The following is a 115,343-nucleotide window of genomic DNA, read 5'->3' on the forward strand; positions in this document are numbered from 1 at the left end:
GTTGTTCTGCCAAGGGCATAGCTGGGTAGCTATGTGCGGAAGGGATAAGTGCTGAAAGCATCTAAGCATGAAGCCCCCTCAAGATGAGATTTCCCATAGCGTAAGCTAGTAAGATCCCTGAAAGATGATCAGGTTGATAGGTTCGAGGTGGAAGCATGGTGACATGTGGAGCTGACGAATACTAATAGATCGAGGACTTAACCATATAATATGTAGCAATGTTATCTAGTTTTGAAGGAATATGCCTTCAATAGTTTGGTGATGATGGCAGAGAGGTCACACCCGTTCCCATACCGAACACGGAAGTTAAGCTCTCTAGCGCCGATGGTAGTTGGGACCTTGTCCCTGTGAGAGTAGGACGTCGCCAAGCAAAAACCTAAGTCGTTTCGACTTAGGTTTTTTTGTGTTTATTTTTATTTACCGAAGGCTATAATCCATAAATTTAATAAAGCTAAAGACGAAAAAAGAATGAAATAGAGACTGTTTAAAATAATAGCAATGATTTTTTGTGTTCCTGATTTTCCTAATGCCACTAAAGTAATACTTAAAATTAGGACAAATTATTACTATCATAAGTATATATTTTAAATAATGAGATGCTATAAATAAGTATTTAATAATTACAGAAATTACTGCAATAGAGAAAAATAAATAGGATAATAGCATAGTTCTTTCTTTAACAGTTATCCTCCTTAGAAATTAAATCGTTATAATAATACAAGAGTGTATATATATTGATTTAAAACATACTGAAGTGCCATTTAAACGATTATACGTAAAATAGATCTCTAGAAATATATATTCTAATTCCCTTTTCTTCTTGCATATAGTTGCAATTCTTCTTTTGAATATAACTAAAACACGAACGTTATTGACTACTAATAAAAAAACATTCGATTATTTATTGACATTGTTTATGAAATATTGTTAATATAACCATAGAAACAATAATATAAGACCTCATATAATCGCGGGGATATGGCCTGCAAGTCTCTACCTAACGACCGTTATTCGTTAGACTATGAGGGAAAGTCACTCGGTATTTTTCTATTCACAAGGGATACGTATGCCTGAGTAGAGCGCTTTCTCTCATAGTAAAAGAGAAACTGTTCTATTTCAGGCTTTTTTTATTTGAATCGGGGGGATTCTAATATGAAATCACTAGTTGGAGTCATAATGGGAAGCACGTCAGACTGGGAAACAATGAAATATGCTTGTGACATTTTAGATGAATTAAATATACCGTATGAGAAAAAAGTTGTATCCGCTCATCGGACTCCGGATTATATGTTTGAATATGCAGAGACGGCTCGTGAACGTGGATTGAAAGTTATTATTGCTGGAGCTGGTGGAGCAGCACATTTACCAGGAATGGTTGCAGCGAAGACAAATCTTCCTGTAATTGGAGTTCCAGTTCAATCAAAAGCATTAAACGGCTTAGATTCATTATTATCCATCGTCCAAATGCCAGGAGGTGTTCCAGTTGCAACTGTTGCAATTGGTAAAGCCGGTTCAACGAATGCTGGATTACTTGCCGCACAAATACTTGGATCATTCCATGATGATATACATGATGCATTAGAATTGAGACGAGAAGCGATTGAAAAAGATGTGCGTGAAGGTAGTGAGCTAGTATGACGAGGATCATTTTACCTGGAAAAACAATCGGTATTATTGGAGGCGGCCAGCTAGGAAGAATGATGGCATTGGCAGCTAAGGAAATGGGATATAAAATTGCTGTTTTAGATCCTACAAAGCATTCACCATGTGCACAAGTTGCTGATATTGAAATTGTTGCACCATATGATGATTTAAAAGCAATTCAGCATTTAGCAGAGATAAGTGATGTTGTCACATATGAATTTGAGAATATTGATTATAGATGTTTACAATGGCTTGAAAAACATGCGTACTTACCACAAGGTAGTCAGTTGTTAAATACAACGCAAAATCGTTTTACAGAAAAGAATGCGATTGAGAAGGCTGGGTTACCAGTAGCAACGTATAGATTAGTTCAAAATCAAGATCAGCTTACAGAAGCAATTGCTGAGTTATCATTCCCTTCCGTCTTAAAAACGACGACAGGTGGATATGATGGGAAAGGACAAGTTGTTTTAAGAAGTGAAGCTGATGTTGAGACAGCAAGAAATCTTGTGGATAAAGCAGAATGTATTTTAGAGAAATGGGTGCCTTTTGAAAAAGAAGTATCAGTTATTGTGATTCGTAGTGTAAGTGGTGAAACAAAAGTGTTTCCAGTAGCAGAAAATATTCATGTAAATAACATTTTACATGAATCTATCGTTCCAGCTCGCATTACAGAAGAGCTTTCTCAAAAAGCAATTGCTTATGCAAAGGTACTTGCGGATGAATTAGAACTTGTGGGAACACTAGCTGTAGAGATGTTTGCTACAGATAATGGTGAGATTTATATTAATGAATTAGCGCCAAGACCTCACAATTCAGGACACTATACACAGGATGCATGTGAGACGAGTCAATTTGGTCAACATATTCGAGCAATCTGTAATTTACCTCTAGGAGAAACAAATTTGTTAAAACCAGTTGTCATGGTAAACATTTTAGGCGAACATATAGAAGGGGTCCTAAGACAAGTGAATAGATTAACCGGGTGCTATTTACACTTGTATGGAAAAGAAGAAGCAAAAGCACAGCGAAAAATGGGGCATGTTAATATTTTAAATGATAATATTGAAGTCGCTCTAGAAAAAGCGAAGAGTTTGCATATTTGGGACCATCAAGAACAACTGTTGGAGGGAAAAAGATGATTAGTCGTTATACACGCCCAGAAATGGGTGCAATTTGGACGGAAGAGAACAAATTTAAAGCATGGTTAGAAGTTGAGATTTTAGCTTGTGAAGCATGGGCTGAGCTTGGCGATATTCCAAAAGAAGATGTTAAGAAAATTCGTGAGCATGCATCATTTGATATTGATCGTATTTATGAAATTGAAAAAGAAACACGTCATGACGTAGTTGCATTCACTCGTGCTGTATCAGAAACGCCAGCATTAGGTGAGGAACGTAAATGGGTTCATTACGGTTTAACATCTACAGACGTAGTAGATACAGCATTATCTTACATCTTAAAACAAGCGAATGAAATTATATTAAAAGACTTAGAGAACTTTGTAAGCATTTTAGCTAACAAAGCGAAAGAGCATAAATACACAATCATGATGGGAAGAACACATGGTGTTCATGCAGAACCAACAACATTTGGTTTAAAACTTGGTCTTTGGTATGAAGAAATGAAACGTAACGTAGAGCGTTTCAAACAAGCTGCTGATACAGTTCGTGTTGGTAAACTATCTGGTGCGGTTGGTACATATGCAAATATCGATCCATTCGTAGAAAAATATGTTTGTGAAAACTTAGGATTAGAAGCAGCACCAATTTCAACACAAACATTGCAACGTGATCGTCACGCACACTACATGTCAACACTTGCACTAATTGCAACATCTATCGAAAAGATGGCAGTTGAGATTCGTGGTTTACAAAAGAGTGAAACACGTGAAGTTGAAGAAGCTTTCGCAAAAGGTCAAAAAGGTTCTTCTGCAATGCCACATAAACGTAATCCAATTGGTTCTGAAAATATGACTGGTTTAGCTCGTGTTATCCGCGGTTATATGATGACAGCTTACGAAAATGTTCCATTATGGCATGAGCGTGACATTTCTCACTCTTCGGCAGAACGTGTAATTTTACCAGATGCTACAATCGCATTAAATTACATGTTAAATCGCTTTGGTAATATCGTTAAAAACTTAACTGTATACCCAGAGAATATGAAACGCAATATGACAAGAACATACGGCTTAATTTATTCTCAGCGCGTAATGCTTACACTAATCGACAAAGGTATGGTACGTGAAGAAGCTTATGATATCGTACAGCCTAAAGCGATGGAAGCCTGGGAAACACAAGTACAATTTAAAGAGCTTGTAGAAGCTGATGAGCGTATTACAAGCAAGTTAACACAAGAAGAAATTAATGAATGCTTCAACTATGAGCATCATATGCAACACGTTGATACAATCTTTGAACGCCTTGGATTAAACGAAGCGTAAAATTTCATATGGCACAGAATAGAGTCATTCTGTGCCATTCTTTATAAAAACATTATTCACATTTTTCAAACTACAGGGGGCTTGCGAAATGCAAAAGCTAGAATTGCTGTATGAAGGTAAGGCAAAAAGAATTTATCGTACAGAATCAGCAGATATGGTTTGGGTAGAGTACAAAGATAGTGCGACTGCTTTCAATGGGGAGAAAAAAGAGACGATTACAGGAAAAGGTCGTTTGAACAATGAAATTACAACTTTATTGTTCAGAAAGTTACAAGAAGTGGGAATTAAAACACATTTTGTTGAGAAGTTATCTGAAACAGAACAACTTGTTAAAAAAGTGAGTATTATTCCTTTAGAAGTTGTCACAAGAAATGTAATTGCAGGAAGTCTTTCAAAACGATTAGGAATGGAAGAGGGAACTGTACTTGCAGAACCAATCGTAGAATTTTACTTCAAAGATGATGATTTAGGAGATCCGCTTGTAACGGAAGATCATATTCGTGTATTAAACGTTGCATCACCAGAGCAAGTAAGTGTATTACGAGATATGGCTCTACAAATCAATCAAGTGTTGATTGATCATTTCGCAAGCTGTCGTGTAAGATTAGTAGATTTCAAATTAGAGTTTGGTGTAACGGAAGAAGGAGAAATCATTTTAGCGGATGAAATTTCACCGGATACTTGCCGTTTATGGGATGAAACGAGCAATGAAAAGTTTGATAAAGACGTATTCCGTCGCGATCTTGGAAATTTAACAGATGCTTATGAAGAGATTTTAAAACGTTTAGGGGGAATTTCACATGTATAAAGTTAAGGTATATGTAACATTAAGAGAAAGCGTATTAGATCCACAAGGAACAGCAGTAAAAGGAGCACTTCATAGTCTTTCATTCACAGAAGTACAAGATGTTCGAATCGGAAAGTACATGGAACTAACAATTGATAAATCTGTATCTGATTTAGATAGCAAGGTAAAGGAAATGTGTGAAAAACTATTAGCGAACGTTGTAATGGAAGACTTCCGTTATGAAGTTGAGGAGGTTGTCGCACAGTGAAATTTGCCGTAATAGTATTTCCGGGTTCGAACTGTGATGTCGATATGTTCCATGCAATTAAAGATGAGCTTGGCGAAGAAGTAGATTACGTTTGGCACGATACAGAGAATCTAGATGAATATGATGCAATTCTACTACCAGGTGGATTTTCTTATGGTGACTACTTACGCTGCGGTGCTATCTCTCGCTTTGCTAATGCAATGAAAGCAGTGCAAAAAGCTGCTGAGCAAGGAAAGCCGATTTTAGGTGTATGTAATGGATTCCAGATTCTTGTTGAATCAGGATTACTACCAGGAGCGTTAATGAGAAACGAAAACTTAAAATTTATGTGTCGCACTGTTCAGTTGCGTGTTGAAAATAATGAAACGATGTTTACATCACAATATGGAAAAGATGAAGTAATTAATATTCCAATCGCGCATGGTGAGGGGAATTACTATTGTGATGAAGCGACGCTTAAACAATTAGAAGAGAACAATCAAATCGCATTCCGTTACGTAGAAAACCCTAACGGTAGCGTTTCAGATATTGCTGGTATTGTAAATGAAAAAGGAAATGTACTTGGTATGATGCCACATCCAGAGCGTGCTGTAGATGAATTACTTGGCGGTGCTGAAGGGTTAAAAGTCTTTCAATCTATCTTAAAACAGTGGAGGGAAACATATGTCGTTAATGCTTGAACCAAATCCAACACAAATTAAAGAAGAGCGTATATATGCGGAAATGGGGCTAACAGACGAAGAGTTTGCCATGGTTGAAAAGATTTTAGGTCGTCTGCCAAATTATACAGAAACAGGGTTATTCTCTGTAATGTGGTCTGAACATTGTAGTTATAAAAATTCGAAACCAGTTCTTCGTAAGTTTCCAACTACAGGTGAGCGCGTTCTGCAAGGACCTGGAGAAGGTGCTGGAATTGTAGATATCGGTGATAATCAAGCAGTTGTATTTAAAATGGAAAGTCATAACCATCCTTCAGCTATTGAACCATATCAAGGAGCTGCAACAGGTGTTGGTGGTATTATTCGTGACGTATTCTCTATGGGAGCACGCCCGGTAGCTCTATTAAACTCACTTCGTTTCGGTGAATTACAGTCACCACGTGTGAAATATTTATTCGAAGAAGTAGTAGCAGGAATTGCAGGATACGGTAACTGCATCGGTATTCCGACTGTTGGCGGCGAAGTACAATTTGATCCATGTTATGAAGGAAATCCACTTGTAAATGCAATGTGCGTAGGTTTGATTAACCACGAAGACATTAAAAAAGGGCAAGCGCACGGTGCTGGTAACACAGTAATGTACGTAGGAGCATCAACTGGTCGTGACGGTATTCACGGTGCAACATTCGCGTCGGAAGAACTATCTGAAAGCTCAGAAGCGAAACGTCCAGCGGTTCAAGTAGGGGATCCATTTATGGAAAAGCTTCTTATTGAAGCGTGTTTAGAATTAATTCAATCCGATGCACTTGTTGGAATTCAAGATATGGGTGCGGCTGGTTTAACATCATCATCTGCAGAAATGGCAAGTAAAGCAGGAATGGGTATTGAAATGTACTTAGATGATGTACCACAGCGTGAAACAGGAATGACACCATATGAAATGATGCTATCTGAATCACAAGAGCGTATGTTAATTGTCGTGAAAAAAGGTAGAGAACAAGAAATAGTAGATTTATTTGAGAAGTATGGTCTTGCAGCGGTTACGATGGGGAAAGTAACAGAAGATAAAATGCTTCGTTTATTCCATAAAGGTGAAAAGGTAGCTGAAGTTCCAGCAGATGCTTTAGCAGAAGAAGCACCAATTTATCATAAGCCATCAAAAGAAGCAGCATACTTTGCTGAATTCCAAGCAATGAAAATGGAAACGCCAAAAGTAGAAAATTATAAAGAAACGTTATTCGCTTTATTACAGCAACCAACAATTGCAAGTAAAGAGTGGGTATACGATCAATACGATTACCAAGTTCGCACAAGCACAGTTGTTACGCCAGGTTCAGATGCTGCAGTTGTACGTGTACGCGGTACAGAAAAAGGATTAGCAATGACGACAGATTGTAACTCTCGCTACATTTATCTAGACCCAGAGATGGGCGGTAAAATTGCAGTAGCAGAGGCAGCGCGTAATATCGTATGTTCTGGCGGAGAGCCACTTGCAATTACAGATTGCTTAAACTTCGGTAACCCAGAAAAACCAGAAATCTTCTGGCAGATTGAGAAATCAGTAGACGGTATGAGTGAAGCTTGTCGCACATTACAAACACCAGTTATCGGCGGAAACGTATCGATGTATAACGAGCGTAGTGGTGAAGCTGTATATCCAACACCAACTGTTGGGATGGTCGGACTTGTGCATGACTTAAAACATGTAACAACACAAGAGTTTAAGCAAGCTGGTGATTTAGTGTATGTAATTGGTGAGACGAAAGCTGAGTTTGGCGGAAGTGAATTACAGAAAATGATTCACGGCAAAATTTTCGGTCAATCACCAAGTATCGATTTAGATGTAGAATTAAAACGCCAAAAACAAGTATTAGAAGCAATTCAAGCTGGTCTTGTTCAATCTGCACATGATGTCGCTGAAGGTGGTTTAGCAGTTGCGATTTCAGAAAGTGCAATTGGTGCTAAAGGCTTAGGTGCTACTGTGAAATTAGATGGAGAAGCAACAGCAGCATTATTCGCTGAATCACAGTCTCGCTTCGTGATAACTGTAAAACGTGAAAATAAAGAGGCGTTTGAGAAAGCAGTAGAAGCAATCCAAGTTGGAGAAGTAACAAGTACAAATGAAGTAACAATTCATAATGAAGAAAATGAAGTATTACTTACAGCAAATGTAGATGAAATGAGAAAGGCTTGGAAAGGGGCAATCCCATGCTTGCTGAAATAAAGGGGTTAAACGAAGAATGTGGCGTTTTCGGAATTTGGGGGCATGAAAATGCAGCACAAGTTTCATACTACGGATTGCACAGTTTACAGCACCGTGGGCAAGAAGGCGCAGGCATTGTCGTAAATAATGGGGAAAAAATCGTCGGTCACAAGGGGTTAGGTTTAATATCAGAAGTGTTTTCAAGAGGTGAGCTAGAAGGATTAAATGGAAAATCAGCAATCGGACATGTACGATATGCAACAGCTGGTGGAAGTGAAGTTGCTAACGTTCAACCATTGTTGTTCCGTTTTTCCGATCATAGTATGGCGTTAGCTCATAACGGAAATTTAATTAACGCAAAAATGCTTCGTCGTGAATTAGAAGCAGAGGGCAGTATTTTTCAAACTAGTTCAGATACAGAAGTACTTTTACATCTTATTAAACGTAGCACGAAAGATTCTTTAATTGAAAGTGTAAAAGAGGCTTTAAATAAAGTGAAAGGTGCGTTTGCGTATCTTTTACTAACTGGAAATGAAATGATCGTTGCATTAGATCCGAATGGGTTCCGTCCGCTTTCAATTGGAAAGATGGGGGATGCTTACGTTGTAGCGTCAGAAACATGTGCTTTTGATGTAGTAGGTGCAACATACATTCGTGATGTAGAACCGGGTGAATTACTTATCATTAATGATGAAGGAATTCACGTAGATCGTTTCACAAACGATGTAGAACATGCAATTTGTAGTATGGAATATATTTACTTTGCACGACCAGATTCTAATATTGCAGGCGTTAATGTTCATGCAGCACGTAAGAATATGGGGAAACGTTTAGCGGCAGAAGCTCCTATTGAAGCAGATGTTGTTACTGGTGTACCAGACTCTAGTATTTCAGCTGCGATTGGCTATGCGGAGGCGACAGGTATTCCATATGAGTTAGGATTAATTAAAAATCGTTACGTTGGACGTACGTTTATTCAACCTTCTCAAGAACTGCGCGAGCAAGGGGTTAAGATGAAGCTTTCCGCAGTAAGAGGTGTAGTTGAAGGGAAACGAGTTGTTATGATTGATGACTCTATCGTAAGAGGAACGACAAGTAAACGAATTGTTCGTATGCTTCGTGAGGCTGGAGCGACAGAAGTTCACGTAAGAATTGCTTCACCACCTCTGAAATATCCATGTTTCTATGGCATTGATATTCAAACGAGAAAAGAATTAATTGCAGCAAATCATACAGTAGAAGAAATCCGTGAAATGATCGGAGCAGATTCTTTAACATTTTTAAGTGAAGATGGATTAGTAGATGCAATTGGACGTCCATATGAAGGGAAATATGGCGGCCTATGCATGGCTTACTTTAATGGGGACTATCCAACAGCTCTTTATGATTATGAGCAAGAGCTTTTAGAAAGCATGAAATAAGAAAAGTGAGAAAAGCTTCTACTTCTTTTGATGTAGGAGCTAGATCCTTTCTTAAAATAGCCCGCCCTGGATGGGGAGAAATTAAAAGACGAGGTGTAAATAACGATGGCGAATGCATATAAGCAAGCAGGAGTAGATATTGAAGCTGGATATGAAGCGGTATCTCGCATGAAAAAACACGTACAAACAACTATGAGAAAAGAAGTACTAGGCGGTTTAGGCGGTTTTGGAGGTATGTTTGATCTATCAAAATTTGCATTAGAAGAACCTGTATTAGTATCTGGAACAGATGGCGTGGGAACGAAATTGATGCTCGCTTTTATGGCAGATAAACATGACACAATTGGTATTGATGCAGTAGCAATGTGTGTAAATGATATTGTTGTCCAAGGAGCAGAGCCGCTTTTCTTCCTTGATTATATTGCTTGTGGTAAAGCTGAACCTAGTAAAATTGAAAACATCGTCAAAGGTATATCAGAGGGCTGTCGCCAAGCTGGTTGTGCATTAATCGGTGGAGAAACAGCTGAAATGCCAGGAATGTATTCTACGGAAGAATATGATTTAGCTGGTTTTACAGTTGGGATTGTTGATAAAAAGAAAATTGTAACAGGTGAAAAGATTGAAGCTGGTCACGTGCTAATTGGCTTAGCATCTAGCGGTATTCATAGCAATGGTTACTCTTTAGTACGAAAAGTGTTATTAGAAGATGGGGAACTATCTTTAGAGCGTATTTATGGCCGCTTAGAACTACCTCTTGGTGAAGAATTATTAAAACCAACGAAAATTTATGTCAAACCTATTTTAGAACTATTGAAGAAACATGAAGTATACGGTATGGCGCATATTACAGGTGGTGGATTTATTGAAAATATTCCACGCATGTTGCCAGAAGGAATCGGTGCTGAGATTGAACTAGGATCTTGGGAAATTCAGCCGATCTTTAGTTTGCTTCAAGAAGTTGGAAAACTGGAAGAGAAAGAAATATTCAATATTTTTAACATGGGTATTGGTATGGTAGTAGCAGTGAAGGAAGAAGATGCAAAAGATGTTGTTCGTCTTCTTGAAGAGCAAGGAGAAATGGCTCGTATTATTGGACGTACTATACAAGGAGCTGGCGTTACTTTTAATGGGGGCACAGCACTATGAGTAGATTAGCAGTTTTTGCTTCTGGAAGTGGATCTAACTTTCAATCTCTCGTTAATGCGGTAGAAGAAAAAAGATTGGATGCAGAAATTAGTTTATTAGTATGTGATAAACCAGAAGCACGAGCTGTTGGACGGGCAAATTATCATCATATTCCGTGTTTTGCTTTTTCAGCGAAAGCATATGAGTCAAAAGAAGCGTTTGAAAAAGAGATATTAAAGAAGCTAGAAGAATATGAAATTGATTATGTTATTTTAGCTGGATATATGCGTTTAATCGGGCCGACGTTACTAGAAGCATACGGCGGGAAGATTATTAATATTCATCCATCATTACTACCGAGCTTTCCGGGTAAAGATGCTGTCGGTCAAGCGTTAGAAGCAGGTGTGAAAGTAACTGGAGTAACAATTCATTATGTAGATGCAGGTATGGATACAGGGCCAATTATTGCACAAGAAGCAGTGGTTGTTTCTGAAGGGGATACGAGAGAAAGCTTACAAAAGAAAATTCAACAAGTTGAACATAAATTATACGTAAATACAGTGAATCAAATTGTTCAGTCTGTGAAAGAATCAACTGTTAACTAACATACAACCAGGGGTGAAGGATAAATGAAAAAGCGTGCATTAGTAAGTGTTTCAGATAAAACAGGAGTAGTAGAATTTGTTAAAGGGTTACTAGAACAAGGGATTGAAGTTATTTCAACAGGTGGTACGAAAAAGTTACTAGAAGAAAATGGCTTACAAGTAATCGGCATTTCTGAAGTAACTGGTTTCCCTGAAATTATGGATGGCCGTGTGAAAACATTACATCCAAATATTCATGGTGGTCTATTAGCAGTTCGTGATAATGAAACACATGTAACACAAATGAATGAGTTAGGTATAGAGCCAATTGACTTTGTTGTTGTTAACTTATACCCATTTAAAGAAACAATCGCTAAGCCTGATGTAACATTTGCTGATGCAATTGAAAATATTGATATCGGTGGCCCAACAATGATTCGCTCTGCTGCGAAAAATCATAAATTCGTATCGGTAATTGTAGATCCAGTAGATTATGATATTGTGTTAGCAGAACTGAAAGAGAACGGTGAAGTAGCAGAGGAAACAAAACGTAAACTAGCAGCGAAAGTATTCCGTCATACAGCAGCGTATGATGCGTTAATTTCTAACTACTTAACAGAGCAAATGGGTGAAGAAAGTCCAGAAACATTAACTGTGACATTTGAGAAAAAGCAAGACTTACGCTATGGCGAGAACCCACATCAAAAAGCAACTTTCTATAAAGCGCCATTCGCAGCAACGTCTTCTGTTGCATACGCAGAACAATTACACGGTAAGGAATTATCGTATAACAATATTAATGATGCAGACGCAGCGCTTAGCATCGTAAAAGAATTTACAGAACCAGCAGTAGTAGCAGTAAAGCATATGAATCCATGTGGTGTTGGAGTAGGAACTAATATTCACGAAGCATATACTCGTGCTTATGAAGCAGATCCAGTATCAATCTTCGGCGGTATTATTGCAGCAAATCGTGAAATTGATAAAGCTACAGCAGAAAAGTTACATGAAATTTTCTTAGAAATTGTTATCGCACCTTCGTTCTCGCAAGAAGCTTTAGAAGTGTTGCAAAGTAAGAAGAACTTACGTTTATTAACTATAAATATTGAAAAAGCGACAAGTGCAAGCAAAAAACTAACTTCTGTACAAGGTGGACTTCTCGTTCAAGAGGAAGATACGTTATCATTAGATGAAAGTACAATTTCAATTCCAACGAAACGTGAACCTTCAGAGCAAGAATGGAAAGATTTAAAACTAGCTTGGAAAGTTGTAAAACATGTGAAATCAAACGCAATTGTTTTAGCGAAAGATGACATGACAATTGGTGTCGGTGCGGGACAGATGAACCGTGTAGGTTCTGCAAAAATCGCAATTACACAAGCTGGTGAAAAAGCACAAGGTAGCGCGCTTGCATCTGATGCTTTCTTCCCAATGCCAGATACATTAGAAGAAGCAGCAAAAGCAGGAATTACAGCAATCATTCAACCGGGCGGATCAATCCGTGATGAAGATTCTATTAAAGTGGCAGATACTTATGGGATTGCTATGGTGTTCACTGGCGTACGTCATTTCAAACACTAATAGAGGATGTTAAAAAAGTCCGGTTAAGATAACCTTCGCATGTCGTCGTTGCATCGCCAGTGCGGTACTCATGTAGGAAAGCTACACTCCGTGTCCTCCTGGCAAATGCGCCTCGACCTGCTCGGTTCTCTTAATCCTCCTTTTTAAACCTTTCTTGATATGGATGTTTAAAAAGTCTGGTCGAGATAACCTTTTATTGATATGAAAAAGCAAACTAGGAGCATAGCTTCTAGTTTGTACTTATTTAATTATTGGGGGATGAAATATGAATGTTTTAGTAATTGGCCGCGGTGGGCGTGAGCATGCTTTAGCTTGGAAGTTTGCACAATCTGAAAAAGTAGAAAAGGTATATGTAGCACCAGGTAATGAAGGTATGAGAGATGTTGCAACACCAGTTGATATTGATGAAAATGATTTTGATGCATTAGTTTTATTTGCAAAAGAGAATAATGTTGAGTTAACTTTCGTTGGACCAGAAATTCCGCTTATGAATGGAATTGTTGATCGTTTTAAAGAAGAGGGACTTCGCGTATTTGGTCCGAATAAAGCGGCTGCTGTTATTGAAGGTAGTAAAGCTTTTACAAAAGAGCTTATGAAAAAGTATGATATTCCAACTGCGGCGTACGAAACTTTTACAGATTATGAAGAAGCAGTACAGTACATTCAAAAAGTTGGTGCACCAATCGTTATTAAAGCTGACGGCCTAGCTGCTGGTAAAGGTGTAACGGTAGCGATGACGCTTGAAGAGGCATTACAAGCTGTGAAAGAAATGCTGCAAGATGTGAAATTCGGCGCGGCAAGTAAGAAGGTCGTTATTGAAGAGTTTTTAGATGGACAAGAATTTTCATTAATGGCATTCGTGAATGGAACAACTGTACATCCAATGATAATCGCCCAAGATCATAAAAGAGCTTTTGATGGTGATAAAGGACCAAATACGGGCGGAATGGGTGCATATTCTCCAGTACCACAAATTCCAGAATCAGCAGTTCAAGAAGCGATTCAAACCGTATTGCATCCAACTGCTAAGGCGATGATTGAAGAAAACCGTTCGTTTACAGGTATTTTATACGCAGGTCTTATTTTAACAAATGATGGTCCGAAGGTAATTGAATTTAATGCACGCTTCGGTGATCCTGAAACAGAAGTTGTATTACCTCGATTAGAAAACGATTTAGTTGATGTATGTAACGCTGTATTAGATGAAAGTGAACTAACGTTACAATGGTCAGAAGAAGCGGTAATCGGTGTTGTACTTGCTTCTAAAGGATATCCAGAAGCATATAAAAAAGGTGATATTATTAGCGGACTAGATGCACTGCAAGATGTGATTGTTTTCCATGCAGGTACAGCAATGAAACATGGGGACTTTGTAACGAACGGTGGCCGTGTATTATTTGTTGCTTGTAAGGCAAATAGTTTACAAGAAGCAAAAGATAAAGTATATAAAGAAATCGGTAAAATTGAGAGTGATGGTCTATTTTATCGAAGTGATATAGGATATCGTGCAATTGGGCATGAGATGACGAAAAGTTAATATGTAAAAATCCCGCTGAGGAATCAGCGGGATTTTTTATGCATCTTTATCTTTTTTTAATTTCCCTTTTTGCTTTGCCATTTCTCGAAGTAAATACTCGATGTGTGCATTGACGCTACGAAATTCATCATTTGCCCATTTTTCGATGACTGCGTGTAATTCAGGATCAATACGTAATGGAAAGCTTTTCTTTTTAGCCATAATTACTTATAGCCCTTAGTATAGGCTTCCTGTATTAATAACTGGCTGCGCACCTTTATCTGAAACGATGGCAACTAATAAGTTGTTTACCATATTTGCTTTACGCTCGTCATCGAGTTCTAGTACGCCTTCTTCATCTAACATATGGATGGAATCTTTCGCCATCTTCACAGCACCTTCAACAATTTCTTTTCTAGCAGCTAATACTGCTTTTGCTTGCTGGCGTTGTAGCATTGCATGGGCAATTTCTGTTGCGTAAGCTAAGTGCGTTAAACGAGTTTCTAATACTTCTACACCAGCAATTTCAAGACGCGCCTCTAACTCACGTTTTAATTCTTCAGAGATTTCTTCAGTATTTCCGCGTAACGTAACGCAGGTTTCATCTTGGAAATTGTCATAAGGATATTTTGTTGCAACATGGCGGATTGCCGTTTCGCTTTGAATTTCTACAAATCGATCATAATGTTCAACACCAAACATTGCTTTTGCAGAATCAACAACTTTATATACGATAACAGCTGCAATTTCAATTGGATTTCCATCAACGTCATTTACTTTTAATTTTTTACTGTTAAAGTTTTCAACACGTAAAGATACAGTTTGACGGAATGCGAACGGAATCGTTAAAAATAAACCGTTTTGACGAATTGTTCCTAAATAATTACCGAAGAACGTAATAACCTTCGCTTGATTCGGTTGAACAATACCGATACCTGTAGCGAGAACTGCGGCTAATATAATAGTTAGTGCCGCTCCTATGAAAATTTCTTGTGCAAGGAAAAATACACCGATAGCAGCTAAAATCAAAATTCCAATAATACCGAGAAAACCATTTACATAAAATACTTGTTTTTCTTTCATACGATCGCCTCCTGATATAAAAATGATATCACTTTTATATCATTTTAAGCAAGAGGTATGCATCTAATTTTCTGAATTTTATTGGTTGATATCTTTTATATACATTTTAAGGTTCAAAAAGAGAATATACGTTCTGTTTTATGGTAAAATAAAGAAGACTTAACCGCCCACTGCAGCAGCTAAGTCCCTTTGAGAGCATCTTGCATCGTGACAAATGATTCAAAGCGGTTTTGCCAGGATTATATCTTCAATCGCTGACTCAATCTCTTTGTCAGAAGCGTCATAACTTCCTTTTGACTCTGGCTTGTCATGAGTGGAAGTTTGATTCACTTCTTCTTTAGCATGTCCTTTTTCACCAAAATTCATGCTAGGCATTTTAAATGCCCCCATATTCATGTATTTTCCGAATTTCCACATTTCAACAACAGGGCAGAAACGAACAATTCCTTCTGCAACTTTCATTGCACCAATCCATAGAAAAATGTTAGACCAAGTGCACCACGGCTTGCGTACAAGTTTAGTTGCACTACATCCGAAGAGGACGAGCCCAAGTGTAATTCGAATTAGAGCGTTTATTGTCCCGATATTTTGCTTCATTAGAAAAACACTCCTTTTTATGAAAGTTGAAATAGATAATACTATTTCTCTTATTAGTATCCCGTTTGATTTTTGGGATATGTAATCCAACATTTGACGTGGAAAAAGATGTTGGATTGTGCGTGTGTGTAAGTAACTTTTTTTGTTATAATGAAAGAATGCATAAAAGGAACTTCAAAATTAAATCCTCTAGTTTAAAAAATATGGAAGAGGTAATTCCAAACTTAATTCTCCGTTTTAAACAAATATTTAAGATGAAGTTAAAACAATAATGATGAAAATAAACTGTTATTTTGAACAGAAATATATATAACTAGAGAAAAGGAAGGGTGTTTTCATGTACGATATTTCCGGATGGAAACATGTATTTAAGCTTGATCCAAATAAGGAGTTAAGCGATGAACATTTAGAAATGATTTGTGAGTCTGGAACTGATGCGGTTATTGTAGGCGGAAGTGATGGAGTTACAATTGATAACGTATTACACATGCTAGTTAGCATTCGTAGATATGCAGTTCCTTGTGTATTAGAGGTTTCTGATGTAGAAGCAATTACACCAGGATTTGATTTTTATTACATCCCAAGTGTTTTAAATAGCCGAAAAGTAGAATGGGTAACAGGTGTTCATCATGAGGCATTGAAAGAATTTGGGGATATTATGGACTGGGACGAAATTTTTATGGAAGGGTATTGTGTTTTAAATCCAGAAGCGAAAGTAGCCCAGCTTACAGAAGCGAAATGTGATTTAACAGAAGATGACGTTATTGCATATGCTCGTTTAGCAGACAAGCTATTACATTTACCGATATTTTATTTAGAATATAGCGGTACGTATGGAGATGTTGAACTTGTTAAAAATGTAAAAGCAGAATTGAAACAAGCTAAGTTATATTATGGCGGTGGTATTTCTAATGCAGAACAGGCGAAAGAAATGGCACAATATGCTGATACAGTAGTTGTTGGAAATATTATTTATGATGATATAAAATCGGCGTTAAAAACAGTTAAAGCAGTAAAAGGAGAGTAGGTGCAGGCGTATATGAGTATGACAGATAAGTTATTAAACGGTTTAAATCCACAGCAACAAAAAGCAGTACAAACAACGAATGGACCACTTCTATTAATGGCAGGTGCAGGTAGTGGTAAGACACGTGTGTTAACACATCGTATTGCGTATTTACTTGGTGAAAAAGGTGTAGCACCATGGAATGTACTAGCTATTACCTTCACAAATAAAGCAGCTCGTGAAATGCGTGAGCGTATTGATACACTTGTGGGACCAGAAGCAGAAGATATTTGGATTTCGACGTTCCACTCTATGTGTGTACGTATTTTACGACGCGATATCGATCGTATTGGTATTAATCGTAACTTTACAATCTTAGATTCAGGTGATCAGCTAACTGTAGTCAAAAAAATTATGAAAGAGCGCAATGTTGATCCGAAGAAATTTGAGCCGCGCTCTATTTTAGCGGGTATTAGTAATGCGAAAAATGAACTGTTATCTGCGGATAAATATGCAAAAAAAATTACAATGGCTGATCCATATGAAAAATTAACGAGCGATGTATACACAGAGTATCAAAAACGTCTTTTGAAAAATAATTCATTAGACTTTGATGATTTAATTATGACGACGATTCAGCTATTTGAACGTGTTCCAGAAGTATTAGAGTTTTATCAGCGTAAGTTCCAATATATTCATGTTGATGAGTATCAAGATACGAACAAAGCGCAATATCTTCTTGTTAAACATTTGGCAGCGCGTTTTAAAAATCTTTGCGTTGTGGGTGACTCTGACCAGTCTATTTATCGCTGGCGTGGTGCAGATATTTCTAACATTTTGTCATTCGAAAAAGACTATGAGAATGCACAAGTAATTCTGTTAGAACAAAACTATCGTTCGTCACAAAATATTTTAAATGCAGCGAATGCTGTTATTGAAAAAAATACGAATCGTAAGCCGAAGAAATTATGGACAGACAATCAAGTTGGAAGTAAAATCTCGTATTATCGTGCTGCAACTGAAAAGGACGAAGCGTATTTTGTTGCAAAAAAAATTCGTGACGATATTCAAATGGGGAAACGAAAATATACTGATTTTGCAGTGCTATATCGTACGAATGCTCAGTCTCGTATGGTCGAGGAGATTTTCCTTAAATCTAACATTCCGTATAAAATTGTCGGGGGTACGAAGTTCTACGATCGTAAAGAGATTAAAGATATTTTGGCGTACTTACGTTTAATCGGTAATCCAGATGATGAAATTAGTTTTGCACGTATTATAAATGTGCCAAAGCGTGGCATTGGTGCGACTTCTATCGATAAAATTATTAATTACGGTGTGCAAAATGGAATTTCATTAACTGCTGTATTTGATGAGATTGAGCATGTTGGAGTAAGTGCAAAAATTACAAAGGCAGTAAAAGAATTCGCGAATTTATTAAATAACTGGGTAAATATGCAAGAGTATTTATCTGTTACAGAATTAGTAGAAGAAGTTATTGAAAAAACAGGCTATCGCGATATGTTGAAAAATGAACGTTCTTTAGAAGCGGAAGGTCGTTTAGAAAACTTAGACGAGTTCTTATCTGTTACGCAAACATTTGAATCTCAAAGCGAAGATAAGAGCCTTGTTGCATTCTTAACAGATTTAGCACTTGTTGCTGATATTGATCGTGTAGATGAAGACCCAACTGCTGGTGAAGAAGTTATTTTAATGACGATGCACTCGGCGAAAGGATTAGAGTTCCCGGTTGTCTTTATTGTTGGCTTAGAGGAAGGGATATTCCCTCATACTCGTTCTCTTATGGAAGAGGATGAAATGCAAGAAGAACGTCGTCTTGCTTATGTAGGTATTACTCGTGCAGAAGAAGAGCTATATTTATCTAACGCGCAAATGCGTACATTATTTGGTAGAACAAGCATGAACGCTGCGTCTCGATTTATTACAGAAATCCCGACAGAACTAGTGGAATCATTAAATGAAACAGCGCCGAAGCGTGAAACATCGTTTGGTACAAAAGGCAGAACGGCAAGTAGCGGCAAAACGACAATCACAACAGCAACACGCTCTCGTTCAGCTTTCGCGCGCCCTGCGGCTAAGACGACAGGCGGCGAACAAATTGGCTGGGCAGTAGGAGATAAAGCTTCCCACCAAAAATGGGGAGTCGGTACAGTTGTAAGTGTAAAAGGTGAAGGTGATGCAAAAGAATTAGATATTGCGTTCCCAAGCCCAATTGGTGTTAAACGTTTGTTAGCAAAATTTGCACCTGTGACGAAACAATAGGAAAGGAATGAGGATATGTCAAAAGAGATAGTAAAAAAACGTATAGAAGAATTACGTGACTTGTTAAATACATTTAACTATCAATATCACGTATTAGACAATCCTTCTGTTTCTGATGCGGAATATGACCGTAATATGCAGGAGCTTGTAAAATTAGAAGCAGAGAACCCAGAGTTTATGAGTGAAGATTCTCCCTCCGTTCGCGTTGGGGGGACTGTTCTTGATATATTTGAAAAAGTAACACATAAGTCACCAATGTTAAGTTTAGGAAATGCATTTAACGAAGGAGATTTACGTGATTTCGATAGAAGAGTACGTCAAGGAATTGATGGTGCGAATGTAAGATATATATGTGAATTAAAAATTGACGGGCTTGCCGTTTCGCTTCATTATGAAAAAGGACGCTTCATTCAAGGGGCAACACGTGGTGATGGTGTAACGGGTGAAGATATTACTCAAAATTTAAAAACGATTAAAGCTATCCCACTTCGTTTAAATGAAGAAGTAACGTTAGAAGCACGAGGCGAAGCTTATATGCCGAAGCGTTCATTCGTTAAACTAAATGAAGAAAAAGAGCAAAATGGAGAAGATGTATTTGCGAATCCGCGTAATGCAGCAGCAGGTTCAATACGTCAACTTGATCCGAAAATTGCAGCGAAGCGTAACTTATCTATGTTTGTGTATGGTCTTGCGAATGTAGAAGAAAAAACAATTTCATCACATAGTGAATCGCTGGATTTCTTAGGTGAACTTGGATTTAAGACAAATCCAAATCGCCGTACATGTGAAACAATTGAAGAAGTTATAGCTTATGTAGAAGAATGGCAAGAAAAACGTCCGCATCTTGATTATGAGATTGATGGAATCGTTATAAAAGTAGATGATGTTGCTCTTCAAGAAAGTCTAGGAACTACAGCGAAGAGTCCAAGGTGGGCGATTGCTTATAAATTTCCGGCTGAAGAAGTTGTAACGAGATTAACAGGCATTGAATTAAGTGTTGGCCGAACAGGGGTTGTAACACCGACTGCAGAACTAGAGCCAGTGAGAGTTGCTGGTACGATTGTTCGTCGTGCTTCTTTACATAACGAAGATTTAATTCGTGAAAAAGACATTCGAATTGGTGACTACGTTGTTGTGAAGAAGGCTGGAGATATTATTCCTGAAGTTGTGAACGTTATTTTTGATAAGCGTACTGGTGAGGAAGAAGAATACCGCATGCCAACTCATTGTCCAGCATGTGAGAGTGAACTTGTTCGTTTAGAAGAAGAAGTAGCACTTCGATGTATAAATCCGACTTGTCCGGCTCAAATTCGAGAGGGATTAATCCATTTCGTTTCAAGAAATGCGATGAATATTGATGGACTTGGAGAACGTGTCATTACACAACTCTTTGATGCAGATTACATTCGTACATTTGCTGATTTATATGCATTGACGAAAGAGCAATTATTACAGTTGGAACGTTTTGGTGAAAAATCAGCAACAAACTTAATACAAGCAATTGAAAATTCTAAAGAAAACTCGTTAGAGCGATTATTATTTGGTCTTGGAATTCGCCACGTTGGAGCGAAAGCAGCACGTACATTTGCAGAGCACTTTGAAACGATGGATGAGCTTGTAAAAGCAACGGAAGAAGAACTAAAAGCAATTAATGAAATTGGCGAAAAAATGGCTCAATCTGTTGTGACATATTTTGATAATGAAGATGTATTAGAGTTATTACAGCAGTTTAAAGAGTATGGCGTGAATATGACATACAAAGGTATAAAAATTGCAGATTTACAAAATGTTGAATCTTACTTCGCAGGAAAAACGGTTGTTTTAACAGGTAAGCTAGAAGTTATGGGACGAAGTGAAGCGAAGAAGAAGATTGAGGCATTAGGTGGAAAAGTAACAGGAAGTGTTAGTAAGAGTACGGATTTAGTTGTTGCAGGTGAAGCAGCTGGTTCGAAATTAGCACAAGCGGAGAAACATAATGTTGAGGTTTGGAATGAAGAGAGGTTCTTACAAGAGCTAAATAAGTAAGAGGTGCAAACTTACCATGAAAAAAATAGCATTAGCGGTATTAAGCCTTGGCCTACTTGTAAGTGGGTGTAGTGCAGGTGCCGACAAAGATGAAAAAGTGGCTGGGAAATCGGGGAAAGCAAAAGAACAATCAGTTGTTCCAAAATACGCTATTTCGGATGAATATTATAAGACGACTATTCCATTTGATGGTGGAAAGGCACGTGGTTTAGTGGTGCAAGGGTTAAATAGTCGCCTTGATATAGATGAATTTGAAACAGGATTAATGCGAATTGCAAAAGAATCATTTAGTACGAAAGATAATTTTTTAAAAGGCGGAAAAGCTCTAGATACTCAAACTATACAGATGCTTGTTAAAAGAAAACGTACAGATGCTGAACAAAAGGAACTAGAGGAAAAATTAAAAAAAGATGCAGTTAAATTTCCAAATATAGGATTAAATCCTGCATTAGGAACAGGATCCGAATCACTAGAAGTGAAAAATAAAAAAAATCCAATATATATTTCAAATATTTTAGAGCATGATTATTATGTGAAAAAAGGCGATAACGGCGAGGAACGTGTTGGTATGGTAGTTGGATTAGCGATGAATTCTGTTCAATATTTTAACGAAGAGCATGGTTACCCACGTGAAGCTGCAATCCCAGATGAAAAGATGTTAGCTGAAGGGAAAAAAATGGCGCAAGAAATTTTGAAAGTCATACATCAAAAAGAACCTGAAACAAAAAATATTCCGATAACATTTGCGATTTATCGCCAAGCTCCAAAGTCTTCGCTCGTGCCAGGTAATTTTGTTTCTTATGCAAATGTCGAAAAAGGTAGTGAAACGGTTGAAGATTGGAAACAAATTAATGAAAAATATTATTTGTTCCCATCAGAGCAAGCGAAAACAGATAATAAACGTGAAGATCTTGCAAGAGTATCCAACTTTAAGGCAAAACTAAGCGATTATTTCCAAGGCGACTATACAGCTGTTATTGGTACTGGTATGTATAGAGATGATGAATTAAGAGAAATGAAGCTTGATATTCCTGTCCAGTTTAATGGAAAAGCGGAAATAGTTGGTTTTACACAATATGTGGCAGGGCTTGTTATGGAATACTTCCCGAATTATATGAAAGTACAAGTAACGATTAAATCTGTAGAACGCCCAGAAGCTATTATTATACGTGAAGCAAAACAAGATGAACCACTTGTGAAAATTTTAGATTAAATATGAAGGCTGTTCCTCTATGGAACAGCTTTTTTTCTTATGTAATTTTGTTATAATTTAAAATGTTGTAAAAAATAGGGGTAAGGGGTAAAGCTCATGGAAGAATTAAGTTTTCAAGTCATTATTTTATTAATTGCATTCGGTTTTTTAGCAGCTTTTATTGATTCCGTTGTTGGAGGAGGAGGGTTAATTTCGCTTCCTGCACTTATGTTTGTTGGCCTATCGCCAGCTTCGGCAATTGCAACGAATAAATTAGCGGCAACAATGGGGACGTTTACGAGTGCGATGTATTTCATTCGATCAGGAAAAGTTGATTTTAAAATTGTAGGAAAGTTAATCCCGTTAACTATTGTTGGAGCTGTTGCAGGTGCTTTAGTAGTAAAATTTATTCCATCGGATATTTTACGCCCATTAGTACTTGTAATGTTGGTATTTATTGCTATTTATATTATTGCAAAAAAGAATTGGGGAAGTGTGTCTACCTATAAGAAGATGACGCAAAGAAAAACATTAATATTTTTCTTTGCTATTTTAATGATAGGATTTTATGATGGGTTTTTTGGACCAGGGACAGGGTCGTTTTTAATTTTTGCATTTTTATTAATTGGCTTGGATTTTATTCAAGCGGCAGCATCTGGAAAACTTTTGAACTTTGTTAGTAATATTGTATCTTTAATTACTTTTTTATTCTTAGACATAATTCATTTTGAATACGGTATTATCATGGGATTATCAATGATCTTAGGTGCTTATTTTGGATCGAAGTTTGCGGTTCAAAAAGGTGTTGGATATGTAAGGACTTTATTTTTATTAGTTACTATATTATTGATCGGGAAAAATGTTTTGGAATATACTCATATTTTGTAGATTCATACGCATGTATGAATCTCTTTTTTTATTATATTTTAAAAATTTATTAATTTTTAAAATATAAGTCTAGGAATATTTGAATAAATCTAAATTATCGTGTAGAATAATGTTGTAAAATGTAAACGTTTTTCTAAGGGGAGGCTAAAAAAATGGTAGTAGCATACAAACATGAGCCATTTACAGATTTTTCAGTGGAGGCTAACAAATTAGCGTTTGAAGAAGGTTTAAAGAAAGTAGAATCTTATCTTGGACAAGACTATCCATTAATTATCGGGGGAGAAAAAATCACTACAGAAGACAAAATTGTTTCTGTAAACCCTGCAAATAAAGAGGAACTTGTTGGTCGTGTTTCAAAAGCAAGCCGTGAGTTAGCTGAAAAAGCAATGCAAGTAGCGGATGAAACATTCCAAACTTGGAGAAAATCAAAGCCAGAAATGCGTGCAGACATTTTATTCCGTGCTGCAGCAATCGTTCGTCGCAGAAAACATGAATTCTCTGCTATTCTTGTAAAAGAAGCAGGTAAGCCATGGAATGAGGCAGATGCTGATACAGCAGAAGCAATCGACTTTATGGAATATTATGGTCGTCAAATGTTAAAATTAAAAGACGGTATTCCAGTAGAAAGCCGTCCAATTGAATATAATCGTTTCTCTTACATTCCATTAGGAGTAGGTGTTATCATTTCTCCTTGGAACTTCCCATTCGCAATTATGGCAGGTATGACAACAGCTGCTTTAGTTTCTGGTAACACAGTATTACTAAAACCAGCTAGTACAACTCCTGTAGTAGCAGCGAAATTTATGGAAGTATTAGAAGAAGCTGGCTTACCAGCTGGCGTAGTAAACTTCGTTCCAGGTAACGGTTCTGAAGTTGGTGACTACTTAGTAGATCATCCTCGTACACGTTTCGTAAGCTTCACGGGATCTCGTGATGTAGGTATCCGCATCTATGAGCGTGCAGCGAAAGTAAACCCAGGACAAATTTGGTTAAAACGCGTTATCGCTGAAATGGGCGGTAAAGACACAATCGTTGTTGATAAAGAAGCAGATCTTGAATTAGCAGCTAAGTCTATCGTTGCATCAGCATTCGGATTCTCAGGACAAAAATGTTCTGCATGTTCTCGTGCAGTAATCCATGAAGATGTATACGATCACGTATTAAATCGTGCTGTTGAATTAACAAAAGAATTAACAGTTGCTAACCCAGCAGTATTAGGTACAAACATGGGTCCTGTTAATGACCAAGCTGCATTTGATAAAGTAATGAGCTATGTTGCAATTGGTAAAGAAGAAGGTAGAATCTTAGTAGGTGGCGAAGGAGACGATTCTAAAGGCTGGTTCATCCAACCAACAATCGTTGCTGACGTTGCAGAAGATGCTCGCTTAATGAAAGAAGAAATCTTCGGACCAGTAGTAGCATTCTGTAAAGCGAAAGACTTCGATCATGCACTTGCAATTGCAAACAATACGGAATACGGTTTAACAGGTGCTGTTATTACTAACAACCGTGACCATATTGAAAAAGCACGCGAAGACTTCCACGTTGGTAACTTATACTTCAACCGTGGATGTACTGGTGCAATCGTAGGTTACCAACCATTCGGTGGCTTTAACATGTCTGGTACAGACTCTAAAGCTGGTGGACCTGATTACTTAGCACTTCACATGCAAGCAAAAACTACTTCTGAAACTTTATAAGAAATAGTAGAGGAGCTCTTCACAGAATGTGAAGAGCTCCTTTTAAAATTGAACCCCCATATATTACCGTCGTTCGAAGAGACTGAGCTAAAACCTATTAATAGCGGGATAAACATGTAAACAGAAATAAAATAATGAGAAAAGTTGACTTATTAGTCATATTTTTTAGTATTCATTTTGAGAATTTCCTGTATAATACAATTTGAAAGAAAATCTATGGTTCGACAAGGAACACTCCTTTCGGTTTTGCTCACTGAAAGGAGTGTTTTTTTATGTAGCTAAAAATTCTTGCGTGCTTATTACATTTGCATATACGCCATTTAAACTAGCTAAAATTGTATTGTGAATATAAACAGCTGGTATAGTAGCGTTCTTAAAAGAAAGGTCTTTTGTAGCACAAGCGTCATGTATAACGGTACATTGAAAGCCAAAATCGAATGCAGCCCTTACTGTTGCATCGATACACATATGAGTCATCATCCCGCATACAACGACATGTTCAATATTAAAACGTTTTAATTGCTCTAGAAGATTAGTTTCTCGGAAGCTATTTGGATAATGTTTGACTATAACTGTTTCTTCTCTAAGTGGACGTACGCTTTCGTGAATATGTACACCTTCTGTATTAGGTAGGAAAAAAGTAGCGTCATCTTTTATAGCTACGTGTTGGATATGAAAAATAGGTTCGCTGTTTGTTCTAAATTGTTGTAATAACTGATTAGCATATTCGCTTGCTTCTACTGGATTACGCAATTCCATCTTTCCATTTGGAAAATAATCGTTTTGAATATCGACGAGTAAAAGAGCTGTTTTCATATATTTATCTTCCTCCGAGTTTCATATTCAAATAAATTTATTCAATTCGTAGAGAGGATTCTCCTGTTTAAAAATATGAGGAAGAAGAATTTTAAATAACCTTGAAAGTTACTATTTTTCAGATGAATATTCATCTGAAAATTTTAATAAAGGAATAATTAATATTTTTCTAAAAAATGTATTGACTCTTATTATTCTGAGTTCTATAATGAGAATTAATTAAACGACAATTAAATCGATACATTCTTATCCAGAGAGGTGGAGGGACTGGCCCTACGATACCTCAGCAACGGGTTTTTTAATACCGTGCTAACTCCAGCAAGCCATATAAAGGCTTGGAAGATGAGAAGATGTGAACGAGTACATATAAGTGCTCTCCTTCTTATCTTTATGGTTGATAAGAAGGAGGGCACTTTTTATTTTACCTCGAAAGCTCTGCTTCAAGTTTTTACAGCATATAGGAGGGGAAAAAATGATTTCTTTTACCAATGTAAGTAAAGTGTATGAATCAGCTGGCCAATCTGTTCATGCGGTGGAGGATGTAACATTATCAGTTGAGAAAGGCGAAATTTTTGGCATTATCGGTTTTAGTGGCGCTGGAAAGAGTACGTTATTACGCTTAGTAAATATGTTAGAGAGACCGACGGCAGGAACGATTTCAATAGATGATAAAGATATTACATCATTATCGACGAAAGAATTGCGTAAACTAAGACAAAGAATCGGAATGATTTTTCAAAGTTTTAATTTATTTAATTCAAGAACAGTATTTGGAAATATTGCTTATCCATTAAAGTTAGCGAAAGTACCAAAGAATGAGATAAAAGAAAGAGTAAATGAACTGCTGAAGTTTGTAGGGTTAGAAGATAAAGCAAACTATTATCCAGAGCAGCTATCAGGTGGGCAAAAGCAGCGTGTGGGCATTGCTAGAGCACTTGCGACATCGCCAGATATTCTTATATGTGATGAGGCAACATCAGCCTTAGATCCAGAAACGACGACAGAAATTCTAAACTTATTAAAGAAAGTAAATCGAGAATACAATTTAACAATTCTTCTTATTACACATGAAATGCATGTTGTGAAAGAAATTTGTCACCGTGTAGCTGTAATGGAGAAGGGGAAAGTTATTGAAGAAGGAAAACTGTTTGATGTTTTCACGCAACCAAAAACAAAGACGACTCAAAACTTTGTACGTTCTGTCATTAATGATCATTTACCGGAAAGTGTTCTAGCGAAAATTCAAAATGGTGGTCAAATTTATCGTCTAACATTTACTGGTGAGGAGACAGGACAGCCGGTACTATCATATATCGCAAAAAACTATAACGTCGATGTAAATGTACTGTACGGAAATATTATTGAACTTCAAAATGTGCTATTTGGAAATCTTCTTGTAGAGTTGCAAGGTGAGCAGAGGGAAATTCAAAAAGCATTACAACATCTAAGACTGCAAGTGCAGCTGAAGGAGGTAGAAGCTCATGCGAGTTGATTGGAGTATATTTTGGCCGCGCATACTAGATGCGACGGGGGATACCCTCTTAATGGTAATTGTAACCCTTATATTCGCTACAATTCTGGGTATACCTCTAGGTTTACTTTTATATGTAACGAGAAAAGGAAACTTTTTAGAAAATAAATGGGTCTTTTCTATTCTTAACATCATAATTAATACAATTCGTCCGGTACCATTCATTATCTTTTTAGTAGCCTTAAGTCCACTAACAAGAAGTGTTATCGGAACGACGATTGGAACAGCAGCGGCAATTTTCCCGATGACGTTAGTCGCATCAATTGGTATTGCTAGAATGGTTGAAACAAACCTTGTTTCCGTTCCGAAAGGAGTAATTGAAGCAGCGCAAGCAATGGGCGCCTCACCAATTAGAATTGTTTTTGAAATCCTTGTACCAGAAGCGTTAGCACCATTAATCTTAGGTGTTACATTTATGACAGTTGGTTTAATTGAATTCTCTGCAGTTGCTGGGCTTGTCGGTGGTGGCGGTCTTGGTGACTTGGCAATGACATATGGTTATCAACGTTTTGATACATCAGTTATGTTCGTAACGGTCGTGTTACTTATCATTCTCGTACAGATAGCTCAAAATTTAGGAAACTACTTTGCGAAAGTCTTGTTACGCAGATCATAAAAAGGAAGAGAGGAAAAGAAAATGAAGAAAATTTTAGCATTTGCATTATCAGCGATTGTAGGAGTCTCAGCATTAAGCGGCTGCTCAAGTGGAGACACGGGTGCAGGAGCGAAAGAAAAAGTAGTTCGCGTCGGTGTAACTGGAACGGATGGAGACGCTTGGGAAATTTTGAAGAAAAAAGCTGAAAAAGAAGGGATTAAGATTAAACTGGTCGAGTTCTCTGATTACACAACGCCAAATAAAGCGTTAGCTGATGGAGATATTGAATTAAACTCATTCCAGCATATTGCTTTCTTAGAGCAATTTAAAAAAGAGCATAAGTTAGATATTACAGCTGTTGGTACAACGCAAATTGCGCCAATGGGTTTATACTCTGAAAAATATAAGAAAGCAAATGAAATCCCAGATGGTTCAGAAATTGCAATTCCAAACGATCCAACGAACCAAGCACGGGCATTAAAACTTCTTGATGCAGCTGGATTATTAAAGCTTAAAAAAGACTTTGGTCTATTTGGAGATCCAAGTGGTATTGCTGAAAATCCGAAGAAATTAAAAATTACACCGGTTATCGCACAGCAAACACCTCGTGTGTTAAAAGATGTAGCGGCATCAGTTATTAATAACGGTGTTGCTGGTCAAGCTGGATTAGATCCAGCGAAGGATCCTATTTTCCTAGAAGATCCAAAGAATGAAAATGCAAAGCCATATATTAATATTTTTGCAGCTCGTAAGAAAGATAAAGATGATCCAACATTGAAAAAAGTAATTGAACTATATCATTCAAAAGAAGTAACAGACGCAATTAAGAAAGAAACAAATGATGGTTCCATTTCAGTAGATCTTTCACTTGATGAGCTTGAAAAAATCGTAAAATAATCATTGGGTTTAATGGACTAACAGAAGGAACCCCTCCGCTGTTAGTTCGTTCAACATATAAACTTAACAAACAAACCCTAATTCTGTACCTTCCAATTTTGTATAACATAGAATCCAATGTTTGTTAAGTAGAGTGATAGACCAGGAATTTTCCTGGTCTTTTTTTATGAATGAAAGTAGCTAGCGAACAGTAAGGTGATCCAAATTATAATGGGATAAGAAAATAAGCTGAAAAGGAGTGTAATTACGAATTGCTTTGGATGAATTAAGTGTTTTTTTGATAAAAAAAAGAAAATAGAAAAGAGAGTAATGAAAAATGCTGATATTACGCCGGGGTTATAAGAGCGATAAATGAAAAACAAAATAATATGTTGAACAGAGTTGAAGAAGATGGCCCCTTGTATAAAAATAATCCAGCATATAGAAGACAAGAAGTTAAGTTGATATAGAAAGACGATAAGTAATACAAAGATTGTTAATACGGAAATGGCGATGAAAAATTGTTGGCTAGTTATAAGACGGATTGAAAATTGATTAGCAAGGTATTGTGGCATTTGGAAAGCTTCTTCAAGGTTATGAATGAAAAATAATAAGGGAATGATCCAGAATATAGTAGTGGAATGTTTTTTCATCAATTTACATCACTCCAATAAAGTATAGAAAGCCTAAAAAAAGGCCCTCTATACAGAGATGGTTATTCAATTATGATATTTTTTAAATTAACTTCATGATGCTCTCGTTCTTTCAGATAAGCAGCTAGTTCCTCTTGTAAAATATTTAATATTTGCTTAGCTGATTGTTGGATTGGATTAGGTAGCTCTTCTAATATATGCATCCCGACTTTTACTTTTGTACGAATTACCCTTCGTAGTAATTCCTCATGCATGTACTACACCTCCAAACCGAATATTTAGTACATCTTCTTCAAATTTTGCTCCTTGAATAGAAAGGTGTGTTAATGTTTTTGGTAACGTGATGTTCCGTTTAACAGAACCCGCTCGAATAATAAGTTCATCACCTTTTTGATTTAAGGAAAGTTCACTTTTGTTTGAGAAGGGAATGGACAGAACGAAAATATACTCATCGCCATCCTTTTTTACATATTGAGTGCGCCCGTTAAATTTTACTTTTGTAGGGGAATGATCAGTTTTAAATAAAGAATCTCCTACACGTTCTAACATAGACAAACCAACAACTTCTTGTTCAAACATTGGAGCTTCGTAAATAGGAAGGGGTTGAAAACTATCTTTAATTAATGTTTTATATTTCTTCTGTGTATCTTTCCATGCCTGAAAATAAGGATCGGTGACAGTGTTAGGGATGACGCGGTTAATCATAATGGCATCTACGTTATAATCGTATAAATTCAAATAAGTAAAGCTGCGCTGGGCTTCTTTAATGACCATTTTTTCAGGATTTACAACGATGCGGATACTTGTTACTTCTCGATTTGATAAAATATCTCTCATTTCTCCGAGCTGTTCAAGTGTACTTGTTAATTCGTCCATAATATCGTCGGTTGGAAGAGGGACACCAAGGAGTGGTTGAGCTACTGGACGAACGACTTTTAAAACTTTTCTTTTAATAGGAAATAATTTTTCCATCCACCAGCCGAGCATGTCTGGAAAGCTTAGCATTGCTAATGTTTCTCCTGTAGGGGCACAATCAATAATGATAACATCATATGTGTCTTGCTTATAATAATCGAGTACGCGAAGTAGGCTAATTAAATCTTCCATACCGGGAAACATCGTTAATTCTTCTGTTGTAATATCATCAGCTGCTTTAGAAGTGAAGAGTAGTGTAATATATTTCTGTAATTTTCCCCAGCCTTTTTCCATTTCATAAATCGTATTAATTTCTTGTGCCCACAAATTTTCACGAATTTCTAGTGGTTCAGAAGATAGCTTTATACCAAATGAATCTCCTAAACTATGAGCAGGATCTGTGCTCATTACTAATGTTTTTAATCCTTGTTTCGCACTTTGAATTGCTGTTGCTGCTGAAATGCTAGTTTTTCCTACGCCGCCTTTACCTGTATACAAGATAATTCTCATCATTCATATCCCCTTTGTTTCGAATGTCGAATATTACGAGTGTCGAAGTAAATGGTTGAATAAAAACCCAGATAGGGTTTTATTCAATCGGAATGTTTTTCATTTTAGGTGTAGAAATCTTTTCTTCTGTTTTTTGCTGTGACGTAGCGATGTGATTCATGATTTTTTGGAAGATTTGTAGTAAGAATGCTTTTTCTTCTTCTGATAATGCTTCTGTTACTAAGCTAAAGTAATGGGCCGCATTTTGTTTTACTTCTTGAACGAGTATTACGCCGTTTTCTGTTAACCGAATTAATACAATACGTCGGTCATTTTCATCACGGTAGCGTTCAATATATCCCTTTTTTACAAGGCGATTTACAACGCCCGTTGTTGTACTCATCGGTATATCAAGAAGATCAGCAATTTTCGTCATTGTAATATCTGTATTTCGTTCCATCCAAAGTAAACAAAATACTTCTGTTTTAGAAAGTGTTAAATCTAGGCTTACCCATTCTTCAGGATAGAAAAGTTTCTTGGCGTTATCTAGCAGTAAGTCTAAAAAATGTTCATATTGCAACAATTAATTCCACTCCCGTATATTTCGAGGTTCGTAATATTTATTTTTATTTTATGTAGAATAGAAATAATTGTCAATGATTTTAATTGTTTTTTCAGATTAGGCAGAAAACTTTCTTTAAAATAGTATTCTTTTATGATAGATTTATAAATATAAAACGAGAATTTACATAAAAATCCATCATGGTAAATATACTTATCTATAATGGGTATGCAGCTAACGAGGGGGAGAACGATGAGAAGACGTAATACGCAAGCGTTCACGTTTTTAGCATGGACTTCATTTGTTTGTGCGATTTCAGGTATGCTAATTGGGATTTATACGTTAGATGAAACGCTTAGTGTAAAAGGATACTATTTAATTGGAACATTATTTTTAACGATGTCTTGTTTTGTATTACAAAAAACAATTCGTGATAATGAAGAAGATAACGAGAGATTTCCGAAAAATAAACCGTTAGATAAAGAGTAAATTGTAAAGAAAGGCATTTGCCTTTCTTTTTTTATGTAAAAATGGCGTAAGTACTCTGTGTTGACTTGCTTGAAGTACTGAAAATTTGGTATCATCAATAGTATTGTAGATTGAACGATATATTATGGAGGTGGCCTAGCCGTGTCAAGAATTTCCGTTGAGAATGTAAAGCACGTAGCACATTTAGCACGTCTTGCAATTACTGATCAAGAAGCAGAAAAATTTCAAAAACAACTAGATGCAATTGTTACATTTGCAGAACAGTTAAATGAATTAGATACAACAGATGTAAAACCAACAACTCATGTATTAACTATGAAAAATGTTATGCGTGAAGATGTACCAGAAAAAGGTTTACCAGTCGAAGAAGTATTAAAAAATGCACCGGATCACAAAGATAATCAAATCCGTGTTCCAGCAGTATTAGAATAGAGGAGGGGAATTTCGATGTCATTATTTGATCATTCAGTATCAGAGTTACATAAGAAGTTAAACAACAAAGAAATTTCCGTTACGGATTTAGTAGAAGAATCTTACAAACGTATTGCGGATGTTGAAGATAACGTAAAAGCTTTTCTTACATTAGATGAAGAAAATGCACGCGCAAAAGCGAAAGAATTAGATGCAAAAATCGGCGCTGAAGATAATGGTTTATTATTCGGTATGCCAATTGGTGTAAAAGATAACATTGTAACTAACGGTCTTCGTACAACTTGTGCGAGCAAAATGTTAGCAAACTTCGATCCAATTTATGATGCGACAGTTGTGCAAAAGCTAAAAGCTGCTGACACAATTACAATCGGTAAATTAAACATGGACGAGTTCGCAATGGGTTCTTCAAATGAAAACTCAGGATTCTACGCTACGAAAAACCCATGGAACTTAGATTACGTTCCGGGCGGATCTAGTGGTGGTTCTGCAGCAGCTGTAGCAGCAGGAGAAGTACTATTCTCTCTAGGTTCTGATACGGGTGGTTCTATCCGTCAGCCAGCTGCATATTGCGGTGTTGTAGGTTTAAAACCAACTTATGGACGCGTATCTCGTTACGGATTAGTAGCATTCGCATCTTCACTTGACCAAATCGGACCGATTACACGTACAGTAGAAGACAATGCATACTTATTACAAGCTATTTCAGGTATTGACCGCATGGATGCAACTTCTGCAAACGTTGAAGTTGGAAACTATTTAGCTGGTTTAACAGGCGATGTTAAAGGTTTACGCATTGCTGTACCGAAAGAATACTTAGGCGAAGGTGTTGGCGAAGAAGCTCGTGAGTCAGTACTAGCTGCTTTAAAAGTATTAGAAGGTATGGGCGCAACTTGGGAGGAAGTATCGCTTCCACACTCTAAATACGCTCTAGCAACGTATTACTTACTATCTTCTTCTGAAGCATCTGCGAACCTTTCACGCTTTGATGGCGTGCGTTACGGTGTTCGTTCTGATAATGTAAATAACTTATTAGATCTTTACAAAAACACACGTAGTGAAGGTTTCGGTGATGAAGTTAAACGTCGTATTATGCTTGGTACATTTGCGCTTAGCTCTGGTTACTATGATGCATATTACAAGAAAGCACAACAAGTACGTACATTAATTAAAAACGACTTTGAAAATGTATTTGCTAACTATGATGTTATTATTGGACCAACAACGCCAACTCCGGCATTTAAAGTGGGCGAAAAAGTTGATGATCCAATGACAATGTATGCAAATGACATTTTAACAATCCCAGTAAACTTAGCGGGTGTTCCAGCGATTTCTGTTCCATGTGGATTCGGTGCTAACAACATGCCACTTGGTCTACAAATCATTGGTAAACACTTCGATGAAGCGACAATTTACCGCGTTGCACATACGTTTGAGCAAGCAACAGACTATCATACAAAAAAAGCAAGTCTGTAAGGAGGCGAGCATAGATGAATTTAGAAACAATTATTGGTTTAGAGGTTCACGTTGAGTTAAAAACAAATTCGAAAATTTTCTCTGCGAGTCCAACAGAATTCGGAGCGGAGCCAAATACACAAACAAGTGTAATTGACTTAGGATACCCAGGGGTACTTCCTACTTTAAATAAAGAAGCAGTTAACTTTGCAATGAAAGCTGCAATGGCATTAAACTGTGAAATCGCAACGGAAACGAAGTTTGACCGTAAAAACTATTTCTATCCAGATAACCCGAAAGCTTACCAAATCTCTCAATTTGATAAGCCAATTGGTGAAAATGGTTGGATTGAAATCGAAGTAGACGGTAAAAAGAAACGTATCGGTATTACACGTCTTCATTTAGAAGAAGATGCTGGTAAATCAACGCATACAGCTGATGGTTCATTAGTAGACTACAACCGTCAAGGTATGCCTTTAATCGAGATCGTATCTGAGCCAGATATGCGTACGCCAGAAGAAGCATATGCATACTTAGAGAAGTTAAAATCAATCATTCAATACACTGGTGTATCTGATTGTAAGATGGAAGAAGGTTCCTTACGTTGTGATGCGAACATTTCTCTTCGTCCAGTTGGACAAGAGAAGTTCGGTACAAAAGCGGAACTGAAAAACTTAAACTCATTCACTTACGTACAAAAAGGTCTTGAGCATGAGCAAGTGCGCCAAGAAAAAGAACTGTTATCTGGTGGCATCATCCAACAAGAAACACGTCGTTATGATGAAGCAACAAAGAAAACAATCTTAATGCGTGTGAAAGAAGGATCTGACGATTACCGTTACTTCCCGGAGCCAGACTTAGTTGAACTTTACATCGATGATGAGTGGAAAGAAGCAGTTCGAGCTTCTATTCCAGAACTTCCAGATGCACGTAAAGCTCGCTACGTTGCAGAATTAGGCTTACCAGCTTATGATGCACACGTGTTAACATTAACGAAAGAGATGTCTGATTTCTTTGAAGCAACTGTTGCAGACGGTGCTGATGCGAAATTAACATCGAACTGGTTAATGGGTGAAGTACTTGCATACTTAAACAAACAACAAAAAGAATTAAAAGACGTTGCATTAACGCCTGCTGGTTTATCTAAAATGGTTCAATTAATTGAAAAAGGTACAATTTCTTCTAAAATCGCGAAGAAAGTATTTAACGAATTAATTGAAAAAGGTGGAGACCCAGAAGAAATCGTTAAAGCGAAAGGTCTTGTTCAAATTTCTGACGAGGGTACACTTCGTAAAGTTGTAACAGAAATTCTTGATAATAATGAGCAATCTATCGAAGACTTTAAAAACGGTAAAGACCGTGCAATTGGCTTCTTAGTTGGTCAAATTATGAAAGCTACAAAAGGACAAGCAAATCCACCACTTGTTAACAAAATCTTACTTGAAGAGATTAATAAGCGATAATAGTAGTGACTTTTAAAGATTAAGCAGAAAAACACCCGTACATGGGTGTTTTTCTAGGTTAATCAAACGTTTGTTTAAATGAGACAAAATCGTTTAAACAAACGTTTGATTAACTGTCAAAAGTGGAAAAATGTTTGTATAGCAACTATGGTATGATAGTTGCAAAAAGGTGGGAATAATGATAAATCTAAACATAGAGGTTTTTTTCATCTCATGAAATAATAGATAGTTATTATTCGTTATATGTAAATTTTTATGGAAGAATGGATAGAAATAAAGTGAAACTTTAATCAGTAGGAGGTTCATCCACCATTGATTATTAGCCCTCACCAATCGGGCATTTACTGCCCGCAAATAGCGGGATAAATTTTGGAGTCAAATAAAAAACCATTGAAATGAATATTTACTTTTGATGGACTACACGAATCGGGTTCTTACTGCCTGTTTGAGCGGGATAAAAGAAGGATAGCAAGATGAGAGGAGGTAGGCATGGGAATACTGAATAGAAGTTCAGTATGTTCTTTTTCGATACATAAAGAAATTTCCTGTGCTAATAAATGATGAAGCGAGCAAGAATTATTTATAATCCTACTTCGGGGCGTGAGCTATTTAAGAAGAGCTTACCAGAAGTATTACAAAAATTAGAACAAGCTGGCTATGAGACATCTTGTCATGCGACAACGGGTCCTGGAGACGCTACTGTGGCGGCGAGGCAAGCTGCGGATCGTAAGTTTGATGTTGTTATTGCGGCTGGTGGCGACGGTACATTAAATGAAGTAGTAAACGGTTTAGTTGGGCATGAATTCCGTCCGAAATTTGGAATTATTCCAGTTGGAACGACAAATGACTTTGCACGTGCAATTGGTGTACCTCGTTCTATTGAAGAGGCAGCAGATATTATTTGCGAAGGAAAAACAGTGCCATTAGACCTTGGTAGAGCGAACGATACATATTTTATTAACATCGCTGGTGGCGGTCGTATTACAGAATTAACATACGAAGTACCGAGTAAGTTAAAGACAGTATTAGGACAACTTGCTTATTACCTAAAAGGTATCGAGATGTTACCATCATTGCATCCGACATATGTTGAAATTGAGTATGATGGAAAGTTACTACAAGAAGAAATTACGATGTTTTTAATTACGAATACCCGTTCAGTAGGTGGATTTGAAAAGGTAGCACCGTATGCATCTATTAACGATGGGTTATTTGACCTATTAGTACTGAAAAAAGGTTCTATCGCTGATTTAATTAAAGCAGCAACACAAGCACAACGTGGTGAACATATTAATAATCCAAAAGTGTTATATACACAAGCGAACCGAATTAAAGTACATTCACCAGATAAACTAATGATTAATTTAGATGGTGAGTATGGTGGAGATGCACCGATGGAATTCGAAAATATATATCATTGTTTAGAACTATTTGTTCCTGAACATCAAGAGGATGCCCTGTAAAGGCATCCTTTTTACTTTGTTAAAATGAATTGTAAATTGGGAGTTAGTTTGATTTTTATGGTATTTTTACAATTCTTTTATTTTACATCCATACTTTATTGATACACTGGAAGAGATAAGAAATGAGAGGTAGGGTGCTATGGAGAAGGTAAAGGCGATATTATTTGATAAAGATGGGACATTAATGGATTTTCATTCAATATGGATAAAAGTAGCTGAAGAACTTGTAGCTGAATGTATAAGTTTATATCATTTACCAAGTACAATGCGGCAGACCTTATTAGAAGAGATTGGTGTAGAGGGAGCATTTGTTAATCCGAGGAGTGCAATAGCTGCTGGAACAAGCCTTGATGTAGCGAAGGGGCTTTGTAATTATATTGAGTCTGCTAGAGAAGAAGAGATGCATCATTGGGTAAGTGAGAAGTTATTTTCCCTTATGTATGAGCATCGTTCGCATATGAAAATGACAGCAGATTTACCGAAAGTGTTACAGGCATTAAAAGATAAAGGATTTATATTAGGGGTTGTCACGGCGGATGATTTCGCACCAACAGAATTATTTTTAAAACAATATAAGTTGGAGAACTTTTTTGATTATATTATAGCCTCGGATACATTCCCTGCGCAAAAACCAGATAAAAAGATTATAGAAGTGTTTTGTGAGAAATTTAATTTAGCATCATGTGAGGTTGCGGTTGTTGGAGATACGCCAACTGATTTACATTTAGCCAAAAATGGCGATTGCTATGCAATTGGGGTGCTATCTGGTACGGGAGACCGTCCAACATTAGAACCACTTGCTGATTTAGTGTTAGATTCTGTTGGAGAGTTTATTTCTCAATCGGGTGAGTTTTTCTGGGAGAAAGAAAAGTCTAATGTGTAAGGAAAATAAGTCTATAAAGACTCTTAATGAGTCTTTATAGACTTATTTTTTATGCCTGGATACAAAGAATATAGGATAAATGCTAGAAAAGAAAGTTGGCATACATTTTGCAATAAAAAGAGAAAACAATGTAAAGAAAAGGATGGGGTACGCAATGAACACAAAAAAATTTGCTAAAGTAAATGAACAAATTCCTGGACCGAAAGCAGCGTCTTTATTAGAACGCCGCCAAAATATAGTACCAAAAGGAGTAAGTAACGGCATCCCAACGTTTGTACAATCTGCAAATGGTGCTCTTGTAACAGATGTTGATGGTAATCAGTACATTGATTTCGCGGGAGCAATTGGAACAATTAACGTAGGACATTGTCACCCAGCTGTGAAAGAAGCACTCCATAAACAAGTAGATCAATACATTCATACTGGATTTAATGTCATGATGTATGAGCCATATATTGAATTAGCAGAAAAACTTGCGGCATTAGCGCCAGGAAGTTTTGATAAGCAAGTACTATTTCTAAATAGTGGTGCAGAAGCAGTTGAGAATGCGGTGAAAATCGCTCGTAAATATACAAAAAGACCTGGTATTATTGCGTTTTCTAAAGGTTTCCACGGACGTACATTAATGACAATGACGATGACAAGTAAAGTAAAACCATATAAATTTGGATTTGGCCCATTTGCACCGGAAGTATATAAAGCGCCATTCCCATACGAATATCGTCGCCCAGAAGGACTAACTGAAGAGCAGTACGATGACTTTATGATTGAAGAGTTTAAGAATTTCTTCATATCAGAAGTAGCACCAGAAACAATTGCAGCCGTTGTTATGGAACCTGTTCAAGGGGAAGGCGGATTTATCGTTCCAAGTAAGAAGTTTGTGCAAGCAGTACGCAATATTTGTTCAGAACACGGCATCTTATTTGTAGCGGATGAAATTCAAACAGGATTTAGTCGTACCGGAAAATATTTTGCCATTGATCATTATGATGTCGTTCCAGATTTAATTACGGTATCTAAATCATTAGGCGCTGGTGTACCGATTAGTGGTGTGATTGGGCGCAAGGAAATTATGAATGAGTCTGCACCGGGAGAGCTTGGTGGAACGTATGCAGGAAGCCCACTAGGATGTGCAGCAGCATTGGCAGTACTTGATGTAATAGAAAAAGAGAATTTAAATGATAGAGCGATAGAATTAGGAAAAGTCGTAATGAACCGATTTGAAGAGATGAAAAATAAATATAATTGTGTCGGTGATGTGCGCGGTTTAGGGGCAATGTGTGCATTCGAGGTCGTTCAAGATCGTAAGACGAAAGCACCTGATAAAACATTAACAGCTAATTTGTGCGCAGAAGCAAACAAACGCGGATTACTTCTACTATCAGCAGGGACATACGGCAATGTTATTCGTGTGCTCATGCCATTAGTAATTACAGATGAGCAACTTGCAGAAGGATTAACAATCATTGAAGAGTCATTGCAAGTCTGTTATGAGAAAGCAAATACTGCTCGTGTTTAAAAGTTAAATAATAAATCGCAAACATTCTAGCTGACTCTATATAAAATTCAGAAAATTCACTTTATAATGAAGGTAGTGAAGTGAATCGATGTTTTGGAAGTTAGGGGTGGCTAGGATGGTTGCAGAAAAGGAACGAGTGTTAATGGATTTACAAGATGTATTTGAATATGCGTTTGACGAAATTTTTGTGACTGACGAAAAGGGAATCGTTGTGCGTGTAAATAGTACATGTGAAAGGCACTATCAATTAGCTGCTAAAGAGTTAGTAGGTAAGCATGTAAAAGAGTTGCAGAAGGATGGTATCTTTTATCCATCGGCAACGTTAGAAGTAATTGAAAAAAAGAGGCCCATTGAACTCGTCCAAACGACAAAATCAGGAGAGTATTTACACGTTCGTACAAGGCCTGTTTTTGATGATGAGGGAAATTTAAGAAGAGTGATAAGTTACTCTCGTGATCTTACAGAGCTCTACCAATTACGTCAAAAGGTAGAGGAAATGGATAATCAATTAAAAACATATAAAAAAGAATTAAGAGAAACGTATGAGCATGAAGGACTTATTTTTAAAAGTATCGCTATGCAAAAAATAGTCGAGACAATTAAAAAAGTATCTGTGGTGGATAGTACTGTTCTCGTTTTAGGTGAGACAGGAGTAGGGAAGAGTCGATTAGTACGTCATTTACATGAAGTGAGTAATCGGAAGAATGAAAGTTTCTATGAAATTAACTGTGCAGCATTGCCAACAAATTTAATTGAATCAGAGCTTTTTGGATACTCAGGTGGATCTTTTACAGGTGCGAATCGTGAAGGAAAAAAGGGTCTATTAGAATCCGCGCATAAAGGAACTCTTTTCTTAGATGAAATTGGCGAAATGCCGCTTGAAATTCAAGCGAAGCTTTTGCAAGTGTTGCAGGAGAAGACATTTCGACCTATTGGCGGAAGAGAATTAAAAAAGGTAGATGTCAGAATTGTAGCAGCCACAAATAGAGATTTAAGTATGATGGTGAAACAAGGAACATTTCGGAAAGATTTATATTATCGTCTGAATGTCATTCCAATTGTAATTCCGCCACTCCGGGAAAGAACAGAAGACATTTTGCCACTCATTTATCATTATTTACAGCATTTTAACGAGAAATATGGCCGGAATGTAAAATTAGCACCTAGTACATTACAAATGTTTGTTGGTTACCCTTGGGAAGGAAATAATAGAGAAATTGAAAATGTGATTGAGCGAATTGTTATAACTGCTGATGATATCGTTACGATAGAAGATTTGCCAATAGCGATGCAAGAATCAACGGTTGAACAGTCCGGTCAAAGTCTCTATAAAATGTTAGAAGAAGTAGAACGAAATATTATTTTGAAAGCATATAAAACATATGGATCGAGTTATAAAGTAGCGGAGTTTTTAAAAATAAGTCAATCTGCTGCCACTAGGAAAATAAAGAAACTTATAGAGGAGGAAGAGAACATTGGATAAAAAAGCGACGTTTGTAAATGTAGAGAAAAAGGCGATGTATATAAATGGTGAGTGGATTACATTGCAAGAACAAATCGAAGTAAATAATCCAGCAACGAAGGAAATATTTGCGACGGTACCAAAGGGCGGGATAACAGAGGCAAAGCAAGCTGTTGATGCTGCCCATGAAGCTTTTCAATCATGGTCTAAGTTAACAGCAGCAGATCGTGCAACGAAGTTAAAAAAGTGGTTCATGCTTATTGATAAAAATAAAGAAGAGATCGCAGCGCTTATGACGAAGGAACAAGGAAAGCCGTTTGCAGAAGCGCTTGGTGAAGTAAATTATGCAAATAGTTTTGTTGAATGGTATGCAGAAGAAGGGAAACGTGTATATGGTGAAATGATTCCTGCTTCTCATCCGAATAAGCGCATTTTAGTTATGAAGCAACCAGTTGGCGTTATGGCAGCTATTACACCTTGGAACTTCCCAGCTGCTATGATTACGAGAAAGGTAGCCCCAGCGCTTGCAGCAGGCTGTACAGCCGTTGTGAAACCGGCAAGTCAAACGCCGCTAACTGCATTGAAATTAGCGGAATTAGCCCATGAAGCAGATATTCCAAAGGGCGTAATCAATATCGTAACAGGTAGTGCAAAAGCAATTGCTGATACATGGATGGAAGATAGTCGCGTTCGAAAAGTGTCCTTTACAGGGTCAACGGAAATTGGGAAAGAGTTAATGGCTAGTGCGGCGCAAACGATGAAAAAAGTTTCACTTGAGTTAGGTGGTCACGCTCCGTTTATCGTAATGAATGATGCAGATTTAGATAAAGCAGTAGAAGCGGTGATTGGTTCGAAATTCCGTAACGCAGGACAAACGTGTATATGTACAAACCGAGTATTCGTTCAAGAAGAAGTATACGAAGTATTTGTAGAGAAGTTCCAAAAGGCAGTAGGGCAGTTGAAAGTAGGAGACGGTTTCGGTGACGGAACGACTGTTGGGCCACTTATTGATGAGAATGCAGTTTCAAAAGTACAAGAACATATTGAAGATGCTATTCAAAAAGGTGGAACAGTTTTATATGGTGGTCAAAAGGTCGCAGAGTTAGAGGGACATTTCATTCAACCGACTGTAATTGGGTTGGCAAATGATACGATGCTTTGTATGAATGAAGAAACATTTGGGCCAGTGGCACCAGTTGCGAAATTCAAAACAGTTGATGAAGTAATCGAACGTGCAAATAATACACCATACGGTTTAGCTGCGTATATTTTCACGAAAGACATTAGCCAAGCATTCCAAATTAGTGAAGCGTTAGAGTACGGTATTATCGGTCTAAACGACGGTCTTCCATCAGTTGCACAAGCACCATTCGGTGGCTTTAAAGAAAGTGGTATCGGCCGTGAAGGAGGCCATTTCGGCATCGAGGAATATTTAGAAATTAAATATATTTCATTGGGACTATAAGTAGTATACTAGAATCTCTATAAGGTAACAGAGAAGGAGATTCTAGTATGGTATATTGGCTATTATTACTTGTTACAATTATTTTTGAAGTAGCTGGAACAATTGCGATGAAACTATCAAATGGTTTAACAAAGCTCGTTCCAAGTGTACTTATTTTCGTGTTTTATGGAATTTGTTTCAGCGTGTTCGCCATCGTTGTGAAAAAGATCCATTTAAGTATTGCTTATGCTATTTGGTCTGGCGTTGGAACATTACTTATTACAATCATTAGTGTGTACTTTTTTAAAGAGCATATTAGTTTATTTCAAGCATTTTGTATTCTTTTTATTGTTTTGGGTGTCATTGGGCTTAAGGTTTCATCGGCATCATGAAAGCTATCTTTTGTAGAAGATAGCTTTTTTCTATTTGTGCAGTTAGCAATTAATACGACAAAATATGACAAGAAAGCGTAAAGCATTTTGTTATGATACATATGAAATATTGTCTTATGTGGGGGAAAGAATATGTTAAAAAAGGTGAGTCAAATTGTTTTAATTTTTGGCATAGCTTTTAGTTTAAGTGCTTGCACTGAGACTAAAGATAGTAATGAAAGTAAACAAGAAGATGTTCAAGATAAAGTGTATAAAATAGGGGAGACAGTAGACGTAGATGGTTTGCAAGTAACTATCGATTCAGTTAAATTAGGATATCCGGATTATGATGAGGATAAAAAGAAAGAGGAGATTTTGGGGATTATTTTCAAAGTAGAAAATAATAGTAAAAAGGAAATACCTTTTGCATTTTATGAATTTGAGATTACCGATAAGAAAGGTACAAGATTTAAAGAATATAATAACCCTGATAGCTTTATTAGTAAAAAGTTAGCACCAGAAGAAAAAATTCAAGATATCATGCTATTTGACGTAGCGAAAGAAAATACGTATATCGCTACGTATAGACCAGAGTTTACGCGTGAAAATAGAACAATAAAATTTGAATTGAAACCAAATAAATAAAGAAACACATTGGATTATCCAATGTGTTTCTTTATGGTAATAAATTTAAAACGCCCAGTTACCTTTACGGAAGATAGGTTCATGTCTGCCATCAGCAGTAATACCGTCAATATCAAGCTCAGCTGATCCAATCATGAAGTCGTTGTGTGTAATACTAGCGTTTGCGCCGTTTTCAGCAAGTTCTTCTTTAGACATTGTTTTTCCGCCAACTAAGTTAAATGCGTAAGCATTTCCAATCGCAAGGTGGCAAGATGCATTTTCGTCAAATAGTGTATTGTAGAATAAAACATTTGTGTTTGAAATTGGTGAGTCATGAGGTACTAAAGCTACTTCCCCTAAGAAGTGAGAACCTTCATCTGTTTCTACTAAATGTTTTAAAGCTTCTTCACCAGCTTCAGCTTTATAGTCTACGATACGTCCGTTTTCAAATGTTAACGTGAAATTATCGATAATATTACCTGCAAATACTAACGGTTTTGTACTAGAAACTTGGCCATTTACACCTGTTTTAAGTGGCATTGTAAATACTTCTTCAGTTGGAATATTAGCCATAAATGGTACGTTCTTTTCATTTAAGCTACCAGCACCAGCCCATACATGTTTTTCTGGAAGTTCGATTGTTAAATCTGTTCCAGGACCTGTATAGTGAAGAGCTTTATAATGCTTTTCGTTTAGGTAATCCACTTTTGTATGTAATGTTTCATCATGTTCTTTCCATGCTTCTACAGGATTTTCTAAATCAGCACGAGTAGCTTTGAAAATAGCATCCCATAACTTTGCTTCTTGTTCTTCTGGCGCTACGTCAGGGAATACTTTCGCAGCCCATTCTTTCGTAGGAACAGAAATGACACACCAGCTTACTTTATCTGCTTGTACGTAATCACGGTATACTTTCATTGCTTCTCCAGCTACTTTATGAGCTGTTGCGATACGCGATGGTTCTACACCTTTTAATAAATCAGGGTTTTCCGCATAGATAGACATAAATGCAGCGCCTTCTTTTGCTAATTCTTCACGAGCATGTGCTTTCCAAGATGGAAATTCAGCGAAAGCTTCTTCAGGAGCTAGATCGAATTTTAAGCGTGTTAACGTCTCATCATTCCAATCTACATATACGTGTTTTGCACCAGATTTATATGCTTTTTCTGTAACGAGGCGTACAAATTGTACAGCTTCAAGAGGTGCACTAATTGATAAAGTTTGTCCAGGTTGAATATTAACACCAACATTAACTGCAAGAGCAGCATATTTCTCTAACGTTTGTTCAAATGACATATGTATAATCTCCTTTAATTTGAAAGATTTCTTACTATATATAATACAAGAAAATTCTAAAAATATATATAAATATAAAGTAAAAAGAGAGCTCAAAATGTATTGAGCCCTTATATTTACTTAATTGAAGAAGCAAACTGCTCTACAGTCGTTGTATGGTGTATACGAACGCGCTTCATCTTTAACAATTCATCAGGTTCACCCTTCGTAATGAATTGCCCAGGCTTTGTCGTCGTCGCAAATTGATAATACTTCTTCGTTTCTGCAACAACCTTATCATCTACATGACCGAATGGATAAGCAATCGCGATAACAGGCTTACCTGTTATTTTTTCTAGCTTTTCTTTTGAACCTTTTAACTCTTCCTCATAGTTTGTAATTTTCGGTAAGTCTGCATGTGTTGCAGTATGAGATTGCACCGAGAAAATGCCGGAATCAACCATTTCTTTTATTTCAGAAGTAGACAATGCTCCTTCTACATCAACGTTATCAACAATCATATATTCTGTTGCTGCCGGTTTAAAAGTATCATCTTTTAGCTTTTGTAAAATGCGAAATGCATTCATATTATTTTTCATACCGTCATCAAATGTAACGAAAATCGGTTTATTTACTGTATTTATATCGCCCCAGCGTTCAAACGTTAAAAGCGTATAACCATTGTCCTTTAAATGTTTCATTTGTGCTTCAAAGTTAGCTGGTGATACGAATAAATCTTTAATGCCTTGACCATGATAATCATCAATTGCGTGATACATAAGAACAGGAACCTTTTGTTCGAAAGTAATAGTAGATTTCGTAAGCGGGATTGTTTTCCCATCTTCTTTCATTCCTGTTGCTTCAATTTGGAACTCACCGCGTTTTCCTTCAAATTCCTTTATATCAAAAGGAAGTGTGAATTGTTTCTCTTTTTCTTTAGAAGAAAAAGATTTAGCACTTTCCTTGCCATCAGCTGTGCGCCAAATTTTATATTGTACTTCATTTAAAGAATCTTTTATGTCTGTAATATGAATACTTGTGTTTGTAGATTCGTGTGTAACTGAATTATGTGAGATTTTACCTTGTTCTTGCACAGTCTCTTCTTGTTTCTTAATCCCTTGAGCCGTTTTCTCTTTTTTAGGTTCTGGACTTACATTGTTAGTATTACAGCCTGCTAGAATGGCAGACGTACATAAAGCAATTGCTGCGTATTTTCTCATAAAAATCACCTTCTATTGTGTAGTATGTTGCATATTTACATTAAAATCCCCACCGCTATAAGAGTGGTGGGGATATACCCTTGTTCATCATATCATTTGAAGAAAATGAGGGGAATATGATTTTTAGGAGGTTATTAATGTAATAGATTAGTGACTTTGAATAGATGTATTTTTTTGTTTCTTATTAGAATTAATAATAATATAACCGACTACAAAGATAAGAGGAATAATGAAGACATAGATAGGCATTCCCCATACATAATAGCTTTTCAGCGTTAAGACTAGTAAATGTAAGAAATCGAAAATTGCGTGAGCTTTCATAATATCCTCCAATGGTTTTTTTTTTTTTTTTTTTTTGAAAATTATAACATTTTAAACTTGTTATTTGTATAATTTGGAAAGTTATTTAAGCTAATTTTAAAGTAAGAAGAATACATATTAATATGCAATTTTGCATAAGGATATGTATTTTTATTAAAATATAAAGATTTTATACTATAATGAAAACCGCTATAAAACTAAGTAAGAATAATGTATGGAGTGGAGAATAGAAATGAAATATAAAAAAATAATATATATCTTTTTCATATCGCTATTTATAGTTGGTTGTCAAAGTGAAGTGAGTAAAGCGAATAGCGTGGAAGAGTATATTCCATCGCATCTTATGAATGCGGAAGTGACGGCGGATATTATGACACTTGAATTTCCTTATGAGATAAAAGAGAAATTAGAGAAAATCGGAAATAAAATGAGCGATAGTATTACAAATAATTTAGATTGGTATTTGAAGTATGCCGAAGAAGAAATTATACCGAAAAAAACGTTTCCTTATCATCAAAACTTAGGTATTACAAAAGAAGAATATGATTTTATGATAGATAAAATGGATAATGCAGAATATATAAATACCAAAGACGGAAAACTCTTTTTTAAAAAGAAAGATCATGAAATTCAAATTCTCTCTGATGAAAATTTGAATCTAATTAAAAATATTCGAATTGATACAGAGAAGAATACAATTAAAACTCCTTTGGGAGAATGCGAATATGAAGGTGAAATCAAGGCGTCGGATGAACAAAAAGCTACTGGTCCATGGAGTGGGAAGATGTGGACTTTAAAAAGTAATGGATTGCTTTATCATTTTTCATTAGGAAAGTTAAAAAACATAAACAAATCTATCATTTACATTTCAATAAAAGGTATATATAAAGATAGGATTATCAATACAGAAGAAGCAGTTGAATTTCAATCGGTTTCATAAAGAATCAAAAAAATCACCTTATTCGTTAAAGTAAGGTGATTTTTTATTAAATAAACAATCCAGCGATTGTCGCAGATAAAATAGAAGCAAGTGTTGATGCAAATAGCATTTTCCAACCAAATTTAGAAACAACGCTTCCTTGTTTTTCAGAAAGGGCACGGATTGTACCAACGATTGCACCAATTTGGCTAATACTTGCGAAGCTAATTAAGAATACTGTAACGATTCCAACTGTACGTGGAGCTAATGTTGTAGCTGTGTCTTTTAAATCAAGGATTGCTACAAACTCATTTAAAACAATCTTCGTACCCATAATACCACCAGCTGGGATAATATCTTGAGTTGGAATACCCATTAAGAATGCGAATGGAGAAAGTACGTAACCGAAGATTTGTTGTAAAGTAATGGCATGTCCCATTGCGCCTGAAGCTGCACTAATTACGTAGTTTACAACTTCCATCACACCGATAAAGGCGATCATTAATGCGGCAACGATACCAGCTACTTTTAAACCATCAAGCGCACCGTTAATCATTGCACCGATAAAGCTGTCCCCGAATAGAGTTCTATCAAATTTTTGAATCACTTCATCTTCTTTCTTCGTATCAACTGGTGTTAATAACGAACAAACGATTAAGCTTGAGAATAAATTTAGCGGAAGAGCTGCTAGTACGTATTTTGCATCTAACATCATTACGTATGATGCTGTAACAGAAGCAGAAACGGAGCTCATCGCAGAACAACAAATGATAAACATACGGTTTTTATTGAAATGCTGTAAATCGTTTTTAATAACGATTAACGCTTCACTTGAACCGAAGAATACAGAGTTTACTGCATGGAATGACTCAACGCGTGGTAAACCAGTAATTTTTGAAATTGCACCGCCGACAACGCGAACGATGAATGGTAAAACACCTAAATAACTAAAGATTGAAAGTAGTGCTGAGAAAAATACGATAATTAATAATACGTTTAAGAAAAAGACAAAATCTCTTTGAATTCCATTAAAGAGAAAATCGACACCTGTCGTACCAAGTTTAATTAGTTTGTTGAAAACCTTACTAATGAAAATAATGATTTGTTGACCAATCTTTGTAGCAAACATAAACCAACCGATTAAAATTTGGAAACCAATCATAATTGCAATTGCACGGAAGTTGATTTTACTTTTGTTGTTTGACAAAGCAAAACATAAACCTAACACGGCAAAAATACCGATAATGCTCATTACATATTGCATGTAGTTGCCCCTTTCAGAAGTTCGTATAAAGTTTGTACATAAAACGCTCGTTATATTACTAAAAATAAAGGAATGAGGTTTTATGTCATACGTAAGATGTCTGACCTTTTAGAAAAATAAAAATAAAAAAAGACCCATATGGATTCACTTTCATCTATGAGAGAAAGCTAATCAATATGAGTCCTTTTTTGCGCATAGGCTAATATTCATTAGTTTTCCCCATAGTCCAGCAATTTAAGGTTGCCGGGTAGAAACTCTCGATCCATATTATCAAGTATATATGAGGTAACATCGTCCGTATTAAATTAGTAGTAGCGTAACATTAACAGAGAACTATCGTCAATAGCTTTTTTTCTTCCAATAGAAAAAGACCATATAAGTATGATAAAATGTAACGCAGTGTTATGAAAAAGAGAGGTCGGAAAATGAGTACTAAAATGACGCCACCAGTTGAGAAAAACGAGTTTATAGATGTAGTATTTGAAGATTTAACACATGATGGTGCCGGTGTTGCGAAAGTAAAGGGCTATCCTATTTTCGTTAAAAACGGATTACCAGGTGAAGAAGCGCAAATTAAAATTATTAAAGTGAAGAAAAACTTCGCATTTGGTCGTTTAATGAAGCTTCATACAGAAAGTCCATATCGTAAAGATGCTGAATGTCCAGTATATAATCAGTGCGGCGGTTGTCAGCTTCAGCACTTAACTTATGAAGGACAATTACAAGCGAAAGAAAAACAAGTACGTGACGTTATGCAACGTATCGGAGGACTAGGTGATGTTCCTGTTCATCCTGTACTTGGCATGGAAAATCCGTGGGTATATCGCAATAAAGCACAAGTACCAATCGGAGAACGTGAAGGCGGACTTGTAGCTGGTTTCTATCGCCAAGGAACGCATGACATCATTAATATGGAATCATGCTTAATTCAGGCAGAAGAAAACGATACATTAATTCAAGAAGTAAAACGTATTTGTGAAAAGCACGGTATCACTGCGTACAACGAAGAGCGTAACAAAGGAACACTTCGTCACGTAATGGCTCGTTACGGACAAGTAACAGGGGAAATTATGCTTGTCTTCATTACACGTACAGCAGAATTGCCGAACAAAAACGCAATCATTGAAGAAATTGCAGCGAAATTCCCAGAAGTAAAATCAATCGTTCAAAACGTAAATACGAAGCGTACGAATGTAATCTTCGGAGATAAAACGACAGTACTGTACGGATCAGAATATATTTATGACTTTATCGGTGACATTAAATTTGCGATTTCAGCACGTTCATTCTATCAAGTAAACCCAGAACAAACGAAAGTGCTATACGATAAAACGTTAGAATACGCAAAATTAAACGGTAACGAAACAGTAATTGATGCCTATTGCGGAATCGGATCAATCTCGTTATTCCTAGCGCAAAAAGCGAAAAAAGTGTACGGCGTTGAAATCGTCCCAGAAGCAATTGAAGACGCAAACCGAAATGCAGCACTAAACAACATGACAAACGCTGAATTTGGCGTAGGAGAGGCAGAAGTAGTCATTCCAAAATGGTACAAAGAAGGCGTAATTGCTGACACAATGGTCGTAGACCCACCGCGTAAAGGCTGTGACGAAGCATTACTAAATACAATCATCGACATGAAGCCAAAACGCGTCGTATACGTATCATGTAACCCAGCAACATTAGCACGTGATTTAAAAGTACTAGAAGAAGGCGGATATAAAACACAGGAAGTACAACCTGTTGATATGTTCCCGCATACGACTCATGTGGAGTGTGTGGCTTGGCTTAAGTTAGTATAATAGGAAAGCAGTTGATATAGAAAAAATCTATACCACCTGCTTTTTGGTTTACAAAAATACCATTCATAAGCGATTTTAGTTAAAATAAATATTGCTGATTTTCACAAATTATAAATTTAGATTTTGAAATTGTATTCATAGTGAGAGGATTTGAATTTGAAATGATAGATAATTTTTGGCGTGAATTACCACGACCATTTTTCGTACTTGCACCAATGGAAGATGTGACAGACGTTGTTTTCCGTCACGTAGTAAGTGAAGCTGGTCGTCCAGACGTATTCTTCACAGAGTTTACAAACTCGGATAGCTATTGTCATCCAGAAGGTATGAAAAGTGTACGTGGCCGTTTAATTTTTACAGAAGACGAACAGCCGATGGTAGCACATATTTGGGGAGACAATCCCGAATACTTCCGTCAAATGAGTATCGGTATGGCAGAACTAGGATTTAAAGGCATCGATATTAATATGGGTTGCCCAGTACCGAATGTAGCATCAAGAGGGAAAGGTAGTGGCCTTATTCTACGTCCAGACGTTGCAGCAGAACTTATTCAAGCAGCAAAAGCGGGCGGACTACCTGTCAGCGTAAAAACAAGACTTGGCTTTAAAGAGTTAAGCGAGTGGGAAGATTGGTTAACGCACATTTTCAAACAAGATATTGCAAACCTTTCTATTCATTTACGCACAAGAGAAGAAATGAGCCAAGTAGATGCGCATTGGGAACTAATTCCGGAAATTAAAAAATTACGTGACCGTATCGCACCAAATACGTTAATAACAATCAATGGAGACATCCTTGATCGTAAAATGGGACTGGAACTTGCTGAAAAATACGGCATTGATGGCGTAATGATCGGACGAGGCATCTTCAAAAATCCATTTGCGTTTGAAAAAGAGCCAAGGGAACATAGCAGTAAAGAACATCTAGATCTTTTAAGACTACAACTTGATTTACAAGATCAATATGCAGAAGTACTGCCACGCTCAATCACAGGACTTCATCGCTTCTTTAAAATTTATGTAAAAGGCTTCCCAGGAGCTGCTGAATTGAGAAATCAATTGATGAGCACGAAGTCGACTGATGAAGTACGTGCTTTGTTGGATAAGTTTGAGGATAGTGTTGGTGAGGCTCAGGATAGTGAGACGGTTTAACTTTTAAGCACTTAAATCATTTCATATGTAGTGCATGACATGAGTGAGTTGAAAATAAGTGCAGAGCTGGAAAAGAACAGTGTATTTGAGAAATCAAAACACTGTTTTTTTCTTTTAGTTAATGTTAAGAGAGAAATCTTTTTATAGGCATATAAAAAACATGTAAGAGCTCTGTAGATACAATGATAGAGAAAAGTTCGGGTAAGACTATAAAACATATCTTTAAAATGTTAAAGTATTAATTTAGTGGACAATAACTAAAAGGCTAGATTAAACATGATAATTTAAAGCAGGTTATAGCATAAACTTTAACCGCTGAATAAATAATCAACATTTCAGGAGGAAACCCAATGGCAATGAGCAACAACGATATATTAAAAAGAGTACGATACGCTTTAGATATAAAAGATATAGATATGGTAGAAATCTTTAAACTTGGCGGGATGGAAGTAACGAAAGAAGACGTAGTTGATATGCTTACAAAAATAAAGAGAGCTCCTCAGCACGAAGCTGAAAATGATGAGGTAGCTGAAGATGAGTACGTAAAAACATGCGATATGATGATGTTAGAGGCATTTTTAAATGGATTTATTACTTTAAAAAGAGGAAAGCAAGATCCGAAATCAGGGCAGCCTGCACCTGTACAGAGCAAGGAGAGTGCCAATAACCTTCTTCTAAAGAAAATGAAAATCGCACTATCTTTAACGAGTGAGGATGTACTTGATATATTAGATAGCGTGGGCGTTACGGTAACAAAAGGAGAGTTAGGCGCTCTATTAAGAAAAAAAGGTCATAAAAATTACAAAGAGTGCGGCGATAGATACGCAAGGAATTTCATTAAGGGATTAGGTGTAAAGTATAGAGGATAATGAGTTCGTTAAAGCAGTAAATGATATAATAGGTAGAGTAGGACGTTCGTATCCTACTCTTTTTTATTTGTAAAAATACTATGCTAGGTGATGAAATGGTACATACATATTTAGGTGAGACAATTAATTTTCATATAACTTATAAGAAGAAAAAGTCCGTGCGTCTTTTTGTAGATTCGTATGGAAATGTAGAAATACAGGCTCCGAAAGGGACACCTGTTGAATACTTAGTCCAGTTGCTAGAAGAGAAGTGGGGGTGGATTCAGACAACACGTAAAGAAATGCAGGAGCGAGCGCATGGACCACAGGAAAAGGATTATGATCAAGGAGAAGGCTTTTTGTATTTAGGGAATACGTATCCGATACAGATTTCCCAAGATGCAAGCATTGAGCAAGACAACGCAGTATTTAAAGGGGATAAGTTACATATTTATGTGAAAGAGCTTAAGGATGAGAAAATACAACAAGCTTTAAAACGATTTTACTATAAGCAGTGTAAATCTTTAGTAGAGAAGAGTATTAAAGCGCATCAAAGTAATTTCAAAACAAAACCACGTTCTATTCGTATTACAGATAGTAGTCGTACTTGGGGTACTTGCGATTCGAATTTACAACTAACATTCAATTGGAAGCTAGCAATGGCACCACAGCGAGTAATTGACTATGTAGTTGTTCATGAAATGTGTCATATGGTTCATTTAAATCATGATCGATCGTTTTGGCGTCTTGTCGGGAAAATCATGCCCGATTATAAGGAAATGGAGAACTGGTTAGCTTTATCTAGTTGGAAGATGACGGTTTAATGTTGCGCTTTGTATAGGTTGCAATTATTGTCAATCTTTGTCGGTAAGTCGATATATTTCGAAAATCGCTGATATATTTGAAGTTGCGCCGATATATTTCGAAAATCGCTGATATATTTGGAGTTGCGCCGATATATTTCGAAAACCGCCGATATATTTGGAGTTGCAATCGATATGTTCAATGAAGAGAAAGTAAAAGGAGATGTCACAGCAGACATCTCCTCTTTTCGAGTATATAGATTATCGTCCAAACTTCACAACAAAATCTTCATCAACTTTCCCCATCTCATACCCACGATACCCTTCCGAAAGCAAAGCCTGCTGTCCACTAGCATCACTCATTAGAATACTTTGAACATCCGTCCAATCTCTTTTCTTGTCTTCACGCAATTTCTTCACAAAAACATACCGCAGACTACCACCATACTTCTCTTTCAGCGCAGCAATCTCCATCCCTTGCGCAAATTTATCCTTCAAACTTGGAATGTTAAAAGGAGCAACGGTGCAGCATACATAATCATATTTGCTGTCTTCTTTTTGCAATTCTTCCATAATGACTTTTGCTAATATTTTTTGCATACCATTTCCTCGGCAGTTCGGATGAACGTTTGAGATTTCTTGATAGATGACGCGGTGTAGTTCACTTTCTGGCAAACCAATATCAAGCCCTAAATGTTCATCGTCGATAGGAGGGACGAGTAGAGCGCGAAATGCGATGAGTTCGTTTTCGATAAAAGCACCGATCATCATGCCGTTTCCTTCTAGAATGTATTGAAATTCTTCTTGTGAGAGTGGTTGTAAACGACTTTTATCTTCTAGTGCTTCAACTACGATGTTTTGTAGTGATAAAATTTGTTCGATGTGCTCTAGTGATAGTAATGTAACGTGAAATGATTCGTTATTTTGTTTTAATGTTCCTTCGTATAGAACCGTCATATGATAGTCCTCCTTTAGCGTACAACGTCTTGAAAGACGGTTAGTTCTTGTAGTGTATCTTCGTTTATTTCAATGCCGAGTCCGGGCTTTTCGTTTAAGCGAATGAATGGTACATCGTAATGTAAGTTTCCAATGTCTTTCGTGAATTTTAATGGTCCTGTTAGCTCTACGCTCGTAATGATTTTCTTTGAGAAAGCGACATGGAATCCTGCGGAAGAGGCAACAGATGATTCGACCATTGATCCCACTTGGCATTCAATGCCGGCCATTTCAGCTTGATGAGCGAGCTTTACAGCTGGATGTATGCCACCGCATTTCATGAGTTTTATATTCACTTTATCAGCAGCTTCTAATTTAATAATTTGGCGCATTTCACGAGAACTTTTTAGTCCTTCATCAATCATAAGCGGGAGGTCTGTCTTAGAACGAATATGAGCCATGGCATCAATATCGTCCGCGATAACAGGTTGTTCAATCCAGTCAATGTTTAAATGTCCTAATGACCGCAGTGCTGTTAATGTGTTTGCGCTATTTTTCCAGCCTTGGTTTACATCAACGCGAATAGCGATGTCATTTCCTACACGTTCTCGTACAGCTTCAATACGTTTCACATCTTCTTTTACATTCGTACCAACTTTCATTTTGAAAGATTGGTAACCTTTTTGAATCATAGAAGCAGCTTCTTCAGCCATATCTTCAGGATCGGCAATACTTAAAACGTGAGTGACAGGGAATTCTTCATGATAGCGCCCGCCAATTAATTGATATACAGGTTGATTTAGTTTTTTGCCCATTATATCAAAACAAGCAATATCAATTGCAGCTTTCGCTGTTGGAACACCGTAAATTGTATTGTCCATCATGTCGTGTATTTTTTCGATATTCATTGGATTTTTCCCGATTAGAGCAGGGGTTAGCGTATGTTTTAAAGTATGGAAAGTACTTTCCCATGATTCACCTGTGACGTGATCATCAGCAACGCCTTCACCGTAACCGATAATACCTTCATCTGTTTCCATTTTGACGATAATAGAGGGCATATCAGAATAAGAGCCATAACTAATAACAAACGGATTGCGAAGCGGTAAACGAATTGCGTAAAGATGAATAGCTGTAATTTTCATTGAATAGAAACCCCTTCCTGTTTACAATAGTTTTGTACATTTGATATAGTTGACGTTAAATAGTCGTTAATTAATGATAAGGAGTTAGAGAAAATGATGATAAAAATTGCAGTTGTCGGTTCAAAGGAGTTTATGGAGAACCTTTTTCCTATTGCTCAAAAATTAGAAGGAATAGAAATTGATCCATATATTTACCTTCATCCGGCGGAATCTTCTGAATTATTAAAGTGTCTAAAGCCTTGTGATGTCATCTTTTTCTCAGGTGCTTTACCTTATTATATGGCAAAAGAAATAAGAGAACAATTACGAATTCCAAGTACATACTTACAGCAAGACGAGACAACTGTCGCATCTTCAATTCTTTCTATCATGTATCATCAAAGTATTCAACCACATAACATTTCCATCGATTTAGTAGACCGCTCGTTTATTACAAATGTGTTCCATGATATTGGTATAAAAGAAAGCCCGCAAGTGTTGGATTATGAAAATATGCTGTGGAGTAAAGATGAGATAAATAGAGTTATCGATTTTCATGTAGCTAAATATCAATCTGGAGAAGCTCATTTAGCTTTAACTAGTATTCACGCTGTTTACGACGAGCTTCAAAAAATAGGTGTTCCTTCAGAGCGCATGATTGATCCAACACAATCCATTATACATGGTCTAAAAGATGCAAAAATAAAAGCTGAGTTAGCAAAAAGCTATTCAGCTACTGTTGGTGCTTGTATTATTTCTTCCTTAGAATTACGAGCGAGTTTGCTTGAAAAACTAGATGTCATTTCAAAAGAACTACGTGGTTCATTTAAACAAGTGGATGAAATGACATGCATTTTGTATACAACTCGTGGTGATATCGAATCAATTATTAAAACAAATGCGATAGATAACTTGTTTGCGAGCGTAGAAGGAACGATAGCTATTGGATTTGGTTATGGGAAAACCGTGAAAGAGGCGGAGCAAAATGCAAAAATTGCTCAAAGTTTTGCAAAGAATAATCCAATAGATCGTTGTTTTTATATACTAACAAGTGATAAAGATTTGTTTGGTCCGTTCCCGAAAGAACAGAGAGTACAAAGTTTGAAAAATGATAATCCGGAACTAATGAAAATAGCGAAGGAAACGAAGCTTAGTCCGGCCAACTTGTCAAAAATCATTCAATTTAGTCAATCGCATCCGTCATTGAAGTTTACAGCAGCTGATCTTTCTGAGTACTTACAAGTGACTCGAAGATCGACAGAAAGGTTGTTAAAGAAATTAGTTGATTACGGGTATGCTCATATTTGCGGCGAGGAAATGCCCTATCAACAAGGGCGACCTCGCGCACTATATGAACTGAATTTACCGCTATTTTTAAGCTTCTAGTTGAGCTTTTTGTTTCTTTAGTAGTTCTGCTTTTTCAATGTCTGATAGTTTTACAATTGTGAAGCCTGTTATACCATAAATGATTGAGATAATAGGTACGATGAAATTCAAAATAGCATAAGGGGCATATTCAAATGCACCTACGCCAAGTGTAGCGAGAATAAATACACCGCACGTATTCCAAGGAACGAAGACAGAAGTTAATGTTCCGCCATCTTCTAATGCTCTGGATAAGTTTTTTGAATGTAGTCCTTTTTCTGTGTATGCATTTGCGTACATTCTTGAAGGGACAACAATTGAAATATATTGTTCAGAGCAAGTAAGGTTTGTTGCAAAACAAGATGCGATAGTAGAAGCGATAAGCCCTTTTGCTGATTTCGCTAACTTTAAAATTTGATTTACAATTGAGCGAAGAATACCTGTATGTTCTAATACTCCTCCGAAAGTCATAGCGACAATTGTCATAGAGACTGTATTCATCATCGAATCTAAGCCACCGCGGTTAAATAGTTCGTCTACTAGCTTGTTTCCAGTGTCTATAACAAATCCAGCTTGGAGTGCACCGACAGATGCTGAGACAGAACCACCTTGAATAAAGACTTGTGATAAAAATCCTAAAATAATACCGACGAGAATCGCTGGTATAGCAGGAACTTTTTTTGCGACCAATACCATAACGACTACGGGTATAATGAGTAGGAAAGGTGAGATAACAAAGTTTTGTTGCAATACTTGTAACGTTTGATCGATGCTCTTCGCATCAATATTGTTAGCGCCGAAGCTTCTTCCTAAGAGCGCGTAAACGATAAGAGTAATAATTAAACCTGGAACTGTAGTAAATAACATATGACGAATGTGTGCGAATAAATCTGTATTTGTTAATCCTGCGGCTAGGTTAGTTGTATCTGAAAGCGGTGACATTTTATCGCCAAAATAAGAGCCTGAAATAATGGCACCAGCAACCATTGGAGCTGGGATTCCCATACTTAGGCCAATTCCCATTCCAGCAACACCAATTGTCCCCATTGTAGACCAAGAGCTACCAATTGCTAATGCAACGATAGAACAAATGACGGTAATGGAAACTAAAAATAGTGATGGAGTTAAAAGTTTTAAACCGTAATAAATCATCGTTGCGACGATTCCACCGCCAATCCAAGCACCAATTGTTAAGCCAACAAGAATAATAATGACGATAGCAGGTAATGCAAGACGAATCCCTTTATACATTGCTTCTTCAAGATCATTCCATTTGTAACCGTAACGCCAAGCGACAATAGAAGCAACGGTTGTACCGATAATAAGTGGAACGTGAGGGGTTTGTTTTAATACAACAATTGTAACCATCATAACTGCAACGGTAATGATAATAGGGATAATCGCTATTCCAAAAGGTATTTCTTTTTTCATAAAGTTCCTCCTTGTTACGTATGTTTGTTTGTATTTTTAGAATTGTCGTAAAATAGACGTTTATTAGGTTATGATAACTAAAAGTTTATGTAAGCGTCAACATAAAAAACAGAAAATAAGGAATGTTCTAGTTGTTTGTTTAGTTTGTAATATAAGTGCAGAGTAAGGTTTTTAAGTATTTAAAAATAAACAATTGACTTTTTTCTTAAAATTCAATATGTTCATAAAAACATCTGTTTTTCATAAGTATAATTAACCCGAATCGTTTGTAATGTGGGAAGGAGACTGGAACGTTGAAAACATTAGAACTACAAGAGCGCTTAACGGAGATTTTTCAGCATTTACACGAAAACCCTGAAGTAAGTTGGAAAGAATATGAAACGACAACGTATATTACTGACTTTTTAAAAGAAGAAGGAATTTCATATAGAACATTTGATGATTGTCCAGGTGTAATTGCTGAGATTGGAGGCGGGAATCCAGTTATTGCGATTCGTGCTGATATGGATGCACTTTGGCAAGAAGTAAATGGAGAATTTAAAGCGAACCATTCATGTGGCCATGATGCTCATATGACCATTGTAATGGGACTTATTTTACAATTGAAAAATATGAGATGGAAAAGTGGTACGGTTAGATTTATTTTTCAGCCAGCAGAAGAGAAGGGTAATGGTGCTTTGAAGATGGTGGAGAAAGGTGCTGTAGATGATGCCGATTTCTTATTTGGCGTCCATCTAAGACCAATTGAAGAACTATCTTTGAAACAAGCAGCCTCATCTATTCGCCATGGAGCAGCAGGATTTTTAGAGGGTATGATTCATGGGGAGGATGCACACGGGGCAAGACCACACCAAGGTGTGAATGCGATTGATGTCATTTCCATGATTAATATCGGTTTGAAAAATATTTGGCTGCCACCGCAAAGTTCTTATTCAGTAAAAATGACGAGATGCCAAGCTGGTGGTGATAATTTAAATATTATTCCGGGAAATGGTCATTTCAGTTTAGATGTAAGAGCAGAGAGTAATATACTATTAGAAGAATTAAAGAAAAAGATTGAGCATGTAATAGAATCAGCTGCATCGATGGGATCAAAAACTTCATACGAATGGATGGATCTTGCACCAGGAGCAGAGGTTTCCGAAGAAGCAGAGCGCTTTATGCGTAAAGGTATTCTCGAAGTGTATGGGGAAGAGAGATGCACAGGGCCTCTCTATACGACAGGAAGCGATGATTTCCATTACTATACAGTGAAAAGACCACATTTAAAAGCTGTCATGCTTGGACTAGGAGCAGACCTACAACCTGGATTACACCATCCGTATATGAGGTTTGATCATAGTTGTATTATGGATGGGGTAGAAATATTGAAACAAACTGTATTGAAAGTGTTAGAAGACAGGGGCTAAAGAGCTCCTGTTTTTTTGTCGTGAATTGTCGGTAAATCGATATATTTGAAAAATCGTTGATATATTTGAAGTTATGATAGATATATTGAGAAAATCGTTGATATATTTGAAGTTACGATAGATATATTAAGAAAATCGTTAATATAATTTCACGTACCTATTAATTTGATGAAAAATGAGCCTCCAGTACATGGTGTATAATAATAAGTACCATTTTTTAATAGGAGAAAACGAATGAACGAACAATATTACGATGCAGTTTTACATATAAAAACAGTCGGTGAGCAAAAAGGGTTTAACAAGTCTATGCATTATCACCGCTACGAACCGACGCCGTATAGCGGGTTAGATGAGTTATTGAATCAATATGAAATACGAAGTAGCGACCGAATTGTAGACTTTGGGTGCGGAAAAGGGCGATTAAACTTTTATATGCATCATAAATGTGGGGCTTCAGCAGTTGGAATTGAAATGAATGAAGAGTTTTATAAAGAAGCGATTGATAATCGAGATCGTTATGCACGAAAGGCAAGAAACAGTAAGGGGAAAATTCAATTCCAATGTTGTTTAGCGCAGGAATATAAGATTGATCCACATGATAATAGGTTTTATTTCTTTAATCCGTTTTCTGTGCAAGTGTTTATGAATGTAGTAAATAACATTTTGCTTTCAGTAGAAAATACGGGGAGAGAAGTGGATATTATTTTATATTATCCTTCTGAGGACTATATTTTCTTCTTAGAAAATCAGACTGCGTTTGAGCTGAAGAAAGAAGTTAGATTGCCAGGTGCTTATGAGAAGAATGGGAATGAGAGGTTTTTAGTTTATACATTAGGGTAATAAAAAAACAGGTGCCAAGGCACCTGTTTTTTATTAGTTACGGATTAAGTAATCAAATGCACCTAAAGCTGCGTTTGCACCTGAACCCATAGAGATGATGATTTGTTTGTACGGATTATTTGTACAGTCACCTGCAGCAAACACTCCTGGTACGTTTGTAGCGCCGTGCTTGTCTGTTACGATTTCACCGCGAACGCGTTCAACTGTTTCGCCTAACCAGTCTGTGTTTGGCACAAGACCGATTTGTACGAATACACCTTGTAATTCAACGTGATGAACTTCTTCAGTTTCACGATCGATGTAAGAAATACCGTTTACTTTATCAGTACCAGTGATTTCTTTCGTTTGAACGTTTTTCAGAACAGTTACGTTTGGTAAGCTGTTAAGACGCTCTTGTAATACAGCATCAGCTTTTAATTCTGGCATGAATTCAAGAACAGTTACGTGCTTAACGATACCTGCTAAGTCGATAGCTGCTTCAATACCAGAGTTACCTCCGCCGATAACTGCTACGTCTTTTCCAGTAAATAATGGACCGTCACAGTGTGGGCAATATGCTACACCTTTATTTTTGAACTCAGCTTCACCTGGTACGCCAACATTACGCCAGCGAGCACCTGTAGAAACGATTACGCTCTTACTTTTCAGAATAGCGCCGTTTTCAAGTTCCACTTCAATAAGTTCTTTTTTCTCTAAACGTTTCGCACGTTGTAGATTCATTACATCGATGTCGTATTCTTTTACGTGTTCTTCAAGGCTTGCTACTAGCTTAGGACCTTCAGTCTTTTTTACGCTGATGAAGTTCTCAATGCCCATAGTATCCATTACTTGACCACCGAAGCGCTCAGCAACGATACCAGTGCGGATGCCTTTACGTGCTGCGTAAATTGCTGCACTTGCACCAGCAGGGCCCCCACCAACAACAAGAACATCGTATGGATCTTTATCAGAAAGCTCTGATGCATCTGGACCGTTACCCATTTTAGCTAAAATTTCTTCAAGTGTCATACGACCGCTTCCGAAAGATTCGCCGTTTAGGTAAACAGTTGGTACTGCCATGATGTCTTTGCTTTCTACTTCCTCTTTGAATGCAGCGCCATCAATCATAGTATGTGTAATACCAGGGTTAAGAACGCTCATTACGTTAAGAGCTTGTACAACATCAGGACAGTTATGACAACTTAGGCTGATATAAGATTCAAAATGATATTCGCCTTGAATGTTTTTAATTTGATCGATTAATTTTTGTTCAACTTTTGGAGCGCGTCCACTTACTTGTAGTAAAGCTAACACTAATGATGTAAATTCGTGTCCTAATGGAATACCAGCGAATACGACACCAGTGTCTTCACCAGGGCGGTTTACGCTAAAGCTTGGTGTTCTCTCTAATTCAACTTTTTCTACTGTAATCTTAGATGACATAGTAGCTAATTCGTCTACTAGAGCTAACATATCTTTAGATACGTTATCGTCTCCTGCGCTTACCTTAAGTAAAATATCGTTCTCCATTAATTGAAGGTATTGGGATAGTTGTGTTTTTATATCTGCATCTAGTATCATTTTGATCGAACTCCTTAGATTTTGCCTACAAGGTCAAGGCTTGGTTTAAGTGTTGCAGAACCCTCTTGCCATTTAGCTGGGCAAACTTCACCTGGGTTGTTACGTACGTATTGAGCAGCTTTAATTTTGTTAACAAGAATGCTTGCGTCACGGCCGATACCGTCAGCATTGATTTCCATAGATTGGATAACGCCGTCTGGATCGATGATGAATGTACCACGAGCAGCAAGACCTTCTTCTTCCATTAAAACGTTGAAGTTTGTAGTGATTGTGCGAGTTGGGTCACCAATCATGATGTACTCGATTTTGCCGATAGTTTCTGAGCTATCATGCCATGCTTTGTGAGTGAAGTGAGTGTCTGTAGATACAGAGTATACTTCAACGCCTAAGTCTTTTAGAGTTGCGTATTGGTTTTGTAAGTCTTCAAGTTCAGTTGGGCAAACGAATGTGAAGTCAGCTGGGTAGAAACAAACTACACTCCATTTTCCTTTTAAACTTTCGTCAGTAACTTGGATAAATTCTCCATTATGGTAAGCATTAGCTTTAAACGGTTTTACTTCTGTGCCGATTAATAACATATTAAAATTCCTCCTAAATGTTGGTTTTGAGCATCAAAAAATAGTGTGCTCATAAAATATATTTTTTAATTAACTATAATAATTCTAATTCGATATTAATTATCATATAGAAGTGGTTATTTTGTCAAGAGAATAAACCAACTTTATACCGATTTAATTAATATTTATTCTCAATTAAGGCTAACAGGGAATGGAAAGGTAACTTTAAGTTTATAAATTTTCAATGATTGTTTGAAAGAGTAGTGTGTATGTTAGAGATATGGTGTAAGTGTAAATTCTTAGGAAGGAAATATTTCTTAGAAGTTATGTATTTGAAAAGGAACTGCTTATTTCTATTTTACAAAGAATTGTGCGATAAATAAAATAAAATGAATCGAAATCTTTTTGAACAATTTTTGTCATCTCAAATATATAATTAGGAAGTATATTACGCTGATAGTTAGAAATATTGACTCAAAGTGCTAACGAGATATAATAAAACCTAGATATACCTTTCAAAAAGAAGAATACATATTTATAGGATGAAAAAATTCAACCTATTATTTTTTATAGCTTTTAGAAAACGCTTACAATTGGTGTGGAGGGGAAACCATGTCTAAGTTCACAAAGTATTTTTTAATGGAAGCTAAAGATGTGATTGCATATGTGAAAGAGAAATTATCTAAGTTTGAACATGCAAAGGGGCTAAAGTGTAAAGAAATAGGTGATGGCAATTTAAATTATGTGTTCCGCGTTTGGGATGAAAAAGAGAACATCTCTGTCATCGTAAAGCAAGCTGGGGATACAGCTCGCATTTCAGATGAGTTTAAGTTGTCGACGAATCGTATTCGCATAGAATCAGATGTTTTGCAGTTAGAGGATGAGTTAGCACCTGGACTTGTTCCTAAGGTGTATTTATTTGATAGTGTGATGAACTGTTGCGTAATGGAAGATTTATCGGATCACACAATATTACGTACAGCACTTATAAATCATCAAATATTTCCGCGGCTTGCTGACGACTTAACTACTTTTATGGTAAATACACTTTTATTAACATCTGATGTTGTAATGAATCATAAAGAGAAGAAGGAACTTGTGAAGAATTATATAAATCTTGAATTATGTGAGATTACAGAGGACCTCGTATATTCAGAGCCATTTACAAATCATAATAAGCGTAATGAGTTATTTCCTTTAAATGAGGGATGGATTAGGGAGCATATTTATAGTGATAAAGAGCTTCGTATGGAAGTAGCGAAACGTAAATTTTCTTTTATGACGAATGCACAGGCATTGCTTCATGGTGATTTACATACTGGTTCTGTTTTTGTAAGAGATGATTCTACAAAAGTTATTGATCCTGAGTTTGCTTTTTATGGACCTATGGGATATGACGTCGGGAATGTAATGGCGAATTTAATGTTTGCTTGGGTGAATGCAGATGCAACGATGCCACCTGGAGCTGAGAAAGATACGTATATGGATTGGTTACAAACTACGATGGTAGAGGTAATTGATTTATTTAAGAAGAAGTTTTTAGATGCTTGGGATATTCATGTGACCGAGATTATGGCGAAGGAAGAAGGCTTTAACGAAGTATATTTACAATCTGTATTAGAGGATACAGCTGCAGTGACAGGTCTTGAATTAATCCGCCGTATTGTTGGATTAGCGAAAGTAAAAGATATTACTTGTATTGAGAATGAGGAAGCACGTGCTAGAGCGGAGCGAATTTGTCTTAAAGTAGCGAAGAGTTTTATTTTACGAGCGAATCAATATAGAACGGGTACAAGTTTTGTAGAAACGTTAAAAAAACAGTCAATGCACTACGCGGAGTAAGGGGAGAATATGATGGAAGAGCAATTAATACCAATTCAGTGGAAAGATGATGCTTTAGTTTTGTTAGATCAAACGTTATTACCGAATGAAATTGTCTATGAATCATTTAAAACAGCTGAAAGTGTGTGGGATGCCATTCAAGTAATGAAAGTACGAGGTGCACCAGCGATTGGTGTTTCAGCAGCTTATGGAGTGTATTTAGGGGTAAAGGAATTTGCTGAAAGTACGGAAGAAGGATTTATGGATGAAGTAAGAAAGGTATGTACATACTTGGCGACATCAAGACCGACTGCAGTAAATTTATTTTGGGCACTTGAAAGAATGGAAAGTGTAGCGGCAGATAATATTCATTTATCAATCTCACAGTTGAAAGATAGATTACTAGAAGAGGCAAAAGAAATTCATAGAGAAGATGAAGAAATAAACCGTCAAATTGGAGAACATGCATTAACATTATTCCATGATGGAATGGGAGTATTAACACATTGTAATGCTGGTGCGTTAGCGACGACTAAGTATGGTACTGCGACGGCTCCAATGTACTTAGCGAAAGAAAAAGGATGGGACTTAAAAATCTTTTCGGATGAAACACGTCCAAGATTACAAGGGTCAACGTTAACGGCATTAGAACTACAGCGAGCGGGAATTGATGTTACTGTCATTACGGATAATATGGCAGCTATGGTCATGTCACAAGGGAAGATTGACGCTGTAATTGTTGGATGCGACCGTGTGGCAGCGAACGGTGATATAGCAAATAAAATTGGAACATTAGGCGTATCTATTTTAGCGAAATACTACAACATTCCGTTTTATGTAGCAGCGCCAACGCCGACAATCGACTTGAAAACACCGACAGGAAAAGAAATTCCCATCGAGGAAAGAGATGCTTCTGAAGTGATTAATCGCTTCGGACAATATTCTGCTCCGAAAGAAAGTAAAGTATATAATCCAGCATTTGATGTTACTCCACATGAAAATGTAACAGCGATTATTACAGAAAAAGGGATTGTAAAGGCACCGTTTACGGAGAATTTAAAAAAGCTATTTCAATAAGTAGATAAATATAAAAGTCAGTCATCATAAGCTTCATACTTAGGGGGATGTATATGTTATTACAAAAAGAAAGAGAAGAAATTGTAGCGTATGGAAAGAAAATGATTTCTAGTGGTTTAACAAAGGGGACGGGTGGTAATATTAGTATCTTTAATCGTGAACAAGGTCTTGTTGCGATTAGCCCAAGTGGTTTAGAGTATTATGAAACAAAGCCTGAAGATGTAGTTATATTAAACTTAGATGGTGAAGTAATAGAAGGAGAGAGAAAACCATCAAGTGAATTAGATATGCACCTTATTTACTATAGGAAGCGTGAAGATATAAATGCGCTTGTGCATACACATTCTCCTTACGCGAAGACGATTGCGTCATTAGGATGGGAGCTTCCGGCTGTGTCATATTTAATTGCTTTCGCAGGACCGAATGTGCGCTGTGCACCGTATGAAACATTTGGTACGAAGCAATTAGCAGAGGCTGCTTTTGAAGGCATGATTGATCGCCGTGCTGTTTTACTTGCGAACCACGGTTTAATTGCAGGTGCAAATAATATAAAAATGGCATTTACTGTTGCAGAAGAGATTGAGTTTTGTGCTCAAATTTATTATCAAACGAAAAGCATTGGGGAACCAAAGCTATTGCCAGAAGATGAGATGGAGAATTTGGCGAAGAAGTTTGAAGGATATGGGCAGCAGTAGAATGAAACAAAGACACCCTCAAGAAAAGATCTTGAGGGTGTTTTTTAAGCTTTTTTAAGCAACAAATACATAAAGTAAGGAGCCCCAATTAAAGCAACGACAATACCTGCTGGAATGCCATTAGGATCAACGATATTTCTTCCAATTGTATCTGCTAATAATAATAGCCATCCGCCGATTAAAAGGGCGATAGGCATGAAGATTTGATGTCTTGGACCTACTAAAGATTTCGCGATATGAGGAGCCATTAATCCGATAAAGCTAATTCCTCCTGTTACGGAAACAGCTGCAGCTGCAAGTGCAACAGCTGCAACTAATAAGTACCTACGTTCTTTTTCAATTTCAATTCCAACACCGATTGCGACTGGTTCGTTTAATGCTAAAATGTTTAATCGATTTGCTTTATAGAAAACAAACGGAATTAATACGATTAGCCATGGGAGCATTGCTAAAACGAATATCCAGTCATCTCCCCAAATATTTCCGGCAATCCATTTTGAAATAAAGTCTACTTTCATACGATCCGCGGATGAAATAAGGACAATCATCGTTCCAGATAGTGCAAATGCAAAACCGATACCAGTTAATGTTAGTCGGATTGGCTGAAGTCCAGTTGATTTACTATAAGAAAATACGTAAATTAGAACAGCTGTCAGAAATGCGCCGATAAATCCAACAACAGGTAGTAAGTAAAGAAATGAACCTACATCTATTGGAAAGTATAAAAAGAAAATAGCGACAGCAACACCGGCCCCAGAGTTAATACCAAGAATACCAGGTTCAGCTAAATCATTTCGAGTAATTCCTTGAAGAATAGCTCCTGATAAAGCGAGAGCCATACCAGCTAATAATGTAATGACAATTCTAGGTAGCCTTAAAGAGTATAAAACAAACTCCTCTTTAAAAGTCCCTTGCCCCATTAATGTTGGGAGTAGTCGATCATAAGATAAAGATGCTGAACCAAGTCCCATTCCAACTACAATGGTTGTGATAATTACTATAAGTAAAGTGAGTATAATGAGACGCTGTTTTCTTAAAATAGATTGCATCATGAGAATGTTTTTCCTCCTTTACGTACAATGAATAGGAAGAATGGTAGCCCTACAATCGCGACAATTGCTGCAACTGGTGTTTCGTATGGAGCGTTAATAGTACGTCCGATTGTATCTGCAAGTAGCATAAAGGAAGCTCCAGCAATTGCTGACATTGGTATAACAAATCGGTAGTCTGGCCCGACAATTGGACGTACCATATGAGGTACCATTAAGCCGATAAATGCCATATTTCCGACAAGAGCTACAGACGCACCAGCAAGTAATATAATAATGATAAATAGAATGGTTTTAATAACAATAATTTTTTGACCTAGTCCAATAGCAACTTCTTCACTGAAACTAAGAACTGTCAATTTTTTTGCTAGTAAGATAGCGATAAAGATACTAATTGAAATGACTGGAATAATAATTTTTAATTGGCCCCAAGTTGTTCCAATTACGCCACCAGCAGTCCAAAGTGATACCTCTTGTGAAATTTTAAAGTAAATGCCGACTCCTTCTGAAATTGCGAGTAGAAATGCTGAAACGGCAGCACCGGCTAATACAATTCGAAGAGGGGACAGCCCGCCTTTTTTCACCATACCAATTCCAAATACCATAATCGCACCGATTGCAGCACCGATAAAGCAAGCTAATGTTAAGTAAAGATAGCTGATGGAAGGGTTGAAAGCAAGTGTCAGTGCAAGTGCAGCATTTGCTCCACCAGATAGCCCTAGTAATCCAGGATCTGCAAGCGGATTTCGTGTTAATCCTTGCATAATTGCTCCAGAAACAGCAAGTCCAGCTCCTACAAAAATTGCAGCTACTTCACGTGGTAAACGAATTTCTCGAATAATAGATATTTTGTCCCCTTTAGCAGAGGAAGTGAGCGCTAACCATACATCTTTTATTGAAGTATCGGCAGCCCCTAATACCATTGCCACCATAAAAATAAGAAAGAATGCAATTAAGCTTAAAATTAGTTTGTATGTAAAAGCTATAGAACGTGGATTGTCGTGATCTTTTGTCATTCGTTTCACATCTTTTCTGTTCATAGAATAAAGGAAGAGGAATTCTTAATTTAAGAATTCCTCATGTTTGTATTATTTACCAAGAAAGCTCTTCTTGAAGAAGTCTAGTTGGAAATCTAGTGTAAGTGGATCGTTGAAATAGAATTCCATCATGTTTGCTTCGTATACGCGATTATTTTTTACTGCTGGGATGTTTTTATATGATTCTGTCTCTTGGAATGAGTTATCAGTATCTTTGTTTTTACTTACGATTAAGTAATCACCAGCAAACTCAGGTAATACCTCAGTAGATAATGCGTAGTAACCTTCTTTTAATGCTTTTTCTTTTACTTTTTCAGGCATTTTTAATTTCATTTCTTGGTACAGAATTTCTGTTCCGCGGCCCCAGTTTTCGCCGTATACATAAAGCTGTTTGTTGAAGTTTTCTACAACAGAAACTGTTGCATCTTCACCGATTTTTGCTTTAATTTCTTTACCAGCGTCTTGTGCACGTTTCTTGAAGTCATCAACCCAAGTTTTTGCTTCTTTTTCTTTGTTTAATAACTTACCGATTTCTAAATGCTGTGTTAAGTAATCAACTTTTCCGTAAGTGTATGTTACAGTAGGAGCGATTTTCTTTAACTTATCAGCATTTTTAATATTTGATAAACCAATGATTAAATCTGGATTTAGTTCAGCGATTTTTTCAACGTTTTCATCTGATACTTCAGCGACATCTTTCAGTTTGCTATCAAAACGTGGGTTTTGTTTAGACCATGAATCTACCCCAACAAGATTTACGCCTAATGACATTACGTTACCAGCGAATGATGATAAAACAACAACGCGTTTTGGATTTGCAGGAACTTCTACTTTACCATTTTCAGATTGGTATGTAATTGTTTCTGAGTTACTACCTTTTGCATCATTCTTTTTGTTTGTAGAGCCATTGCTACAAGCGCTCATAACAAGAACGAAAAGGACTGTTAGTGAAATAAATAACTTTTTCATCGTCTTTCTCCTTTAACATAGATGATATGTGTATACAATAATTTGTTTAACTGTAATCTTTTTGAAATAGTAGTGGTAATGCAAAATAATTTATTAAAAATCTTGAATATGAGATTTTATAATATAGTAATAACCATATTAATGAAAGAAGATGTAATCTCAAATTTGCTAATTATTAACAAAATGATAATGATTATCACTATTGATTCTTTAAATAATATAATTTTATATAGGTGTATTGTCAATAGTAATTTTGATTGTAAATTTTGCGGAAACAGGTTATATTTTATTGAGAATGATAATCAATGATTAGTAGCTGAGGAGTGAGCATGAATGAATCGAGAAGAATTGTTTGATGTAACCGTGATAGGCGGAGGACCTGCAGGGCTTTATTCAGCTTTTTATAGTGGACTCAGAGAAATGAAAACGAAAATAATAGAATTTCAACCACATTTAGGTGGAAAAATACATGTGTATCCGGAAAAAATGATTTGGGATGTAGGAGGACTATTACCAGTTACAGGTGATAAGTTAATTGAACAACTTGTACAGCAAGGGTTAACATTTAAGCCAGAAGTTGTATTAGATACAAAAGTGGAATCAATTATTCGTAATCAAGATGGTACTTTTACATTAAAAACAAGTACTGGGGAAGAACACTTTTCAAAAACAGTTATCGTCGCAACAGGAAGTGGTATATTGAAACCGCAAAAGTTATCTATTGAGGGTGCTGAGCGATTTGAAGTATCAAATTTAAATTATACAGTTAAATCTTTAAAGCGTTTTAAAGGTAAAACAGTTATTATTTCCGGTGGAGGCAATTCTGCTGTTGATTGGGCAAATGAATTAGAACCAATTGCGAAAAAAGTGTATGTAACCTATAGAAAAGAAGAATTATCTGGTCATGAAGCACAAGTAAAACAACTTATGAACAGCTCAGCGGAGTGTTTCTTTAATACATCGATTACAAAATTAATTGCTGGTGATAATCATGAAGCGATCGAATATGTAGAATTAACAAATCATGAAACAGGTGAGGTTTCTCATTTACCTATTGATGAAGTTATTATTAATCATGGATATGAACGCGACATTACATTATTAGAAAATAGTGAGTTAGACGTTGCAATTATAGATAATTATTATATTGCAGGTAATGCAAATAGTGAGTCTTCAGTAGATGGATTATATGCTGCTGGAGATATTTTAAAGCACGAAGGGAAACTACACTTAATTGCAGGTGCATTCCAAGATGCTGGAAATGCTGTGAATAAAGCAAAACAATTTATCCAACCAAATGCAAGTGAGTATGGAATGGTTTCTTCTCATAATGAAGTATTTAAGAAGAGAAATCGCGAACTGATTAAGCAGATGATGAAATAATAAGGAACAAGTATACCCCCACGTATTTCTCTATTCCAATGGATGAGAGATGTACGTGGGGGTTTTCCTGTTTACTATATTTTCTATCATTATAATGACACCGGTTTCATCAGTTCATATGATATGAACATTTTATTGGTAAAGCATCCTAGAAAACAATTTAGCTATGTTTTGCTTACGCAGAACATGGCTAAATTACGCTGTCCCTTTAGCGCGTTCATTAGGAAATGGCATATTTAGTATAGAAGCAATATACTGTTTTCCATGCATTCGAGCTAATGATTCTAATATTTGGCGAACACGTTTTGTAAGATGACCTTGTTTTTTGATGGCTTCACAATATGCGTCATAGAAGGCATATTTAGCCCAAAGGAAATCATCTTGTTGGAATAAGAAATGATTTTTGTACCATTCACCAATTGTATGATAACAATTGTTTTCATGTATTGCTGTGCTTTGAGAAAGAAAACGATCAGATAAAGATACATTTAAATGAGAAATTGTGTTTTCTGTTTCAACTTGTAGTGTTTTTTCTAACATTGTAATGATGTGACGAGTAGCCATATGTTAACTCTCCTTTGTGTAAATGGGTAATACCATTCTATATTTAAAAAATTCTTACTATATAATACTATACAATATATGGAATGCATCTACCTGCTTTTTGAACTGCATTTACAAAATCTTTTTTATTTGTTTACAAAAATAAAGTAAAGTAAGATACAGTATAGATGAAAAAATAATAAAGGAATGAACGCATTGTATATAACAGTAGAAGAGACTGCGGAGTATTTGAATTTACCAAAATCGTATATTGAAGAGTTAATTCAGCAAAAGAAAATTCGTGCGCTATTCGATGGAGAGCAATATTTAGTAAATAAAGAACAATTTAATACACATTTAGAACAAATGGAGAAATATAAGCAATTAGTGGAAGAAATATTGAACGAACCAATTCCAGAAGATATGGATGTTAAAGACGAAGATTAAACTATGGAAAATCCCTTATGAAGATATGCAGAAATGTATATTCATAAGGGATTTTTTGTTTGAAGATATCAAAAACATAAGGAGTTCTTAGCCTTTCTTCAAATTTTGATAGGTAGTAGTCTACCATGTTAAAAGCATATTTTTTTCTAGCTAGGACAAACATAGAGAACGTAACCTGTACAGATACATATACTATCAGTGCAAAAGCTTATAAATTAATGGAAGGGGTTTTCTCGTGAGTTTATTTCATTGTGATTTTCTGAAAGACTTAATTGGATCTTTTGTGAGAGTAAACAGGGGTGGTCCAGAATCTCAAAAAGGGACAATAGTCGCTGTATGTTCGGATTACTTTGTATTAAAGAATGAAAAAGGAGAGCTCTATTACTATCAGATTCGTCATCTGAAAAGTATTACAAAAAATGCGAAAGATTGTAAAGCAGATGATTGCAGATGGTTGGAATGTGAATGTGAAGATGACTTTGAAAAGTTACTTCAAAGCTTCAAATATTGCTGGGTGAAAATTAATCGTGGTGGCCCAGAGAAAGTTGAAGGTATTTTACAAGATGTTTCTTGTGAATTTGTGACACTAATTGTAAAAGAAGAAGTTATATTAGTTGCAGTATCTCATATTAAGAGTGTAACAGTACCTTGTAGAGAGAGCGAAGAAAGCGAAAGTGAAAGCGAAAGTGAAAGTAATAATTCAGGTCGAGCTCGCGCACAAAGACAGTCAAGAAGAGGAAGATAATAAGAAAGGAGGATATAAATTTGGAAAGTATATTATGCTGTGAACAAATTAAAGGCTTAGTCGGTGAGACTGTAAAAGTAAATCTTCGTGGACCAGAGAGTCGAGTGGGGGTACTTGTATCGTTAGGAAGAGATTACCTTACATTACAACTTCCTCTTGGTGAATTAGTATATTACCAATTGAAACATGTGAAAAGTCTAGTTAAGAAAGTGAAAGAAAGTAAATGTGGCGATGGCTATGTTTCATGTTTCTGCTCTGATGATGATACTTTTGTCGATGTATTACGTGACTTGAAGTATAAGTGGGTAAAGATTAATCGTGGCGGCCCAGAGTGTGTAGAAGGCTTATTAAGTGAAGTGCATGAAGAATGTATTACGCTAGTAAACGGTGATGAAGTTATTTATATCATTAATTATCATATTAAGAGTGTGAGTCAAGTAGTGAAATGTAAAAAGAATGAAGATGAATAATGTTTAATAAATAAGAGGGGCATTATGAGGGAAAGAGAAGAACAATTTCTTATTTCGATAGTATGAAAAGGAATTACTTACTATTAAGACAGAACATTGCCCTGATTATTTTTTTGAAATGGAAGATAGTAAAGCTGAAATTCATAGGAAGGAGGATATAGATGAATGAGTTAAACAAAAGTATTGGGGAAAATATATATGTTAAATTAATCGGTGAAAAAAGGTTTAAAGGTATATTAATAGACGTAGGAAATGACATTATTGTTCTTTACAATGGACAAGACTATGTATATATATCTTTATATCATGTACAATACTATAAATTTTTAAGAGCACATGACGAAGACATACTAAAACCAGATGTTGATTCTGTAATTAAGAGGGAATCCCCTTCAATTTCTTTGAGAAAAGTATTAAGTACTTCTAAAGGGATTTTTACAGAAGTTTATGTAGCAGGAAATGCTCCAATACATGGTTATGTTACAAGTGTGATGAACGACTATATTGTTTTTTATAGTCCGGTTTATAAAACGGTATATATATCTTTAAAGCATTTAAAATGGTTAATTCCGTATAAAGAAAACCAAGTACCGTATGCCCTCAATAAAAATGAACTCCCCGTAAATCCGTTAAATATTACGTTAGCTAGAACGTTTGAAGAACAGCTTATTAAAATGGCTGGGAAAATTATGGTGTTCGATTTAGGTGAGGAGTCCAATAAAATTGGAAAAATGGCGAAAATTGATGAAGGTCATATTGAAATATCAAAAGCACGTGATGCAAAAATGTATGTGAATATTCAACATGTAAAATCCGTCCATTGTCCGTAGATTAGTTGAAAGGGCTGGCTTTTTCTTTTATCCGGAGAAGAAAAGGTCGAGCCTATTTGTTTTAGTTTAATTTGAATATGAGGGGAAAATGAATTGAATATAAACATAGTATAGTGTGATTTTTTAAAAGGTAACTTTGCACTAACTTATAAAAATTGTGTACGAGCTATCTTTTTATGTATTCAATTTATTTTTTGAGGAGGAGCTGCTCAACTAATTTATTAAAGGGGTTTTGTTTGTGGAGCAGTTTCCGAATTCGTTATCAATTACATTGCTTGGTAGTGCTGGTGGAGCAGCAAAAGCAGTTTTAGCAATTTTAAATCAAGCGATAGCAAATGAAAAAGATCCAATTTATGAAGTATTAAAGAATGCTAAATTTCATTTGGTGGATATAAAACAAAAAGATAGGAATTATTACGATGAGTTGTTTTCGAATTTGAAAGATCAATTATATTTATATGAGATAAACCTTCAAAATGTAGTGGAATTTAAACAACATTTAAAAGAAAAAAGTACGAGTGTTGTGATTGATGTTTCAGGGGCAGATACAGTTAGAGTATTAAGCTGCTGTAATGAATTAGGAATTTGTTATATTAATTCAGCCTTGGAAAATGAAGCAGTAGATCAGGACGACAGCTTAATCGGCTTTCAGCTTACGGAAAGATATACAAGGTTTGAGAAGGAGAAAGAGAAATTTACAAATACAAAAGCGATTATAGGTTCAGGTATGAATCCAGGTGTTGTTCAATGGATGGTTGTTGAGCTTATGAAGGAACGACCAAATGAAAGGCCAAGAGCATGTTATATTGTAGAACATGACACGTCGTTTTTGCATGATACAGCACTTATAAAGCCACATACACTTTATGCTTCATGGGCAGTAGAGCGATTTTTAGATGAAGCAATCTGGAGTTATCCGATGTATATGAGTCATCATCGGCCTCTTTACTTTTATGAAGATGTATATGCTTCAGAGTATAAAGTGAAGTTAGGAGAAAAAGAATTCTATGGTTGTTTAATGCCACATGAGGAAGTATTAATTTTAGGGAAAAACTTCAATATGGAAGTTGGTTTTCTTTACCGAATTAATGAGTATACAACAAATATAATTAGACAGAACTTAGATCAAGTAGAAGATTTATGGAACTGGAATCGTAAAGTGTTTAATCCAGCGGAAGAAGAGGTTGCTGGAGAGGACTTGGTCGGTGTGTTACTCGTTTATGAAAATAGTGAGACATATATGTATAATGTAATGAATAGTAGCCAAGTTTTTCGTAAATATAAAACGAATGCAACGTATTTTCAGGTAGGGTGCGGAATTTATGCGGGCTTGTCTAGTTTACTTTTAGATCAATTTGAACAAGGTGCTTATTACGTCGAGGAGTTGTTATTAAATACAGAAAGTAAGTACGGTGAGTATTTAAATTTATATATGAAGGATTTTGTAATAGGGCATAATAATTTTACTGATGGATTGTTACATGATAGGGTAAGGTGGATATAAGTTGTTACTAAAAGGAAGGAGAGATCTCCTTCCTTTTAGTATTATAAGGTTAAATATTGCCCTGAAAGCAATTTCATACTTATACTTTAAGGAGATAACAATGAAAGTTTTTTGTATCGATCAAGGGGAGTTTTTATATGAACAAATACAAGAGCTTGATTTATGAAGAAAGAAGAGCCTTAAAGGTATTTATATTATTATTTTATATTATATTCTTTTTATATGACGCTATATATTACTTTGTATATCCTGCTATGAATATTAGTGGAACAGCGGTAGGGTGGCCAGAAGGTAGTCTTGGGATAGGTGTGCCTATATTTGTAATAGCATTATTTCCTATTTCTATATATCTTCAAAAAAGAGGGTATGTATATTCTGTAAAATATTTATTTTTATTTGGATACATGTTTATCAATCTTGTTAATAATTTAATGATTTATTTGCGAACGGATAGACCTTTTGAACATGGTAGTATGGTAGAAATGTTGTTAATTTTATTTGCCCCAGTTTTCGTGAATAGAAAATACTTTTATTTAGTTTCCTTTAGTGTAATTGGAAAGTATGTATTTTTCACATTGCTATTACAAGATTTAAAAGTGATAATTCCACTTGTTTTATGTGTATTTTATTTCATTATTTCACATTCTTTATTAAAACGATTTCAATCTTATGTAAGAACAGTGGTTGAAATGATGAACAATATGAAAGAGACGGAAAATTTAGCTGTGATTGGGACTATGTCTACAACAATTGCCCATGAAATTCGAAATCCACTAACAGCGTTAAAAGGGTTTACGCAAATGCAAAAAGAAAGAAATCCAACTGATACGATGAGCTACGACATTATGCTACAAGAAATTGAAAGGGTTAATGGATTTGTTAGTGAATTGATGTTGTTAGGGAAACCAAAGCCAACAAATTATGAAAGGTGTAATATACGAGACACCCTTCTATATGTTGTGCATCTAATGGAAAGTTATGCAACGCAATATAGAGTTAAATGTAATTTACAAGTAGATGGAAATTTAACGGCTATAAACGGTGATGATAAGCAATTAAAACAAGTGTTATTAAATATCATTAAAAATGGAATAGAATCAATGCCAGAGGGTGGAGAAATTCATATCCGTGCATATCAAAAAACGCAAGGACATTTGTGTATTTCTGTTGAAGACCAAGGATGTGGTATAGAGAATGAGAAGTTAGAAAAAATCGGCAAGGCGTTTTACACAACAAAGGAGAATGGTACAGGACTTGGATTAATGATTACATATAAAATTATTAAGGAACATCAAGGGAGTATCACGATCCAAAGTAGTCTAGGAGTAGGAACGAAAGTAGAAATTTTTCTGCCGACCGTTTAATGTATTTGAGAAAAGATTTTTCAGAAAAGTGTTCTTGTTGTGTAAATATAAACATTTTATAAAATGTTTCAAGAAGGGTTTTTTTTATAAAATACTTCGTTTATAATGGAGGAAAATATCGACATGAGATTGATTGCTCATGTAACGGTTCAGTAGTGTTATGAAAAGGTAAGAAGGGGTGCACGCGCATCCTTTTTTCTATGCAGATATTATGAAAGAGGTGGTATGATGGAATTAACATTAAATTCGACTGTATGTTTACACACGATTCAATTTCGAAAAGAGCAAAAGAATTATACTGTAAAAGACACAATTACAGGAGAAAAATATGAAATGCCGCCACTTTGGATTGATGCATTGGCAATGATGCGTGACGGTTTTTTATTGGGGGAAATTGAGGAGAAATTAAAAGAAGAGTATCCATCCGAAGAAGTGAATATGTTAGCATTCACGAAGCAACTGTTAGAACTAGAACTTGTTGAAATGGTAGATGGGGAAGAAATAGCTTGTACAAAGAAGAAAGAGAAGGATTATTTAGCTTGGTTACGTCCTCATGTTGAGCAATTCTTTCTTAATTTAAATAAAAAAAATAGAAGCAAAGGTCAATGATGATCTTTGCTTTTTTGTATAGTTTGTTTAAAAAATTACAGCAAATGCTCTTGCAAAAGCACCGTCGCTATCTTTAATTTTTAAAGGTGCTGCTGAGAAGAAGAAACGTTTCGTGTGAATGGCATCTAAGTTTGTTAAGTTTTCGATTAAATAAATATTATTCCCAAGTAGTATGTGATGAATTGGTGATGTTTCTGTCGTTACCTCATCAGGAGAAATAAAATCTAAACCGACAGATTTTACTTTTAATTGTACTAGTTCCTCGGCTAATTCTTCAGAAAGATAAAAAGCTTCTTTCTCATACGCCTCTGTATTCCATTTAGTAGATAGATTGGAATGGAAAATAACAATATCTCCTTCTTTTATATCGGCATCGTCCAGTACTTCTTTAGGTAGTTTTCGTTCTTGTACATGAGTTACATCAATAAGAACCGCTTCGCCTACAAATTGATTTAGGGGTAATTGATCGATGGTCGTTGCGCCTGAAATAAAATGCGCAGGAGCATCACAATGCGTGCCAACATGAACGACAGAATGAAAATCTGTAACTTGATAGCCTGATTCTTCAACACTTGTAACAGCTTCTAGTTGTATTTTAGGTGTTCCAGGAAATTGAGACATATTATTTTCAAATGTTTGCGATAAATCAATTACTTTCATTTTACATACCTCCAATATATGTTTTTCAAATAATAAAAAGCTCACCCTTCAATATCAAGAAAGGTGAGCTTTACATGCTAGTTGAGTTTTATCTTCCAAAATGCAATGCATTTTGCAGGAATTAGCACCTATTCAGTTCGTATAAACTGAGGTTGCTGGGCTTCAAAGGGCCGGTCCCTCTGCCTCTCTTGATAAAGAAGTATTTAATTTTGAAATCGGAATTTTCCGATAGTTAAATTGTAATTCATTTCCTTTTTGCGTGCAATACAAAATAGGTATTCACCCAAATAAAGCTACGCGCATATTGTAGCTTATGTAAATACAATGCTGCGAAGGAGTGAGTGCAGTGACAGGAAATGTATTGAATTATTATGCTGGTGGTAATACAGCTAGGGGATTTCATAATTTATATGAAGAGAATTTAAAAGGGTTAGACAGATTATTTATCTTAAAGGGTGGTCCAGGAACGGGGAAATCTTCTTTAATAAAGGCCATCGGTCGTGAATGGGTTGAAAAAGGATATGATATTGAATTTTTACATTGTTCTTCTGACAATAAATCGGTTGATGGTGTAATTATCCCAAAATTAAAAGTAGGAATTGTTGATGGGACATCACCACATGTAATTGAGCCCAAAATGCCAGGAGTTGTTGAAGAGTATATAAATTTAGGAATTGCTTGGGACTCAGATAAATTAAGGAAGCAGAAGTTAGAAATTGAAAGATTTGTTTCAGAAGCAAGTAAAGCTTTTCAGTCTGCTTACGCACGTTTTAAAGAGGCATTGCTTATACATGATGAGTGGGAGAAGATATATATTGATAATATAGATTTTAATAAAGCAAATGAACTAACCGATCAGCTAATCCAGAAATTATTTGCAGATAAAAGCGGGAGAAAATCGCTTGTAAAACATCGTTTTTTAGGAGCTGCTACACCGAAAGGAGCAGTTGATTTTGTTCCTAATTTAACAGAAGGGTTACCACATCGTTATTTTATAAAAGGGCGCCCAGGTTCTGGAAAATCAACGATGCTTAAAAAGTTAGCTAAGGCAGCTGAAGAAAAAGGGTTTGAAGTTGAAGTATATCATTGCGGATTTGACCCGAATAGTCTTGATATGGTTATCGTAAGAGAATTAGGCTTTGCAATTTTTGATAGCACCGCACCGCATGAATATTTTCCAAGTCGTGAGGGTGATGAAATTATTGATATGTATGCCCTTATTGTTACGCCAGGGACTGATGAGAAATATGCGAAGGAAATTCGTGATGTTTCCATTCAGTATAAAGCAAAAATGAATGAGGCAATGTCTTTCTTAGCGAAAGCAAAATCGGTTCGTGATAAATTAGAACGAATTTATATTGCTGCTATGGATTTTTCAATAGTAGATGCATATAAAGAGGAGATTCAAAAAGAGTTTGAACGAATTGCTGCTACTGTAATTGAAAAGCAACAATAGAAGTTTTATTAGGCTGTCAGTAATTTCTGACAGTTTTTTTAGTATGTAGTAAAATTAATAGTGTATTGTCGAATTTCCAAGGAAATAATCAAAAAATGGAGATGTTATGAAATGAGAGAGAAAATCGAGTTGGAGTTAGAAAGAATTGAAAAAGAGAATGATGTGAAAATTTTGTTTGCGGTGGAATCAGGGAGTCGTGCTTGGGGGTTTCCATCGAAAGATAGCGATTATGATGTTAGGTTTGTTTATATACATCCGGTAGAATGGTATTTATCAATTCATGACAAACGAGATGTAATTGAATATCCAATTAGTGATGATTTAGATATAAGTGGTTGGGATATTAAAAAGGCGTTGCAACTATTCGCGAAGTCGAACCCAGCTTTACTTGAGTGGATTCGATCACCAATTTTTTATTCGAAAAACTCTAATTTTCCAGAACTACTTCAACAGATGAGTGAGAAGAATTTTGATCCAAAAGCAACGATATATCATTATTTACATATGGCGTCGAAAAATTATCGTGAATTTTTGCAAGGTGAGAATGTAAAGCTGAAAAAGTACTTTTATGTATTACGTCCTATTTTAGCTTGTAAGTGGCTAGAAGAGAAAGCAACTTTACCACCTGTAGAATTTGATCGATTGATTACAGAATTACCATTAGAACGTAGTGTATTAGATGAGATTGAAAAGTTGTTAATAAAGAAAAAAGCAGGTACTGAATTAGATGTTGGATTGAAAATTAAGGTGCTAAATCAATTTTTAGAAGAACAAATTCATTACTATGGGCAATATGTAAAAGGAATTGAAAAGGGATCAGGGATCGATATTGAAATTTTAAATACACTATTTCGAGACATGCTGTTTGAAGCATATGAAAAAGAGCACAAGTAAGTTTGTGCTCTTTTTATTTTGTAGGAATGAAGAAAACAGATATAGCTGCGATAAGACCTGCAAAGGAGAATAAGTAAAAATTCCATGCTAAGTCATATTGCATTGTCATAATAATACCGATGAGAATAGGGCCAGCAATTGCACCAACTCGGCCAAGTCCCAGTCCCCAGCCTAAGGAGGTAGCTCGGATATGTGATGGGAAGTATTGTGTTACATATGCATTTAATATTTGAGTAATACCGACCGATCCAATACCAGCAAGGCCAATTAAAAGATAAATGATTGTAACAGATGGCTTAATTGTTAATAGTCCGATACATATGGCTGCCATAAGATAAGAGATGCTAATAACAATTTTTGCGCCTATACGATCAGCAATTGCTCCAGCGAATAACGCACCAACAGCTGCGGTAATATTTAGCATAAGTAGAAAAGACAGACTAGATCCAAGAGGATATCCCGCCTGGCGCATCATCTGTGGTAACCAAGTATTTAAACCGTATATTAAAAACATTCCCATTATATAAGTGATCCAAAAAAGTAGTGTTGCTTTTATGTATTCTTTTGAGAATAAAGTAAAAAATCCATTTTTCTTTCGTATAGTAGATGGAGCTTGATGAGTTTTATTTTTTACATGAAATTCAATTTGAAAACGATTAAGAATTTGGTTCACTTCTTCTTGGCGATTACGTGATAATAAAAATTGAATGGACTCAGGTAAATAGCGAATAATGAAAGGAATGAGGAGTAGTGGAATCATTCCGATACCAAACATAATTCTCCATCCGAAATCTTCTAACATAAACATAGACAAAATAGCACCTAATACGATACCTAAAGGATAGCCAGTAAACATAAGAGCATAAATAAAAGATTGCCTTTTTTTTGGTGAATATTCAACAGTAAGTGCTGAAGCCGTTGGGATAACACCGCCTAATCCGATTCCTCCTATAAATCGAGATAATCCAAATAACTCAGGAGAAGAAGCGATAGCCGCTAAACCCATTGTGATAGAAAAAAGTGCTAAACAGCATATAAGCGTCCATTTACGCCCAATTAGATCTGTAATCGTTCCAACTAGAATAGCCCCAATAAACATCCCAAATAAAGCATAGCTTGCAATTGTACCAGCGTGCGCTGGTGATAGCGCCCAGCTTTTGTCTTCTAGGAGCTTTGGTAGAACGGCACCGTAAATACCTAAATCATATCCATCAGCTAAAATGGCTAGCCAACAAATAAAAACAACAAGTTTTGTAATAGAGCTTGAAAAGATAGTTTCTGTAGATTCTAGATGAGGTGGAGCTGAAGGTTGCATAATATTCACCCCTTTTAATTTGTAGATGAATATATTATTTTATTTAATGTTAATATTTTCCTTCCTGTGTCGAAATTTATCTGAACAGGTTTTATAACAAATAAAGAAGTTCAACCGTAATTCTGTTGAACTTCTTTATTTGTTTACTCATTATCAACGCGTTTTAACGGTTGATCTGCTGGGCCTTCAAGAACGTCTCCCTCAATTGAAAAACGAGAACCATGGCAAGGACAATCCCAAGTACAATCACCATTATTCCATTCAACTTCACAGCCGAGATGTGTACAAGTTGTATCGACGATATGTAATTTTCCTTCTTTGTCCTTATAAGCACCTGCTCGTTTACCGTTAACATGTACGACAGATCCTTCACCAACTTCGAGATCTTCTGGCTTACGTAATGCGGTTTCAATCTTTCCTTCAATTAAATGTTTCGCAACATCAATGTTCTGGGAGAGGAACGTTTTTATATCTGGATTTGCATGGAAGCGTGATGGTGCATACAGTTCTTTATAGGGACTGTGGACTTTTAGGATGGAGTCCTTCAGTAGGTGAGCGGCAGCAGTTCCAGTTGTCATGCCCCATTTGCGATATCCAGTTGCAACAAAGATATTTGGATTTCTTTCGTTAATATGTCCGATATAAGGAAGCTTATCTAGAGTGATTAAATCTTGTGCTGACCATCTATAAGGAACCTCGTCTATTCCAAAAGTTGCTTCAGCAAAAGAATAAAGTGCTTCATAATGAAGCATCGTATTTATTCCTTGTCCTGTTTTATGACTCTCTCCGCCAATCAAAATTAATTTTTCTCCATTGTTTGTTATATAGCGTAAGGAGCGCTTTGGATCATCAATACTTAAATACATGCCACCTGGATAATCCATTTTTGCTTTTATTGCAAGAGCGTAGGAGCGTTCTGCGTACATTCGCGTAAAGAAAAAGCTATTTGCATCATAAAAAGGAAAATGTGAACAAGAGACGACATATTCACAAGTGATATGATGGCCCTCTTTTGTAATTATTTGTGGATGATCTCCCTTTTCCACATCCATAGCTGTTGTTTGTTCGTAGAGCTTTCCGCCCATCTCCACAAACTTTTCTAAAAGTGTTTTTAAATAAAGAAGGGGATGGAATTGTGCTTGATTTTTCATTATAAGCGCAGATTGTACTGGAATAGGAATCGATAGAGATTGAACATAGTCACAAGGTATATTTAATTTTTGATAAGCTTCATATTCTTTCGATAAATTTCTTAATCCGTTATCGGTAGTTGTATATAAATATGAATCTTCATTTGAGAAATTACAGTCGATTTTATATGTTTGAACAGTTTCATTTATGAATTGTAGAGCCTGATTATTTGATTCATAGTAAAGCCCGGCCTTTTCTACACCGAAATGGTTTATTAATTCATCATAAATAAGATCATGTTGTGCTGTTACTTTCGCTGTTGTATGCCCAGTCGTTCCGTTTAAAATACGACCAGAATCAATTAAAACAACATCGATGCCTTCTTTTGCAAGTAAATAGGCAGTAGTAATACCTGTAATACCAGCACCGATAATAGCAACTTTTGTCTTTATATTTTCGGATAAACGAGGGAAAGTAGGAAACTGAGTAGATTCAATCCAATAAGATAGCGGCAGTTGTGGAAATGTATCACTTGTCATTGCGGAAACCTCCTGATTTTAGAACAATTTTCCTTTTAATATTTCCATAATATATGAAATTCATGTGTGTTGTTTTAGAAGTAGTCTATTTTTATTAAAAGAGGTTATAAATTATTTTAATATAATTAATTAGATGGGGCATTATGAAGTGGTAGGATTTATATAAAACTAAATTCAAGTGATTCTGTTTGTTGATTACATAGGGAGTTATTGAATGAGATAGAGTCTATGGCGTTTAAGAAAATGTCTATATATAGTGGGTAAATCCTTATGGAATCTATACATTTTCTTTAGTGAAATAAAGTATGATTATAAAAATATAACCACCTTTTATTACTAGGTCATAAAAGGTGTTGACAATATAGAAATTCTATTGTTATGATTCATCATGTGGAAAGGTTGATAGAGAGTAAAAAGAGAAATGTTTTTCATTGATAATAAAAGCGAAAAATAAGTGACGATAGAGTGAGTATATTTTCCTTATAATAGATGCTTTTTGGATCATCTAGTAAAATCAATCTGGAAGCAAGAATTGATATATGTAAGTTGCGCAAGGCGCGGCATAAGAAAGGAGCAAAAGGATGAAGGAGCTTCATACGTTTGGGTGGTATGCAGCACGTGTATCACCACATTTGCCGAAAAAAGCATTTAAACCAGTGCCTACTCGTTTATTTGGTGGACTGGCTTATTTGCTTGTGGCATTGGCGGGGTTAATATCGATTGGTGTATTTGAATTGAATGTGTGGGCGAATCTAGGAATTGCGATTGTTCTTGGATTATGTTTTGCTTCACTTGGATTTTTAGGGCATGAAATTTTACATGGAACTGTTGTAAGAAAGGCATGGCTTCGTGACTTCTTAGGCGCGATTGCATTTATGCCATTATCAACAGGGCCAAAGCTTTGGAGAAAGTGGCATAATGCAACGCATCATGTTCATACACAGCATGAAGAGAATGATCCGGATGCATGGCCGACACTTGAGAAACTTAAGAAGAGTAAGTTTTTGAGTTGGGTATATCGTATGCCTTTACATGTACGTTCATTCTTTAGTTTTCTGTCACTAACAATTCAATTTACATTGCATTCGACTCGAATGTTCTTTCATTTTATAAAAGAGTTCAAGTCATCCAATCAAAAATCTGTATGGCTTCAACTTCTTTTGCCTTGGACAGTTTGGATTAGTTTATTGTTTATTATGGGACCTGGAAAATGGTTATTTGCATATGTCATTCCGTTGTTAATTGCTAACTTTATTGTAATGGCATATATCGCAACAAATCACCGCTTAAATCCAATTGTTCCAGTAAATGATCCGTTAGCAAACTGTTTGTCAGTAACAGTGCCGCGCTGGGTAGACGTTTTACATTTCAATTTCTCATATCATACAGAACATCATCTGTTTCCTGCTATGAGTTCTAAATACTATCCGTTAGTAAAAGAGAAGATTAAAGAAATGTGGCCGGAACGCTATCATGAGATGCCGATGACAAAAGCTTTGGCAGCGCTATGGAATACACCACGTGTGTATTATCAAGGAAGTGAATTAGTGGATCCGCATAGAGAGCATTTCTATGGTTCTTTAGGAAATGGACTAGATCCTCATAATATTTCATATCGTGAGGAACATATAGAGGAAGAAAAGAGTATTAAAAAAGTAAATCAGTAAAAATTAATATATTTTTGCAATGAAAAAGCAAGCCATCTCAGGCTTGCTTTTTCTTATAAAGAAACTTCCTTTTTGTTCTTTTTATGGAATTGGACGGAGTTAGTTTCTTTTCGTTGTAGTCGTTTTTCTAAGAGATTAACAAAATAAGTAAATAGAAGAACAAGTACGAGATAGTATACACCAACGATTATGTAAGTATCTAATTGTTGGAAGTTACCTGCTGCAATTGATAAACCTGATCCCCATAACTCGGACAGTCCTACGTAAGCGACAAGTGAAGAGTCTTTTAATCCGATAATAAATTGGTTTCCTAGAGGAGGAAGAGACAGACGAAATGCTTGTGGTAATATAATCCGGCGCATAGCTAAAGGGTAAGGCATACCTAAGGAGCGAGCGGCTTCCAATTGTCCCCGGTCGACGGATTGAATGGATCCTCGGAAAATTTCCGTAATATATGCACCGTTATGAATTGCTAAAGCGATTGCTCCTGCCCAAAAAGGGGAGAAAACAATGACAGATGTAATGCCAAAATAGAGAATTGCGATTTGAACGATTAAAGGTGTACCACGAATAATAGCAATATAGATATGAGCAATGCTATTTAAAACTTTGTTATTCGAGATCCGAAAGAAAGCAAATAATAATCCAATTAATGAACCGAGTACTAGGGAGGTTAATGTTAATTGTAATGTGACAATAGTAGCCTTTAAGAGTGTGGGATAGGTAGAGATAAAAATTTCAAACATGCGTTTCACCTCATATTGTATAGATTTTAGTAGAGAATGAAATGCCCCACATAAAATGAACATTTAATCAGTGGGGCACTGTTTATGAATCTTTTGAATGGCTAACTTACTTCGTTTTTTCCTCTTCACCGAGAATATTACGCCCGAACCATTTTTTACTGATCTTTTCATACGTACCATCTTTAATGATTTCATCTAACGCTTTATTTACTTTCTCAACCATTTCTTTATCATCTTTGCGAATAGCAATTCCCATTTCATCAAGATTTAATGGTTTTCCGGCTTCTTTTATATTCGATTTTCCTTCTTTTATCATACGTAGACCAACCATTTGATCCGTAATTACTGCATCAACACGCCCAGGCTCTAAATCCATAAGAGCAGTAATATCGCTGTCATATTCTGTGATTTGATCTGTATATTTTGCAACAAGATTTTTAAAGGTACTAGCTTTTACAACACCAATTTTCTTACCTTTTAAATCTTCTGGAGAAGAGATAGCGTTATTCTTTTTAGCTACAAAAATTTGGGCGCCAGAGCGATAGTACGGATTTGAGAAACTAACAGCTTTTAAGCGCTCCTCTGTAATTGCCATACTACCCAGTATTACATCATATTTCTTCGCTTGAAGACCTTGAATCAGCGTTTCCCATGGGTTTGTAACTGGCGTAGCCTTCATGTTCATCTTTTTAGCAAGAGCTTCACCGATTTCTACATCAAAACCGACAAGTTTGCCGTCATTTTCTTTATAGTTAAAAGGTTTGTATAATCCACTCATCGCATAGCGAAATTCTTTTTCACCATTTGTTGAAGTAGTAGAGCTTTCTTTGCTACAAGCTCCTAGTATGAAAGATGTACATAGTGTAATGCTCGCAACAATGGTTAATAGTTTTCTTTTCATAAAACCCCTCCTATATATTGATCATACGGATGGTTTTTTAGTATGTTATTGAAATATTTTATTTGGATGATTAGTTGTGCACCGTATGAATGTATTGTTTTTCGTTCGAAACAAAAGTTACATTATAAAACGTTGCGTAAAAATTGTTTTGCCCGTTCATGTGATGGAGCTGAAAAGAATTGTGCTGGCGGAGCATCTTCTACAATCTTTCCATCATCCATAAAGATGACGCGATCAGCTACATCTCTTGCAAAATTCATTTCATGAGTAACAATAACCATTGTCATCCCTTCTTCAGCAAGTTCTTTCATAACTTGCAATACTTCTCCAACAAGTTCAGGGTCTAAAGCTGAGGTAGGCTCATCAAATAGCATAATCTTAGGGCTCATTGCAAGAGCTCGTGCAATGGCAATGCGCTGTTTTTGACCACCTGAAAGAAGATGAGGAGTTACATCCGCTTTATCTTGAAGGCCGACTTTTTGGAGAAGTTGAGTTCCAATATCCTTTGCATTTGCTTTCTCTAATTTTTTTACGTGAATAGGTGCTTCTATGATGTTTTCTAGTGAGGTCATATGAGGAAAGAGGTTAAAGTGTTGAAAAACCATACCGACATTTTCACGGACTTTATTTAAATTTGAATGCTTTGGATCAATTCGCTCACCTTGTAAGTGAATTTCGCCTTCATCGTACATTTCTAAAAAGTTAAGACAGCGAAGTAATGTACTTTTACCAGAACCACTGGCACCAATTAAAACAACAACTTCTTTTTCTTTTACTTCTAAATCAATTCCTTTTAACACATCAAGTGAACCGAATGATTTTACTAGATTTCGAACTTGAATCATACAAAACCCCCAGTTAAAAATATATTTTACAAATGTTGCCCCTTATTTCTGTTATTAGTCATAAATTGTCAGAATCCTTTATTTTTTTCGTGCAATTTGATATTCAAAGAAATAATTTTTTAAAATCTCTATATCCTTCTATAATGAAAATATGGATAATAATATATAGGTAGTATTTATATTGCTTATAAAAAGGGGGAAAGGGAAGATGGAAAAAGAAAGGAAAACATTTTCTTTTGGATTACGTACACAACTTATGCTATTCACTACAGTTTTAGCTTTCATTACATATTCAACAAGTATCTTTTTTATTTACGTGATATACGATTATTTTCAAAGTTATGTAAGTCAAACTGTATATAATATTATCGTTATGTTATTAGGGGTAGTATGGTCTGGAATTTTAGCATATGGAGCAGCCGTATTTTTAATTAAACCGCTTCGCAAGTTAGAGGAAGCGGCAAGAAAAGCAGCTGAGGGTGATATTCGTGAAGATGTTCCATTACCGAAGACAGATGATGAAATTAAATCTTTAAGTGTTGCATTTAATATGATGTTAGGAAACTTAAGGGGCATGGTAAAAAATATTGATACAACATTTTCGTATACAAATAATCAAGTACAGCAGATTAGAAAACAAACAGGCGAAGCAACGAGACAAGCGCAAGGTGTATCTGAGACACTTGCAGAAATTTCTTCAGGCGCTGAGCAATCAGCGGCATCAATTCAAGCAATTGTTTCTGCTGTTGATACAACGACTTCTATTGCAAGTGAAGTAGAAGAAAAAGCGAAGCAGTCTGATACATTGTCTTCAGAAATGGTTGAAGCTTTAGGGCATAGTACTCGTGTCTTTACGTCTTTAATTCAAGGTATTCAAACATTGGCAAAAGAAAATGAAGATTCAATGCAAAATGTACAGAAGTTAGAAGAACGAATGAAACAAGTAGAACATATTGTGTCTGTTGTGAGTGCGATTGCTAGCCAAACGAATTTATTAGCACTAAATGCTTCTATTGAGGCAGCTCGCGCAGGAGAGCATGGAAGAGGCTTTGCGGTTGTTGCGGAAGAAGTACGTAAACTTGCTGATGAAAGTGATCATTCTGCAAGAAACATATCGCAGTTATTACGGAATATGCAAGATGAAGTACAACAAGTTGCAATGAAAATGACAGAACAAGTGAAAATAGCTAAAGAAGAGGCGAAACGTGGGGAAGCTACGGAATTAATTTTAAAAGAAATGTCATCAAGTGTTATGGAAGTAGCCGATGCAACTCAGCAAATTAGTAGTTATATGAATGAACAAGTGAGCCACATTCATCAAACAGGAGCACAAACAAAAGCTGTAGCAGCAATTGCTGAAGAAACGTCAGCTGGTTCGCAAGAAGTGGCGCGTGTGACGCTACAACAGTCTAAAAATATGATAGTAATCGATCAATTATTAAAGGATTTAGAGAAACAAGCAACTGATTTGAAACAAACAATTGAACGATTTTCAATGTAAAAGGAAGAACAGAATGCTGTTCTTCTCTTTTTTATTTAGCTTGATTTAATATTTACAGTTAAACTATGAACGTTTCCGCAACATTCTTTTCTGTCCCTTTCGGATGAAAATTATAGCGAGCTATAATATTAAAAGGGGTGTCTTTTATGAAAAAAGAAAAAAGACAACGGTTAATTAAACAATTTGTAAAGGAGTATGAAATAGATAAGCAAGAAAGATTAGTAGAATTGTTAGCAAAAAAAGATGTATTAGTAACACAAGCTACGGTTTCTCGCGATATTCGTGAGTTAAACTTAACGAAGGTACCTTCTCAAGAAGGATTAATGATATATAAAGTTTTCTCAGAAGAGCATGTACAAACTGATATAAAGTTAAAGAAAAAATTACGAGAAGTTGTTGTAAAAATTGATTGTGTAGATCAATTAATGGTTATTAAAACATTACCTGGTAATGCACATGTTATTGGTGTTTTATTTGATGAGTTAGATTGGAAAGAAAAAATAGGATGTATATGTGGAAATGATACATGCCTTATAATTTCACAGTCGAAATCAGATAGGGAGATTATAGAAGAAAGATTAAATTTAATTATTTAGATGCAAAAATCCTGTTTTTAATAAAATTAAAAACAGGATTTTTGTTTAAATACGGAAGTTAAATATTCAACATATATGCGTAATATATGTATTTTTTATTGAGAAAGCGAGATAGTTTGTTATAAAAATACATATTCGTATGGTTTTAAAAAAATAACTTGTTTAATATTTCACAATGATAATGTGGATACTTTCACAAAGATGAAAGTGCAGAGCATTTATTATGTACTTGTAAGACATCAAACATATTTAAAAGGAGGTACAACAAATGAAACATCCGATACATGTTACTTCAGAAATTGGGGAATTACAAACGGTTTTATTAAAACGACCGGGTAAAGAAGTGGAAAACTTGACGCCAGATTATTTGCAGCAATTATTATTTGACGATATTCCATACTTACCAATTATTCAAAAAGAGCATGATTATTTTGCACAAACGTTACGCAATCGGGGTGTTGAAGTTCTTTATTTAGAAAAACTAGCCGCTGAGGCGTTAGTAGATAAAAAACTTCGAGAAGAATTTGTTGATCGTATTTTAAAAGAAGGACAGGCCGACGTAAATGTTGCACATCAAACTTTAAAAGAATATTTACTTTCCTTTTCAAATGAAGAATTAATTCAAAAAATTATGGGCGGTGTACGGAAAAACGAAATTGAAACAAGTAAGAAGACACATTTATATGAATTAATGGAAGATCACTATCCGTTTTACTTAGATCCAATGCCTAATTTATATTTTACTCGTGATCCAGCAGCTAGCGTGGGCGATGGCTTAACGATAAATAAGATGAGAGAACCAGCGCGTAGACGTGAATCATTATTCATGGAGTACATCATTAAATATCATCCAAGATTTGCAAAACATAATGTACCAATCTGGTTAGATCGTGATTATAAATTTCCAATTGAAGGTGGCGACGAGCTAATTTTAAATGAAGAAACAATTGCGATTGGAGTATCTGCTCGTACTTCAGCTAAAGCAATTGAACGTTTAGCTAAAAATCTCTTTAGCCGACAAAATAAAATTAAGAAAGTGTTAGCAATAGAAATTCCAAAATGTCGAGCATTTATGCATTTAGATACAGTATTTACAATGGTTGATTATGACAAGTTTACAATTCACCCAGCCATTCAAGGGCCAAAAGGGAATATGAATATTTATATTTTAGAAAAAGGATCAGATGAGGAAACTCTTAAAATTACACATCGTACTTCTTTAATGGAAGCATTAAAAGAGGTATTAGGCTTAAGTGAATTAGTTCTTATTCCATGTGGAGGAGGAGATGTAATTGCTTCTGCTCGTGAACAATGGAATGATGGCTCGAACACATTAGCAATCGCGCCAGGTGTAGTTGTTACATATGATCGCAACTATGTATCTAATACGTTATTACGGGAACACGGTATAGAAGTGATTGAGGTGCTAAGTTCGGAATTATCTCGTGGTCGTGGGGGTCCACGTTGCATGAGTATGCCAATTGTTCGTAAAGATATTTAGTATAAATAACGGAGAAAGTAGGGATGAATTATGTTAATGACTAGACCAAATTTAAAAGGAAGAAGCTTTCTAGCAGAAAAAGATTTTACACAAGAAGAATTATTATATTTTCTAGATTTGGCAGCAGAATTAAAAGAGAAAAAGAAAAATGGTATTCCGCATCATTATTTAGAAGGTAAAAATGTAGCGCTCTTATTTGAAAAAACTTCTACTCGTACACGTTGTGCATTTACAGTAGCATGTACAGATTTAGGAGCAAATCCTGAATATTTAGGGAAAGGTGATATTCAACTTGGGAAAAAAGAATCTGTAGAGGATACAGCAAAAGTGTTAGGGCGTATGTTTGACGGAATTGAGTTTCGTGGATTTAATCATGAAACCGTAGAATCTTTAGCACAAAATTCTGGTGTGCCGGTTTGGAATGGATTAACAGATATGTGGCATCCAACACAAACACTAGCAGATTTATTAACAATTAGAGAACATATAGGGAAATTGAAAAATGTGAAGCTCGTTTACGTTGGCGATGGACGAAATAATGTTGCTAATAGCTTACTAGTTGGTGGAGCAATCGTTGGAATGGATGTACGTATTTGTACACCGGAATCTTTATGGCCTGCACAAGAAGTAATTGATTTAGCAAAAAAATATAATGAACAGGTAATGATAACAAGTAATGTGGAAGAAGCTGTTGCGAATGCAGATGTAATTTATACAGATGTATGGGTGTCTATGGGGGAAGAAGAAAAATTTGCTGAACGTGTCGAGTTATTGAAACCTTATCAAGTAAATATGAAAATGATTAAAGCAACAGGGAATGAAAACGTGATTTTCTTACATTGTTTACCTGCATTTCATGATGTTGAAACGATGTATGGCGAAGAAGTTTATGAGAAATATGGGTTGAAAGAAATGGAGGTAACTGACGAAGTATTCCGCAGTAAACATTCAAAAGTATTTGATCAAGCTGAAAATAGAATGCATACAATTAAAGCGGTTATGGCAGCTACTTTAGGAAATATGGAGTAAAGAAGAAAGGGAGTCTTCCTTTCTTCTTTCTCCTCCTTTAGACACTATCATTCACTATTGCTTTTGTATTGTTATTGCAATTTAAGAGAGGTGAGTGGAATGGGTGAAGATAAGAAATTAGGGTTGTTTACACTAACGGCTCTTGTAGTTGGGTCTATGATTGGCGGTGGAGCCTTTAATTTAGCGAGTGATATGGCAAAAGGTGCTGGTGCTGGAGCCATTATTATTGGCTGGGTTATAACAGGAATTGGGATGATTGCACTTGGATTATCTTTTCAAAATCTAACTGTAAAACGGCCAGATTTAGATGGTGGTATTTTTAGCTATGCAAAAGCAGGATTTGGTAATTTCATGGGATTTAATAGTGCGTGGGGATACTGGCTATCTGCTTGGCTTGGGAATGTAGCTTACGGTACATTATTGTTTTCTTCATTAGGATATTTCTTCCCAATCTTTGAAGGCGGGCAAAATGTAGCGTCCATTATTGGTGCAAGCGTATTATTATGGTGTGTTCACATGTTAATTTTACGTGGAGTTCAATCAGCAGCACTTGTGAATTTAGTAACTACAATCGCAAAATTAGTACCTGTATTTGTATTTATTGTCATAGGAATCTTCGCGTTTCATATTGATACGTTCTTAGATGGATTTTGGGGGCAAACTGGTTCTTTTTCATGGGGAGCAGTTGGCAGCCAAGTTAAAAGTACAATGCTTGTAACTTTATGGGTATTTATTGGGGTAGAAGGGGCTGTTGTTTTATCCAGTCGAGCAAAAAATAGAAGTGATGTAGGGAAAGCAACCGTTATTGGCTTAATTGGTACACTCATCATTTACATTTTAATCACATTATTGTCTCTTGGACTTATGCAGCAAGCAGATATTGCAGGTTTGAAAAATCCGGCTATGGCTTATTTATTTGAAAGTGTTGTTGGAAAATGGGGTGCTATCTTTATTAATTTAGGTTTGGTCATCTCTGTATTAGGTGCTTGGTTAGGTTGGACTTTGCTCGCTTCTGAAATTCCATATTTAGCGGCTAAAGATGGAGTATTTCCAAAATGGTTCGCAAAAGAAAATAAAAATAAGGCTCCAGTAAATTCATTATGGATAACAAATGGTTTAATACAAATGTTCTTGTTAACATTCGTCGTTTCTGATCAGGCGTATAACTTTGCATTCTCTTTAGCATCTTCAGCTATTTTAATCCCATATGCTTTTTCAGCGTTTTATCAACTGAAGCATAGCTTAAAGTCTGAAGAAGCAGATCGAAATAAAAATATAATAATTGGCTTGATAGCAAGTATTTATGGCGTGTGGCTAGTTTATGCAGCTGGTTTAGAGTATTTATTATTAACAATGACTTTATATGCGCCAGGTATTTTTATTTTTTACAATGTTCAAAAGCAAAAGAGTTCGAAGCAAATATTTACTCGAGTGGAATTAGCATCATCCGTAGCAATTGGTGCTTTAGCATTCTTTGCGATTTATGGATTAATTACAGGCAGTATTACTTTATAAAGCGCTGTGAAAGCGAAATCAACTGGAGGGCTGGAATATGGCACGAAGAAAAATTGTAGTTGCACTAGGGGGAAATGCGATACAGTCTGGAGAAGCTACTGCGGGAGCGCAGCAAGAAGCGTTGGAAAAAACGGCAGAACAACTTGTGAAAATAATGGAAAATGATGTGGATATAGTAATTGCGCATGGAAATGGCCCACAAGTGGGGAATATTTTATTACAGCAAAAAGCTGCAGAAACGGAAAAGACACCTGCAATGCCATTAGATACTTGTGGGGCAATGAGCCAAGGAATGATTGGATATTGGATGGAAAATGCGATTGAAAAGGCATTGAAAAAACGGAATATAAAAAAAGACGTAGCAACGGTTATAACACGCGTTGTTGTGGATAAAAAAGATGAGGCATTTAAAAATCCAACTAAACCAATCGGTCCTTTTTATACAGAAGAAGAGGCCAGAAGATTAATGGATGAAACAAAAGCAGTGTTTAAAGAAGATGCTGGTAGAGGATGGAGACGTGTTGTTCCATCACCGAAGCCTGTAAGTATTCATGAACATAAAGTGATTAATTCTTTGGTCGAAGATGGAAATATAGTGATAGCTGTTGGCGGAGGTGGAATTCCAGTAATTGATTCCGAAGAAGGGCTAAAAGGAACTGAAGCGGTTATCGATAAAGATTTCGCTGCACAGAAATTAGCAGAATTAGTAGATGCCGATACGCTCGTTATTTTAACTGCAGTTGATCATGTGTATGTAAATTATAATCAACCGAATCAAAAAAAATTAGAGCATGTCACAGTGAATCAATTAGAAGAATATATTGAAGAACAACAATTCGCTGCGGGAAGCATGCTTCCGAAAATTGAAGCTGCTATTAATTTTGTTAATACAAATCCAAAAAGAAAAACAATTATTACGTCTTTAGAAAAAGTATATGAAGCACTAGAAGAAAAAGCTGGTACTATTATTTCAAAACAGAATGTATGCATGTATGTTTAAATTCTTATGTACGCTACTTAGTAGTAAAAAAGAATGGAGTTAGTAACTTCATTCTTTTTATTTATTAATATTTTTTGTACTCATTGTTCATAAAGTTTTCATGATGAAATCTGAATATGTAAGTTAATTATGATAAAATTCAAATTGAATACGCTTTCTTGATTTTTTCGCTCCAACATACAGCAAGAGAGAGGGAATTTTATGAATAGACGGAACGTAGTGAAAGACTTAAAGCAGTTCGAATTATTTGCTCATTTAACAGAAAAAAAATTGAAAGGCTTAACAGAGTTTGTTTATTGGCGAACTTATAAAAAAGGTCAATTTTTATTTTTAGAAGGGGATTCAAGAGAAAGAATTTACTTCATGTTAGATGGTTTTGTAAAGTTAGAGCGGGTTAATCAAAATGGGAACTTATTATACGATGACTATGTGAAGCGATATTCTATTTTTCCTTATGGTGGTATGTTTACAGACAGAGGATATAACTATACAGCAGAAGCAATGACGGATGTGGAGGTATATTATATTCCAACGGTAATCTTTGAAGATATGGTAAAGTCCAGCAGAACGCAATTGATGTACGTTGTTCAGCAATTATCATCTATATTAAAATTGAACGAAAATCGAGTGCAAAATATTACAATTCCTAATGCACAAGATCGTGTTATCCAAACGTTAAATTATTTAATGCAGGATTTAGGAGAACAGAGTGGAGAAAAGATTGTAATTTCATGTCCACTTACAACAATTGAAATATCTAAAATATCTGGAACATCTCGAGAGACAGTTAGCAGCGTATTAAAACAATTAAAAAATGATAGCATTGTTACAATTTTAGATAAAAAAATTACAATACATGATCCAACATATTTTGAAGAAATCTCTATGTGAAAATTGTATATTGATTTTTTAATTCATAGTGTATATTAATAAGGTTCTTTATATATTTATAAGGAACTTTTTTACGTTATCCTCTATAAAAAGATTGTATAGTATGGTAATAATAGCTAAAATCGATAATAAAATACAAAGTGAAGGGGAGAAAGAATGATTCGTATTGAGTATGATCGATTAGTAGCTATTTGTTACAGTATAGGGGTTTTGTTATTATTAAAAATTCCAAATGATAATGAATTAATTGGGGAAAAACTATTCAATGTCTATAAGGTTCCGATACATACGTATGTTTATATGGATTATAAAGTCTCAAATATATTGATTGTTTCTTTCATACTACATGTAATTGCATTTATATTATTTTTAAAATGGCTAGGAAAAAAGGAGTCTAGTACATTTAGAAAAACGAATAAGATAAAAGTAGTAGGCATTAGTATTTTGATTGTAATGATGCCGTTTATTTTAAATACAATCCTCCAGACATTGAATAAAACATGGTACTACGCAGGAAAAACAGGGGTAGAAGCAATAGAATATAAAAAAGAAGATAGCCAGTGTAGAATGGAGAAAAATGGAGAGAATATCCAACCGAAGTGCATTGTTACTTTAAAAAATTATCGTAATCATTCACAAGCATTAAAAGTTGTTTTATACGATAATGCAAACGAGAATTCAAAAAGCTATCCAGTACCGAAACCAGTCTATTTACAAAAACATGAGACAAAGCAATTCGAATTTCAAGTTCCTGTTTCTTATAATAGAGGTATTGAAAAAGATAAAGTACCAAATATTAAATTACATTCATTGCATGAAAATGATACGAAATACAATTAATCTGTAAGTAAAAGTTTATGAGTAGGAGCAAGAATTTGAAACGATATAGAAAATCAACTTGAATCATCCAACATACTGCGAGGTAACGGTATATTGGATGATTTTTTTATGTTATCCCCTTTTTTCACGTATGAAAAGGAGGAATACTTTGTTGGAAATGAAAAACATCACAAGGATCATACATGGTTTTTACTTTACGTAATCTGTGAAAGTTAGAGCCATAATAACTAGTTTGCCAATTTTTAATATCGATATCGGGCCAGTTCACATAGTCACCTAGTGTATAAGGATCTAAGCTTTCTCGTAAACCTTTAACCCAGCGTATATTTCGATTTTCTTCATCATCGCATTTCCAAGAGGTAATGTATTCTTGAGCAATAATTGCTTTACGATGAAAATAAGCCGTTTTATTCGGCGAAATATTTTCAACAGCACCTATGAGCGATTGATGCCAAATACTAGCATCTTTATTCGGTGCATGAGAAAGAAAGTATTGCATGATTTGAATGCCTTTAAGGGGAATAGGTTTATAGACATAGGAACCAGAGCGCTTGAAATTTTCAGGGATGTTACCGCCATTAAAAAATTCAACAGCCTTTATATAAGGAACTTCTTCTATAAAGAGAGAGGGGCTACCAGTTTCAAGAAGAGGTGAAGAATGAGATTTACCTTTGTGAGAAATAAATAAAGCATAAGAATAAAGAATCTACATAGAGTTCAATGAAAACAGTTGCAAACTGTTCATATTTTGTTATGATAGTGTTACGAAAACGTTTGCATAAAATTCCGATGGGATGCAAAAGGAGAGAATGACTATGAATAAGACATGGTGGAAAGAAGCGGTTGCTTATCAAATTTATCCACGAAGCTTTATGGATTCAAATGGTGATGGTATTGGAGATTTACAAGGTATTATTGCAAAACTGGATTATTTAAAAGATTTAGGTATAGATGTAATTTGGATTTGTCCAATGTATAAGTCGCCTAATGATGATAATGGTTATGATATTAGTGATTATCAAGATATTATGGATGAGTTTGGTACAATGGCAGACTTTGATGCTTTACTAGATGAAGTTCATAAGCGTGATATGAAGCTTATTATTGATTTAGTTATTAATCATACGAGTGATGAACATCCATGGTTTATTGAATCACGTTCATCTAAAGATAATCCGAAGCGTGATTGGTATATTTGGCATGATGGTAAAGATGGTGCGGAGCCAAACAACTGGGAAAGTATTTTTAATGGTTCGGCATGGGAATATGATGAAGAAACAGAACAATATTATTTACATCTATTCTCACGTAAACAACCAGATTTAAACTGGGAGAATAAAGAAGTTCGCGAAGTACTATATGATACGGTTAATTGGTGGCTTGATAAAGGTATTGATGGTTTCCGCGTTGATGCGATCAGTCATATTAAAAAAGAAGAAGGCCTCAAGGATATGCCAAATCCAAAAGAGTTAAAATATGTGCCATCTTTTGATAAACATATGAATGTGAAAGGTATTCAACCTTTATTAGAAGAGCTAAAAGAAAATACATTCTCTAAGTACGATATTATGACTGTTGGTGAAGCAAATGGTGTTAAGATTGAAGATGCTGAGCTATGGGTTGGAGAAGAGCAAGGTAAGTTCAATATGGTATTCCAATTTGAACATTTAAGTTTATGGGATGCAGAGAAGAAGAAAGACCTTGATGTTGTAGGATTGAAAAAAGTATTAACGAAATGGCAAAAAGGATTAGAAAATAAAGGATGGAACGCTTTATATATTGAGAATCACGATAAACCACGTATCGTTTCAACATGGGGAGATGATAAACAATATTGGCGTGAAAGTGCAACAGCTCTAGGGGCGATGTATTTCTTTATGCACGGTACACCGTTTATTTATCAAGGCCAAGAAATTGGTATGACAAATGTTCAGTTACCAAATATTGAAGATTACGATGATGTAGCAATTAAAAATTTATATCGCGAGAAAATTGCAGAGGGCGTACCACATCAAGATATGATGGAGATTATATGGGCTTCTTGCCGCGATAATTCACGTACACCTATGCAGTGGAATGATGAGATGAATGCTGGTTTCACAACAAGTACACCTTGGTTTAGCATGAATCCAAATTACAAAGAAATTAATGTTGAAAAGCAAAAAAATGAAGAAAAGTCTATTTTCAATTTCTATAAGAAAATGATTGCCCTGAAAAAAGAGCACGATGTACTGAACTATGGTACGTACGATTTACTTTTAGAAGACGATCCACAAATTTATGCATATACACGTACGTTACAGGATGAAAAAGTCATTGTAATTAGTAATATCTCAAAAGAGGAAGCTGTGTATAATGAGGGTTCATTTGCACTAGAACGCAAACGTTTGCTTTTAAATAACTATGAAGTTGCGGAACATGAAGAAGTAACAACAATTGCTTTAAAACCTTATGAAACAAGGGTTTATCGCATTTCATAATAAAAAAGGATGCTCTTTGAGCATCTTTTTTTATGAAAAAAAATAAATTTCTATTGCAAAGTGAAAACGCTTTTATTAAAATAGATTTATGAAAACGGTTGCGTAAAAAGAAAAATGATATGAGGAATCGTTTTCATAAAAGGGACAGAAATTATAATTTAAATCATTATGTTGTTATAAATAAAGGGGAGGAAGAACAGATGAAAATTACGTCTTTTGATTTTTGGCAAAAGTTCGGGAAAGCTTTATTAGTTGTTGTAGCCGTAATGCCAGCAGCTGGTTTAATGATTTCCATCGGTAAGTTAATTGGTATGTCTGCTGGGGATGTTAACGCAGTTCATACAATCGCTCGCGTAATGGAAGACATCGGTTGGGCAATCATTACAAATCTACACATCTTATTCGCAGTAGCAATTGGGGGATCTTGGGCGAAAGATCGCGCGGGTGGTGCATTTGCAGCGCTATTAGCATTCGTCTTAACAAACCGAATTACAGGAGCTATATTTGGCGTAAACGCTGAAATGTTAGCGGATTCAAAAGCGAAAGTTTCTTCAGTAATAGCGGGAGATTTAATTGTAAAAGATTACTTTACTTCTGTACTTGGTGCACCTGCATTAAACATGGGAGTGTTCGTAGGGATCATCACAGGTTTCTTAGGAGCTACTTTATATAACAAATATTATAACTATAATAAACTGCCACAGGCATTAGCATTCTTTAATGGAAAACGATTTGTACCATTCGTTGTAATTCTTTGGTCTACAGTTACTGCGATTGTATTATCACTTCTATGGCCATTCATCCAAAGTGGGTTAAATGAATTTGGTCGCTGGATTGCAGCTTCAAAAGATAGCGCACCAGTTGTTGCACCGTTTGTATATGGAACGTTAGAGCGTTTATTATTACCATTTGGTTTACACCATATGTTAACGATTCCGATGAACTATACAGAGCTAGGCGGAACATATACGATGTTAACTGGTTCAAAAGTTGGACAAGTTGTAGCAGGACAAGATCCATTATGGCTTGCATGGATTACAGATTTAAATAATTTACTAGCAAATGGAGATACGAAGGCATATAACGATTTATTAAATAACGTTGTACCAGCTCGTTTCAAAGCTGGACAAGTTATCGGCTCAACAGCAGCGTTAATGGGGATTGCATTTGCGATGTTCCGTAACGTGGATAAAGAAAAGCGTGCAAAATATAAACCAATGTTTTTATCAGCAGCATTAGCAGTATTCTTAACAGGTGTAACAGAACCAATTGAATTCATGTTCATGTTTATTGCTCCAGTATTATATGTTGTATATGCTATTACAACAGGACTTGCATTCGCGCTAGCCGATTTAATTAACTTACGTGTTCATGCATTTGGATTTATTGAGTTAATTACTCGTACACCAATGATGGTTAACGCAGGTTTAACAAGAGACTTAATCAACTTTGTTATTGTTTCATTAGTGTTCTTCGGTCTTAACTTTACACTATTTAATTTCTTAATTAAAAAATTCAATTTACCAACACCAGGGCGTGCAGGTAACTATATTGATAATGAAGATGAGGCATCAGAAGGAACAGGAAATGTACAAGACGGTTCACTAGCAACAAAAGTTATCGATTTATTAGGTGGAAAAGAAAATATTGCTGACGTAGATGCTTGTATGACACGCTTACGTGTAACAGTAAAAGATTTAGATGTTGTTGCACCAGAAGCACAGTGGAAACAAAATGGTGCTTTAGGACTTATTGTAAAAGATAAAGGTGTACAAGCGGTATATGGTCCGAAAGCTGACGTGTTAAAGTCAGACATTCAAGATATGTTAGGTGCGTAATAATATGAAATTGCTAACTTTAAACTGTCATTCTTGGCAAGAAGAGAATCAAATAGAAAAGATACAATACCTTGCTAAAGTAATTCAAGAAGAAGAGTACGATGTCATCGCATTGCAAGAAGTAAGTCAGTCCATACAAGCTGAAAATGTATGCGGTAACAAGAAAGAAGATAATTTTGGACTTTTACTATTAGAAGAGTTAAAAGCGCTACATGTAAAAGATTACAATATTACTTGGGATTTCTCTCATATTGGTTATGACGTGTATGAAGAAGGATTAGCGATTATAACGAAGCATAATATTATAAAAGAAGATACGTTCTTCATTTCAGAAAACGAGGATACAACGTATTGGAAAACACGTAAAATTGTAAGTACAACAATTGCTTATAATGGTAAGGATATAACGTTTTACTCTTGCCATCTCGGTTGGTGGAATGATGAAGAAGAGTCATTCAAAGGTCAAGTTGATCGTTTGATGGAGCGTGTAGATAGCAATAAGCTCGCCTTCTTAATGGGGGATTTTAATAACAATGCTCGGTTGGAAGGCGAAGGTTATGAGTATATGATGCAAAAAGGGTTGTATGACACATATGAATTAGCAATAGAGAAGGATGAAGGAACGACTGTCCAAGGTGAGATTGCTGGTTGGGATGAAAATAAACATAATTTGCGAATCGATCTAATATTGTGTAACCAAAGTAAAAAAGTTCATTCTTCAAAAGTTATTTTTAATGGTACAAACAGAAATGTAATTTCAGATCATTTCGGTGTAGAGGTTCAATTGGATATATAATAGAAGAAATCCTCACAGAGAATAAAAGCTGTGAGGATTTTTTTTAGGAATACAAGTATTTCCAAGAGAAAATACTTGTATTTTTTATGACATTTCATATATATTTGTTATTATTGAATGTAAAACCGATTTGGTCATTTTGTATTCATACTTTCACTCACTTCGTTATATAATGAAGTAAGTGAAAGTTAATGGGAAAAAATAGTACGTTTTTGGTTAATACACGATGTAGAAAGTGATATAATTGCAAAATGCATGTATCATTTTCTAAAGAAGGAAAAATATATAATTAGGTGATAACTTCTATGAAACAAATTTGGCGTATTTATAAGACAGATTTACGGAATGTAGCCAAACATTGGGCTGCAATTGTTATTGTTTTAGGATTAATGATTTTACCATCGTTATATGCATGGTTTAACATTAAAGCTTCTTGGGATCCGTATGGAAATACAAAAGAGGTTCCCATTGCAGTTTCTAACCAAGATGCAGGTTCTAATTTAAGAGGGAAAGATATTAATATCGGGAAAGAGATTGTAGACTCCCTTAAGAAAAACAAAAATCTTGGCTGGAAATTTGTAGATGAAAAACAAGCAATTTACGGAGTTGAGCGTGGGGATTATTATGCAAGTATTACGATTCCAAAAGACTTCTCTGAAAAAATCGCAACTGTTCTGGATGAAAATCCGAAAAAACCAGAACTGGATTACTATGTGAATGAAAAAGTAAACGCGATTGCACCGAAGATTACAGCAAAAGGTGCATCAGGTATTACAGAAGAAATTAGTAAAAACTTTGTTAAAACAGCAAACGGTGAGATTTTTAAAATTTTCAATGACCTTGGAATCGATTTAGAAACAAACTTACCAAGTATCGAAAAAGTAAAAGATCTTGTATTTAAGTTAGAAGCGCAGTTCCCAGAAATGAATACACTCATGGATAAGGCGTTAGATGATGCGACTCGAGCAGAAGATATTGTGAAAGTGGCGCAGAAAGATTTACCTGTTGTAGAGAGTGTAATAAATGATGGGCAGGAAGCATTGGCGAATTTAGATAAGTTCTTTGCAAGACAAGATCAAACATTAAAAAACGCTCCAGGAACGATAAGAAATGATTTAGTAGCAGCAAAAGGCGTTATGGATAGTGCAGCTGTATTTACTAACTTTTTAATGAATCCAGGTGTGGATTTAAATATTCCTGATTTCTCTGGAATGAATGGATTACCTGAATTCCCTGCAAGACCGGACCTTTCTAAGTTGAATAATGACGGATATAAAAGTATAGCGCAAAATATTAATCAAACAGTAAATAATGTTTTAAGCTCATCACGTGCAGGAACAGCTTATGGGAAAAGTGTTTTAAATGGATTGCAAAATGGTCAGTTTGATCCAGAACAAGCAAAGAAAGATTTAAATGCAGTATCAAATCAATTGCAAGCTCGTACAGAAGGTATTTCGTATCTTATTAATGTATTTACTGAACTTCAAAACTCAGCGACGACTGATTTTGGAAAAAGCTTTTTCCAAGGGCGAGTGGATCGCCTAACTAAGCTGAAAAGTGGTATGGAAAATGCAAACAACGGTATTAAAGATATTGTAAATGTTATCGGTACAGGACAAGAAGTAAAGAAAGATGTAACAGATGTAGCAAATCAAAAATTAGATGCAGCAAATGCATTAATTGATCAAGCTGAAAAAGATTATAATGAAACGTTTGTAGCAGATTATAAAAAAGCAGTTAGCACAGTAGATCAAGCGAAAGCTAATGCGAATGAAATATACGATAATGCAAAAGCTGATTATGATAAAGCGAAAAATGGTCTAGAAAGTACTAAATCTAGTGTCCAAAAAGCACTAGAGGATGTACAAAACAAAGGTATTAATGGTTTAGAAGGTTCGAAGGAAGCCTTGAAAAGCTTAAATGGTCAATTCCAATCTGGAATCGGTTTAATTGATGATATGATTCCAGTTCTAGAAAGTACAAATAAGGTTTTAGCGGATGTAAATAGTGATAAAAACCTTAATAATGGAATCGCAAAATTAAACAAAGCGAAAAGCAGCTTACAAAAAGGTGTAGAGGCAACGAATAAGGGAATTACACTTCTTAACAATGGCCAGAAACCTACAAAAGATGTAATTGAAAGTATTAACAACGCTGCGAAGGGCGGATCAGCTCAATTAACAGATGTATTATCGACGTATGATTCAGAAATTGTACCTAATTTCAATACAGCAATTGCTCGTACAAAAGAGATGTCGAAAAATACAACTCAAATTTTAAATGATGCAGACAAAAAGCTTCCAGATGTTAAAAAATTACTAGAAGATTCATCAAAAGGCTTAGTAGACGGTAGAAAGAAATTAGTAGACATTAAAGCTGAAATGCCGGAGACTGAGAAAAAGATTAAAGAATTAGCAGATAAAATTCGTGATTTTGAATCTGAAGAGGATTTAAAAGACATCATACGCTTATTGAAAAACGATGTTGAGAAGCAAAGTGATTACTTTGCGAATCCAGTAAATTTAAAAGAAAATAAATTATTTGCGATGCCGAACTACGGTTCAGCGATGTCACCATTCTATACAGTGCTTGCATTATGGGTAGGCGCATTATTAATGGTTTCATTATTAACGGTAGAAGTACACGAAGAGGGCGCGAATTATAAGAGCCATGAAATTTACTTCGGACGTTTATTAACATTCTTAACGATAGGTCTTTCACAAGCGTTTATCGTATCGATGGGAGATATATTCTTACTCGGTACGTACGTAGTCGATAAGTTCTGGTTTGTGTTATTTAGTTTATTTATTGGTGGAGTCTTCGTTTGTATCGTATACTCACTCGTTTCTATTTTCGGAAACGTTGGGAAATCGATGGCGATTATTTTACTTGTACTACAAGTAGCAGGATCGGGCGGAACATTCCCAATCCAAATGACACCAGCGTTCTTCCAAGCGATTTATCCGTTCTTACCATTCACATACGCAATTAGCGCAATTCGTGAAACAGTTGGTGGAATGCTTTGGGATATCGTAACGCGAGATTTACTTGTGTTAAGTGCTTTCGTAGTAGTTATGATTGTTGCTGCGTTATTACTGAAAACACCAATTAACAAATCAAGTGAAAAATTTGTTGAGAATGCAAAAGGAAGTAAAATCATTCACTAAAATAAAAGGTTCCTACCGATAGAGGTAGGAACCTTTTTGTTTAATCAAATTTTAATTTTTTTAATGCTTCCGCGAATGGGTTATTTAATGGTTCTTCTTCTTTTTTCTGTTGTTTCATATATTTTTGAACGTCGCGTTTATCGGCTTTGTTTCCAGATTCTTTTTTACGTCGCTCTTGGAATGTTGATAATTTCTCGCGATAGCCACATTTACATGCGAAAATTTGGCCTGCACCCTCACCACGTAATTCTAGTTTCTTTTTACATTGCGGACAGCGAGCATTTGTTGTACGAGATACATTTTTACGATGACCACATTCACGGTCTTGGCATACGAGCATTTTTCCCTTTTTTCCATTTACTTCTAGCATTGGTTTACCGCAATCTGGACAAGACTTCGTTGAAATGTTGTCATGTTTATATTTCTTATCACTCGATTTAATTTCAGAAACAATTTCTTTCGTATAGTTCTTCATTTCCGAAATGAATACTTCTTTCTTTAATTTTCCTTTTGCAATTGCTTCAAGTTTTTGTTCCCACTCACCAGTTAGTGTAGGTGATTTTAATTCTTCTGGTACTAAATCAAGTAATTGACGACCTTTTGATGTAATGTGAATATCTTTACCACGTTTTTCAATTAAGAAAGAATTGAAAAGTTTGTCGATAATATCTGCACGTGTCGCTACAGTACCTAATCCACCAGTTGATTTTAACGTATCAGCAAGTTGTTTATTTTGCGTATCCATATATTTTGTAGGATTCTCCATTGCTGAAAGTAAAGTTGCTTCATTAAAGCGTGCAGGTGCTTTCGTTTGACCTGATGTTTGCATAAGTAACTTTACAGTTAATGTATCGCCCTTTTCAATGTGAGGTAGAATCTGCTCTTTTACGTCATCAGTTACATCATCGTCTTCAAATCGATTTTCGTATACTTCCTTCCAACCAGCATGTAAAATCGTTTTTCCGCGTGCAATGAATGTTTCATTGCCGACCTTTGTGCGTAACGTTAGTTGTTCGTATTCGAATGCTGGGAATAAAACAGCTAAGAAACGTTTTACAACTAAATCATAAATTTTGCGTTCTTTATCTGTGAATGCTGCGAAGTTAACGTATCCTTCTGTTGGAATAATCGCATGATGATCGCTTACTTTACTATCATCAACAAATGATTTGTTAGGTTTGATAGGCTTTTGTAATACTTTATGTGCGAAGGGACGGTATTCTCCAACACCACATGCTTTTAGACGTTCTGGAAGTGTTCCGACGATATCAGATGAAATGTAGCGTGAATCTGTACGAGGGTACGTTAGTACTTTATGCTGTTCATACAATTTTTGCATAATATTTAATGTTTCTTTAGCAGAGTAACCGAACTTTTTATTTGCATCACGTTGCAATTCAGTTAAATCGTAAAGACCAGGAGAGAATGACTTCTTCTGTTTCTTATCAATTTCCACAACAGTAGCATTTTGTTTATCTAAACTTTTTACAATACCATCGATTTTTTCTTTATTAAAACTACGGCTATTGCCATTTGCATCTTGCCAAGTAAGTTTGAGCTTCTCCATTGTTTGAGCTTCGATGCCGTAGTAAGTTTGAGCTTTGAAGTTCTTTATTTCATCCTCACGACTAGCAATCATAGCAACAGTAGGGGTTTGTACACGGCCGCAATTTAACTGGGCATTAAAGCGAGTCGTTAAAGCACGAGTTGCATTAAGACCGATATACCAGTCAGCTTCTGAACGTGCAACTGCTGAAGCGTATAAATTGTCATAGGCTTTACCTGGTTTTAAATTTGCAAAACCATCTTTAATTGCTTTATCGGTTACAGAAGAAATCCATAAACGTTTGATTGGTTTATTTAGCTTAACTTTATCGATAATCCAGCGTGCGACTAATTCCCCTTCACGTCCAGCGTCTGTTGCTACAATAATTTCATTTACATCTTTTCTAAGTAGCTGACTTTTTACAGCATTAAATTGTTTACCAGTTTGTTTAATAACCGTTAATTTCAAACGCTCAGGTAGCATCGGTAAATCTTCTAAATTCCACTTTTTATATTTCACATCATAACTTTCTGGATCTGCTAATGTAACGAGATGACCTAAAGCCCAAGTTACAATATATTTACTACCCTCAAGATAGCCGTTTCCTTTTTTATCACACTTCAGTACACGAGCAATATCTCGTGCAACGGAAGGTTTTTCAGCGATTACAACGCTTTTTGACATATTAAAAACATCCTTTCAAATTTCCATAAGTTAAATATAGCATACATCTTCTTGAGATTCAGTTTCGCTCCATATTTGATCGGTTTTTAGTGGGATGAACAAAACACTCACTGATTAAAGTTTCACTTGATTATATTTATTGTTATATAGGTTGCTTCTATATGAAATAGAAAAGTAAAGAACTTGTTATTTTACTAGAATAAGAGTAGACTTTGAAGTAGATGAATAAGAAACACATGGGAGTTTGTGGATACAAACTGAGAGTATGACTACTAGTCCGTCATTGACCATTTGAACCTGTTGGATAATGCCAGCGTAGGGAGAGTGTAAAAGCACATGTTCAGGCACTTTGCGTACGCGCAAAGTGTCTTTTTGTGTATCTCCCATCATTATAGTTAGGAGATGAAAAGGATGAATATGAAAGAAATTAGTAAAGTAGTGGATTTGGTGAGAGAATCTAATCCGCTTGTTCATAATATTACAAATGTTGTTGTAACAAATTTTACTGCTAACGGTTTGTTGGCACTTGGGGCATCGCCTGTAATGGCGTATGCAAAAGAAGAAGTAGCAGAAATGGCTAGCATTGCTGGAGCGTTAGTATTAAATATGGGGACACTTCGTCCTGAAGAAGTAGAAGCGATGTTACTTGCGGGTAAATCAGCAAATGCGAACAATGTGCCAGTACTATTTGATCCAGTTGGTGCAGGAGCAACTTCGTATCGAACAGAAGTTGCGAGACATATTCCGGCTGAAATCGATTTAGCAATTATCCGCGGAAATGCAGCTGAAATAGCAAATGTTATTAATGAGAAATGGGAAATTAAAGGGGTAGACGCTGGTACTGGAAATGGCAATGTTGTAAGTATTGCAAAGCAGGCAGCAGATGAACTAAATACAGTTGCGGTCATTACTGGAAAAGAAGATGTTGTTACAGATGGAGAGAGAACTATTGTTATTCGAAATGGTCACCCTATTTTAACGAAAGTTACGGGAACAGGTTGTTTACTAACTTCTGTAATAGGAGCATTTGTAGCAGTGGAAAAAGATTATGTTAAAGCAGCAGTAGCAGCATTAACGTTTTATGGTGTAGCTTCGGAACTGGCAGCTGCTAAGACCGCGGAAAAGGGACCTGGTAGTTTCCAAATTGAATTTTTAAATCAATTAGCGAATACAACTTCAGGTGATATTGAGAAGTATGGGAAGATTGTGGAGTTAGAGTAAGAGGGAGTGAAAGAAATGGCACGCATTGAAATAGATAAAATGTCTAAGCTATTGCAAGTGTATTTTATTATGGGAAGTAATAACTGCACGAGGGATCCTTTAGCTGTATTGAAAGAAGCGTTAGATGGTGGAGTGACAATTTTTCAGTTTCGCGAGAAGGGGGAAGGTTCTTTAATCGGAGAAGATAGAGTGCGCTTTGCAAAAGAATTGCAGACGCTTTGTAAGGAATATAGTGTTCCTTTCATTGTAAATGATGATGTAGAATTAGCCATTGAATTAGATGCAGATGGTGTTCATGTTGGACAAGATGATGAAGGAATTACATCTGTTCGTGAAAAAATGGGAGATAAAATTATCGGCGTATCTGCTCATACAATTGAAGAAGCACGTTTTGCAATCGAAAATGGAGCGGATTATTTAGGTGTTGGTCCTATTTTTCCAACGAGTACGAAAAAAGATACGAAAGCGGTTCAAGGAACGAAAGGATTAGCTTATTTTAGAGAACAAGGAATTACAGTGCCAATCGTTGGTATTGGTGGGATTACAATTGAAAATACAGCGGCAGTTATAGAGGCGGGTGCGGACGGTGTTTCAGTTATTTCAGCAATTAGTTTAGCGGAATCTGCGTATGAAAGTACGAGAAAAGTAGCTGAAGAAGTAAAGAGAAGTTTGTAGGGAAGGAAGTGTAGTATTTTAAGTGCTACATGAAGAAATAGACTGCCCAAAATTTAAACAAATATTTGATTGAAAAAGCACAAACCTTTTTAAATAAAGGTTTGTGCTTTTTCTTTAAAACATAATTGAAATTAAGAGCATTCCAATTCCGATAGAAGTAAATGTTGCAATTAGGCCCGGAATCATAAAACTATGATTTAATACGTATTTACCGATACCTGTTGTACCAGTACGGTCAAAGTTAATGGCAGCAACGATTGTTCCATAGTTTGGAATGAAAAAATATCCATTTACTGCAGGGAACATCGCAATCAGTAGCGCTGGTGGAATACCAAGAGATAGTCCAAGTGGCATTAAGGCACGAACTGTTGCTGCTTGGCTGTACAGTAAAATAGATAGAATGAATAGTGCGATAGCAAATAGCCAAGGTGCACTTGTTACTAAATGCTGAATCGATCCTTGAATCATATTTAAGTTTCCATTAAAGAAAGTATCTCCCATCCAAGCGATACCGAAAATAGCAACAACTGCTGTTGCTCCTGCTTTAAAGACGTTACCAGATACAATGCTTTCTACATTTGGTTTACAGAAAATAATAATAAGAGCCGCGATAGTTAACATAACCATCTCAATTGTGTTCGGCATGGAAAGACGGGCTAATTTCCCATCAACTATCCATCCTGGACGAAGTGCTTCAAATGAACCAAGAAGTACAACAAGGAAGGTTCCTACAAGGAAAAGGATAACTGATAATTTTGCGCCCTTTATACCTACAAATTCTTTTTTCTCTTCAAGCTTAGGAATCATTCCTTCTTTTAATCGTTTTAAGTATTCAGGGTCTTCACTTAATTCTTTTCCCATCTTACTAGCAACAAATGCTGCTAACATACAAGCAATGAAAGTGGAAGGAATACTCACTTTTAAAATATCTAATAAAGTGATTTTATAGTCAGCTAACATTGCTAAAAGAGCAACTGTGGCAGCTGAAATTGGACTAGCTGTAATTGCTTGTTGAGAAGCGATTACGGCAATCGACATTGGGCGTTCCGGTCTAATCCCTGATTCACGAGAGACTTCTGCAATAACAGGAAGTACAGAATAGGCAACGTGACCAGTACCTGCACATAGTGTGAATAAATAAGTAACAATTGGAGCAAAAAAAGTAATACGCTTTGGATTTTTTCGTAATGCCTTTTCAGCTAGATGAACAAGGTAGTCCATTCCTCCAGCGGCTTGCAAAGCACCAGCAGCTGTAATTACTGCCAAAATCATAAGCATTACATCGATAGGAGGCGCCGTTGGTTGTAAGTGGAAGACAAAAACGAGTATTGCCATACCAACTCCACCCATTACTCCTAAACCAACTCCGCCTAGGCGTGCACCAATAAAAATACAGAGTAACAAGGTAAGAAATTGTAGCCAAAACATGATAAACTACCTCCGAAATTCATTAGTTAAGATATATTCGAATAGTTTAATTTGAATGAAAATTAAATAAATACCCGAAGAAATCCTTGTTATTTATACATTTTTTATTATATAACATAAAAAATGTAACATTCACGTACTTTTTGAAATTATTTTGAAAAAGCAATGCGTTAAAAATTTGTATTTATATCTCTAAATAAGTAGACATTTTGATTTATATGTTGTAATCTTTGAAAGAGAATAAATTAATTCTCATAGAACTCCCATATCGTTCAACTCGTTCAGCGAGAAAGGCAAACTGATGGAAACATGAGGACGCAAAACTACAGGAGCTAAGGTCGAAAGGCTACGCTAGCCAGTTACCGGACGGATAGGGTTGGTCTTTGCCAATGCTTTTACATTGGCTTTTTTTTATTCTCGAACATATTGAGAAACATTTTCAAACAAAATATTCATATATTTTGTTTTTTTGTTTATGTTGATTAAGGAAGGTGGATATTAATGAAAAAATATTGGCATAAGTTATCGTTCCTTCAAAAGAACGTCTTATTAACCGTACTAGTTATTTTGACGCTTGTTGGAAGTATGGGTGCGTTAAGTTTCAACATGTTTCAAAATAGTATGATGTCTTTATTTGAAAGGCAGTCTATTGAAACAGGAGAAATAGTATTAAAAAAATTGGATTTAGAGTTAGTTAGAGACATGGCGAAAGATCCTACAGCCGAAAAAGTGAAAAAAGAAAAGTTAACAGAGAAATTAGATGAAGTTTCAAAAGAATTGAAAAGTGTTGGACAAACGTATGTTACAGGAGCAAAGCCGAATGAAAAGCGAGAATTACAACTCGTTGGTTTGACTACAGAGTTAACAAATGCATTCCCTATAAAGACGGGAGATTATTATGAACAACCCGCTCATTGGATGAAGGCATACGATAAAGTGATTGATACGAAAAAGGCACAAATGACAGAAGTATATGAAGATGAAATAGGTTCGTGGGTGACAATATTAGAACCAATTACGGATGGAGAAAACAATATTGTTGCAATTATTGCGGCTGACTTAGATGCTTCCATTGTTCCTATTACAAAAGAGAAGTTTATGATACAGGGTTTACTCTTTATCATTATTTCATTAGCAATTGCGACTATTACTCAATTCTTTATCGTGCGTCACTCGTTAGCTCCATTAAAAGATTTACGAGAAGGGTTACGTAAAATTGGTGAAGGTGACTTAAGTGTTAAATTAAAAGAAAGACCAGATGATATTGGAATTATTAATGTTTATTTCAATAACACCATTGAAAAATTTAAAGGGATCATAGATAAAGTAAGGCAAACTGCTGAGCAAGTTTCTTCTTCTTCACAAGAATTGTCGGCGAGTACAGAGGAAAACAGCATGGCAGTTCAAGAGATTGCAAGTTCTATTGAAGGTTTAAGAGTAGGGGCACAGTCTCAAAAAACTTCAGTACAACAATGTTTAGGAATTGTACATGGAATGGAAGATAAGGTAGAAGAAATAACTGGGGCTGCAAAACAAGTTGCGGTTGCTTCTGAAGGTATGGAACAACATTCAATTGAAGGTAATGAAGTGATTGGACAAATTATTAATCAAATGAGTTTAATCCAAAATGCAGTACAAGATTTATCTTCCATCATTTATTCGTTAGAAACAAGGTCAAAAGAAATTAGTGATATCGTAACTGTAATTACAGGTATTTCAAATCAAACAAATTTATTAGCTTTAAATGCTTCTATTGAGGCTTCACGTGCTGGAGCAGCTGGAAGAGGGTTTGCTGTTGTTGCTGATGAAGTACGAAAATTAGCAGAACAAACGGAAGCGTCTGCAAAAGATATAGCGAAATTAATTGGTGAAACACAAGCTGAGACAGAAGATGCTGTAGTTTCCATGCAAAAAGGTTCAAAAGAAGTAGAAACTGGAATTTCGCTTGTTCAAAGTAGTGGAGATTTCTTTGAAAAAATCTCAAAATCAGCGCAATCTGTTACAGATCAAGTAAAAGCTGTTTCCGGTAATTCGAGTGACATTTTACAAAATAGCCAGAACATTGTTCAAGTCGTAAATGAATTATCACATATTGCAAATACTTATGCCAACAGCAGTAGTAATGTTGAAGAAAGCATGAAAGAGCAAGAAATATCAGTACAAGATATTGCAGAATTAGCGACTTCTTTAAGTTGGCTTTCTCAGGAATTACAAGAGCTTATTGGTGAGTTTAAAAGCGAATAAGGAGAAAGTTCAATTCTAATCAAGGGGGTATCTCCGCTACTGATTATGAATTGAACGAATCTGCCCTTTAATAAGGGATGAAAAAGGTGTGAATTTTCACACCTTTATTATATTTAAGAGAGGAATTTACATAAATATGAAATTAGCAATTTCTTATAATGAGATGGTAAAAGAATTTTTAGGAAAAGTAGAAGGAAGTATTAAAATACCTAAAGATGTGCAAGGAACAGAACTTAGGATAAAAAGGAAAACGGAACTGTTTTCAAATTTGACTCACATTGTAGATTTAATAGGAGCGACTGCAACGTGGTTATATCATATTTCTAAAGAAAAACATATTGTCGTGCTTTATCATGTAAGAGGAAATTTATTTCCAATTACTATTGAAGTTTCTAATTTTCTCTCCTATGAAAGTTTAAATTTACAAATTGAAGAGCAACTGGAGCAAATTAAAGAAATGAATGAGGAAGAAATAGAAGAGTTTCAAAACGGTAATACATTATATGAAATGTCACCTATTATTATTGGTGAAACATATTATGAGCTAAAAGACACGAATACATTACAATTTGTATTTAGTAAAAATATGCAAAGTGTAGAAATAATATTTAATAGTGTTAATTGGAAAGAGACAACGATTACTCGTTATGCACAACAAATACAAGGTGTTTTAGTTGATATATCACAAAATACTAATAAGTATATAAAACATTTTAATATTATTACAGAGGCCGAGATGGCACTTTATAGTCAAGTGAATGATACGACAGCAGTATATCCTGAGAAAAGTATCGTCGATATGTTCTATAATACTGTTACTCAATTTCCAAATCGTATAGCTTTATCTTCAAGGGAAGGTACTTTAACTTATGAGGAGCTAAATAAAAAAAGTAATCAAATAGCTCATATGTTAATTAAAAACGGCGTCCAATTAGGAGACTATGTTGGAATATTTATGAAACGTAGCATAGACACAGTAGTAAGTATGGTAGCTATATTAAAAGCTGGTGCAGCGTATGTTCCGATTGATCCAGATTATCCGGAAAGTAGAATACAGTACATTATTCAAGATAGCCAAGCGAAAGTTATATTGATGAAAGAGACGCCTATAACATGTGATGGGGTTCAAACAGTTTCATTGTATGATAGTGAAACTTATGAAGATATAGATGTAAAGTTGTCTATTCATTGTGATGATGTAGCTTATATGATTTATACATCGGGTTCAACAGGGAATCCAAAGGGAACGATGTTAGCACATAGAGGCGTTGTTAATCTGTACACTTGGATGAAAAAGCAATATGAATTGACAGAAGAGGATGTATTTGCTCAATTTCCTTCCTTTAGTTTCGATGCTTCTGTATGGGAGTCATTTGCTTCTTTATTCTGCGGAGGAAACTTGTATGTACTATTAGAGGAAGAGCGATTGTCTGTAGAGGCATTTGCAAATGCAATCTATAAAGTGAAAGCAACTTCAATCTTGGCATTAGCAACAATTTTTGTTCGACAAGTAGCAACTTATTTAGCAGAAGAAGATATATATAAGCTAGCTTCCCTAAAAAGAATTGCGATTGGTGGTGAAATGTTGCCTGTAGAGGTTATTAAATTGTGGAGAGAAAGAATAGGTACAAATGTTGAAATTTATAATGTATACGGACCGACAGAATGTACTGTAGTGACGACAACCTATAAAATACCTAGTCAGTTAAATGAGGATGTTGCGAGTATTCCCATTGGTAAACCATGTGCTAATTATCAAGTTATGATTTTGGATGAGAATATGAATCTTTGTCCAATTGGTGTACCTGGTGAATTATATATAGATTCAGTGGGATTAGCAAAAGGGTATTTTAATAAGCCTAATAAAACAATTGAAGCTTTTATTCCGAACCCTTTTAATCCTATAGTTAATATATATAAAACAGGTGATATCGTTAAGTTGCTAGAGGATGGAAATATAGAGTTTTTACATCGGAAAGATGATCAAGTAAAAATTAGAGGACATCGTATTGAACTAGGAGAAATCCAAAGTAAAATTTCTCAAAATCATAATATAAAAGAAAATGCTGTTTTTGCTAAGAAGAGTAAGGAAGGTAGCCAATATTTAATCGCGTTCTATACAACTTTAAATAAAAAAGAAATACCAGAATTAGTTTATCAGTTACAAGAGCAATTACCAGATTATATGGTGCCATCTAAACTAATTTATATTAATGAATTACCACTTACACCTAATAAAAAGATTGATGTTAAGAAGTTAGCTCAGTTAGAAGAAAAGTATGAACCGGTTCGGCTACAAGAATATGTTGCACCTTCTAATAAAGCAGAAAAACAAATAGCGAACGCCTGGGCGGAAGTATTAGGAATTTCAAAAGTTGGAGTGCATGATGATTTCTTTACAATTGGTGGACATTCATTAAAAGTATTACGAGTCTTAACATTGTTAAAAGAAAATTTCTCACATTTAACAATTCAAGATTTCTTTAAAGAAAGAACGATATATGGATTAGCTCGAATTGAGCGAGAAGTAAAAGTAGAGAAAGAAGAAGTATTTCGTGAATATAAAGTGATTCACGAGCCAGATACTATCACGTATGCAAACGTTTTGGAAGAAACCCAGATTTCAAATGTCTTTTTAACAGGAGCTACTGGTTATTTAGGATCACACATATTATATGAATTGTTGAGAGATACATCTGCTACTATTTATTGTTTAGTAAGACCAACCAAAGATGTGCAGCAAAGAATTATAGATACATTAACAGGCTACTTTAATGATATATGTGAAGAATGGTTACAGCGTATACAGGCCGTAGCTGGTGATCTGGGAGAAGAGTATCTTGGGATGAGCGAAGAAGAATTTATGTTCATCAGTTCTAAGATGGATACGATAATTCATTGCGGTGCAGATGTAAGACATTTTGGAGATGTAAAACAATTTGAAAATATAAATGTCCAAGGAACTAGCCGTATGCTAGCATTAGCGGAGAAAGGTGCTACATTCCATTTTATTTCTACAATTGGTATCCCGTTAGAATTAGCGGTAGATCAATGGGATACATACATGAAAACTGGTGATTTTAATTACAGTGTAGACTTAGAGAATGTATATTCAAATAGTAAACTACAAGCGGAAAACATTGTTCGTGAAGCAATGAAAAATGGTTTGCGCGGAAATATTTATCGTGCAGGTAATTTAGCATGTCATTCAGAAACAGGTTCGTTCCAACAAAATATTGAAGGAAACGCATTTTATCGTCTTATTAAAACAATGCTATTAATTGGGAAAGCACCAAATGTGAAGTGGAAAGTTGATTTCACACCAATTGATTTTGCTAGTAAATCAATTGTATCGTATTTACAAGATGCGCAAATTGTAGGAGAGACGTTACATATTTGTCATCCACATCAAATTGAGTTTGAACAATTTATACAGCTAATTGGAGAGTGTGGATACAATCTTGAAATGGTTCCACTTTCAGAATATGTAAATACCGGACTTGCATTAGCGAAGGGAAATGAAGTAATAGCAGAGTTAATTGCTTCTCAAGTTGCAGGAGATGGAGCACAGCAATCTGAAATTGTAATGGGTACACGTAGAACGAATGAATGGATTAAGAAAAAAGAATTGATAGTACCAGCAATTAATAAAGAATTTATACAGCAGTTATTAGCTCATGGTGAAAAAGTTGGTTATTTTCCAAAAATAATGAAATGATTATGCATGCTTTTGTTTGTTCAATAAAATAAATCATGCTACAATGAAAACGAATTAAGGACCGGGGAGCCAATTGGCTGAGAGGATGTAAGTAAACATCGACC

General features: G+C 35.7%; 97 protein-coding genes, 2 rRNA genes, 5 pseudogenes and 7 riboswitches (2 of these 111 only partly in view). Of the genes and pseudogenes, 73 read left to right on the forward strand and 31 right to left on the reverse strand.

Going from position 1 to position 115,343, the window contains the following annotated elements; genetic code table 11:
• Together N2V80_RS01680 and rrf are read left to right on the forward strand one after the other, a co-directional pair.
• Positions 1-205, forward strand: a 23S ribosomal RNA gene (locus N2V80_RS01680); it begins 2,716 nt to the left of the window's first position.
• Positions 206-254: 49 nt separating this feature from the next.
• Positions 255-370: ribosomal RNA gene (gene rrf / locus N2V80_RS01685) — 5S ribosomal RNA — on the forward strand.
• 43 nt (positions 371-413) lie between these two features.
• Here rrf and N2V80_RS01690 read toward each other — a convergent pair.
• A pseudogene (locus tag N2V80_RS01690) lies at positions 414-666 on the reverse strand (hypothetical protein).
• Between the two features lie 274 nt (positions 667-940).
• Positions 941-1,042, forward strand: a riboswitch (purine riboswitch).
• A gap of 110 nt (positions 1,043-1,152) precedes the next feature.
• Here N2V80_RS01690 and purE point away from each other — a divergent pair.
• The 12 genes from purE (at position 1,153) to purD (ending at position 14,255) form a co-directional block, all read left to right on the forward strand.
• A complete protein-coding gene (gene purE / locus N2V80_RS01695) occupies positions 1,153-1,638 on the forward strand; it encodes a 5-(carboxyamino)imidazole ribonucleotide mutase (protein WP_000839367.1) in 486 nt (161 codons plus the stop codon).
• Positions 1,635-2,786, forward strand: a complete 1,152-nt coding sequence (purK, locus tag N2V80_RS01700; protein ID WP_000196770.1) for a 5-(carboxyamino)imidazole ribonucleotide synthase — start codon at positions 1,635-1,637, stop codon at positions 2,784-2,786. Before purE ends, purK begins: the two co-directional genes overlap by 4 nt.
• The gene (purB, locus tag N2V80_RS01705) at positions 2,783-4,090 is read left to right on the forward strand and encodes an adenylosuccinate lyase (RefSeq protein ID WP_000625682.1); all 1,308 of its coding nucleotides are present in this window, start codon (positions 2,783-2,785) and stop codon (positions 4,088-4,090) included. Before purK ends, purB begins: the two co-directional genes overlap by 4 nt.
• Before the next feature lie 88 nt (positions 4,091-4,178).
• A complete protein-coding gene (purC, locus tag N2V80_RS01710; RefSeq protein WP_001170544.1) occupies positions 4,179-4,898 on the forward strand; it encodes a phosphoribosylaminoimidazolesuccinocarboxamide synthase in 720 nt (239 codons plus the stop codon).
• Complete coding sequence (gene purS, locus N2V80_RS01715; RefSeq protein ID WP_000278823.1) at positions 4,891-5,145, forward strand: phosphoribosylformylglycinamidine synthase subunit PurS; 255 nt, start codon at positions 4,891-4,893, stop codon at positions 5,143-5,145. Before purC ends, purS begins: the two co-directional genes overlap by 8 nt.
• Positions 5,142-5,825, forward strand: coding sequence for a phosphoribosylformylglycinamidine synthase subunit PurQ (gene purQ, locus N2V80_RS01720; protein WP_000666787.1), 684 nt, complete (start codon positions 5,142-5,144; stop codon positions 5,823-5,825). Before purS ends, purQ begins: the two co-directional genes overlap by 4 nt.
• Positions 5,809-8,028 (forward strand): phosphoribosylformylglycinamidine synthase II, encoded by a 2,220-nt coding sequence (purL, locus tag N2V80_RS01725; RefSeq protein WP_000055562.1) that lies wholly within the window; start codon positions 5,809-5,811, stop codon positions 8,026-8,028. Before purQ ends, purL begins: the two co-directional genes overlap by 17 nt.
• Positions 8,013-9,428 (forward strand): amidophosphoribosyltransferase, encoded by a 1,416-nt coding sequence (gene purF / locus N2V80_RS01730; protein ID WP_000879025.1) that lies wholly within the window; start codon positions 8,013-8,015, stop codon positions 9,426-9,428. The genes purL and purF overlap by 16 nt, the downstream gene beginning before the upstream one ends.
• 105 nt (positions 9,429-9,533) lie before the next feature.
• Positions 9,534-10,574 (forward strand): phosphoribosylformylglycinamidine cyclo-ligase, encoded by a 1,041-nt coding sequence (purM, locus tag N2V80_RS01735; protein WP_061655286.1) that lies wholly within the window; start codon positions 9,534-9,536, stop codon positions 10,572-10,574.
• Complete coding sequence (gene purN, locus N2V80_RS01740) at positions 10,571-11,158, forward strand: phosphoribosylglycinamide formyltransferase (RefSeq protein ID WP_000088589.1); 588 nt, start codon at positions 10,571-10,573, stop codon at positions 11,156-11,158. Before purM ends, purN begins: the two co-directional genes overlap by 4 nt.
• A gap of 24 nt (positions 11,159-11,182) precedes the next feature.
• On the forward strand, positions 11,183-12,718 hold the full coding sequence (purH, locus tag N2V80_RS01745) for a bifunctional phosphoribosylaminoimidazolecarboxamide formyltransferase/IMP cyclohydrolase (protein WP_000745434.1): 1,536 nt from the start codon (positions 11,183-11,185) through the stop codon (positions 12,716-12,718).
• Positions 12,719-12,983: 265 nt separating this feature from the next.
• The gene (gene purD / locus N2V80_RS01750) at positions 12,984-14,255 is read left to right on the forward strand and encodes a phosphoribosylamine--glycine ligase (RefSeq protein ID WP_001101975.1); all 1,272 of its coding nucleotides are present in this window, start codon (positions 12,984-12,986) and stop codon (positions 14,253-14,255) included.
• A gap of 36 nt (positions 14,256-14,291) precedes the next feature.
• Here purD and N2V80_RS01755 read toward each other — a convergent pair whose 3' ends face one another.
• From N2V80_RS01755 to N2V80_RS01765, 3 genes are all read right to left on the reverse strand, one after another.
• Positions 14,292-14,456, reverse strand: a complete 165-nt coding sequence (locus tag N2V80_RS01755; protein WP_001085171.1) for a toxin-antitoxin system HicB family antitoxin — start codon at positions 14,454-14,456, stop codon at positions 14,292-14,294.
• Between the two features lie 15 nt (positions 14,457-14,471).
• Positions 14,472-15,317, reverse strand: coding sequence for an SPFH domain-containing protein (locus tag N2V80_RS01760; RefSeq protein ID WP_000660669.1), 846 nt, complete (start codon positions 15,315-15,317; stop codon positions 14,472-14,474).
• A gap of 219 nt (positions 15,318-15,536) precedes the next feature.
• Positions 15,537-15,914 carry a YgaP family membrane protein gene (locus N2V80_RS01765; protein WP_000812348.1) on the reverse strand — a complete coding sequence of 126 codons (378 nt, stop codon included), beginning with the start codon at positions 15,912-15,914 and terminating at the stop codon, positions 15,537-15,539.
• A 337-nt stretch (positions 15,915-16,251) separates the two neighbouring features.
• On the opposite strand from N2V80_RS01765, the gene N2V80_RS01770 reads away from it, so the two are divergent.
• The 6 genes from N2V80_RS01770 to pruA all read left to right on the forward strand — a co-directional run bounded on the left by N2V80_RS01770 (position 16,252) and on the right by pruA (position 25,008).
• Positions 16,252-16,941 (forward strand): heptaprenylglyceryl phosphate synthase, encoded by a 690-nt coding sequence (locus tag N2V80_RS01770; RefSeq protein WP_000272099.1) that lies wholly within the window; start codon positions 16,252-16,254, stop codon positions 16,939-16,941.
• Positions 16,942-16,953: 12 nt separating this feature from the next.
• The gene (pcrA, locus tag N2V80_RS01775) at positions 16,954-19,203 is read left to right on the forward strand and encodes a DNA helicase PcrA (protein ID WP_002100669.1); all 2,250 of its coding nucleotides are present in this window, start codon (positions 16,954-16,956) and stop codon (positions 19,201-19,203) included.
• 15 nt (positions 19,204-19,218) lie between these two features.
• Entirely contained in the window at positions 19,219-21,228 is a 2,010-nt protein-coding gene (gene ligA, locus N2V80_RS01780; RefSeq protein ID WP_061655287.1) for an NAD-dependent DNA ligase LigA, read from the forward strand.
• A gap of 16 nt (positions 21,229-21,244) precedes the next feature.
• On the forward strand, positions 21,245-22,441 hold the full coding sequence (locus tag N2V80_RS01785; RefSeq protein WP_000717034.1) for a CamS family sex pheromone protein: 1,197 nt from the start codon (positions 21,245-21,247) through the stop codon (positions 22,439-22,441).
• A gap of 96 nt (positions 22,442-22,537) precedes the next feature.
• Positions 22,538-23,308, forward strand: coding sequence for a TSUP family transporter (locus N2V80_RS01790; protein ID WP_000391975.1), 771 nt, complete (start codon positions 22,538-22,540; stop codon positions 23,306-23,308).
• Positions 23,309-23,460: 152 nt separating this feature from the next.
• Positions 23,461-25,008, forward strand: coding sequence for an L-glutamate gamma-semialdehyde dehydrogenase (gene pruA, locus N2V80_RS01795; protein ID WP_061655288.1), 1,548 nt, complete (start codon positions 23,461-23,463; stop codon positions 25,006-25,008).
• 250 nt (positions 25,009-25,258) lie between these two features.
• On the opposite strand, the pseudogene N2V80_RS01800 reads toward pruA, so the two are convergent.
• A pseudogene (locus N2V80_RS01800) lies at positions 25,259-25,824 on the reverse strand (cysteine hydrolase family protein).
• 243 nt (positions 25,825-26,067) lie between these two features.
• Positions 26,068-26,173, forward strand: a riboswitch (SAM riboswitch).
• A gap of 123 nt (positions 26,174-26,296) precedes the next feature.
• Here N2V80_RS01800 and N2V80_RS01805 point away from each other — a divergent pair.
• The 3 genes from N2V80_RS01805 to N2V80_RS01815 are packed head-to-tail and all read left to right on the forward strand — an operon-like array spanning position 26,297 to position 28,847.
• On the forward strand, positions 26,297-27,316 hold the full coding sequence (locus N2V80_RS01805; RefSeq protein WP_000623013.1) for a methionine ABC transporter ATP-binding protein: 1,020 nt from the start codon (positions 26,297-26,299) through the stop codon (positions 27,314-27,316).
• Positions 27,306-27,971: a methionine ABC transporter permease gene (locus tag N2V80_RS01810; protein ID WP_001261865.1), complete on the forward strand. Its 666-nt coding sequence runs from the start codon at positions 27,306-27,308 to the stop codon at positions 27,969-27,971. Before N2V80_RS01805 ends, N2V80_RS01810 begins: the two co-directional genes overlap by 11 nt.
• A 21-nt stretch (positions 27,972-27,992) precedes the next feature.
• Entirely contained in the window at positions 27,993-28,847 is an 855-nt protein-coding gene (locus N2V80_RS01815; protein WP_000721594.1) for a MetQ/NlpA family ABC transporter substrate-binding protein, read from the forward strand.
• A 164-nt stretch (positions 28,848-29,011) separates the two neighbouring features.
• On the opposite strand, the gene N2V80_RS01820 is transcribed toward N2V80_RS01815, so the two are convergent.
• The 4 genes from N2V80_RS01820 to N2V80_RS01835 all read right to left on the reverse strand — a co-directional run bounded on the left by N2V80_RS01820 (position 29,012) and on the right by N2V80_RS01835 (position 31,466).
• A complete protein-coding gene (locus N2V80_RS01820; RefSeq protein ID WP_001986283.1) occupies positions 29,012-29,479 on the reverse strand; it encodes an HXXEE domain-containing protein in 468 nt (155 codons plus the stop codon).
• Between the two features lie 62 nt (positions 29,480-29,541).
• The gene (locus N2V80_RS01825; protein WP_000544105.1) at positions 29,542-29,733 is read right to left on the reverse strand and encodes a DUF3926 domain-containing protein; all 192 of its coding nucleotides are present in this window, start codon (positions 29,731-29,733) and stop codon (positions 29,542-29,544) included.
• A complete protein-coding gene (locus N2V80_RS01830) occupies positions 29,726-30,907 on the reverse strand; it encodes an ArsA family ATPase (RefSeq protein ID WP_002102676.1) in 1,182 nt (393 codons plus the stop codon). The genes N2V80_RS01825 and N2V80_RS01830 overlap by 8 nt, the downstream gene beginning before the upstream one ends.
• A 76-nt stretch (positions 30,908-30,983) precedes the next feature.
• On the reverse strand, positions 30,984-31,466 hold the full coding sequence (locus N2V80_RS01835) for a MarR family winged helix-turn-helix transcriptional regulator (RefSeq protein ID WP_000942472.1): 483 nt from the start codon (positions 31,464-31,466) through the stop codon (positions 30,984-30,986).
• A gap of 231 nt (positions 31,467-31,697) precedes the next feature.
• On the opposite strand from N2V80_RS01835, the gene N2V80_RS01840 reads away from it, so the two are divergent.
• The 11 genes from N2V80_RS01840 (at position 31,698) to N2V80_RS01890 (ending at position 43,068) form a co-directional block, all read left to right on the forward strand.
• On the forward strand, positions 31,698-31,934 hold the full coding sequence (locus N2V80_RS01840) for a YiaA/YiaB family inner membrane protein (protein ID WP_001254391.1): 237 nt from the start codon (positions 31,698-31,700) through the stop codon (positions 31,932-31,934).
• 141 nt (positions 31,935-32,075) lie between these two features.
• Entirely contained in the window at positions 32,076-32,366 is a 291-nt protein-coding gene (gatC, locus tag N2V80_RS01845; RefSeq protein ID WP_000086999.1) for an Asp-tRNA(Asn)/Glu-tRNA(Gln) amidotransferase subunit GatC, read from the forward strand.
• A gap of 15 nt (positions 32,367-32,381) precedes the next feature.
• Positions 32,382-33,839, forward strand: a complete 1,458-nt coding sequence (gene gatA / locus N2V80_RS01850) for an Asp-tRNA(Asn)/Glu-tRNA(Gln) amidotransferase subunit GatA (protein WP_061655289.1) — start codon at positions 32,382-32,384, stop codon at positions 33,837-33,839.
• 14 nt (positions 33,840-33,853) lie between these two features.
• Entirely contained in the window at positions 33,854-35,281 is a 1,428-nt protein-coding gene (gene gatB, locus N2V80_RS01855; protein ID WP_001047685.1) for an Asp-tRNA(Asn)/Glu-tRNA(Gln) amidotransferase subunit GatB, read from the forward strand.
• Positions 35,282-35,838: 557 nt separating this feature from the next.
• Positions 35,839-36,744, forward strand: coding sequence for a diacylglycerol kinase (locus tag N2V80_RS01860; protein WP_000977679.1), 906 nt, complete (start codon positions 35,839-35,841; stop codon positions 36,742-36,744).
• A 139-nt stretch (positions 36,745-36,883) separates the two neighbouring features.
• Entirely contained in the window at positions 36,884-37,627 is a 744-nt protein-coding gene (locus N2V80_RS01865; protein ID WP_000416667.1) for an HAD family hydrolase, read from the forward strand.
• Positions 37,628-37,781: 154 nt separating this feature from the next.
• Complete coding sequence (gene gabT, locus N2V80_RS01870; protein WP_061655293.1) at positions 37,782-39,146, forward strand: 4-aminobutyrate--2-oxoglutarate transaminase; 1,365 nt, start codon at positions 37,782-37,784, stop codon at positions 39,144-39,146.
• A 115-nt stretch (positions 39,147-39,261) separates the two neighbouring features.
• The gene (locus N2V80_RS01875; protein ID WP_061655290.1) at positions 39,262-40,629 is read left to right on the forward strand and encodes a sigma-54 interaction domain-containing protein; all 1,368 of its coding nucleotides are present in this window, start codon (positions 39,262-39,264) and stop codon (positions 40,627-40,629) included.
• Complete coding sequence (gabD, locus tag N2V80_RS01880) at positions 40,622-42,073, forward strand: NADP-dependent succinate-semialdehyde dehydrogenase (protein WP_061655291.1); 1,452 nt, start codon at positions 40,622-40,624, stop codon at positions 42,071-42,073. Before N2V80_RS01875 ends, gabD begins: the two co-directional genes overlap by 8 nt.
• Before the next feature lie 47 nt (positions 42,074-42,120).
• Positions 42,121-42,444, forward strand: coding sequence for a DMT family transporter (locus N2V80_RS01885; RefSeq protein WP_000263262.1), 324 nt, complete (start codon positions 42,121-42,123; stop codon positions 42,442-42,444).
• Between the two features lie 132 nt (positions 42,445-42,576).
• Positions 42,577-43,068: a DUF4352 domain-containing protein gene (locus N2V80_RS01890; RefSeq protein ID WP_000915105.1), complete on the forward strand. Its 492-nt coding sequence runs from the start codon at positions 42,577-42,579 to the stop codon at positions 43,066-43,068.
• A gap of 45 nt (positions 43,069-43,113) precedes the next feature.
• On the opposite strand, the gene N2V80_RS01895 is transcribed toward N2V80_RS01890, so the two are convergent.
• From N2V80_RS01895 to N2V80_RS01905, 3 genes are all read right to left on the reverse strand, one after another.
• Entirely contained in the window at positions 43,114-44,343 is a 1,230-nt protein-coding gene (locus N2V80_RS01895) for an aminopeptidase (RefSeq protein WP_000007357.1), read from the reverse strand.
• 116 nt (positions 44,344-44,459) lie between these two features.
• Positions 44,460-45,542: a polysaccharide deacetylase family protein gene (locus N2V80_RS01900; protein WP_001233709.1), complete on the reverse strand. Its 1,083-nt coding sequence runs from the start codon at positions 45,540-45,542 to the stop codon at positions 44,460-44,462.
• A 147-nt stretch (positions 45,543-45,689) separates the two neighbouring features.
• The gene (locus N2V80_RS01905) at positions 45,690-45,863 is read right to left on the reverse strand and encodes a hypothetical protein (protein WP_000643592.1); all 174 of its coding nucleotides are present in this window, start codon (positions 45,861-45,863) and stop codon (positions 45,690-45,692) included.
• A 232-nt stretch (positions 45,864-46,095) separates the two neighbouring features.
• Here N2V80_RS01905 and N2V80_RS01910 point away from each other — a divergent pair, with 232 nt between their 5' ends.
• Entirely contained in the window at positions 46,096-46,803 is a 708-nt protein-coding gene (locus tag N2V80_RS01910) for a hypothetical protein (protein ID WP_000875596.1), read from the forward strand.
• A gap of 46 nt (positions 46,804-46,849) precedes the next feature.
• On the opposite strand, the gene N2V80_RS01915 is transcribed toward N2V80_RS01910, so the two are convergent.
• Positions 46,850-48,046, reverse strand: coding sequence for a NupC/NupG family nucleoside CNT transporter (locus tag N2V80_RS01915; RefSeq protein ID WP_001200483.1), 1,197 nt, complete (start codon positions 48,044-48,046; stop codon positions 46,850-46,852).
• A gap of 202 nt (positions 48,047-48,248) precedes the next feature.
• A riboswitch (purine riboswitch) is annotated at positions 48,249-48,350 on the reverse strand.
• Positions 48,351-48,471: 121 nt separating this feature from the next.
• Here N2V80_RS01915 and rlmD point away from each other — a divergent pair.
• The 4 genes from rlmD to N2V80_RS01935 all read left to right on the forward strand — a co-directional run bounded on the left by rlmD (position 48,472) and on the right by N2V80_RS01935 (position 52,671).
• Entirely contained in the window at positions 48,472-49,848 is a 1,377-nt protein-coding gene (gene rlmD, locus N2V80_RS01920) for a 23S rRNA (uracil(1939)-C(5))-methyltransferase RlmD (RefSeq protein ID WP_003311736.1), read from the forward strand.
• A 161-nt stretch (positions 49,849-50,009) separates the two neighbouring features.
• On the forward strand, positions 50,010-50,999 hold the full coding sequence (locus N2V80_RS01925) for a tRNA dihydrouridine synthase (protein ID WP_000566706.1): 990 nt from the start codon (positions 50,010-50,012) through the stop codon (positions 50,997-50,999).
• Between the two features lie 350 nt (positions 51,000-51,349).
• The gene (locus N2V80_RS01930) at positions 51,350-51,868 is read left to right on the forward strand and encodes a YehS family protein (protein ID WP_061655976.1); all 519 of its coding nucleotides are present in this window, start codon (positions 51,350-51,352) and stop codon (positions 51,866-51,868) included.
• Positions 51,869-51,963: 95 nt separating this feature from the next.
• A complete protein-coding gene (locus N2V80_RS01935) occupies positions 51,964-52,671 on the forward strand; it encodes a M48 family metallopeptidase (RefSeq protein WP_000233735.1) in 708 nt (235 codons plus the stop codon).
• 240 nt (positions 52,672-52,911) lie between these two features.
• Here the strand turns inward: N2V80_RS01935 and N2V80_RS01940 are convergent, their stop codons facing one another.
• Complete coding sequence (locus tag N2V80_RS01940; RefSeq protein WP_061655977.1) at positions 52,912-53,607, reverse strand: hypothetical protein; 696 nt, start codon at positions 53,605-53,607, stop codon at positions 52,912-52,914.
• A gap of 14 nt (positions 53,608-53,621) precedes the next feature.
• Complete coding sequence (locus N2V80_RS01945; RefSeq protein WP_000704490.1) at positions 53,622-54,731, reverse strand: mandelate racemase/muconate lactonizing enzyme family protein; 1,110 nt, start codon at positions 54,729-54,731, stop codon at positions 53,622-53,624.
• Positions 54,732-54,824: 93 nt separating this feature from the next.
• Between N2V80_RS01945 and N2V80_RS01950 the strand changes: the two genes are divergently transcribed.
• The gene (locus tag N2V80_RS01950) at positions 54,825-56,096 is read left to right on the forward strand and encodes a hypothetical protein (RefSeq protein WP_000972806.1); all 1,272 of its coding nucleotides are present in this window, start codon (positions 54,825-54,827) and stop codon (positions 56,094-56,096) included.
• Here N2V80_RS01950 and nhaC read toward each other — a convergent pair.
• Entirely contained in the window at positions 56,085-57,506 is a 1,422-nt protein-coding gene (gene nhaC / locus N2V80_RS01955) for a Na+/H+ antiporter NhaC (RefSeq protein ID WP_000711520.1), read from the reverse strand. The genes N2V80_RS01950 and nhaC overlap by 12 nt on opposite strands.
• A 293-nt stretch (positions 57,507-57,799) precedes the next feature.
• On the opposite strand from nhaC, the gene N2V80_RS01960 reads away from it, so the two are divergent.
• Both N2V80_RS01960 and N2V80_RS01965 read left to right on the forward strand, forming a co-directional pair.
• Complete coding sequence (locus tag N2V80_RS01960) at positions 57,800-58,915, forward strand: M20 peptidase aminoacylase family protein (protein ID WP_000853545.1); 1,116 nt, start codon at positions 57,800-57,802, stop codon at positions 58,913-58,915.
• A gap of 234 nt (positions 58,916-59,149) precedes the next feature.
• Entirely contained in the window at positions 59,150-59,755 is a 606-nt protein-coding gene (locus N2V80_RS01965) for an SAM-dependent methyltransferase (RefSeq protein WP_001005619.1), read from the forward strand.
• A gap of 33 nt (positions 59,756-59,788) precedes the next feature.
• Here N2V80_RS01965 and ahpF read toward each other — a convergent pair whose 3' ends face one another.
• Positions 59,789-61,315 carry an alkyl hydroperoxide reductase subunit F gene (gene ahpF, locus N2V80_RS01970; RefSeq protein WP_000599501.1) on the reverse strand — a complete coding sequence of 509 codons (1,527 nt, stop codon included), beginning with the start codon at positions 61,313-61,315 and terminating at the stop codon, positions 59,789-59,791.
• Between the two features lie 14 nt (positions 61,316-61,329).
• Positions 61,330-61,893 carry an alkyl hydroperoxide reductase subunit C gene (ahpC, locus tag N2V80_RS01975; protein WP_000924420.1) on the reverse strand — a complete coding sequence of 188 codons (564 nt, stop codon included), beginning with the start codon at positions 61,891-61,893 and terminating at the stop codon, positions 61,330-61,332.
• A 591-nt stretch (positions 61,894-62,484) separates the two neighbouring features.
• Between ahpC and mtnK the strand changes: the two genes are divergently transcribed.
• From mtnK to N2V80_RS01990, 3 genes are read left to right on the forward strand one after another with little or no spacing between them, the layout of a single operon-like run.
• The gene (gene mtnK / locus N2V80_RS01980; RefSeq protein WP_061655978.1) at positions 62,485-63,714 is read left to right on the forward strand and encodes an S-methyl-5-thioribose kinase; all 1,230 of its coding nucleotides are present in this window, start codon (positions 62,485-62,487) and stop codon (positions 63,712-63,714) included.
• Between the two features lie 9 nt (positions 63,715-63,723).
• A complete protein-coding gene (gene mtnA / locus N2V80_RS01985) occupies positions 63,724-64,770 on the forward strand; it encodes an S-methyl-5-thioribose-1-phosphate isomerase (RefSeq protein ID WP_033693771.1) in 1,047 nt (348 codons plus the stop codon).
• A 53-nt stretch (positions 64,771-64,823) separates the two neighbouring features.
• Positions 64,824-65,465 (forward strand): L-fuculose-phosphate aldolase, encoded by a 642-nt coding sequence (locus tag N2V80_RS01990; protein WP_061655979.1) that lies wholly within the window; start codon positions 64,824-64,826, stop codon positions 65,463-65,465.
• Positions 65,466-65,509: 44 nt separating this feature from the next.
• Here N2V80_RS01990 and N2V80_RS01995 read toward each other — a convergent pair whose 3' ends face one another.
• From N2V80_RS01995 to N2V80_RS02005, 3 genes are read right to left on the reverse strand one after another with little or no spacing between them, the layout of a single operon-like run.
• Positions 65,510-66,517 carry a FecCD family ABC transporter permease gene (locus N2V80_RS01995; RefSeq protein WP_000983759.1) on the reverse strand — a complete coding sequence of 336 codons (1,008 nt, stop codon included), beginning with the start codon at positions 66,515-66,517 and terminating at the stop codon, positions 65,510-65,512.
• On the reverse strand, positions 66,514-67,554 hold the full coding sequence (locus tag N2V80_RS02000; protein WP_061655980.1) for a FecCD family ABC transporter permease: 1,041 nt from the start codon (positions 67,552-67,554) through the stop codon (positions 66,514-66,516). Before N2V80_RS02000 ends, N2V80_RS01995 begins: the two co-directional genes overlap by 4 nt.
• A 48-nt stretch (positions 67,555-67,602) precedes the next feature.
• Entirely contained in the window at positions 67,603-68,520 is a 918-nt protein-coding gene (locus N2V80_RS02005; RefSeq protein ID WP_058839961.1) for an iron-hydroxamate ABC transporter substrate-binding protein, read from the reverse strand.
• Between the two features lie 333 nt (positions 68,521-68,853).
• Between N2V80_RS02005 and N2V80_RS02010 the strand changes: the two genes are divergently transcribed.
• Complete coding sequence (locus N2V80_RS02010) at positions 68,854-69,903, forward strand: NAD(P)/FAD-dependent oxidoreductase (RefSeq protein ID WP_061655981.1); 1,050 nt, start codon at positions 68,854-68,856, stop codon at positions 69,901-69,903.
• 195 nt (positions 69,904-70,098) lie between these two features.
• On the opposite strand, the gene N2V80_RS02015 is transcribed toward N2V80_RS02010, so the two are convergent.
• A complete protein-coding gene (locus N2V80_RS02015) occupies positions 70,099-70,467 on the reverse strand; it encodes a hypothetical protein (protein ID WP_000235475.1) in 369 nt (122 codons plus the stop codon).
• Positions 70,468-70,653: 186 nt separating this feature from the next.
• On the opposite strand from N2V80_RS02015, the gene N2V80_RS02020 reads away from it, so the two are divergent.
• The 7 genes from N2V80_RS02020 (at position 70,654) to N2V80_RS02050 (ending at position 76,415) form a co-directional block, all read left to right on the forward strand.
• Entirely contained in the window at positions 70,654-70,893 is a 240-nt protein-coding gene (locus N2V80_RS02020) for a helix-turn-helix domain-containing protein (RefSeq protein ID WP_001998970.1), read from the forward strand.
• Positions 70,894-71,128: 235 nt separating this feature from the next.
• Positions 71,129-71,638, forward strand: coding sequence for a hypothetical protein (locus tag N2V80_RS02025; RefSeq protein WP_000051534.1), 510 nt, complete (start codon positions 71,129-71,131; stop codon positions 71,636-71,638).
• Between the two features lie 20 nt (positions 71,639-71,658).
• On the forward strand, positions 71,659-72,108 hold the full coding sequence (locus tag N2V80_RS02030) for a hypothetical protein (protein ID WP_000443836.1): 450 nt from the start codon (positions 71,659-71,661) through the stop codon (positions 72,106-72,108).
• Positions 72,109-72,269: 161 nt separating this feature from the next.
• Positions 72,270-72,938 (forward strand): hypothetical protein, encoded by a 669-nt coding sequence (locus tag N2V80_RS02035; protein WP_001004265.1) that lies wholly within the window; start codon positions 72,270-72,272, stop codon positions 72,936-72,938.
• A gap of 238 nt (positions 72,939-73,176) precedes the next feature.
• Complete coding sequence (locus N2V80_RS02040) at positions 73,177-74,442, forward strand: hypothetical protein (protein WP_000434717.1); 1,266 nt, start codon at positions 73,177-73,179, stop codon at positions 74,440-74,442.
• 137 nt (positions 74,443-74,579) lie between these two features.
• Positions 74,580-75,806, forward strand: coding sequence for an ATP-binding protein (locus N2V80_RS02045; protein WP_001046107.1), 1,227 nt, complete (start codon positions 74,580-74,582; stop codon positions 75,804-75,806).
• A 228-nt stretch (positions 75,807-76,034) separates the two neighbouring features.
• The gene (locus N2V80_RS02050; protein WP_000424119.1) at positions 76,035-76,415 is read left to right on the forward strand and encodes a hypothetical protein; all 381 of its coding nucleotides are present in this window, start codon (positions 76,035-76,037) and stop codon (positions 76,413-76,415) included.
• Positions 76,416-76,442: 27 nt separating this feature from the next.
• Here N2V80_RS02050 and N2V80_RS02055 read toward each other — a convergent pair whose 3' ends face one another.
• A complete protein-coding gene (locus N2V80_RS02055) occupies positions 76,443-77,075 on the reverse strand; it encodes a cyclase family protein (RefSeq protein ID WP_000862985.1) in 633 nt (210 codons plus the stop codon).
• Between the two features lie 85 nt (positions 77,076-77,160).
• Positions 77,161-77,273: riboswitch (SAM riboswitch) on the reverse strand.
• Between the two features lie 148 nt (positions 77,274-77,421).
• On the opposite strand from N2V80_RS02055, the gene N2V80_RS02060 reads away from it, so the two are divergent.
• Both N2V80_RS02060 and N2V80_RS02065 read left to right on the forward strand, forming a co-directional pair.
• Complete coding sequence (locus tag N2V80_RS02060) at positions 77,422-78,531, forward strand: PRK06851 family protein (protein ID WP_000147471.1); 1,110 nt, start codon at positions 77,422-77,424, stop codon at positions 78,529-78,531.
• A 111-nt stretch (positions 78,532-78,642) separates the two neighbouring features.
• Positions 78,643-79,425 (forward strand): nucleotidyltransferase domain-containing protein, encoded by a 783-nt coding sequence (locus N2V80_RS02065; RefSeq protein WP_001208232.1) that lies wholly within the window; start codon positions 78,643-78,645, stop codon positions 79,423-79,425.
• A gap of 13 nt (positions 79,426-79,438) precedes the next feature.
• Here the strand turns inward: N2V80_RS02065 and N2V80_RS02070 are convergent, their stop codons facing one another.
• Entirely contained in the window at positions 79,439-80,740 is a 1,302-nt protein-coding gene (locus N2V80_RS02070; protein WP_001183092.1) for an MFS transporter, read from the reverse strand.
• Positions 80,741-80,883: 143 nt separating this feature from the next.
• The gene (locus N2V80_RS02075) at positions 80,884-82,410 is read right to left on the reverse strand and encodes an FAD-dependent oxidoreductase (protein WP_000199976.1); all 1,527 of its coding nucleotides are present in this window, start codon (positions 82,408-82,410) and stop codon (positions 80,884-80,886) included.
• Positions 82,411-82,991: 581 nt separating this feature from the next.
• Between N2V80_RS02075 and N2V80_RS02080 the strand changes: the two genes are divergently transcribed.
• Positions 82,992-84,077, forward strand: coding sequence for a fatty acid desaturase family protein (locus tag N2V80_RS02080; RefSeq protein WP_000661226.1), 1,086 nt, complete (start codon positions 82,992-82,994; stop codon positions 84,075-84,077).
• A 53-nt stretch (positions 84,078-84,130) separates the two neighbouring features.
• Here the strand turns inward: N2V80_RS02080 and N2V80_RS02085 are convergent, their stop codons facing one another.
• The 3 genes from N2V80_RS02085 to N2V80_RS02095 form a co-directional block, all read right to left on the reverse strand.
• Entirely contained in the window at positions 84,131-84,886 is a 756-nt protein-coding gene (locus N2V80_RS02085) for an amino acid ABC transporter permease (RefSeq protein WP_002004337.1), read from the reverse strand.
• A gap of 43 nt (positions 84,887-84,929) precedes the next feature.
• Complete coding sequence (locus N2V80_RS02090) at positions 84,930-85,724, reverse strand: ABC transporter substrate-binding protein (protein WP_000823768.1); 795 nt, start codon at positions 85,722-85,724, stop codon at positions 84,930-84,932.
• A gap of 122 nt (positions 85,725-85,846) precedes the next feature.
• Positions 85,847-86,569, reverse strand: coding sequence for an amino acid ABC transporter ATP-binding protein (locus tag N2V80_RS02095; RefSeq protein WP_000616925.1), 723 nt, complete (start codon positions 86,567-86,569; stop codon positions 85,847-85,849).
• Between the two features lie 373 nt (positions 86,570-86,942).
• Between N2V80_RS02095 and N2V80_RS30450 the strand changes: the two are divergent.
• The 9 genes and pseudogenes from N2V80_RS30450 to N2V80_RS02135 all read left to right on the forward strand — a co-directional run.
• A pseudogene (locus tag N2V80_RS30450) lies at positions 86,943-87,128 on the forward strand (HAMP domain-containing protein); the annotation flags it as partial.
• Positions 87,129-87,497: 369 nt separating this feature from the next.
• Positions 87,498-88,070 (forward strand): annotated as a pseudogene (locus tag N2V80_RS30455) (methyl-accepting chemotaxis protein); the annotation flags it as partial.
• Positions 88,071-88,216: 146 nt separating this feature from the next.
• A complete protein-coding gene (gene argR / locus N2V80_RS02105) occupies positions 88,217-88,666 on the forward strand; it encodes an arginine repressor (protein ID WP_000711827.1) in 450 nt (149 codons plus the stop codon).
• A gap of 268 nt (positions 88,667-88,934) precedes the next feature.
• Positions 88,935-90,167: an arginine deiminase gene (gene arcA, locus N2V80_RS02110; RefSeq protein WP_000682331.1), complete on the forward strand. Its 1,233-nt coding sequence runs from the start codon at positions 88,935-88,937 to the stop codon at positions 90,165-90,167.
• A gap of 30 nt (positions 90,168-90,197) precedes the next feature.
• Positions 90,198-91,196: an ornithine carbamoyltransferase gene (gene argF, locus N2V80_RS02115; RefSeq protein ID WP_000930289.1), complete on the forward strand. Its 999-nt coding sequence runs from the start codon at positions 90,198-90,200 to the stop codon at positions 91,194-91,196.
• Positions 91,197-91,295: 99 nt separating this feature from the next.
• The gene (arcD, locus tag N2V80_RS02120) at positions 91,296-92,711 is read left to right on the forward strand and encodes an arginine-ornithine antiporter (protein ID WP_000503399.1); all 1,416 of its coding nucleotides are present in this window, start codon (positions 91,296-91,298) and stop codon (positions 92,709-92,711) included.
• A gap of 37 nt (positions 92,712-92,748) precedes the next feature.
• Positions 92,749-93,711 carry a carbamate kinase gene (arcC, locus tag N2V80_RS02125; RefSeq protein WP_000113948.1) on the forward strand — a complete coding sequence of 321 codons (963 nt, stop codon included), beginning with the start codon at positions 92,749-92,751 and terminating at the stop codon, positions 93,709-93,711.
• Positions 93,712-93,912: 201 nt separating this feature from the next.
• Positions 93,913-94,602: a Crp/Fnr family transcriptional regulator gene (locus tag N2V80_RS02130; RefSeq protein WP_001081905.1), complete on the forward strand. Its 690-nt coding sequence runs from the start codon at positions 93,913-93,915 to the stop codon at positions 94,600-94,602.
• Positions 94,603-94,758: 156 nt separating this feature from the next.
• Positions 94,759-95,442: a hypothetical protein gene (locus N2V80_RS02135; protein ID WP_000619194.1), complete on the forward strand. Its 684-nt coding sequence runs from the start codon at positions 94,759-94,761 to the stop codon at positions 95,440-95,442.
• Between the two features lie 124 nt (positions 95,443-95,566).
• Here the strand turns inward: N2V80_RS02135 and N2V80_RS02140 are convergent.
• Positions 95,567-96,103: pseudogene (locus N2V80_RS02140) on the reverse strand (BBE domain-containing protein); the annotation flags it as partial.
• Between the two features lie 154 nt (positions 96,104-96,257).
• On the opposite strand from N2V80_RS02140, the gene N2V80_RS02145 reads away from it, so the two are divergent.
• The 4 genes from N2V80_RS02145 to N2V80_RS02160 all read left to right on the forward strand — a co-directional run bounded on the left by N2V80_RS02145 (position 96,258) and on the right by N2V80_RS02160 (position 103,723).
• Positions 96,258-97,922 (forward strand): glycoside hydrolase family 13 protein, encoded by a 1,665-nt coding sequence (locus tag N2V80_RS02145; RefSeq protein ID WP_001044703.1) that lies wholly within the window; start codon positions 96,258-96,260, stop codon positions 97,920-97,922.
• A 200-nt stretch (positions 97,923-98,122) separates the two neighbouring features.
• Positions 98,123-99,760, forward strand: coding sequence for a PTS transporter subunit IIBC (locus N2V80_RS02150; protein WP_000705560.1), 1,638 nt, complete (start codon positions 98,123-98,125; stop codon positions 99,758-99,760).
• 4 nt (positions 99,761-99,764) lie between these two features.
• A complete protein-coding gene (locus N2V80_RS02155; RefSeq protein WP_000771987.1) occupies positions 99,765-100,556 on the forward strand; it encodes an endonuclease/exonuclease/phosphatase family protein in 792 nt (263 codons plus the stop codon).
• Positions 100,557-100,861: 305 nt separating this feature from the next.
• Positions 100,862-103,723 carry a YhgE/Pip domain-containing protein gene (locus N2V80_RS02160; protein ID WP_000810074.1) on the forward strand — a complete coding sequence of 954 codons (2,862 nt, stop codon included), beginning with the start codon at positions 100,862-100,864 and terminating at the stop codon, positions 103,721-103,723.
• Positions 103,724-103,763: 40 nt separating this feature from the next.
• On the opposite strand, the gene topB is transcribed toward N2V80_RS02160, so the two are convergent.
• The gene (gene topB / locus N2V80_RS02165) at positions 103,764-105,953 is read right to left on the reverse strand and encodes a DNA topoisomerase III (RefSeq protein ID WP_000047300.1); all 2,190 of its coding nucleotides are present in this window, start codon (positions 105,951-105,953) and stop codon (positions 103,764-103,766) included.
• Between the two features lie 226 nt (positions 105,954-106,179).
• A riboswitch (TPP riboswitch) is annotated at positions 106,180-106,292 on the forward strand.
• Between the two features lie 72 nt (positions 106,293-106,364).
• Here topB and thiM point away from each other — a divergent pair.
• Entirely contained in the window at positions 106,365-107,174 is an 810-nt protein-coding gene (gene thiM / locus N2V80_RS02170; protein WP_061655982.1) for a hydroxyethylthiazole kinase, read from the forward strand.
• Positions 107,175-107,189: 15 nt separating this feature from the next.
• Positions 107,190-107,849, forward strand: a complete 660-nt coding sequence (thiE, locus tag N2V80_RS02175; protein WP_061655983.1) for a thiamine phosphate synthase — start codon at positions 107,190-107,192, stop codon at positions 107,847-107,849.
• Positions 107,850-107,963: 114 nt separating this feature from the next.
• Here thiE and N2V80_RS02180 read toward each other — a convergent pair whose 3' ends face one another.
• Positions 107,964-109,277: an anaerobic C4-dicarboxylate transporter family protein gene (locus N2V80_RS02180; protein ID WP_000498709.1), complete on the reverse strand. Its 1,314-nt coding sequence runs from the start codon at positions 109,275-109,277 to the stop codon at positions 107,964-107,966.
• Positions 109,278-109,559: 282 nt separating this feature from the next.
• A riboswitch (cyclic di-GMP riboswitch) is annotated at positions 109,560-109,644 on the forward strand.
• Between the two features lie 134 nt (positions 109,645-109,778).
• Between N2V80_RS02180 and N2V80_RS02185 the strand changes: the two genes are divergently transcribed.
• Both N2V80_RS02185 and N2V80_RS02190 read left to right on the forward strand, forming a co-directional pair.
• A complete protein-coding gene (locus N2V80_RS02185; protein ID WP_000761075.1) occupies positions 109,779-111,521 on the forward strand; it encodes a methyl-accepting chemotaxis protein in 1,743 nt (580 codons plus the stop codon).
• Between the two features lie 136 nt (positions 111,522-111,657).
• Positions 111,658-115,239: a non-ribosomal peptide synthetase family protein gene (locus N2V80_RS02190; RefSeq protein WP_061655984.1), complete on the forward strand. Its 3,582-nt coding sequence runs from the start codon at positions 111,658-111,660 to the stop codon at positions 115,237-115,239.
• 52 nt (positions 115,240-115,291) lie between these two features.
• Positions 115,292-115,343, forward strand: a riboswitch (TPP riboswitch); it runs 50 nt beyond the window's last position.

Source organism: Bacillus sp. FSL W8-0640, assembly GCF_038007725.1.
GTDB classification, from domain to species: domain Bacteria; phylum Bacillota; class Bacilli; order Bacillales; family Bacillaceae_G; genus Bacillus_A; species Bacillus_A cereus.

Coding starts and splice junctions, on each gene's coding strand:
- purN (WP_000088589.1), top strand. CDS start 10,571: ATGAGTAGATTAGCAGTTTTTGCTTCTGGAAGTGGATCTAACTTTCAA.
- N2V80_RS02180 (WP_000498709.1), bottom strand. CDS start 109,277: ATGTTTTGGCTACAATTTCTTACCTTGTTACTCTGTATTTTTATTGGT.
- purK (WP_000196770.1), top strand. CDS start 1,635: ATGACGAGGATCATTTTACCTGGAAAAACAATCGGTATTATTGGAGGC.
- N2V80_RS02035 (WP_001004265.1), top strand. CDS start 72,270: ATGAATGAGTTAAACAAAAGTATTGGGGAAAATATATATGTTAAATTA.
- N2V80_RS01915 (WP_001200483.1), bottom strand. CDS start 48,046: ATGCAATATGTAATGAGCATTATCGGTATTTTTGCCGTGTTAGGTTTA.
- N2V80_RS02080 (WP_000661226.1), top strand. CDS start 82,992: ATGAAGGAGCTTCATACGTTTGGGTGGTATGCAGCACGTGTATCACCA.
- ahpF (WP_000599501.1), bottom strand. CDS start 61,315: ATGATACTAGATGCAGATATAAAAACACAACTATCCCAATACCTTCAA.
- gatB (WP_001047685.1), top strand. CDS start 33,854: ATGAATTTAGAAACAATTATTGGTTTAGAGGTTCACGTTGAGTTAAAA.
- purE (WP_000839367.1), top strand. CDS start 1,153: ATGAAATCACTAGTTGGAGTCATAATGGGAAGCACGTCAGACTGGGAA.
- pruA (WP_061655288.1), top strand. CDS start 23,461: ATGGTAGTAGCATACAAACATGAGCCATTTACAGATTTTTCAGTGGAG.
- argR (WP_000711827.1), top strand. CDS start 88,217: ATGAAAAAAGAAAAAAGACAACGGTTAATTAAACAATTTGTAAAGGAG.
- N2V80_RS01885 (WP_000263262.1), top strand. CDS start 42,121: ATGGTATATTGGCTATTATTACTTGTTACAATTATTTTTGAAGTAGCT.
- N2V80_RS01755 (WP_001085171.1), bottom strand. CDS start 14,456: ATGGCTAAAAAGAAAAGCTTTCCATTACGTATTGATCCTGAATTACAC.
- N2V80_RS01765 (WP_000812348.1), bottom strand. CDS start 15,914: ATGAAGCAAAATATCGGGACAATAAACGCTCTAATTCGAATTACACTT.
- N2V80_RS01945 (WP_000704490.1), bottom strand. CDS start 54,731: ATGAAAATTACAGCTATTCATCTTTACGCAATTCGTTTACCGCTTCGC.
- N2V80_RS01990 (WP_061655979.1), top strand. CDS start 64,824: ATGTTATTACAAAAAGAAAGAGAAGAAATTGTAGCGTATGGAAAGAAA.
- N2V80_RS02070 (WP_001183092.1), bottom strand. CDS start 80,740: ATGCAACCTTCAGCTCCACCTCATCTAGAATCTACAGAAACTATCTTT.
- N2V80_RS01840 (WP_001254391.1), top strand. CDS start 31,698: ATGAGAAGACGTAATACGCAAGCGTTCACGTTTTTAGCATGGACTTCA.
- N2V80_RS02135 (WP_000619194.1), top strand. CDS start 94,759: ATGATTCGTATTGAGTATGATCGATTAGTAGCTATTTGTTACAGTATA.
- N2V80_RS02160 (WP_000810074.1), top strand. CDS start 100,862: ATGAAACAAATTTGGCGTATTTATAAGACAGATTTACGGAATGTAGCC.
- N2V80_RS02075 (WP_000199976.1), bottom strand. CDS start 82,410: ATGACAAGTGATACATTTCCACAACTGCCGCTATCTTATTGGATTGAA.
- N2V80_RS01815 (WP_000721594.1), top strand. CDS start 27,993: ATGAAGAAAATTTTAGCATTTGCATTATCAGCGATTGTAGGAGTCTCA.
- nhaC (WP_000711520.1), bottom strand. CDS start 57,506: ATGAAAAAAGAAATACCTTTTGGAATAGCGATTATCCCTATTATCATT.
- N2V80_RS02190 (WP_061655984.1), top strand. CDS start 111,658: ATGAAATTAGCAATTTCTTATAATGAGATGGTAAAAGAATTTTTAGGA.
- N2V80_RS01785 (WP_000717034.1), top strand. CDS start 21,245: ATGAAAAAAATAGCATTAGCGGTATTAAGCCTTGGCCTACTTGTAAGT.
- mtnA (WP_033693771.1), top strand. CDS start 63,724: ATGATGGAAGAGCAATTAATACCAATTCAGTGGAAAGATGATGCTTTA.
- arcD (WP_000503399.1), top strand. CDS start 91,296: ATGGGTGAAGATAAGAAATTAGGGTTGTTTACACTAACGGCTCTTGTA.
- N2V80_RS02130 (WP_001081905.1), top strand. CDS start 93,913: ATGAATAGACGGAACGTAGTGAAAGACTTAAAGCAGTTCGAATTATTT.
- N2V80_RS01995 (WP_000983759.1), bottom strand. CDS start 66,517: ATGATGCAATCTATTTTAAGAAAACAGCGTCTCATTATACTCACTTTA.
- N2V80_RS02005 (WP_058839961.1), bottom strand. CDS start 68,520: ATGAAAAAGTTATTTATTTCACTAACAGTCCTTTTCGTTCTTGTTATG.
- N2V80_RS01865 (WP_000416667.1), top strand. CDS start 36,884: ATGGAGAAGGTAAAGGCGATATTATTTGATAAAGATGGGACATTAATG.
- argF (WP_000930289.1), top strand. CDS start 90,198: ATGTTAATGACTAGACCAAATTTAAAAGGAAGAAGCTTTCTAGCAGAA.
- N2V80_RS01930 (WP_061655976.1), top strand. CDS start 51,350: ATGGCAATGAGCAACAACGATATATTAAAAAGAGTACGATACGCTTTA.
- N2V80_RS02000 (WP_061655980.1), bottom strand. CDS start 67,554: ATGAACAGAAAAGATGTGAAACGAATGACAAAAGATCACGACAATCCA.
- N2V80_RS01935 (WP_000233735.1), top strand. CDS start 51,964: ATGGTACATACATATTTAGGTGAGACAATTAATTTTCATATAACTTAT.
- N2V80_RS01770 (WP_000272099.1), top strand. CDS start 16,252: ATGTACGATATTTCCGGATGGAAACATGTATTTAAGCTTGATCCAAAT.
- purL (WP_000055562.1), top strand. CDS start 5,809: ATGTCGTTAATGCTTGAACCAAATCCAACACAAATTAAAGAAGAGCGT.
- purF (WP_000879025.1), top strand. CDS start 8,013: ATGCTTGCTGAAATAAAGGGGTTAAACGAAGAATGTGGCGTTTTCGGA.
- rlmD (WP_003311736.1), top strand. CDS start 48,472: ATGAGTACTAAAATGACGCCACCAGTTGAGAAAAACGAGTTTATAGAT.
- N2V80_RS02065 (WP_001208232.1), top strand. CDS start 78,643: ATGAGAGAGAAAATCGAGTTGGAGTTAGAAAGAATTGAAAAAGAGAAT.
- N2V80_RS01760 (WP_000660669.1), bottom strand. CDS start 15,317: ATGAAAGAAAAACAAGTATTTTATGTAAATGGTTTTCTCGGTATTATT.
- N2V80_RS01895 (WP_000007357.1), bottom strand. CDS start 44,343: ATGTCATTTGAACAAACGTTAGAGAAATATGCTGCTCTTGCAGTTAAT.
- N2V80_RS02095 (WP_000616925.1), bottom strand. CDS start 86,569: ATGATTCAAGTTCGAAATCTAGTAAAATCATTCGGTTCACTTGATGTG.
- purH (WP_000745434.1), top strand. CDS start 11,183: ATGAAAAAGCGTGCATTAGTAAGTGTTTCAGATAAAACAGGAGTAGTA.
- N2V80_RS02015 (WP_000235475.1), bottom strand. CDS start 70,467: ATGGCTACTCGTCACATCATTACAATGTTAGAAAAAACACTACAAGTT.
- N2V80_RS01905 (WP_000643592.1), bottom strand. CDS start 45,863: ATGAAAGCTCACGCAATTTTCGATTTCTTACATTTACTAGTCTTAACG.
- N2V80_RS01910 (WP_000875596.1), top strand. CDS start 46,096: ATGAAATATAAAAAAATAATATATATCTTTTTCATATCGCTATTTATA.
- thiM (WP_061655982.1), top strand. CDS start 106,365: ATGAATATGAAAGAAATTAGTAAAGTAGTGGATTTGGTGAGAGAATCT.
- ahpC (WP_000924420.1), bottom strand. CDS start 61,893: ATGTTATTAATCGGCACAGAAGTAAAACCGTTTAAAGCTAATGCTTAC.
- N2V80_RS02050 (WP_000424119.1), top strand. CDS start 76,035: ATGGAATTAACATTAAATTCGACTGTATGTTTACACACGATTCAATTT.
- N2V80_RS01890 (WP_000915105.1), top strand. CDS start 42,577: ATGTTAAAAAAGGTGAGTCAAATTGTTTTAATTTTTGGCATAGCTTTT.
- N2V80_RS01830 (WP_002102676.1), bottom strand. CDS start 30,907: ATGATGAGAATTATCTTGTATACAGGTAAAGGCGGCGTAGGAAAAACT.
- N2V80_RS01965 (WP_001005619.1), top strand. CDS start 59,150: ATGAACGAACAATATTACGATGCAGTTTTACATATAAAAACAGTCGGT.
- N2V80_RS02020 (WP_001998970.1), top strand. CDS start 70,654: ATGAACGCATTGTATATAACAGTAGAAGAGACTGCGGAGTATTTGAAT.
- purM (WP_061655286.1), top strand. CDS start 9,534: ATGGCGAATGCATATAAGCAAGCAGGAGTAGATATTGAAGCTGGATAT.
- N2V80_RS02010 (WP_061655981.1), top strand. CDS start 68,854: ATGAATCGAGAAGAATTGTTTGATGTAACCGTGATAGGCGGAGGACCT.
- N2V80_RS01940 (WP_061655977.1), bottom strand. CDS start 53,607: ATGACGGTTCTATACGAAGGAACATTAAAACAAAATAACGAATCATTT.
- N2V80_RS02145 (WP_001044703.1), top strand. CDS start 96,258: ATGAATAAGACATGGTGGAAAGAAGCGGTTGCTTATCAAATTTATCCA.
- N2V80_RS02185 (WP_000761075.1), top strand. CDS start 109,779: ATGAAAAAATATTGGCATAAGTTATCGTTCCTTCAAAAGAACGTCTTA.
- N2V80_RS02155 (WP_000771987.1), top strand. CDS start 99,765: ATGAAATTGCTAACTTTAAACTGTCATTCTTGGCAAGAAGAGAATCAA.
- N2V80_RS02150 (WP_000705560.1), top strand. CDS start 98,123: ATGAAAATTACGTCTTTTGATTTTTGGCAAAAGTTCGGGAAAGCTTTA.
- thiE (WP_061655983.1), top strand. CDS start 107,190: ATGGCACGCATTGAAATAGATAAAATGTCTAAGCTATTGCAAGTGTAT.
- N2V80_RS02085 (WP_002004337.1), bottom strand. CDS start 84,886: ATGTTCATTTTATGTGGGGCATTTCATTCTCTACTAAAATCTATACAA.
- N2V80_RS01825 (WP_000544105.1), bottom strand. CDS start 29,733: ATGCATGAGGAATTACTACGAAGGGTAATTCGTACAAAAGTAAAAGTC.
- purB (WP_000625682.1), top strand. CDS start 2,783: ATGATTAGTCGTTATACACGCCCAGAAATGGGTGCAATTTGGACGGAA.
- purD (WP_001101975.1), top strand. CDS start 12,984: ATGAATGTTTTAGTAATTGGCCGCGGTGGGCGTGAGCATGCTTTAGCT.
- topB (WP_000047300.1), bottom strand. CDS start 105,953: ATGTCAAAAAGCGTTGTAATCGCTGAAAAACCTTCCGTTGCACGAGAT.
- arcC (WP_000113948.1), top strand. CDS start 92,749: ATGGCACGAAGAAAAATTGTAGTTGCACTAGGGGGAAATGCGATACAG.
- N2V80_RS01805 (WP_000623013.1), top strand. CDS start 26,297: ATGATTTCTTTTACCAATGTAAGTAAAGTGTATGAATCAGCTGGCCAA.
- ligA (WP_061655287.1), top strand. CDS start 19,219: ATGTCAAAAGAGATAGTAAAAAAACGTATAGAAGAATTACGTGACTTG.
- N2V80_RS01820 (WP_001986283.1), bottom strand. CDS start 29,479: ATGAAAAAACATTCCACTACTATATTCTGGATCATTCCCTTATTATTT.
- N2V80_RS02055 (WP_000862985.1), bottom strand. CDS start 77,075: ATGAAAGTAATTGATTTATCGCAAACATTTGAAAATAATATGTCTCAA.
- gabT (WP_061655293.1), top strand. CDS start 37,782: ATGAACACAAAAAAATTTGCTAAAGTAAATGAACAAATTCCTGGACCG.
- purS (WP_000278823.1), top strand. CDS start 4,891: ATGTATAAAGTTAAGGTATATGTAACATTAAGAGAAAGCGTATTAGAT.
- N2V80_RS02090 (WP_000823768.1), bottom strand. CDS start 85,724: ATGAAAAGAAAACTATTAACCATTGTTGCGAGCATTACACTATGTACA.
- N2V80_RS01860 (WP_000977679.1), top strand. CDS start 35,839: ATGATGAAGCGAGCAAGAATTATTTATAATCCTACTTCGGGGCGTGAG.
- gatA (WP_061655289.1), top strand. CDS start 32,382: ATGTCATTATTTGATCATTCAGTATCAGAGTTACATAAGAAGTTAAAC.
- N2V80_RS02045 (WP_001046107.1), top strand. CDS start 74,580: ATGAACAAATACAAGAGCTTGATTTATGAAGAAAGAAGAGCCTTAAAG.
- N2V80_RS01875 (WP_061655290.1), top strand. CDS start 39,262: ATGGTTGCAGAAAAGGAACGAGTGTTAATGGATTTACAAGATGTATTT.
- N2V80_RS01925 (WP_000566706.1), top strand. CDS start 50,010: ATGATAGATAATTTTTGGCGTGAATTACCACGACCATTTTTCGTACTT.
- N2V80_RS01810 (WP_001261865.1), top strand. CDS start 27,306: ATGCGAGTTGATTGGAGTATATTTTGGCCGCGCATACTAGATGCGACG.
- mtnK (WP_061655978.1), top strand. CDS start 62,485: ATGTCTAAGTTCACAAAGTATTTTTTAATGGAAGCTAAAGATGTGATT.
- pcrA (WP_002100669.1), top strand. CDS start 16,954: ATGAGTATGACAGATAAGTTATTAAACGGTTTAAATCCACAGCAACAA.
- N2V80_RS01790 (WP_000391975.1), top strand. CDS start 22,538: ATGGAAGAATTAAGTTTTCAAGTCATTATTTTATTAATTGCATTCGGT.
- purC (WP_001170544.1), top strand. CDS start 4,179: ATGCAAAAGCTAGAATTGCTGTATGAAGGTAAGGCAAAAAGAATTTAT.
- N2V80_RS01950 (WP_000972806.1), top strand. CDS start 54,825: ATGATGATAAAAATTGCAGTTGTCGGTTCAAAGGAGTTTATGGAGAAC.
- arcA (WP_000682331.1), top strand. CDS start 88,935: ATGAAACATCCGATACATGTTACTTCAGAAATTGGGGAATTACAAACG.
- N2V80_RS01900 (WP_001233709.1), bottom strand. CDS start 45,542: ATGAGAAAATACGCAGCAATTGCTTTATGTACGTCTGCCATTCTAGCA.